110 protein-coding genes, 1 tRNA gene and 1 pseudogene (1 of these 112 only partly in view) are annotated in these 115,343 nt (G+C 55.0%); 54 read left to right on the top strand and 58 right to left on the bottom strand.

The genetic code is table 11. The annotated features are described in order from the left end of the window. Nucleotides 1-59: 59 nt before the first annotated feature. Complete coding sequence (gene lonB, locus HPY73_02015) at nt 60-2,009, bottom strand: ATP-dependent protease LonB (GenBank protein QLH75609.1); 1,950 nt, start codon at nt 2,007-2,009, stop codon at nt 60-62. 211 nt (nt 2,010-2,220) lie between these two features. On the opposite strand from lonB, the gene HPY73_02020 reads away from it, so the two are divergent. Then, nucleotides 2,221-4,437: a DEAD/DEAH box helicase gene (locus HPY73_02020; protein QLH74349.1), complete on the top strand. Its 2,217-nt coding sequence runs from the start codon at nt 2,221-2,223 to the stop codon at nt 4,435-4,437. On the opposite strand, the gene HPY73_02025 is transcribed toward HPY73_02020, so the two are convergent. Genes HPY73_02025 through HPY73_02035 form a run of 3 tightly spaced genes read right to left on the bottom strand, consistent with a single transcriptional unit; the run spans nt 4,434 to nt 7,355 of the window. Next, the gene (locus HPY73_02025; GenBank protein ID QLH74350.1) at nt 4,434-5,138 is read right to left on the bottom strand and encodes an AAA family ATPase; all 705 of its coding nucleotides are present in this window, start codon (nt 5,136-5,138) and stop codon (nt 4,434-4,436) included. The genes HPY73_02020 and HPY73_02025 overlap by 4 nt on opposite strands. Before the next feature lie 49 nt (nt 5,139-5,187). After that, a complete protein-coding gene (locus tag HPY73_02030; protein QLH74351.1) occupies nt 5,188-6,417 on the bottom strand; it encodes a threonine synthase in 1,230 nt (409 codons plus the stop codon). Next, a complete protein-coding gene (locus tag HPY73_02035; protein ID QLH74352.1) occupies nt 6,414-7,355 on the bottom strand; it encodes a homoserine kinase in 942 nt (313 codons plus the stop codon). Before HPY73_02035 ends, HPY73_02030 begins: the two co-directional genes overlap by 4 nt. A gap of 146 nt (nt 7,356-7,501) precedes the next feature. Here HPY73_02035 and HPY73_02040 point away from each other — a divergent pair, with 146 nt between their 5' ends. Together HPY73_02040 and HPY73_02045 are read left to right on the top strand one after the other, a co-directional pair. Then, the gene (locus HPY73_02040; GenBank protein QLH74353.1) at nt 7,502-7,996 is read left to right on the top strand and encodes a hypothetical protein; all 495 of its coding nucleotides are present in this window, start codon (nt 7,502-7,504) and stop codon (nt 7,994-7,996) included. 103 nt (nt 7,997-8,099) lie between these two features. Further along, entirely contained in the window at nt 8,100-12,419 is a 4,320-nt protein-coding gene (locus HPY73_02045) for a hypothetical protein (GenBank protein ID QLH74354.1), read from the top strand. A gap of 56 nt (nt 12,420-12,475) precedes the next feature. On the opposite strand, the gene HPY73_02050 is transcribed toward HPY73_02045, so the two are convergent. From HPY73_02050 to HPY73_02065, 4 genes are read right to left on the bottom strand one after another with little or no spacing between them, the layout of a single operon-like run. After that, a complete protein-coding gene (locus HPY73_02050; GenBank protein QLH75610.1) occupies nt 12,476-12,874 on the bottom strand; it encodes a Zn-ribbon domain-containing OB-fold protein in 399 nt (132 codons plus the stop codon). Next, the gene (locus HPY73_02055) at nt 12,874-14,040 is read right to left on the bottom strand and encodes a thiolase domain-containing protein (protein QLH74355.1); all 1,167 of its coding nucleotides are present in this window, start codon (nt 14,038-14,040) and stop codon (nt 12,874-12,876) included. The genes HPY73_02050 and HPY73_02055 overlap by 1 nt, the downstream gene beginning before the upstream one ends. After that, entirely contained in the window at nt 14,037-15,095 is a 1,059-nt protein-coding gene (locus HPY73_02060; protein ID QLH74356.1) for a hydroxymethylglutaryl-CoA synthase, read from the bottom strand. The genes HPY73_02055 and HPY73_02060 overlap by 4 nt, the downstream gene beginning before the upstream one ends. A 17-nt stretch (nt 15,096-15,112) precedes the next feature. Then, nucleotides 15,113-15,793 carry a helix-turn-helix domain-containing protein gene (locus HPY73_02065; GenBank protein QLH74357.1) on the bottom strand — a complete coding sequence of 227 codons (681 nt, stop codon included), beginning with the start codon at nt 15,791-15,793 and terminating at the stop codon, nt 15,113-15,115. Between the two features lie 231 nt (nt 15,794-16,024). Between HPY73_02065 and HPY73_02070 the strand changes: the two genes are divergently transcribed. After that, nucleotides 16,025-16,102 (top strand) — tRNA-Pro (locus HPY73_02070). Nucleotides 16,103-16,142: 40 nt separating this feature from the next. Here HPY73_02070 and HPY73_02075 read toward each other — a convergent pair. Then, nucleotides 16,143-17,348 carry a hypothetical protein gene (locus HPY73_02075; GenBank protein QLH74358.1) on the bottom strand — a complete coding sequence of 402 codons (1,206 nt, stop codon included), beginning with the start codon at nt 17,346-17,348 and terminating at the stop codon, nt 16,143-16,145. Nucleotides 17,349-17,469: 121 nt separating this feature from the next. Here HPY73_02075 and HPY73_02080 point away from each other — a divergent pair, with 121 nt between their 5' ends. From HPY73_02080 to HPY73_02095, 4 genes and pseudogenes are all read left to right on the top strand, one after another. Further along, nucleotides 17,470-18,174 (top strand): methyltransferase domain-containing protein, encoded by a 705-nt coding sequence (locus tag HPY73_02080; protein QLH74359.1) that lies wholly within the window; start codon nt 17,470-17,472, stop codon nt 18,172-18,174. Nucleotides 18,175-18,222: 48 nt separating this feature from the next. Next, nucleotides 18,223-18,474 (top strand): hypothetical protein, encoded by a 252-nt coding sequence (locus HPY73_02085; GenBank protein QLH74360.1) that lies wholly within the window; start codon nt 18,223-18,225, stop codon nt 18,472-18,474. Then, the gene (locus HPY73_02090) at nt 18,441-18,593 is read left to right on the top strand and encodes a hypothetical protein (protein ID QLH74361.1); all 153 of its coding nucleotides are present in this window, start codon (nt 18,441-18,443) and stop codon (nt 18,591-18,593) included. The genes HPY73_02085 and HPY73_02090 overlap by 34 nt, the downstream gene beginning before the upstream one ends. A 63-nt stretch (nt 18,594-18,656) precedes the next feature. Further along, nucleotides 18,657-20,639, top strand: a pseudogene (locus HPY73_02095) (agmatine deiminase family protein). Between the two features lie 4 nt (nt 20,640-20,643). On the opposite strand, the gene HPY73_02100 reads toward HPY73_02095, so the two are convergent. From HPY73_02100 to HPY73_02110, 3 genes are all read right to left on the bottom strand, one after another. Continuing rightward, a complete protein-coding gene (locus tag HPY73_02100; GenBank protein ID QLH75611.1) occupies nt 20,644-20,805 on the bottom strand; it encodes a rubredoxin in 162 nt (53 codons plus the stop codon). 56 nt (nt 20,806-20,861) lie between these two features. Further along, nucleotides 20,862-21,401: a hemerythrin domain-containing protein gene (locus tag HPY73_02105; protein QLH74362.1), complete on the bottom strand. Its 540-nt coding sequence runs from the start codon at nt 21,399-21,401 to the stop codon at nt 20,862-20,864. A gap of 108 nt (nt 21,402-21,509) precedes the next feature. Beyond that, on the bottom strand, nt 21,510-21,692 hold the full coding sequence (locus tag HPY73_02110) for a rubredoxin (GenBank protein ID QLH74363.1): 183 nt from the start codon (nt 21,690-21,692) through the stop codon (nt 21,510-21,512). A 225-nt stretch (nt 21,693-21,917) separates the two neighbouring features. Between HPY73_02110 and gpmA the strand changes: the two genes are divergently transcribed. Together gpmA and HPY73_02120 are read left to right on the top strand one after the other, a co-directional pair. Continuing rightward, entirely contained in the window at nt 21,918-22,664 is a 747-nt protein-coding gene (gene gpmA, locus HPY73_02115; GenBank protein QLH74364.1) for a 2,3-diphosphoglycerate-dependent phosphoglycerate mutase, read from the top strand. A gap of 88 nt (nt 22,665-22,752) precedes the next feature. Further along, a complete protein-coding gene (locus tag HPY73_02120; protein QLH74365.1) occupies nt 22,753-23,619 on the top strand; it encodes an SDR family oxidoreductase in 867 nt (288 codons plus the stop codon). Here HPY73_02120 and HPY73_02125 read toward each other — a convergent pair. After that, nucleotides 23,611-24,123: a nitroreductase family protein gene (locus HPY73_02125; GenBank protein ID QLH75612.1), complete on the bottom strand. Its 513-nt coding sequence runs from the start codon at nt 24,121-24,123 to the stop codon at nt 23,611-23,613. The genes HPY73_02120 and HPY73_02125 overlap by 9 nt on opposite strands. Before the next feature lie 117 nt (nt 24,124-24,240). On the opposite strand from HPY73_02125, the gene HPY73_02130 reads away from it, so the two are divergent. Further along, the gene (locus HPY73_02130; protein ID QLH74366.1) at nt 24,241-24,696 is read left to right on the top strand and encodes a YbhB/YbcL family Raf kinase inhibitor-like protein; all 456 of its coding nucleotides are present in this window, start codon (nt 24,241-24,243) and stop codon (nt 24,694-24,696) included. Between the two features lie 3 nt (nt 24,697-24,699). Here HPY73_02130 and HPY73_02135 read toward each other — a convergent pair whose 3' ends face one another. After that, nucleotides 24,700-25,461 (bottom strand): hypothetical protein, encoded by a 762-nt coding sequence (locus HPY73_02135; GenBank protein ID QLH74367.1) that lies wholly within the window; start codon nt 25,459-25,461, stop codon nt 24,700-24,702. A 47-nt stretch (nt 25,462-25,508) separates the two neighbouring features. On the opposite strand from HPY73_02135, the gene HPY73_02140 reads away from it, so the two are divergent. Next, nucleotides 25,509-26,711, top strand: coding sequence for an isocitrate/isopropylmalate dehydrogenase family protein (locus tag HPY73_02140; protein QLH74368.1), 1,203 nt, complete (start codon nt 25,509-25,511; stop codon nt 26,709-26,711). Here the strand turns inward: HPY73_02140 and HPY73_02145 are convergent, their stop codons facing one another. The 8 genes from HPY73_02145 to HPY73_02180 form a co-directional block, all read right to left on the bottom strand. Continuing rightward, the gene (locus HPY73_02145; protein ID QLH74369.1) at nt 26,712-27,584 is read right to left on the bottom strand and encodes a sulfurtransferase; all 873 of its coding nucleotides are present in this window, start codon (nt 27,582-27,584) and stop codon (nt 26,712-26,714) included. An 82-nt stretch (nt 27,585-27,666) separates the two neighbouring features. Beyond that, nucleotides 27,667-27,993: a hypothetical protein gene (locus tag HPY73_02150; GenBank protein QLH74370.1), complete on the bottom strand. Its 327-nt coding sequence runs from the start codon at nt 27,991-27,993 to the stop codon at nt 27,667-27,669. Between the two features lie 110 nt (nt 27,994-28,103). Further along, entirely contained in the window at nt 28,104-28,538 is a 435-nt protein-coding gene (locus HPY73_02155; GenBank protein ID QLH75613.1) for a carboxymuconolactone decarboxylase family protein, read from the bottom strand. A gap of 106 nt (nt 28,539-28,644) precedes the next feature. Continuing rightward, nucleotides 28,645-29,373, bottom strand: a complete 729-nt coding sequence (phoU, locus tag HPY73_02160; GenBank protein ID QLH74371.1) for a phosphate signaling complex protein PhoU — start codon at nt 29,371-29,373, stop codon at nt 28,645-28,647. Between the two features lies 1 nt (nt 29,374). Beyond that, nucleotides 29,375-30,184 (bottom strand): phosphate ABC transporter ATP-binding protein, encoded by an 810-nt coding sequence (locus HPY73_02165; GenBank protein ID QLH75614.1) that lies wholly within the window; start codon nt 30,182-30,184, stop codon nt 29,375-29,377. Further along, nucleotides 30,160-30,996, bottom strand: a complete 837-nt coding sequence (pstA, locus tag HPY73_02170; GenBank protein QLH75615.1) for a phosphate ABC transporter permease PstA — start codon at nt 30,994-30,996, stop codon at nt 30,160-30,162. Before pstA ends, HPY73_02165 begins: the two co-directional genes overlap by 25 nt. Before the next feature lie 20 nt (nt 30,997-31,016). Further along, entirely contained in the window at nt 31,017-31,925 is a 909-nt protein-coding gene (pstC, locus tag HPY73_02175) for a phosphate ABC transporter permease subunit PstC (GenBank protein ID QLH74372.1), read from the bottom strand. A gap of 45 nt (nt 31,926-31,970) precedes the next feature. After that, on the bottom strand, nt 31,971-32,630 hold the full coding sequence (locus HPY73_02180; protein ID QLH75616.1) for a PstS family phosphate ABC transporter substrate-binding protein: 660 nt from the start codon (nt 32,628-32,630) through the stop codon (nt 31,971-31,973). Between the two features lie 584 nt (nt 32,631-33,214). Here HPY73_02180 and HPY73_02185 point away from each other — a divergent pair. Then, nucleotides 33,215-34,252, top strand: a complete 1,038-nt coding sequence (locus HPY73_02185; GenBank protein ID QLH74373.1) for a phosphate uptake regulator PhoU — start codon at nt 33,215-33,217, stop codon at nt 34,250-34,252. Between the two features lie 153 nt (nt 34,253-34,405). On the opposite strand, the gene HPY73_02190 is transcribed toward HPY73_02185, so the two are convergent. From HPY73_02190 to HPY73_02210, 5 genes are all read right to left on the bottom strand, one after another. Next, on the bottom strand, nt 34,406-34,900 hold the full coding sequence (locus HPY73_02190) for a 3-isopropylmalate dehydratase small subunit (GenBank protein QLH75617.1): 495 nt from the start codon (nt 34,898-34,900) through the stop codon (nt 34,406-34,408). A gap of 11 nt (nt 34,901-34,911) precedes the next feature. Then, nucleotides 34,912-36,162: a 3-isopropylmalate dehydratase large subunit gene (locus HPY73_02195; GenBank protein ID QLH74374.1), complete on the bottom strand. Its 1,251-nt coding sequence runs from the start codon at nt 36,160-36,162 to the stop codon at nt 34,912-34,914. A 15-nt stretch (nt 36,163-36,177) separates the two neighbouring features. Beyond that, complete coding sequence (nifV, locus tag HPY73_02200; GenBank protein QLH74375.1) at nt 36,178-37,356, bottom strand: homocitrate synthase; 1,179 nt, start codon at nt 37,354-37,356, stop codon at nt 36,178-36,180. Nucleotides 37,357-37,640: 284 nt separating this feature from the next. Continuing rightward, the gene (locus HPY73_02205; protein QLH74376.1) at nt 37,641-38,225 is read right to left on the bottom strand and encodes a hypothetical protein; all 585 of its coding nucleotides are present in this window, start codon (nt 38,223-38,225) and stop codon (nt 37,641-37,643) included. A 130-nt stretch (nt 38,226-38,355) separates the two neighbouring features. Next, nucleotides 38,356-39,396: an mRNA surveillance protein pelota gene (locus HPY73_02210; GenBank protein ID QLH74377.1), complete on the bottom strand. Its 1,041-nt coding sequence runs from the start codon at nt 39,394-39,396 to the stop codon at nt 38,356-38,358. Between the two features lie 222 nt (nt 39,397-39,618). Between HPY73_02210 and carA the strand changes: the two genes are divergently transcribed. Both carA and carB read left to right on the top strand, forming a co-directional pair. Beyond that, entirely contained in the window at nt 39,619-40,704 is a 1,086-nt protein-coding gene (carA, locus tag HPY73_02215; protein QLH74378.1) for a glutamine-hydrolyzing carbamoyl-phosphate synthase small subunit, read from the top strand. A 20-nt stretch (nt 40,705-40,724) separates the two neighbouring features. Continuing rightward, a complete protein-coding gene (gene carB, locus HPY73_02220) occupies nt 40,725-43,904 on the top strand; it encodes a carbamoyl-phosphate synthase large subunit (GenBank protein QLH75618.1) in 3,180 nt (1,059 codons plus the stop codon). Nucleotide 43,905: 1 nt separating this feature from the next. Here the strand turns inward: carB and HPY73_02225 are convergent, their stop codons facing one another. Then, complete coding sequence (locus tag HPY73_02225) at nt 43,906-44,805, bottom strand: DMT family transporter (protein QLH74379.1); 900 nt, start codon at nt 44,803-44,805, stop codon at nt 43,906-43,908. 4 nt (nt 44,806-44,809) lie between these two features. Continuing rightward, nucleotides 44,810-45,310 carry a hypothetical protein gene (locus HPY73_02230; protein ID QLH74380.1) on the bottom strand — a complete coding sequence of 167 codons (501 nt, stop codon included), beginning with the start codon at nt 45,308-45,310 and terminating at the stop codon, nt 44,810-44,812. Between the two features lie 102 nt (nt 45,311-45,412). On the opposite strand from HPY73_02230, the gene HPY73_02235 reads away from it, so the two are divergent. The 21 genes from HPY73_02235 to pheA all read left to right on the top strand — a co-directional run bounded on the left by HPY73_02235 (nt 45,413) and on the right by pheA (nt 64,535). After that, the gene (locus HPY73_02235) at nt 45,413-46,309 is read left to right on the top strand and encodes a class I fructose-bisphosphate aldolase family protein (GenBank protein QLH75619.1); all 897 of its coding nucleotides are present in this window, start codon (nt 45,413-45,415) and stop codon (nt 46,307-46,309) included. Nucleotides 46,310-46,314: 5 nt separating this feature from the next. Continuing rightward, entirely contained in the window at nt 46,315-47,346 is a 1,032-nt protein-coding gene (locus HPY73_02240; protein QLH74381.1) for a 3-dehydroquinate synthase II, read from the top strand. Nucleotides 47,347-47,349: 3 nt separating this feature from the next. Further along, nucleotides 47,350-48,816 (top strand): shikimate dehydrogenase, encoded by a 1,467-nt coding sequence (gene aroE, locus HPY73_02245; GenBank protein QLH74382.1) that lies wholly within the window; start codon nt 47,350-47,352, stop codon nt 48,814-48,816. Then, nucleotides 48,813-49,655 carry a shikimate kinase gene (locus HPY73_02250; GenBank protein ID QLH74383.1) on the top strand — a complete coding sequence of 281 codons (843 nt, stop codon included), beginning with the start codon at nt 48,813-48,815 and terminating at the stop codon, nt 49,653-49,655. The genes aroE and HPY73_02250 overlap by 4 nt, the downstream gene beginning before the upstream one ends. A 9-nt stretch (nt 49,656-49,664) precedes the next feature. Continuing rightward, nucleotides 49,665-50,933: a 3-phosphoshikimate 1-carboxyvinyltransferase gene (gene aroA, locus HPY73_02255; protein ID QLH74384.1), complete on the top strand. Its 1,269-nt coding sequence runs from the start codon at nt 49,665-49,667 to the stop codon at nt 50,931-50,933. Continuing rightward, a complete protein-coding gene (gene aroC, locus HPY73_02260; protein ID QLH74385.1) occupies nt 50,930-52,006 on the top strand; it encodes a chorismate synthase in 1,077 nt (358 codons plus the stop codon). Before aroA ends, aroC begins: the two co-directional genes overlap by 4 nt. Further along, nucleotides 51,999-53,078, top strand: coding sequence for a prephenate dehydrogenase/arogenate dehydrogenase family protein (locus HPY73_02265; GenBank protein ID QLH74386.1), 1,080 nt, complete (start codon nt 51,999-52,001; stop codon nt 53,076-53,078). Before aroC ends, HPY73_02265 begins: the two co-directional genes overlap by 8 nt. Beyond that, nucleotides 53,079-54,143 (top strand): aspartate-semialdehyde dehydrogenase, encoded by a 1,065-nt coding sequence (gene asd, locus HPY73_02270; protein ID QLH74387.1) that lies wholly within the window; start codon nt 53,079-53,081, stop codon nt 54,141-54,143. It begins immediately after the preceding gene. 4 nt (nt 54,144-54,147) lie between these two features. Further along, entirely contained in the window at nt 54,148-55,320 is a 1,173-nt protein-coding gene (locus tag HPY73_02275) for a homocysteine biosynthesis protein (GenBank protein QLH74388.1), read from the top strand. Further along, nucleotides 55,320-55,724 carry a 4Fe-4S binding protein gene (locus HPY73_02280; GenBank protein QLH74389.1) on the top strand — a complete coding sequence of 135 codons (405 nt, stop codon included), beginning with the start codon at nt 55,320-55,322 and terminating at the stop codon, nt 55,722-55,724. Before HPY73_02275 ends, HPY73_02280 begins: the two co-directional genes overlap by 1 nt. Then, on the top strand, nt 55,721-56,446 hold the full coding sequence (locus tag HPY73_02285; protein ID QLH74390.1) for a UPF0280 family protein: 726 nt from the start codon (nt 55,721-55,723) through the stop codon (nt 56,444-56,446). The genes HPY73_02280 and HPY73_02285 overlap by 4 nt, the downstream gene beginning before the upstream one ends. An 88-nt stretch (nt 56,447-56,534) precedes the next feature. Next, a complete protein-coding gene (locus HPY73_02290) occupies nt 56,535-57,398 on the top strand; it encodes an ATP phosphoribosyltransferase (GenBank protein ID QLH75620.1) in 864 nt (287 codons plus the stop codon). Between the two features lie 9 nt (nt 57,399-57,407). Next, nucleotides 57,408-58,469, top strand: coding sequence for a histidinol-phosphate transaminase (hisC, locus tag HPY73_02295; GenBank protein ID QLH74391.1), 1,062 nt, complete (start codon nt 57,408-57,410; stop codon nt 58,467-58,469). Further along, the gene (hisH, locus tag HPY73_02300; protein QLH74392.1) at nt 58,460-59,059 is read left to right on the top strand and encodes an imidazole glycerol phosphate synthase subunit HisH; all 600 of its coding nucleotides are present in this window, start codon (nt 58,460-58,462) and stop codon (nt 59,057-59,059) included. The genes hisC and hisH overlap by 10 nt, the downstream gene beginning before the upstream one ends. After that, nucleotides 59,056-59,763 (top strand): 1-(5-phosphoribosyl)-5-[(5-phosphoribosylamino)methylideneamino]imidazole-4-carboxamide isomerase, encoded by a 708-nt coding sequence (hisA, locus tag HPY73_02305; GenBank protein ID QLH74393.1) that lies wholly within the window; start codon nt 59,056-59,058, stop codon nt 59,761-59,763. The genes hisH and hisA overlap by 4 nt, the downstream gene beginning before the upstream one ends. Then, entirely contained in the window at nt 59,763-60,314 is a 552-nt protein-coding gene (locus HPY73_02310; protein QLH74394.1) for an imidazoleglycerol-phosphate dehydratase, read from the top strand. The genes hisA and HPY73_02310 overlap by 1 nt, the downstream gene beginning before the upstream one ends. 2 nt (nt 60,315-60,316) lie before the next feature. Continuing rightward, nucleotides 60,317-61,069, top strand: a complete 753-nt coding sequence (gene hisF, locus HPY73_02315; GenBank protein QLH75621.1) for an imidazole glycerol phosphate synthase subunit HisF — start codon at nt 60,317-60,319, stop codon at nt 61,067-61,069. Further along, a complete protein-coding gene (locus HPY73_02320; protein QLH74395.1) occupies nt 61,066-61,668 on the top strand; it encodes a bifunctional phosphoribosyl-AMP cyclohydrolase/phosphoribosyl-ATP diphosphatase HisIE in 603 nt (200 codons plus the stop codon). The genes hisF and HPY73_02320 overlap by 4 nt, the downstream gene beginning before the upstream one ends. Further along, nucleotides 61,665-62,324, top strand: coding sequence for a histidinol phosphate phosphatase domain-containing protein (locus HPY73_02325; protein ID QLH74396.1), 660 nt, complete (start codon nt 61,665-61,667; stop codon nt 62,322-62,324). The genes HPY73_02320 and HPY73_02325 overlap by 4 nt, the downstream gene beginning before the upstream one ends. After that, on the top strand, nt 62,321-63,688 hold the full coding sequence (locus tag HPY73_02330) for an aspartate kinase (GenBank protein QLH74397.1): 1,368 nt from the start codon (nt 62,321-62,323) through the stop codon (nt 63,686-63,688). Before HPY73_02325 ends, HPY73_02330 begins: the two co-directional genes overlap by 4 nt. 1 nt (nt 63,689) lies before the next feature. Beyond that, nucleotides 63,690-64,535, top strand: a complete 846-nt coding sequence (pheA, locus tag HPY73_02335) for a prephenate dehydratase (protein ID QLH74398.1) — start codon at nt 63,690-63,692, stop codon at nt 64,533-64,535. Between the two features lie 141 nt (nt 64,536-64,676). Here pheA and HPY73_02340 read toward each other — a convergent pair whose 3' ends face one another. Continuing rightward, nucleotides 64,677-65,216 carry a flavin reductase family protein gene (locus HPY73_02340; protein QLH74399.1) on the bottom strand — a complete coding sequence of 180 codons (540 nt, stop codon included), beginning with the start codon at nt 65,214-65,216 and terminating at the stop codon, nt 64,677-64,679. Nucleotides 65,217-65,276: 60 nt separating this feature from the next. Then, on the bottom strand, nt 65,277-65,810 hold the full coding sequence (locus HPY73_02345; GenBank protein QLH74400.1) for a flavin reductase family protein: 534 nt from the start codon (nt 65,808-65,810) through the stop codon (nt 65,277-65,279). A gap of 155 nt (nt 65,811-65,965) precedes the next feature. Here HPY73_02345 and HPY73_02350 point away from each other — a divergent pair, with 155 nt between their 5' ends. Continuing rightward, nucleotides 65,966-66,751 (top strand): S-methyl-5'-thioadenosine phosphorylase, encoded by a 786-nt coding sequence (locus HPY73_02350; GenBank protein ID QLH74401.1) that lies wholly within the window; start codon nt 65,966-65,968, stop codon nt 66,749-66,751. A gap of 16 nt (nt 66,752-66,767) precedes the next feature. Here HPY73_02350 and gcvH read toward each other — a convergent pair whose 3' ends face one another. After that, a complete protein-coding gene (gene gcvH / locus HPY73_02355; protein ID QLH74402.1) occupies nt 66,768-67,157 on the bottom strand; it encodes a glycine cleavage system protein GcvH in 390 nt (129 codons plus the stop codon). 373 nt (nt 67,158-67,530) lie between these two features. On the opposite strand from gcvH, the gene hypF reads away from it, so the two are divergent. The 3 genes from hypF (at nt 67,531) to HPY73_02370 (ending at nt 72,016) form a co-directional block, all read left to right on the top strand. Continuing rightward, nucleotides 67,531-69,717, top strand: a complete 2,187-nt coding sequence (hypF, locus tag HPY73_02360; GenBank protein ID QLH74403.1) for a carbamoyltransferase HypF — start codon at nt 67,531-67,533, stop codon at nt 69,715-69,717. Nucleotides 69,718-69,763: 46 nt separating this feature from the next. After that, nucleotides 69,764-70,822 (top strand): hypothetical protein, encoded by a 1,059-nt coding sequence (locus HPY73_02365; protein ID QLH74404.1) that lies wholly within the window; start codon nt 69,764-69,766, stop codon nt 70,820-70,822. An 81-nt stretch (nt 70,823-70,903) separates the two neighbouring features. Next, nucleotides 70,904-72,016, top strand: a complete 1,113-nt coding sequence (locus HPY73_02370; GenBank protein ID QLH74405.1) for a TIGR00303 family protein — start codon at nt 70,904-70,906, stop codon at nt 72,014-72,016. Here the strand turns inward: HPY73_02370 and HPY73_02375 are convergent. The 9 genes from HPY73_02375 to HPY73_02415 all read right to left on the bottom strand — a co-directional run bounded on the left by HPY73_02375 (nt 72,006) and on the right by HPY73_02415 (nt 81,218). After that, on the bottom strand, nt 72,006-72,644 hold the full coding sequence (locus tag HPY73_02375) for an NTP transferase domain-containing protein (protein QLH74406.1): 639 nt from the start codon (nt 72,642-72,644) through the stop codon (nt 72,006-72,008). The genes HPY73_02370 and HPY73_02375 overlap by 11 nt on opposite strands. Next, on the bottom strand, nt 72,620-73,378 hold the full coding sequence (cobS, locus tag HPY73_02380) for an adenosylcobinamide-GDP ribazoletransferase (GenBank protein ID QLH74407.1): 759 nt from the start codon (nt 73,376-73,378) through the stop codon (nt 72,620-72,622). The genes HPY73_02375 and cobS overlap by 25 nt, the downstream gene beginning before the upstream one ends. 23 nt (nt 73,379-73,401) lie before the next feature. Then, nucleotides 73,402-74,538, bottom strand: coding sequence for a bifunctional adenosylcobinamide hydrolase/alpha-ribazole phosphatase CbiS (gene cbiS / locus HPY73_02385; GenBank protein QLH74408.1), 1,137 nt, complete (start codon nt 74,536-74,538; stop codon nt 73,402-73,404). Between the two features lie 10 nt (nt 74,539-74,548). Further along, nucleotides 74,549-75,538 carry a cobalamin biosynthesis protein gene (locus tag HPY73_02390; protein QLH74409.1) on the bottom strand — a complete coding sequence of 330 codons (990 nt, stop codon included), beginning with the start codon at nt 75,536-75,538 and terminating at the stop codon, nt 74,549-74,551. Continuing rightward, the gene (locus tag HPY73_02395) at nt 75,535-76,650 is read right to left on the bottom strand and encodes a histidinol-phosphate aminotransferase family protein (GenBank protein ID QLH74410.1); all 1,116 of its coding nucleotides are present in this window, start codon (nt 76,648-76,650) and stop codon (nt 75,535-75,537) included. The genes HPY73_02390 and HPY73_02395 overlap by 4 nt, the downstream gene beginning before the upstream one ends. Before the next feature lie 4 nt (nt 76,651-76,654). Further along, complete coding sequence (locus tag HPY73_02400) at nt 76,655-77,440, bottom strand: ABC transporter ATP-binding protein (protein ID QLH74411.1); 786 nt, start codon at nt 77,438-77,440, stop codon at nt 76,655-76,657. Further along, nucleotides 77,430-78,461 (bottom strand): iron ABC transporter permease, encoded by a 1,032-nt coding sequence (locus HPY73_02405; protein QLH74412.1) that lies wholly within the window; start codon nt 78,459-78,461, stop codon nt 77,430-77,432. Before HPY73_02405 ends, HPY73_02400 begins: the two co-directional genes overlap by 11 nt. Nucleotides 78,462-78,474: 13 nt before the next feature. After that, on the bottom strand, nt 78,475-79,509 hold the full coding sequence (locus HPY73_02410) for an ABC transporter substrate-binding protein (protein QLH74413.1): 1,035 nt from the start codon (nt 79,507-79,509) through the stop codon (nt 78,475-78,477). Between the two features lie 131 nt (nt 79,510-79,640). After that, nucleotides 79,641-81,218 (bottom strand): PAS domain S-box protein, encoded by a 1,578-nt coding sequence (locus tag HPY73_02415; protein QLH74414.1) that lies wholly within the window; start codon nt 81,216-81,218, stop codon nt 79,641-79,643. A 145-nt stretch (nt 81,219-81,363) separates the two neighbouring features. Here HPY73_02415 and dcd point away from each other — a divergent pair, with 145 nt between their 5' ends. After that, the gene (dcd, locus tag HPY73_02420; protein QLH74415.1) at nt 81,364-81,855 is read left to right on the top strand and encodes a dCTP deaminase; all 492 of its coding nucleotides are present in this window, start codon (nt 81,364-81,366) and stop codon (nt 81,853-81,855) included. Here dcd and HPY73_02425 read toward each other — a convergent pair. Continuing rightward, nucleotides 81,832-82,863, bottom strand: coding sequence for a class I SAM-dependent methyltransferase family protein (locus tag HPY73_02425; protein ID QLH74416.1), 1,032 nt, complete (start codon nt 82,861-82,863; stop codon nt 81,832-81,834). The genes dcd and HPY73_02425 overlap by 24 nt on opposite strands. Here HPY73_02425 and dph5 point away from each other — a divergent pair. Further along, nucleotides 82,862-83,656 carry a diphthine synthase gene (dph5, locus tag HPY73_02430; protein ID QLH74417.1) on the top strand — a complete coding sequence of 265 codons (795 nt, stop codon included), beginning with the start codon at nt 82,862-82,864 and terminating at the stop codon, nt 83,654-83,656. The two genes, HPY73_02425 and dph5, sit on opposite strands and share 2 nt — an antisense overlap. Here dph5 and HPY73_02435 read toward each other — a convergent pair whose 3' ends face one another. Next, nucleotides 83,657-84,559 (bottom strand): hypothetical protein, encoded by a 903-nt coding sequence (locus HPY73_02435; GenBank protein QLH74418.1) that lies wholly within the window; start codon nt 84,557-84,559, stop codon nt 83,657-83,659. It abuts the gene before it with no gap. A 61-nt stretch (nt 84,560-84,620) separates the two neighbouring features. Further along, nucleotides 84,621-85,004 carry a hypothetical protein gene (locus tag HPY73_02440; protein ID QLH74419.1) on the bottom strand — a complete coding sequence of 128 codons (384 nt, stop codon included), beginning with the start codon at nt 85,002-85,004 and terminating at the stop codon, nt 84,621-84,623. A 462-nt stretch (nt 85,005-85,466) separates the two neighbouring features. Between HPY73_02440 and HPY73_02445 the strand changes: the two genes are divergently transcribed. The 5 genes from HPY73_02445 to HPY73_02465 all read left to right on the top strand — a co-directional run bounded on the left by HPY73_02445 (nt 85,467) and on the right by HPY73_02465 (nt 93,561). Continuing rightward, nucleotides 85,467-87,011: an ATP-binding protein gene (locus HPY73_02445; protein QLH74420.1), complete on the top strand. Its 1,545-nt coding sequence runs from the start codon at nt 85,467-85,469 to the stop codon at nt 87,009-87,011. Between the two features lie 7 nt (nt 87,012-87,018). After that, nucleotides 87,019-88,788 carry a cation:proton antiporter gene (locus tag HPY73_02450; protein QLH74421.1) on the top strand — a complete coding sequence of 590 codons (1,770 nt, stop codon included), beginning with the start codon at nt 87,019-87,021 and terminating at the stop codon, nt 88,786-88,788. A 69-nt stretch (nt 88,789-88,857) separates the two neighbouring features. Continuing rightward, a complete protein-coding gene (locus tag HPY73_02455; GenBank protein QLH74422.1) occupies nt 88,858-89,976 on the top strand; it encodes an exonuclease SbcCD subunit D in 1,119 nt (372 codons plus the stop codon). Nucleotides 89,977-89,981: 5 nt separating this feature from the next. Continuing rightward, entirely contained in the window at nt 89,982-92,387 is a 2,406-nt protein-coding gene (locus tag HPY73_02460) for an SMC family ATPase (GenBank protein QLH74423.1), read from the top strand. Nucleotide 92,388: 1 nt separating this feature from the next. Beyond that, nucleotides 92,389-93,561 (top strand): hypothetical protein, encoded by a 1,173-nt coding sequence (locus tag HPY73_02465; protein QLH74424.1) that lies wholly within the window; start codon nt 92,389-92,391, stop codon nt 93,559-93,561. A 5-nt stretch (nt 93,562-93,566) separates the two neighbouring features. Here the strand turns inward: HPY73_02465 and HPY73_02470 are convergent, their stop codons facing one another. From HPY73_02470 to HPY73_02480, 3 genes are read right to left on the bottom strand one after another with little or no spacing between them, the layout of a single operon-like run. Then, nucleotides 93,567-93,848, bottom strand: coding sequence for a peptidylprolyl isomerase (locus tag HPY73_02470; GenBank protein QLH74425.1), 282 nt, complete (start codon nt 93,846-93,848; stop codon nt 93,567-93,569). A 40-nt stretch (nt 93,849-93,888) separates the two neighbouring features. Then, nucleotides 93,889-94,887, bottom strand: a complete 999-nt coding sequence (locus tag HPY73_02475) for an AAA family ATPase (GenBank protein QLH74426.1) — start codon at nt 94,885-94,887, stop codon at nt 93,889-93,891. Beyond that, complete coding sequence (locus tag HPY73_02480; protein ID QLH74427.1) at nt 94,884-96,983, bottom strand: acetate--CoA ligase family protein; 2,100 nt, start codon at nt 96,981-96,983, stop codon at nt 94,884-94,886. Before HPY73_02480 ends, HPY73_02475 begins: the two co-directional genes overlap by 4 nt. A gap of 159 nt (nt 96,984-97,142) precedes the next feature. Here HPY73_02480 and HPY73_02485 point away from each other — a divergent pair, with 159 nt between their 5' ends. Continuing rightward, nucleotides 97,143-97,367 carry a hypothetical protein gene (locus HPY73_02485; protein ID QLH74428.1) on the top strand — a complete coding sequence of 75 codons (225 nt, stop codon included), beginning with the start codon at nt 97,143-97,145 and terminating at the stop codon, nt 97,365-97,367. Between the two features lie 307 nt (nt 97,368-97,674). Here HPY73_02485 and HPY73_02490 read toward each other — a convergent pair whose 3' ends face one another. From HPY73_02490 to HPY73_02500, 3 genes are read right to left on the bottom strand one after another with little or no spacing between them, the layout of a single operon-like run. Continuing rightward, nucleotides 97,675-98,691, bottom strand: coding sequence for an HD domain-containing protein (locus HPY73_02490; protein QLH74429.1), 1,017 nt, complete (start codon nt 98,689-98,691; stop codon nt 97,675-97,677). A gap of 55 nt (nt 98,692-98,746) precedes the next feature. Beyond that, entirely contained in the window at nt 98,747-99,481 is a 735-nt protein-coding gene (locus tag HPY73_02495; GenBank protein ID QLH74430.1) for a M48 family metallopeptidase, read from the bottom strand. A gap of 3 nt (nt 99,482-99,484) precedes the next feature. Continuing rightward, entirely contained in the window at nt 99,485-99,922 is a 438-nt protein-coding gene (locus tag HPY73_02500; protein QLH74431.1) for a hypothetical protein, read from the bottom strand. A 98-nt stretch (nt 99,923-100,020) separates the two neighbouring features. On the opposite strand from HPY73_02500, the gene HPY73_02505 reads away from it, so the two are divergent. Then, nucleotides 100,021-100,983 (top strand): DHH family phosphoesterase, encoded by a 963-nt coding sequence (locus HPY73_02505; GenBank protein ID QLH74432.1) that lies wholly within the window; start codon nt 100,021-100,023, stop codon nt 100,981-100,983. On the opposite strand, the gene HPY73_02510 is transcribed toward HPY73_02505, so the two are convergent. From HPY73_02510 to HPY73_02540, 7 genes are all read right to left on the bottom strand, one after another. Then, the gene (locus HPY73_02510; GenBank protein QLH74433.1) at nt 100,973-103,234 is read right to left on the bottom strand and encodes an amino acid permease; all 2,262 of its coding nucleotides are present in this window, start codon (nt 103,232-103,234) and stop codon (nt 100,973-100,975) included. The genes HPY73_02505 and HPY73_02510 overlap by 11 nt on opposite strands. Before the next feature lie 87 nt (nt 103,235-103,321). Then, entirely contained in the window at nt 103,322-104,461 is a 1,140-nt protein-coding gene (locus HPY73_02515; GenBank protein ID QLH74434.1) for an ATP-binding cassette domain-containing protein, read from the bottom strand. A 4-nt stretch (nt 104,462-104,465) separates the two neighbouring features. Continuing rightward, a complete protein-coding gene (gene cbiQ / locus HPY73_02520) occupies nt 104,466-105,254 on the bottom strand; it encodes a cobalt ECF transporter T component CbiQ (protein ID QLH74435.1) in 789 nt (262 codons plus the stop codon). Continuing rightward, nucleotides 105,251-106,216, bottom strand: coding sequence for an energy-coupling factor ABC transporter permease (locus HPY73_02525; GenBank protein QLH74436.1), 966 nt, complete (start codon nt 106,214-106,216; stop codon nt 105,251-105,253). The genes cbiQ and HPY73_02525 overlap by 4 nt, the downstream gene beginning before the upstream one ends. Beyond that, on the bottom strand, nt 106,207-106,593 hold the full coding sequence (locus HPY73_02530) for a transcriptional repressor (GenBank protein ID QLH74437.1): 387 nt from the start codon (nt 106,591-106,593) through the stop codon (nt 106,207-106,209). Before HPY73_02530 ends, HPY73_02525 begins: the two co-directional genes overlap by 10 nt. 119 nt (nt 106,594-106,712) lie before the next feature. Further along, nucleotides 106,713-107,204 carry a fibronectin type III domain-containing protein gene (locus tag HPY73_02535; protein QLH74438.1) on the bottom strand — a complete coding sequence of 164 codons (492 nt, stop codon included), beginning with the start codon at nt 107,202-107,204 and terminating at the stop codon, nt 106,713-106,715. A 26-nt stretch (nt 107,205-107,230) separates the two neighbouring features. Beyond that, nucleotides 107,231-107,704: a GNAT family N-acetyltransferase gene (locus HPY73_02540; GenBank protein ID QLH74439.1), complete on the bottom strand. Its 474-nt coding sequence runs from the start codon at nt 107,702-107,704 to the stop codon at nt 107,231-107,233. 127 nt (nt 107,705-107,831) lie between these two features. On the opposite strand from HPY73_02540, the gene HPY73_02545 reads away from it, so the two are divergent. From HPY73_02545 to truD, 5 genes are all read left to right on the top strand, one after another. After that, complete coding sequence (locus tag HPY73_02545; GenBank protein ID QLH74440.1) at nt 107,832-108,152, top strand: iron-sulfur cluster assembly accessory protein; 321 nt, start codon at nt 107,832-107,834, stop codon at nt 108,150-108,152. A 53-nt stretch (nt 108,153-108,205) separates the two neighbouring features. Continuing rightward, complete coding sequence (locus HPY73_02550; protein QLH74441.1) at nt 108,206-109,801, top strand: DEAD/DEAH box helicase; 1,596 nt, start codon at nt 108,206-108,208, stop codon at nt 109,799-109,801. Between the two features lie 53 nt (nt 109,802-109,854). Then, nucleotides 109,855-111,615: an ATP-dependent DNA ligase gene (locus HPY73_02555; protein QLH75622.1), complete on the top strand. Its 1,761-nt coding sequence runs from the start codon at nt 109,855-109,857 to the stop codon at nt 111,613-111,615. Nucleotides 111,616-111,696: 81 nt separating this feature from the next. Continuing rightward, nucleotides 111,697-111,972, top strand: coding sequence for a DNA-directed RNA polymerase subunit L (locus HPY73_02560; protein ID QLH74442.1), 276 nt, complete (start codon nt 111,697-111,699; stop codon nt 111,970-111,972). A gap of 2 nt (nt 111,973-111,974) precedes the next feature. After that, a complete protein-coding gene (gene truD / locus HPY73_02565) occupies nt 111,975-113,279 on the top strand; it encodes a tRNA pseudouridine(13) synthase TruD (GenBank protein QLH74443.1) in 1,305 nt (434 codons plus the stop codon). A 1-nt stretch (nt 113,280) separates the two neighbouring features. Here the strand turns inward: truD and HPY73_02570 are convergent, their stop codons facing one another. Next, nucleotides 113,281-115,343, bottom strand: the 3' portion of a protein-coding gene (locus HPY73_02570) for a tetratricopeptide repeat protein (GenBank protein QLH74444.1). The gene runs 2,314 nt beyond the window's last position; the window shows 2,063 of its 4,377 coding nt (coding positions 2,315-4,377); the start codon falls outside the window, past its right edge; it ends in the stop codon at nt 113,281-113,283.

A 115,343-nucleotide genomic window follows, 5' to 3' on the forward strand; every position in this document is an offset into this window, starting at 1 on the left:
GTGATAAAAATGTGATGGGTGGCGTAAGAGAAAGGAAAATCAGGAAAATTGTTTCTGTCCTAGTTCACGACCGGCGATTTTGTAGGCATCCCCACCAGTTTTTCAGGCAGATCGGCCAGCTTTTTCAGGAGACCCTCCTTCTTCGAGCCTCCTACAAGAGCGTGCTCGAGGACGTCCCTCATCGTCGAGACAGGGATTATCTCGATCTTTCCGACATACTTCTTGTCGAGCACGATGTCATTGAGATTGGCCTTCGGGATGATGACCTTCTTTATGCCTGACTCGGCCGCCGCCTCGATCTTCGCCGTGACGCCCCCGACAGGTAGGACCTGCCCCCTGACGCTCAAAGACCCCGTCATCGCCACGGACTGGTCTATTGGAACGTCCTCCAGGGCCGACACCACGGCCGTTGCGATGGAGATAGACGCGGAGTCGCCCTCCACGCCCTCATAGGTCCCGATGAACTGTATGTGCACGTCGTGGTTGCTTATGTCCTCGCCTGTGTATTTCTTGATCACCGCCGAGACGTTCTGGACGGCCTCCTTGGCTATCTCCCCTAGCTTTCCAGTGGCTATTATTGTGCCGCCGTTCTTTGTCTGCGCCGGGGTTACCTCGGCGACGATAGGGAGCACGATGCCCGAGAGCTCGGACATCGACGATTCCGAGTTCATCGCGGCCAGACCGTTCACGACGCCGACCGCCTCCCCCTCGACCCCGAAGGTCCTGTACTGCTTCCTCGCCTGGATATAACGGTCTACTATCTGTTGCTCCAGGCTCTTGGCGATCGCCTTCGCGGCGATGACGTGTTCCTGGGTGACGATCGGGGCGTTCCTCTCCCGGGCGATGTCTCCCGCCACGCGGACCAGTCCGCCCAGCTCCCTTAACCTTAATGTCAATTGCCCTTTTCTTCCTGCACGCCTCTGGGCCTCCTTTATGACCTCAGCTACCGCGAACTTGTCGAAGTGCGGGATCTTCTTGTCCTTGGAGACCTCCTGCGCCACGAACCTGACGAGCTTCTCCCGGTTCTCGTGGGTGTCGTCCATGGTGGACCTCATGTAGACCTCGTAACCGTAACCTCTTATGCGTGACCTCAGGGCAGGATGCATTCCAGACATCGCATCGAGGTTTCCTGCACAAACAAGGATGAAATCGCATGGCACAGGCTCCGACTTGACCATCGCACCGGATGAGCGTTCGCTCTGACCGGTGATCGGGAATTTGCCCTCCTGGAGCGCTGTGAGCAATGACTGTTGGGACTCCATCCGCAGCATGTTTATCTCATCTATGAACAGGACGCCCTTGTTGGCCTTGTGTATCGCACCTACCTCCAAGCGCTCATGTGCCGGCGTCTCCAGGCCGCCGCTCTGGAAGGGGTCATGCTTCACGTCCCCTAACAGCGCGCCAGCATGGGCCCCGGTGGCATCGACAAAAGGTGCTGGATCGGATGGGTCATGGCCGACCAGCAGTTTTGGGACATTGTAGTTCTCCTGGCGCTGGCCAGTATACCTTGTTGCAAAGAAGATCAACGCCGCCGCTATGATGCCGACGAGCAGTATGTCGATGCTCGCGTAGATGATGAACATCGCGACAGTCAGCATTATGACCATCATTATTATGAACGACACCATCGAGGATCTCTGCCTTTTCCTCGCCGCGGCCTCGGCCTTCTGTGCGTTCACAATCTCCTTCCCCTTCCCGGCAGGGACTATGCGGATCCTTGGTTCGTTCCCATCGTCAGGGTTGTGATACGCGATAATGTCCTGCAGCTCGCTCTTGGGAAGGTATTCGGTCATGGACCTAGCGAGCATTGACTTGCCCGTCCCTGGTTCACCTATCAGCATGACATGGCGCTTCTGCTCGGCCGCTTTCTTGACGACCTCGACCGCTGCGTCCTGCCCGATCACCTGGTCAGCGAGCTTCTCCGGGATCTTGATATCGGCGGTGGACTCAAAGGTCTGCGACTGGATCCAGATATCCACGTCCGGTACCTGCTCCCCCTCCTTCTTCATCTCATCGACCATAGTTCATTCCTGCTTACCTTAAATAGGTACACTAACAACGACTCATACAGGCACCGCTAGATAAGGTTATCCCTAACCATCAGCGGGAAAGATAATTAGCCAGCATGCATTCTGCCGTATCATGCGAAAATCTTTCACAACATGTCCCAGTGAGGCAGCGGCAAGAATATTAGGGTGACAGGCGGTCGGTGAACGGTAAATGAGGTTGGAAGAACTGGGCCTATCACCGGGCGTGATGGGGGTGCTCAAGGAAGATGGCATAACCGAGCTCTATCCACCGCAGGTGACGTCGGTCCCGATCGCGTTGTCCGGGAAGAACCTGGTCGTTGCCGTCCCGACCGCCTCTGGTAAGTCCCTTATAGGTTATCTGGCAGCCACCAAGCATGTCCTTGAGAAAGGAGGGAAGGTGATGTACATCGTCCCCCTGAGGGCCCTGGCGGCAGAGAAATTCGAGGACCTGAAGAAGTTCGAGGCCCTGGGCATAAAGGTGAGCATGTCGGTAGGCGACTATGATGAACCAGATAAACACCTGAGGAATGCCGATATAATAGTGGCGACCTCGGAGAAGGCGGACTCCCTCCTGAGACACCGGGGGGAATGGCTATCGTCGATATCCCTGGTGGTAGCGGACGAGGTGCACCTCATCAACGACCCTGAGAGGGGGCCAACGCTCGAGGTGACATTGGCGAAGCTCATGCGGTTCGGCCCCAAGGTCCAGATAATCGCATTGTCGGCCACGGTCCGCAACTCATTAGAACTTGCGGCCTGGCTCCATGCAGAGCATGTTTCAAGCGGATGGAGACCTGTTAAGCTGAAGGAAGGGGTCTTTACCGATGGGGTCATACGTTTCACGGACAACTCGAAGAAGAAGGTCCCATTGGAGGAGGACCCCGTTTGGAGCCTGGTCAAGGATTCATTGTCGAGCGGGGGACAATGCCTGGTCTTCGTCAACACCAGGAGGTCTACGGAATCGATGGCCTCGAAGTACGCCAAGCTCATGGGGCAGCTGGCCGTGGGGGCCCCAGAGGAGGGAGAACTGAAGGAGATCGAGGGAGAAGGGGAGCGCACATCGATTGCGGCAACATTGAGATCTTGCCTCAAGAAAGGAGTGGCCTTCCATCATGCCGGGCTCACCCACGAGCAGCGCCGATATGTGGAGTCGAATTTCAAGAAAGGGAGGATAAAGATCATCATTGCCACGCCCACCTTGGCCGCCGGCATCAATCTTCCCGCGAGAAGGGTCATAATCCGGGACGTCCAAAGGTTCGAGGAGGGGGGCTATGTGCCGATCCCTGTCATGGAGATAAAGCAGATGTGCGGACGGGCCGGGCGTCCGCGATATGACACCGAGGGCGAGGCGATCGTCATTGCGAAGAACGAGGATGATGCGAGCTTTATCTTTGACAATTACCTTTTGGCAGAGCCAGAGGACGTATTCTCGAAACTTGGACAGGAGACCGTCCTAAGAGGTCATGTTCTCTCGAGCATTGCGACCGAGACGGCGAGGTCGTGGAGCTCTTTGATGGAGTTCCTCTCGTCCACTTTTTTCGCCCATCAATCTGACATATCCGAGATCGAGGATGTCGCCCGCGATATCATCTCCTTCTTACATAAGGAGGGGATGATCGTCGTGGATGGTGATGATTACAGGGCCACCTTCTTCGGCCAGAGGGTCAGCGACCTTTACATCGACCCGTTGACCGCGGTAAAGCTCCGTGATTCACTGAGAAGGTATGAAAGGGGCATGGGCCACTTCGGCTTCCTACATGCGGTCTGCGCGACCCCCGATATGTCGAACATCTACGCGAGGAAGAATGACCTGGAATGGCTCGAGGTGCTCGTGTCAAAGAGGTGCAAGGACCTGCTCTGCGATATCCCCGAGGATGATGAGTACGATTTCTTCCTGTCCGAGTTCAAGACCGCCATGACTCTTGAAGAATGGATCGAGGAGACGGATGAAGAAAAGATACTCGATGTGATGGGGATCGGCCCCGGCGACCTGAGGAACAAGGTGGAGCTGGCAAAATGGCTCTTGTATTCTATGAGAGAGCTAGCTGGCATATTCAACCGGGAGGCCTATCCTGTCCTCACGGACCTCATGAAAAGGATGGAACATGGAATAAGACCTGAGCTTCTGGACCTTGTAAGGTTGAAGGGTATCGGAAGAGTGCGAGCAAGATCGTTGTATAATAAGGGTTTCACAACGGTCGAGGCGATATCAAAAGCGGACGTCAGGGCCCTGGCCAATGTCATCGGCATCGGGGAGACTCTCGCCCGGAACCTTAAGGAACAGGTCGGGGGGCCATTGGAAACATCAAAAGAGGGCCCTATGGATATAAGCCGTGTGAACGATGGCAACGCGGAGGAAGGAGGTCAGAAAAAGGTGCATAAGCAGACCTCCATATCCGATTTTTAGAAGTCCGATATCGCCCTGGTGACAAAAAAGTTCTTGTCCTTGTAATAGAACGAATAGTGGGTGCTGGAATGCTCTGTCTCTCTCATCTTCACGCATCTCAGCCTCCTTTGCACGTCCGTCTCCCCGACCTCGACCATCTTCAAATGCAAGATGCCATCGGCCAGGAAATCCTCGTCCTTACCGCCATAGTATGAGAAGGCCCCGACCGGCATCTCGCAGATGATGAAAGTGGTAAGGTCCATGCTCTTCAACCACTCGAAAAGCCTGAAAATGTTCTCTCTTGGCTCAGGGAACTTTGCGATCAGGTTGAGCGCCCCAAGGGAGTCGATGACCAAGAGCTGGTAGTTCATTCTCTTCTTCGATTCCTCGATGGCGAACTTGAAGGTGTCCAGCCATTCATCGCCCTCTGTCTTGAGGCGCAGCTGGCCCAGGTCCAGGATCTCCACTTTCCCTTTCGTCCCTTCGACGAACCCGAGATTGTGCATCTGTCTCAGGAGGCTCGGCCTGCTCTGCTCCAAGGATACATATAGACCAGGTATGCCCTCGTGGACGGCATTCCTGAAGAGCATATGGTAGGCTATTGACGATTTCATGGTGCCAGCTGAGCCCGCGATGAGAACGACGTTGCCCTCCGGGATGCCTCCGGAGATGTTCTCATCAAACCCATGTATGTAGGTTTTAAAACGTCTCCTCTGTTCCATTTCCTTCCCCGATACTGCCACTTAATGGTTTTGTCGATGTTATAAGGCTTTACAATTTTGGTGGTGCGTGTCCTATGGCCCGGAGGACCGAGGTCATGTCCGCCTTTGCTTGGATGATACCTTCACATGACCTCATCACGGTGTCGGGGTCCTTAAGGACATGGCCTGTGCACACGCAGACCACCCTCTCGTCCCCATCGATCTCGCCCATCTCCCTCAACTTTATCAGACCAGCTATGCTCGCGGCCGAGGCCGGTTCCACACCTATGCCTTCCAGGCGACCGAGCAACTTCTGTGCTGCCAGGATCTCTTCATCGGTGACGTCGATGGCCGTTCCCCCTGTATCATATATCGCCTTCAATGCCTTCTTTCCCGAGGCGGGGTTGCCTATCCTGATCGCGGTCGCCACCGTCTCAGGTCTTTCCTCGGGCACAAAGTCCTTGCTCCCTGCAAGGAATGCCTTGACGATCGGGGCGGAACCGGAGGCCTGGACCCCCGTCATCTTTGGGACCCTGTTGATCCATCCCATCTCGCGCCACTCCATGAACCCCTTGTAGACGGCCCAGATATTGGCCGCGTTCCCCACCGGCAGTATCACCCTGTCCGGGACCTGGAAATCAAGCTGGTCCATGATCTCGAACGCGATGGTCTTCTGTCCCTCGGGCCTATATGGGTTTATCGAGTTGAGGACATAGAGATGACCTGCCGCCCCCATCTCCCTTATGACCTTGAGCGCGTCGTCGAAATTGCCATCGACCATGACGACCTTAGCGCCGTAGAACATGGCCTGGGCGAGCTTACCTGCCGCCACCTTGCCTGAGGGCAGCAGCACGATGCAATCCATCCTCGCCTTGGCCGCATACGCCGCCAGGGATGCCGATGTATTACCGGTTGATGCGCAGCCGACTATCTTGCATCCCAGCTCTGCCGCTCTTGAGACCCCTATCGTCATGCCACGGTCCTTGAAAGAGCCCGTGGGATTGGCACCTTCGAACTTCACCATCACCTCCTTGGTCTTCACGAGCTCGCCAAGCGCCTTGCATCTGTACAAGGGCGTACCGCCCTCCATGAGGCTGACCTTCCTCGATGGGTCGACAGGCAGGAACGGAGCATAGCGCCATACGCCCATAGGATAGGACCTTAGCTCCTTGGGAGAGCTTATTTCGATTGCCCTGAGGTCGATGTCGACCGTAAGACGGCCGCCGCATCTGGGACAGCTGTCGACGAAGGGGTCCTCCACATCCATCCTGCACTCGAAGCAACTGACCCTATGGTTCATCTGGATTCCTTCCTGACCCCTTCGCCCCATGTGGTGATCCAGCACAGGCATTCGACCCCGCGGCTCTCATAGAAGCTCTGGACGGCGTCCCCAATGGCCGTTCCGTCCATCTTTTCAAGGTCGAAGAAGGAACATATGCAGGGCCCAGAACCACCGAGGAAAGATGCCAGTGCCCCCGCCTTCTTTGCTGATTCCTCAGCTTCGCGAAGATGGGGGATGAGCGGCGCCCTTGCAGGTTCGATGATCTTGTCCTTGACGCTCCTCGCCACGAGGTCGAGGTCGCCCGAGGCCATGCCTGCCACGAACGATGACGCCTGCCCTATCTGGAATATGAAGTCCTTCAGCTCCACATGCCTTGGGAGCACCTTCCTCGCCTCCTTGGTGGGCACCGCGAAGCCAGGCAGGGCTGCCACTATCCCAAGGTTCTTTGGAGGGTTCACCCTGACGATCTCCAGAGGGTCATATGAACGTATGATGGTGAAACCGCCATACAATGACGGCCCGCAGTTGTCAGCGTGGAAGCTCCCGGATGAGGCCTCCTCTCCTTTTGCGGCGGCATACAGTAATTTGTCCATGCTCAAAGGCTTTTCAAGGAAGAGGTTGGCCGCATAGGCACCTCCGGCAGCCCCTGCCCCCGAGGAGCCCATCCCGCTGCATGGCCTGATGCCTTTCTTTATCGTGATGGTGAGACCAAAGTCCGCATTTCCCATCTCCAGCACCTTTGCTGCGGCCACGGCGGCCGTGTTCTTCGTGTGCTCGATGGTCACTGCATGCGCCCCTATCCCTTCTATCTTCTCAACGCGGACGCCCTTTTCGCTCGTCCTCCTTGCCTCGATGAGGTCCGTGGGGTCTTTGAGCGCAATACCGAAAACATCGAAGCCTGCGCCTAGGTTGGCTATCGTGGACGGGGCCCTGACGGTTACGCGGTCGGATGACATGTTTGTGACCTTCCTTAGAAATATGATTATTTGCTCTGGATGACCTCAAAACCCCTCCGTGACTTTAAACCTTTGCTAAAAGGGTTCGCTGGCCCGGGGGAAAGGTTAGATAAAAACGGTCATATAATCCTGCCGCTTGTCATCCAATGATGCGAACTTTCTACCTTCGTGGAGGAAGGGGGAGGGCAATAGAACCATCTGTTCTAATCAAGGATGTCCAGAGCAGATTGGGGAATGAGGCCCTATGTCTCGATGCGGACCTTGTCTGTGGGGCAGAGCATATAGGGTCGGCCGTATATCACGCTGAGAGGGCCTTCAATTATGGTACTAATTCCTCTGACTCCTTTGCCATGGAGGTCCTGCTCTATGCCTCTGGGGAGCGTCAGCTCTCGAAGGCCATGTCGAAGATGAGCGTGAAGACCGGGGATGTGAATGTCGCCATACTTACCTTTGATGGGGGGGTCAGTGATGATATGATGAGAGACTGGCGCATCACCCCGGACAGCAGCGTCCTCGGATTTACCATCGCCAAGGCAAAAAGGTTCGGGATCGGACCGTTGGAGGTGTCATCCGTTCCCTTAGGAATGCTCCAGGACCTTGTACTTGAGAGGGTTGCGTTCGTAGATGTTATCAAGCGTTGAGACCCTCAAGCTTTCTGGCAATTGATCCTTGTGAAAGCTGATTAATATTCAGTAGAGAATATCCATCACATAATGGTCATGACCGACCGGGTGGTAGCAAGGTTTGCCTGACGACTTCATCAAGCAACTTCAGCTCTCAAAGCAGATAGAGCAAAAGGCAAAGGAGGCGGCACAGGACCGCAAGGCCTCTGAGAAAAGCCTGGCCGAGGCGGAGGCCGAGCTGGCGAAGATCAAGGCCAAATTAGGCAACGTTGAGGAGGCCGAGAAGCTCTTGGCCATGGCAAGGGAGGCGTTCAAGGATAAAGACTACAAAAGATGCCTGGCGATGTCAGAGGAGAGCATCAAGGCATCGAAGAGCGAGATGGTCAGATGGGTCGAAGAAAGGTTCGGGTCCACCAGACAGCTTTTATCGGTCCTGCAGGAGAGCGGCGTGAATGTGACCGATGTCTCGGCCCTTCTTCAGAAAATATCGGGACCGCTAGGCCGAGGAGATCTGGATGAGGCCGTGGCGGCCTCCTCAGAGGCCTATGACAGAGCTGTCGGTCTGGCCAAGGACGTGGTCTCAAGCCTTGTGTCCGAAGGGAAAAAAGAGTCGGAGGTCCTCAGCGAACGGTCATTGGATATGGCCGAGGAAGTGGCAAAGCTGAACAAGGCGGAGTCTTTGCTCAGCTCTGCCGACTATCTTTCCGCGATACGGGAGGCCCAGAACTCCGTAAATTCGTTGAGGGGGAAGTTCAGGTCATACTATCTGTCGAGGGTCGAAGAAATCAAGAGAAGGATGATGTTATGGCCTGGAAGGGGGCTTGAAAAGGTACAGATGGCCTTGGACAACGCCATCGCGAGGATGGAAGCACATGAGATAGAAGATGCATTGATAGAGCTGGGCGCGGTGGAGGAGAGCGTCAACAGGTCTATCGCCGAAGCAGTGAGGGCGCATCTTGATATCCTTGCCAGCAGGACGGCCACCGTCGGACAGATGGGCATGTTCACGAGAGAGGTCGTCAGGACCATCGAGGAGGCCCGGACCGTCCTTGAGCAGGGAGACCTTGTTCGAGCGATAGAGGTGGTGAAGGTGGCCGACGAGCTGCTCAGGGATCTGGGGTCAGAGCTCGTGGCGAGAGAGCTGCTCAGATCAAAGGTCCAGTTGCAGATAGCCATGACGGTCGGGGCCGACCTTGTCCCAATGGCAAAAGAGATGGAGTCCGCAAGAGGATTTGTATGGCAAGGAGATTTCGCTTCGGCGGTACAGTCCGTCATCAGGGCCAGGGATGCTCTCGAACAGAGCATTTCAGGGTATCAAGACCCGGCGGCCCGTTTGATGGAGCTCAAACTTGCTGTCGCAAAGGCAGAGTCGCTTGGGCTGAACGTTGCCGATGCTATCCGGGCCTCGTCATTGGCCAGGAAAGCTGTCCTGCAAAAAGACTACCACAGGTCCTCAGAGATGCTCAAGGACGCTGCCAGAGAGGTCCATAACAGCATACACGCCTTCTATGGTAAACAAATAATGATGATAGAGATGGGACTGGCGACGGCCTTGAGGATGCAAGGGGACGTTTCCCTTGAGTCGGACAACCTGGACCAGGTGGTCGCAAAGATCAGGGCGAATGAATATACTGTTGTCGAGGAGGAGCTGAAACGTCTTTCAGAGGGCGTCGAGCTCATAATCAGGGACCTGGCCGAGAGGGCCGTGGAAGAATCCAGGAAGATCATCAATGAGTACGAAGGTCCGACGGACAAGGTCGGGCCCACGGCAAAATTGGCAGAAGCGGACATGGCGATCGCTGAGGGAAAATTCCCTGAGGCCTATGACCTGGCGGTCGAGGCCGTCTCATTATTGAGGAGGGAGGAGAGCGAGCTCATCGGGTCGAAGTTCGAACAGGCGGAAAGGCTCCTCACGATCATGGTCGAGCTAGAATGCGAGAGCAAGATGCTCAGGTCGAAATTGGAAAGGGCCAAGGAGCTCAACGCCTCAGGGGATGTCGCTGGAGCTATAAGATTGACCGAAGAGGTAGTCCACTATGCCAAGGACATCATCAAGGACGATGTGCAGAAGGAGATGGTCAAGGTCAAGAAGGCCATCTCCATCTCAAAGAAAAAAGGAGTGGACGTCGCAGAGGCCGAACGGACCATGAAGGAGGCCTTCGACCTACTTGGGCAGGACAGGACCGAAGCGGCATATGAGAGGATGCAGGAGAGCATGGACAAGCTGAAGGAGGTCAATAGACTTCATCACGAGGCCTATGACCTGATAGCGGATGTTAGAGGGCTCATCAACGAAGCTGCCGCGAAAGGTCTTGATGTCAGCAAGATAGAGGACCGTCTTGACGGTGCACGGTCATTGTTCGAATCGGGGCGTTACAAGGAATCGATGGATGTCTCCAGGGTAGCGCTGCTTGATATCGAAAGACGGGCGGCGCCCCATATCCTTCCGAGGATCATCGCCGAGGCGAAGGAGATGTTCGCCCTGGGGCGGAAGATGAAAATCGACACGACGAGGGCGGAGAACGAGCTTGAGAATGCGGAGAGGCTTGTCGGGAAAGGCGACTATGAAAAGGCTATCGCCATGGTCAAGGAGGCCAGAGGCCAGATCGCGGCCTTGATGTCCGATGCGTTGTCCAGGGACATCTCGGCGGCCCGGGCCGCCCTGGAAAAGAGCGAGACCGAGGGAAAGAATGTCGCATCCCTAAGGCTCATGATCGAAAAGGCCGATGGCCAGCTTGAGGACAGGCAGTACAACGAGGCCTGGAGGATAATCGAGCTCGTGAAATCCGAAATAGACCAATCGACCTTCATGGACGCAAAGGCGTCCGACTATGTCCGGCAGGCCGAGATGGGGATCAAGGACCTGAATGAGATAGGCATGGACTCCCCTGCGGCCCAAGAGGTGCTTAGGCAGGCCAGGCTTTTACAGAAACAGGGGAATCTTACTCTGGCCATCGAACTGTCCAAGAAGGCTTTCCTTATCGCCGCTGAAACGGCAGAAAGGATCGTGACCGAAAGCGTGGCCCGTGCAGAGGAGGAGGCAGGGGTGAAGGGACTGTCGAGCACGGAGATGTCTACTGTCATCGACCTCAGGGAGAGGATCAGGAACGCTGTCACATCGCATCGTTTCAAGGAGGCCGTGATCCTACTTCCATCATTCCAACGGGCCCTTGATGATCTGGTAACGAACAGAAAGAGGGCGCTGTCATCACTCTCTGAAGCAGAATCCAAGGTCCCTGACAATAACATTGAAGCTCTCCCTGTCCACCTGAAGGAAATGCTCATGAGGGCGAAGAAGGAGCTTGAGGAAGGGTCGTTCATTGATTCGACCGCGACATCGGAGAGGTTCCTGCAGGAGATGGCATCGATCGAGGCGATGAGGGCGACGAGGAAGAACGAGATCTTATCCATAAGAGAGGACCTGGAGTTCATAAGCGATGACAGAAAGAGGCGGGAAATAGCGGACCTGGTCGATTCCGCTGAGGCGCACCTCTCTAAATTGGAGCTGGAAAGAACCTCTTTGTATCTCAGAAGGGCCCGAGCATCGTTGATGGAGGCGACCGGGAGCGAGGTGGGGAAATGCTTCGAGGACCTTATGCTTCTGCAGAAGATAATCGACCAGCTTGGGTTGCCAAGGCCGGAGCAGGAGGCCCAGAATGGTCAGGCGATCAAGATATCTGACATAAGGCCTAAGGACCTGGAGAAGCTACGCAGAGAGATAGGGGTGTTCATAAACGCTGTCGCCACGGGGTTGAATTCCCGGCTGGAAAAGGTCATTGCCAAGGTCCAGGAAGCAGGGGAGCAAGGAAGACCTATAACTGCGAGCATGGCCCTGATCGAAAAGGCCAGGTCGGCAATATCGGGAGAAAGGTTCCCTGAGGCGATGGAGGCTATCACCGACGCCGAAAGGTTCATAGGTGTTCCAGATGAGGTCATGGAACGTTTCAATTCTGGAAAGGCAGAGCTGATGGAGGTACTTACCAACATGAGGTCTGACGCCATTGAGGTCGATGACCTGGTCAAAAGGTTGGAGGCTCTGGAAAAGTCCCTGCCTGAAGGACCGGAGGATTCTCTCAATGGCCTGATCTCACTAGGTGCCGCCATCAGAGAGCAGATCGAGAACATGAGGCCCTTCATCGATGTTTCTGTGGAATTCATCGATCCCCCGAAGAAGGGGTCCTGGGGGAAGGCATTGGTCAAGGTACGCAACTCAGGGGGGTCGACGGCCATGCATGTCAAGGTCTCGTTCGGTGAGGAGGTCGAGGTCAAAGGGACCTCGCTCATCGACCTGCTACCGCCGAGCGGGACAGAGGTGATGAGGGCCGAGATACTTCCATATTTCTCTGGAAGTAAAAAGGTCCCAGTGATGGCAAGATGCGAGAGCATGATCGACAGGAAAGATATGTCCTTCGAGTCGGGGCTCGAGGTCTATGTAAAATGATATGTCGGTCGTGCAGACGGCCCCCGATCACCATACCAGCGGATGAAAGGGGAGGGTCATGCCGGCGCGAACTTATAGCCATAGTGGATCACACCGCCGGGACCTTCCTCTCCGATCTTACGGAGCTTGGCCCTGACCTTCATCCCTATGGTGACCTCGGAGGGCTCGCAATCGATCAGCTGAGCGGTCAACATCACCCCTTCTGACATCCTGATCATGGCCACGATGTAAGGCTTCTGCATCTCAAAGGCCGATGGCGCCTCGTGCACGACGCTGAAGGAATAGACCTCTCCTTCCCCGGAAAGGTGGAACCTCTGCATCTTGCCGATCGACCTTCTATGGCAGACCGGGCAGACATGCCTCGGCGGAAATGTGACCTTTCCGCAATTGCCGCATCTCGTCGCCACGAGATTGTACCTTGTGGCGTTGTCCCTCCAGAACCTTGCTATGGTCATCATTTCACCCCCAATATATGAACGACGGCCGTGGAACCGGTGCCTCCGACGTTATGCGCCAGCGCACAACTAGCGCCTGAGACCTGCCTCTTCCCGGCCTCGCCCCTCAATTGTTGCACTATCTCGACCAGTTGGGCGATGCCCGTGGCCCCTATCGGGTCACCGCGGGCCTTTAGGCCTCCGGAGGTGTTCACGGCGACCTTTCCCCCGATGCTGGTCTGGCCATCGGCGGTAGCTCTTCCACCTTGGCCTTTCTCGAAGAACCCTAGGTCCTCGATGGCCAATATCTCTGATATCGTGAAGTTGTCATGCACCTCTGCGACCTGGACATCCTTCGGTGAGATGCCGGCCTGGCGATAGGCGCGCTGGGCCGCATACCTTGTCGCCTCAAAGGTGCATATGTCGGCCCGGCTATGGAGGGCCAGCGTATCAGAGGCCTGGGCCGATGCCAATATCCTCACCGGGGAATCCGTGTATTTTTTCGCCCTCTCCATCGAGCACAGCACGAGCGCGGCCGCACCATCGGAGTTGGGGGCGCAATCGAACATCCCCAACGGCTCAGCGACCATTCCGGCCCTCAGGACCGTCTTGATGTCGATCTCCTTTTGGAACTGCGCGAAGGGGTTGAGGGCCCCATGCCTATGGTTCTTCACCGCGACCTCCGCGAGCTGCTCTCTTGTGGTGCCATACTCATGCATGTGCCTCCTGGCGATCATGGCATGGAGCGAAGGGGAGGTCGCGCCGAACACGCTCTCCCACTGCTGGTCCGACGCCGATGACTGTATCTTGTTTGATATGGCGTCCCCCACGTCCGTCATCTTCTCAGCCCCCCCGACCACGACGGCATCGTGCATGCCGGAGGCAATGGCGAGATATGCCTGTCTGAGGGCAAGCCCTCCCGAGGCACCGGCGGCCTCGATCCTTATGGCCGGGATATGGTCCCTTGCCAGACCGGAGTAGTCCGCCATCAGCGCCGCGACATGCTCCTGCTCGATATAACGGCCTGCGGACATGTTGCCGACATACAAAGCGTCGATCTCCTCGGCAGAGATCTTGGCGTCCTGCATGGCCATCAGCCCGGCCTGGATGCCCATCTCCCTGAAGGACATGTCCCAGAGCTCGCCGAACTTCGTCATGCCGATCCCGACGATAGCGACCTCCCTCATTCCCCTGCCTCCTTCAAACGTATCTTGCCCCGATATTTGGCATACGTGGCATAATCGATGAACTTCGTCCTCTCCAACATCTGCTCGACCGTCGGGGCGGCATCCTTCCTGAACGTCCTCATCCCGTCTGTGACGGTGATGTCGAACCCATCACTTCCGGCGCCAGACCCGTAGGCGATAGCGAATATCCTGTCACCTGGCGAGGCATGGTCAAGTATCGATGCAAGTCCCAATGGAACGGCCCCGCTGTAAGTGTTGCCGATCTTAGGGGTCAACAATCCATGTTCGATCTGCCTGTCATCAAAGCCCAGCATCTTTGCGACCCTCGTAGGGAATTTGCCATTCGGCTGGTGGAACACCGCATAGGTATAGTCCGAAGGTCTTGTGCCCATCCGTTCCAACAGTCCCTTCGCACAAGAGGTCACATGTTTGAAGTATGCGGGCTCGCCTGTGAATCTGCCTCCGTGGGAGGGGTAGGGCTGCCCCTCTCTGCGCCAAAAGTCTGGAGTGTCGGTCGTGAACGAATAGGTCCCGTTGAACCTGGCGATGAGATTCTCACGGCCGATGAGGTATGCTGCGCCTCCTGCCGATGCTGAGAACTCCAAAGGGTCTCCGGGGGCCCCTTGGGATGTGTCGGCCCCGATGGCGACCCCGTACCTGATCATGTTCGAGCCAACAAATCCCATGCACATCTGTATGCCCGCCGTTCCTGCCTTACATGCGAACTCGAGGTCGGCGACGGTCATGTGCGGGGAGGCGTCGATGGCCTCGGCAACTATCGTTCCCGATGGCTTGACCGCATATGGGTGTGACTCAGAGCCTACATATAGTGCACCAATGTCCTTTGGACTGACATCACACCGCCTCATCATGCTGCGGGCCGCCTCGACCGCTATGGTGATAACGTCCTCATCGGGCGCTGGCACGGACTTGCTGCTTATCATCAATCCCTTGCCCATCGCCTCGCCGTCTGTACCCCAGACCCTGCCTATCTCTGCAGGAGTTATCCTGAAGCGCGGCACATAGGCGCCGTAGCTTACTATTCCGACATCCATCTCAAAACACTCCCATCTCAGATGCGTTCGAGGCGCTCCACGAGCGCCTGCGTATGAAGGTTGGTCTTCACCAGTGGTAGGTTCTCGAGCGTCGCGAGCCTGATCGCAAGGTCATCGACGTGCTCGGGCCTCTGATAGACGACCAGGGCCGGCTTCAATGGATGTGCCCTTATCGCTATCATCGGGGACCTGCCGAACTTCACCCCTGTGAATATCAATGCGCGCTCGCTGCTCCACCCATATATCTTCAAATAGTCCATGGAACTGAGGGACATTATCGCCTTCATCGAGTCTATGATCGTGAAGCCATGTATGTCCCTTTCCAGGCTCACCCCTTTGGTCAATGGCTCCGCCTCGATGATCTCGACGAACTCTGATGCCTTCATGCTCGAATTGAACTCCTTGATGGAGATGATGCAATCATGTTTCTCACCGAGGTCATATCTTTTAAGGACCTTTCCACCTCTGCTCTCGTCAATGTCGAGCAGACCATCGACGATCCGACGGATGATGAGGATGCCTGGTGACCTCCTTCTTCCTGACTCATAGTCGCTGATCACCGAGGGCGATACTCCAAGATGCTTTGCAAGGTCCTGTTGCGAGACCCCGAACTCCTCTCGCCATTTGCGTATGGTCCTGCCGGCCTCTGCTGACAGGACTATCTCGCCAGCGATCTTCTCCCTCAGCTGTTCGCGCATGTGGCCTGTTAAATAGTGTCTTTATATAAATTTGTCGAAGATGACTATCGACAGATTCCGTAAAGATGAAAATGGAGGGCATGCTTGGCATCATGGCTGTCGTTCATGCTATTTAACAGCTTATCATGAGCCTCAAGATGCAGAATTCAAATCTAACATCATTGATGGCAAACGTCGTAAGAAGATAGTTTTTTAATACAGTTCCCCGTTAAGCCCTCCCTGCTACCATTTGGGACTGTGGGGTAGCTTGGTCCATCCTAGATGGTTCGGGACCATTTGACTCCAGTTCAAATCTGGACAGTCCCACCATGCCTTATCAGTCCTTTGATCAAAATGCTCAGCATCGATTTTACCTGTCAACAAAGGCCGTCCTGGTCCTGGTCAACAGCCATGCCTGGAAGAACAAGGTCCATCCTATCAACGACAGGACCAGGCTCAATGCCCATGCCCCGGCGAACATTGGGTCCATTCCATTGCCTGACACGCATACCGAAAGGAAGAGGGGGAATGCCATCGCCAAGATCCTCCACATGACCCTCCTGTCCTCGACGGCCCATACCATCATCAGTGACACGGGCATGAGGAAGTAAACGAACAGTATCTTGGGGTAGAACAGGAAGAAGGCCACCATCACGAACAGCGCCCCTTCCCATAATGTCAGCCTCCATTTCCAACTGAGATATGTGGAGACAGATATCGCTCCCAGGGTCATCCCAAGCCCGGCCCATCCTGGCAGCTCGATCCCCGCCTGTCTGATGAAATGCCATGGGCTGATGCTTGATCCGCCCGTCGGATAGTCAGGGTTCCCAAGGAGGTAGTACCTTGGGAATCGAAGAAAATCCTCTGGGGCGAGCAAGAGGAACGGGAGAAGGCTGACCACGACAATGAGGATGAAATAAAAAAGTAACCTTGAGCGTTCCTTCCTTGTGTTCGGCCCAATCAACATCCAGGGGAAGACCAGCATGTTAAATAGCTTGGTCAGGGCGCCCAATACTGCGGAGATGGCCGTGGGCAGGACCCTACCGTTCATCATAAATATGATGGGCAACAGGAAAAAAAGGACCGTTATGGCCTCATCCTGCGCCCCCAATGGTATCTCGATCATGCCAAATGGAAGGAAAAGATACAGGAGACCGGTGAGAAAGGCAAGACGGTCATTGAAGCTACGAAGGCCGAGATACACCACGCACACGGTCATGATGCTGAAGGTACAGAAATAGGCCTGATAGACCCAGATGTCACCACCGAGCGCCTGGGGGATCGTGAAGAGGTACATTATCAGCGGAGGCGACTCCGAATGAAAATCCTTGTATGGTATTTTCCCACTGAGGATCCATTCAGCCCTTTCCCGGTAGGTGGCCAGGTCCTCAGGGTAACCTATCACATCGCCAAGATAAGGTCTGAGGACAAGGTTGTCAAGCAGGATCAGTGCTGTGTAAAGCACAAGACCGATCAGCACAAGGATCATCAGCTTTTCAGATGTAGGCCTGGCGATCGTTCTCTCTAGCCATGGCCAGTACCCCGGCCACCTCTTTTTTGCCAGCTCATCCGTCATGATAGGCCCCGCGCCTGGTCCACGATATAATGGACCGAACGGTCATCCAGATATTTGACGGTGATATATAATCTGCCCCAGTAAAGGATTCATAGGCGGTAGGCAATGGTCATCCGAGATAATGCCCGATGCTGATCCGGACAAAAAGATGCCTCAGATAATGAACGCTTTTTCAAAGAGGGCCATCTCCTACGAGGAGGACATAGTGAGGATCGTTCCGAATTATGATGAGATGCTTGACGCCGCGGTAGGTTCGATACCTTTCGATGAAGACCTGGAGCTGACCATCATTGATTTGGGCACGGGCACGGGTTCTTTGGCGGCAAGGTTGAGGAAGAGATTTCCACGGGGCCGCATCACTTGCGTCGATATGACCGCCGAGATGCTCGATGTGGCCAAAGAAAGGTTCAAAGATGACCCTCTTGTCAAGTTCCTTCAAAAGGACTTCTATCATTTGGAGATCCCGGCTGGGAACGATGTCATCGCATCTTCCTTGGCACTGCATCACCTGATCACCGATGACGATAAGAGGGGATTCTATCGCAAGATCTGTGAAGGGCTGAGGGATGGTGGTGTGTTCGTCAATGCCGACGCGGTCCTATCGTCGGATGAAGAGATCGAAGAGCTTTACATGAGACGGTGGAGGGAGTTCATGGGAAAGGGCCTCGGGCCTGAGGAGATAGAGGAGGTCCTAGAAAGGTTCAGAAGGGAGGATTCTCTGCCTTACCTCATTGATGAGCTAAGATGGCTTTCCGAGGTCGGTTTCTCAAAGGTCGATGTCATATGGAAGGACCACATGACGGCAGTGGTCTGGGCCAGACGGTAAGATGGGGCCTTCGCATGATTAATCTATGACATCAAATGTAATGTGAGCGTGCGCGTTGCGATGATTGTCTGTGATACCTGCGCGGTCCTCGAGGTCGCCCTATCCTCTCATGTCATAAGGCAGAGGCATGAGGTCATCACGGTCGGTTTTGAGGACCAGACCTTCACCAGCATGGAAGGTCTGATGCTCAGGCCACATATGTTGCTGGAGGACGTTCATCCAGACACGATACATGCCTTCATCATTCTTTTCCAGGTGGGACGTCCGTGGACGATGACGTTATCGAGGATGGCAACATGATCACTGCCCGGGCGAACGCGTATGTCGATCTGGCGTTGCTCCTTGGAAAAAGGTTGGAGGTGTTCAATGACCAGGTCGATCACGAATTAACGATGCAAGATTTCAAAGAGTTCGAATGAAATGGAGATCTGGAGCGGGGCGACGGGTTAAAATATGGTTACTACATCGACATTTCGACAGAGATGACCGCGGATCGTAGCAGGATCAAGCTCGGACTTGTCCAGATGAAGATGGAGGTTGGCATTGAGAAGAACATCCAGAAGGCTGTCATGCATATAAAAGAGGCGTCGCGTAAAGGCGCGGACATCGTTTGCCTGCCAGAGCTCTTCACGACCAGGTATTTTGCACAATATGAGGGGGGTGGATTATCTGAGGAGGAAAAAGGCGCTTTTCTCGAAAGGATCCCTGGCAGGACCACAGATGCCTTGTGCAAGGTAGCATGCGATGAGGGGGTGGTGGTCGTCGGAGGGTCGATCTATGAAAGGGCGGATGGAAAGTTCTTCAACACGTCCGTGGTCATAGACGCGGATGGGGAGGTCTTGGGGACATACCGCAAGACCCACATACCGCATGACGAGAACTTCTACGAACAGGATTATTTTGCACCTGGAGATACAGGATTTAAGGTCTTCAATACGAGATACGGCAGGGTCTCGGTGCTGATCTGCTATGACCAATGGTTCCCGGAGGCCGCCAGGGTCTGTGCCCTTGAGGGAGCGGAGGTCATCTTCTACCCTACCGCTATCGGGCTTGTCGATGGGATAGAGCAGAGCGAGGGCGATTGGCAGAAGGCCTGGGAGAACGTCATGAGGGGGCATGCCATAGCCAACAACGTGGTGGTGGCCGGTGTCAACAGATGTGGGAGAGAGGACAAGATGGAATTTTGGGGGGGCTCCTTCGTCATCGATGCCTTTGGAAAGACCCTCAAGAGGGCTGGGAAGGGTGAGACCGTGATGGTCCAAGAGGTGGACCTGGAACATGGGGCCGAGATAAGACGTGGCTGGAGGTTCTTCGCGAACCGAAGGCCTGAATGCTACTCCAAGCTTGTTGAGAAGGTGCTCTAGATGCCTAGGAAGGAGATCTGCAACTGTGAGCCCGTCAAGATGATCGCGAGGATGACGCCTAAGGAGGCTGGGTACTTCATGCCTGCAGAATGGGCAAAGCATGATGCCACCTGGATGTCTTGGCCTAAGAACCCCCTGACATTCCCTGGCGAGAAGCTTGAGAGCGTCGAGGACATTTTTGCCAAGATGGTGTCGGCCCTGAGCGGGGGAGAGACCGTCAGGGTCCTGGTCGATAATGACGAGATGGAGGCCAGAGCTGAACGCTGCATTTCGAAGACAGGTGCCGACCTTTCCAATGTCATGTTCATAAAGATAAGGACGGCAGATGTCTGGGTACGGGATTATGGGCCGACATACGTTCTATCGAGGAAGGGGGGGCTCAAGGGTACCGTCAAGTGGAGGTTCAATGCCTGGGGAGGCAAGTATGATGACCTGCTGTACGATGATCTGGCGGGGGAGGAGATCGTCCGATGGGCGGGTCTGCGCTCCTTCAGACCGAACGTGGTCCTGGAAGGGGGGTCCATCGATGTCAATGGGAGCGGGACCGTGATGACCACCGAGCAATGCCTCCTGAACAAGAACAGGAATCCTGAGCTGTCAAAAGGGGAGATCGAGGGGGTCCTTGAGGACTATCTTGATGTCTCAAAGATCATTTGGTTGAAGTCGGGGATAGATGGGGATGACACCGATGGGCACGTAGATGATTTTGCACGGTTCGTGTCCGAAAGGGCGGTCCTGTGCGCCCATTCGACAAGCAATGCGGGAGAGAACCGCTCCGTGCTCGAGACGAACTTGAACATCCTACGGAATGCCACGGACCAGGATGGAAGAGCATTGGAGGTCATAAAGCTCCCGATGCCGTCACCTGTCCAGATCGCAGAGGAAGATAGGTTCCTTCCTGCAAGCTACGCAAACTTCTACATTGGTAACAAGGTCGTGCTGCTACCGGTGTTCGATGATGAGAATGACCGTGAGGCGCTGGAGGTCCTAAGGTCGTGCTTTAACGGTCGAGAGATCGTTCCTATTGAGGCAAGGGACCTGGTATACGGCTATGGAGGGTTCCATTGTGTGACACAGCAGGACCCTTCACCTCTCAACTAGATCATCACCTCACCATCTCGAACTGCGACTTCATCGCCCCGCAAATAGGGCAGACCCAGTCATCTGGTAGGTCCTCAAAGGACGTCCCTGGCGGGACCCCGCTCTCAGGGTCGCCCTTCATAGGGTCGTACACATATCCACAAACAGAGCATTCCCATTTCTCCATGGCCATGTTATCCTTCCTCGATGGGCATCACCATGATTAATCCTTTCTGCGCGAGATCACATCTTCGATGTCCACCTCTCATAGACCCTGCGGTATCTCTCATGTATTAGCATCCTGTCGAACTCATGGAACTCGGCGATCATCGCATCCTTCTCTTCCCTGGAGAACAGCTCCATCGCCCTTATGAAGAACCTTTTGTCCTCCTCTTCGATGTGCCTTGGGTAAAGCGCGCCCATCTCAGCAATGGCATTGACTATCTGTTCCTTTGCTGATGCGTCCCCAAGGACCATTTTGGAACTGCCCTCTTCGATCGACCTGACCAGATCTCTGGCCCTTATGTGGTCTTTGATCAGCTGGTCGAGCGACGCCTCCAATTCCATGGACATATGTTTTTTCCTTAGGTCAAGGAATAGGATGTCCTCCTCCTTGCCGTGATGGCATCTGTCGGCATAGTTCCTCATGAAATCGACCGCATCCAGCAAGAAATCATGGTCCACATGACCCCCTCCCTCGATCCTTTTTCCTTCTTGGACTATCCTTGCCACCATCTTCTCTATTAATCGATGCTCTATCATCAATGGTCCGGTCGGCATCATATGTCATTCCCATAGTTAATTTGACCTACGAGCATGTAATGGTAATCCCCAATGAAATGCCATAGGCCCATAGCATCTGACAATTATTAGTTGATGGAGACCTTGCTATCAGGCATGAACAGATGCGAAGGAGACCATGCTGTTCTTTGTCGCACCGCAATATGGGCAATGCCAATCGTCTGGAATATCCTCGAACGATGTACCTGGGCTGATCCCGCTGTCCGGGTCCCCTTTCTCAGGGTCATAAATATATCCGCAGATAGGGCATACATACTTCTCCATATCGACCATGGATAATCTCCTGTTCCTGGATTGTGAGTATTGTGGTTATGAGGCTTTTGGTGGGATGAACATAGAAAGGGATGGGGGCTTACGACCCAGAAACGAAGGGTCGAGCGGTCTGCCCGAACATGCGTCCTTGGAGCACAAATTATAAATATTGTAAATTAAAGGACCAAAATACTCTTCGGCAACGCTTATTATTCCCTGCCGCTTTCCCTCTCCCAGGGGGCATTGATGATCAAGATCGTCCTTCTCAGGCATGGAGAGAGCGAATGGAACAAGGAGAACAGGTTCACCGGATGGACGGATGTGGACCTCTCTGAGAAGGGCAGATCTGAAGCGGTGAACGCCGCGAAGCTGCTCATAGAGAACGGTTTCACTTTCGACGTGGCCTTCACATCGGTGCTGACAAGGGCGATCAGGACATTATGGATCGTCCTTGACGAGATGGACCTGATGTATATTCCTATCAATAACTCCTGGCGATTGAACGAAAGGCATTATGGCGCCCTCCAGGGGCTCAACAAGGCCGAAATGGCCCAGAAGTTCGGCGAGAAGCAGGTCCTGATTTGGAGGAGGAGCTATGATGTACGGCCACCGCCGTTGACCGTCGATGACGAGAGGTATTCAGGAAGGGACAGGAGGTATAAAGGTCTGAGCATCGAGCAGATCCCCCTCACCGAATGCCTGAAGGACACTGTAGAAAGGGTCGTCCCCTATTGGGAAACAGCAATAGTCCCAGAACTGAAGAAAGGTAGCAGCGTCATCGTCGCTGCCCATGGCAACAGTCTGAGGGCGTTGATGAAGTACCTCGACAATATTCCTGATGACGAGATAGTCGATCTGAACATACCCACAGGCGTGCCCCTTGTCTATGAGCTTGATGACGACCTGAGGCCTGTCAGACATTATTACCTGGGGGACCCCGAAGAGCTGGCGAAGGCCATTGATGCCGTCGCGAGACAGGGAAGGTCGAAGTGAGCGGACCTCTCTCGACCTAGCAGGGGACCTTCTGATTCGAAAATATATTCTACCTCTCAGATAAGATTATATTTCGGAGGGTGTGCGGATGAAAAACCCTGTTCTTGTGACCGGGGCGACCAGCCCAGTTGGCAAGTACCTTGTCAAGTTCTTGGTGGGAAGGGGAACGAGGGTCAAGGCGATGGTGTATGATATGAGAAAGGCAGAAGGCCTTGAGGATGCCGGAGTGGAGATCTTTGTCGGCGACCTCCGCGATGAAGAAGATGTGAGACTGGCCATGAAGGAGGTCGACAAGGTCTATCTCATCACTCCTCTAGTCAAGGACATGGCAGATATCACCAGGACCGTTGTTAAGATCGCGGAGTCAGAAGGTGTAAGGAAGATCGTCAGGCAATCCTTGATCGATTGTGGCGTCGACCTCCTTTATGAGTTCTGGAAGAAGCATCGGGAATGCGATGAGATAGTCAGGAGGTCTATGATGGACCACACCTTTGTTCGTCTCAACCAGCTCATGCAGGGGTTCCTTAAGTTCAATGGGAGGGGGATCAAAGAAGAGGGGGTGATCGCAAAACCATGCGGTGAAGGCAGGACGAGCTTCGTTGATGCCTATGATGTGGCGGAGGCTGCGAGCCTCATCATCGATGGCAATTGGCACGAGGGAAAGACGTACACGTTCACAGGGCCCGAGGCATTGTCGAATAAGGAGGTCGCAGAACGGATGTCCCATGTCCTCGGCAAACCTGTACGATATGAGGACATCGACGAGGCCAAGGCAAGGACGTTCCTCATCGATGAAGGTTATGGCTCCTGGTTCGCCGATGGCTTCATGGAGATGTATGAGGTGGAGAGGAGGGGGCTGGCCTCCACGGTGACGAACGATATTGAGAGACTGATAGGGAGGAGGCCCAGAAGGATCGAGTCGTTCATAAAAGAGAACGTCGAGATACTAAGATGAACCTCTCCATCTCTCGCTATGGACCCTGGAAGGGTCATATCTGTTGTTTGTGGGCTTCTCTTCATTCGGATGTCCCAGTGCCATCAGCGCAAAAGGCACCACGTGCTCAGGAAGTCCCATGTGCTCCCTCATCGGTCTTATCCTGTCCTCCACCGGATATATCCCCAACCATACCGCCCCCAATCCTCTGGAGCATGCTGCCAGCAGCATGTTCTCCATCGCCGCTGAGCAGTCCTGAGGCCAGAACCCCTTGTATTTTTCAAGCTTCTCATCTCCGCATACCAGGATCGCCATGGGGGCCTCCTTCAGCATCTGGGAGTAAGGCTGGAATGACATTATCTTGTCCAACGATGCGCGTTCCTTGATCGTTATGAAGTGCCAGGGCCTCTCATTTCCCGCTGAAGGCGCCGACATCGCCGCCCTCAGGATATAGTGGATGTCATCATCTCCCACGGGCCGGTCCTTGTACCTGCGGATGCTCCTTCTTGAAAATAGGACGTCTATCAGAACCACCGGTGCAACATTGGTCGATGAGCGTACTTAATTCTTGTCGATGAGGTATCGTTGACCGTCGAAGACAAGGTTAATCTTCAACGACATCGAATCTTCATCGGTGATTATATGGAAAAGGTAAAGGTCGCTCTCGGGTTCGATAGATTCCCCCGCAAATATACTGGTGAGGGCGAGAATATCTCTCCGCCCATATCTATCGACGGCGCAAAGGGAAGGAGCATGGCGATCGTCGTTGACGATCCCGATTGTCCCACTGGCACCTGGGTGCACTGGGTGATATGGAACATGCCTGTGGTCCCTCTTGTTCCAGAGGCGATAGAGAAAAGACCTCATATAGAAAGGCCTTTCATGGCCGTCCAAGGGACGAACTCAGGCGATGAGATAGGATATGACGGCCCTCTCCCTCCCAGGGGTCATGGACCGCATCGCTACTACTTCAAGGTCTACGTGCTCGATTCGGAGATCGACCTTGAAGCTGGGGCCACGAAAGAAGACCTCATGAGGGCCATCAGGGGCAGGACCATCCAACAAGGTGAGACGATGGCCACGTACGAAAGGAGATGATCCTTACCGCCCTAGTTGCCTAGGGTCGATCGTGAGAAGCAGCACGACCCCGGCCAATATTATGACCCAGTTCAAGAGGAATATTCCCACGGCGACCATCAGGAGGGCCACCGCCCTGCTGATAAATATTGTGACCTCGGATGCTCTTGCCAGACCGAGGTCGTAACGGAGCAGGTCCCTCAGCACAAGGCCTCCGTCCATGGGCAAGATCGGGAGGGCGTTCATCACCCCGAGGAACAGATTTAGGAGCCCGAACCCGCTGAGGACTATGGCCGCAAACGTCTCGGCCCAGCCGGCCAATCCCCCTCTTACCAGGTAATATATAGAGAGCAGGGCGAGGCCCACGACAATGCTCAGGAGGGCACCAGTGATCGCGACCTCTGCCTCGCCGCGGGGCCAATCTTTTGTATGGTCCATTTCAGAGACGCCCCCAGCAAAGAAAAGTGTCACGCTCGTTACCTGATAGCCCTTATGCTTTGCCGCCCAGACATGTCCCAGCTCGTGCAGGAGTATGGCAAAGAAAAGGAAGATGGCCAAGAATGCCCCCAAGATCATCTTACCATAAAGGTCATAGGTTGACCTTCCCAGGCCGATCGGGAATCCGGATACATCGAAGAACGCGACGCCGAACACCAGGGCGTACAAAGGAAGGGCTAGGATGAGCGAGATGTTGATGAGCAATGGTACGCCCATCACTTTGCCTATGTACATTGAATATCTCATCGTCCCTTCTAATTCATCGGACCGCTTGATATTCCTTGTCATCGGATAGAATAAAAATACAACCTCAAATTATCGAGGTCGGGAACAGTATGGACGCCAAGGACGTGGTCGAGAGGGCCAAGGAACATTTCGGCAAGCTTGTGGAAGACCAGTTGAAACGGGTCGAGAAGATGAAGATGGGGGGTCCTTGGTTAGACCATTCCAAGCTCGACAAGGTGGTCATCGGTGTCGTAGGTGGTGACGGGATAGGTCCATACATATGCAGACATGCCGAGGACATCCTCAGATTCCTTTTGAAAGAGGATATCGCATCTGGCAAGGTGGAGGTCCGGAACATCGAGGGATTGACCATCGAGAACCGCGTAAAGGCCATGAAGGCGATCCCAGACGATGTCCTTGAACAGATCAAGGAATGCCATGTCCTCCTCAAGGGACCTACCACCACCCCTAAGAAAGGCGACCCCTGGCCCAATATCGAGTCCGCGAACGTTGCGATGAGGCGTGAGCTGGACCTCTTCGCGAATGTCAGGCCGGTGAGGGTACCAGAGGAGGGCATCGATTGGATCTTCTTCAGGGAGAACACCGAGGGGTCCTATATCCTGGGGAGCAAAGGTGTGAATGTGACCGAGGACCTGGCATTCGATTTCTGCGTCGCGACGAGCCAAGGCAGCGAGAGGATCATCAGACTGGCCTTTGAGCATGCAAAAAAGAATGGAATAGACAAGGTGAGCGTGGTGACGAAGGCGAACGTCGTCAAGACGACCGATGGTAAGTTCTTGGCCATCGCTGAGAAGGTCGCAAAGGATTACCCGGGGATCAAATGGGACGATTGGTTCATCGATATTATGACCGCCAAGCTCATCGACCCTTACAGGAGAAGGGACTTCAGGGTCATGGTCATGCCTAACCTTTATGGTGATATCCTCACTGACGAGGCCGCACAGGTACAGGGGGGCGTCGGTACGGCTGGAAGCGCTAACATCGGCACAAGATATGCCATGTTCGAGGCGATCCATGGTTCCGCCCCGAGGATGGTCGAGGAGGGGAGGGCCCAATACGCCGACCCAAGCTCGATAATAAAAGCTGCGGCGATGCTCCTCAACCACATCGGGCAGGTCGACAAGGCAGAGAAATTGGAGATGGCCCTGGACATCTGCTGTCAGTTCGAGAGGAAGATAAAGATGACAGGGCGTTCGGACGGCGCGACCGGTGCCGAGTTCGCGAAGTACATAATGGATACGCTTCTAAGGGAAGATCTCGAGACCGTCTGGAGGTCGTATCAGAAGGTATGATCAATAGGGGTCCTTTCCTACCACGGTCGGGTTCTCGGGATAGCTGCTCCATTCCGTGTAAGCGCCCTCGTAGATGTGGACGCTCGGATAATCGAGCAGCCATTTTAGCGCGATGAACTCGCAGGTCGCCTCCCGGCTCGTGCCACAGGAACATATGATGAGCTTATCTGGTGTCGCCCCGACCGACGTAAAGGCCTTGCGCACCTCTTCGATCGGTCTCAACTTCCTTGTGTTGCCTGGCTCCATGATAGAGCGCCATGGAAGGTTTATAGATCCTGGGATGTGCCCCGGCTTGGCCCATGGTCCTTGCCCTTCGTAGACCGGAGGAGGCCGTGCATCTAGCAACACCACATCTCCCCTGTCCTTGAGCTCCTTGACCTCTTCCATATCAACGTAATAGTCCTCGTTCACCTCGGACACAAACTGGGATGTGTCCTTCTTAGGGAACTCCTTGGTGAGCCTTCGTCCCTCGGAACGCCATTTATCGATGCCCCCATCGAGGACGTAGATCTTGTCATGCCCATACCTTGCCAGGCAATAGGCCCAATGGGTCTGTTCGAGGCCATCGCCCCATCTCTTGGCCTGGCCAACACCTGTGGCGACCACGACCGGCCTCCCCTTCTCAATGCCGATACGTCCGAAGATAGCATCTATGGCATCCTCTGGCGCATAGACACCTGGTCGGCCATATTCGCTGACCCTCAGATGTCCCTCCTCAGCGTATACAGCTCCTGGTATATGCTCCAGGATATAATCATGGATCTGAGGCTGGCAATCAAGTATCAAGATATCGTCTTCAATATGGTCTTCGAGCCAGGATGTGGATACCCACCTGACCTTGCCCTCGCCTTTTGGGAATGGATGCTCTGACATAGAACTACCTATAGGCATCTATGGGAGCAGAAGCAATATTAAAAGTTCTATATGCTCAGCATTGCACTTTGCCTATGTCGGATCAAACGTTCTGAGACTGATATTTGGTGTATCGGTCTAAGAGATAGCAGATGTTGTCCGAGAGCTCTTTAGTGACGGTGCCCTCGGTCTGGGCCGCCTTCACGTAATTCTTCGCCTCGATGATGGACTGTCTTGATGCCTTTGCGATTATGCTGGCGATCATGGTCTGTTTGATGGCGGGGTCCATCTCCTTGCCGTTCATCAGTTCCCTGATATCATATTTGAACTCGCCTATACGGCGGAGATTCAACATCGGGACCCTTGTAGATTCCAAATCCCTGCGCTGGAAGTTCGTGTCCCTGCGCTTTCCCTTGTAAGTGTTGGCCAAAATGATTACTCCAGTAGGGTGTGCAAGAACAAGCCCACTATATAAATATTATGCAAATATTGAATATATTGTCGAGGCCAGAGAAGCTGCTGGCCTTTTAGAACACATTGTCATTTCTTAGACCTTTTCGCCTGGCCCTTCTTGGGTCGCTCCTTGGTCTGGTACTTTGCCTGTTCTGCTTCTTCTTCGTCCCATTCCTCGAAGAGCTCCGCGATCCCCCTCTTAGCTGTCGACCATGTCGGTACTCCGCCGGTCAGGACCGCTATGTTGAGGGCCTCGATGATCTCCTCCCTTGTGGCACCATAGTTCTTCGCGACCTTTGCCTGCGGATAAATACAGTCCTCGCACATCCGCACGGCTACGCATGCAAGTGCTATCAACCTCTTTGTCTTCCGGTCCAGGGCCCCGTCCTCCACTATGACCCTGTCCATGTCGTGTATGAGCGACGCAAGCTCTGGGTGATGTTTCTTTATAGCATGCAAAGTGTTCGGTGTAAATCCGCCCATCTCCTTGTGGAGCTTCTCGACGGCCTCGTCCGCCCCCATTCTCGTGCATTTACCCATGTTATCACTCTGGGTGATGATTGGTACAGATGGTTTATATGATTATTGCCGATCGACGGCAGAAGAATCCTTGCTCCATTACATCACGTCATTTCTCGTCCAGCTCGTGCCTTGGTACGAACTCGTCCATTGACCTGCCATTTCCTTTCATCGCTCTCTTCCTTTCCATTGGGTCGAATCTCTCACCGGTCACCATGTACACCACCCTCTCGCCTATGTTGCACGAATGATCGGCGATCCTTTCCAGGTATCTCGCTACCAAGATGTAGTGTATCCCGACCGTTATCTTGTTAGGGTTCTCGAAAAGATAGGTGAGCGTCTCCCTGAAGACGGAGTCGTAGAGGGCGTCCACCTCGTCGTCCCTTTCGAAGAGGGCCCGAGCCTCCTCAGCGTTCCTCGTGGTGAAGCAGTCAATGGCATCGGTCACCATGCCCACCACTAGAGAGGCCATGTGCGGGATGTTCACCATACGCTTGAACTTCTGTCCGTTGAAAACATCGGCCACCTCCGCAATGTCAGAGGCGTAGCGTCCTATCCTGTTGAGGTCCTCTATGATCTTTAGACAGGTAGAGATCGTCCTAAGGTCTCCCGCGACGGGGGTGTGGAGCGCTATAAGGTCAAGACAGTGCTTCTCGATCAGGTTGTCATATTTGTATATCTCCTTGTCAAGCCTCCTGACCTCATCTTCAAGCGCCCTGTCGCCTGTAACGATGAGCTTGACGGCCTTCTCGATGGCCTGTCGCGCGAGCTCGCCCATCTCCTCCACCTCTTTGTTCAATAATTCAAGCTCGTGAGTGAACTGAATCCTTGATGACATGTCATCCCATCCTCCCTGTGATGTATTGCTCCGTGAGCTTCTCCTTGGGGTTCTCGAAGATCTGCTTGGTCTCGCCGAACTCTACCAGCTCACCAAGGTAGAAGTATGCTGTCCTGTCGGCGACCCTGGCCGCCTGCTGCATGTTGTGCGTCACGATCATGACAGTATAGTCCTTCTTTATCTGGATGAGCAGGTCCTCGATCTTCGCCGTGGCGATCGGATCGAGCGCCGAGCATGGTTCGTCGAACAATACGATCTCAGGCTCGATCGCCAATGCCCTTGCGATGCACAACCTCTGCTGCTGACCTCCAGACAGGTTGTATGCTGATCTGTCCAGACGGTCCTTAACTTCATCCCATAGGGCGGCCTTTCTGAGCGAGTTCTCCACTATCGTATCAAGCTCCTTCCGTGTCGGTTTCCTGTTCTTGCTCCCATCTGGTACGCCGTGGAGACGGGGGGCATATGCGATGTTCTCATAGATCGATTTCGGGAATGGATTGGGTTTTTGGAACACCATCCCTATCCTTTTCCTAACATCGACGACGTCGATGTCCTTGTCATAGATGTTCTTGCCATCGACCATCACCTTGCCCTTGACCGTACAGCCAGGAATGAGGTCGTTCATCCTGTTGATGCATCTGATGAATGTCGATTTACCGCATCCAGAGGGGCCTATGATGGCCGTTATCTCATTGGCCTCTATGTTTATGTTCACATTTTTCAGGGCATGGTTCTGTTCAAAGTATACGTTCAGGTCCTGTATCTCGATCTGAGTGGACAACTGGCTCACCACCTGTACTTCTTCCTGTATCTGTTCCGCAACAGGACAGCGAATGCGTTCATGAACACGACCAGGGCAACCAGGACCAGCGCGGCACCCCAGGCGACCGGATAGGACTCCTTTATGTTCGAGGTCTGCGTCACCATGATGTAGATGTGATATGGAAGCGCCTGGAACGGTTCCATCACGCTAGATGGAAGGGCTGCGTTGGCGGCCACCCCCGTCACAAGTATAGGGGCGGTCTCCCCGCCGGCCCTTGAAAGCGAGAGTATCGTCCCGGTGAGTATCCCGCTCGCCGAGTAGGGAAGGACATGATGTCTGATCGTCTGCCATTTGGTACAACCAAGTGCCACAGATGCCTCCCTTAGAGATCTGGGCACGGCATCCAAGGCCTCCCTGGTCGCGACCATGATTATCGGGAGCACCATTATACCAAGGGTGAGACCAGCGGCCAACAAGCTCAGACCAAAGCCCAGGTACCAGACAAATAGCGCAACCCCCAACAGCCCATAGACTATGGACGGGACCCCAGCCAGATTGTGAATGATGACCCAGAGGTACCGTGACCATTTGAGATGTCCCACGTATTCTGTGAGGAACACTGCTCCCAGGATGCCGACAGGAATGCTGAAACCGAGCACCAATAAAAGAAGATAGAAGGTCCCTATGAGAGGTGAGAAAATCCCTCCTCTGGTCATTGAGCCGGTCGGGGATGGCATGGGGTCCTGGGTCAGAAAGTCCCAGCTCATCACGCCCATCCCTTCCACAACGATATACAAAATTATGATACCTAACGAAGCGAGAACGGTGAGCGCGCAGAGGCGGAAGACCATGAAGATCATCTCTTCTTTGTCCTGACGCTTCAATCGTATCCCTCCTTGAACCTGGTCAAGATTATGTCCGCGATCATATTGACCGCAAAGGTGATCATGAACAACAGAAGCCCGACCGCGAAGAGCGCCTGGTAAGGTGTGGAGCCGACCACCGCCTCAGGTATCTCTATCGCCAATGATGCCGGCATCGTCAGAACGGGGAATAATGGATTGGAGGTGACTTGGGCCGCATTGCCCGCTGCCATTGTGACGGCCATGGTCTCTCCGATCGCCCTTCCCAGAGCGAGGACGACCGATGCTATCAGTCCAGAGAGCGATGCGGGGAGCACGACATGCCTGATCGTCTCCCACTTGGTCGCCCCGAGCGCATATGAGGCCTCCCTCAGGCTCCTAGGGACCGAGTTCATGGCCTCCTCGGCGATACTGACCTGTATCGGTATCATCATGACGGCGAGTATCAATCCTGCCAAGAGCGCGTTTAGCTTTGAGAACGGGTCGAATATTCTTTGGACCCAATCCGCTAGGACGATCACGGCGAAAAGACCGAGGACCACCGATGGGATGCCTGCGATGACCTCTATCACTGGCTTCAATATGTTCTTGACCTTGAGCGGTGCGATCTCTGCGATATAGATCGAACAGCCCAACCCTATGGGTATCGCAATGATGCCAGCGATGAGACTGACCAAAAAGGTACCTGTGAGGAGGGGAAGGACCCCATAGGAGGGGTTCTCAGAGAACGGGTTCCAGTAATCCCCGGTCAAGAACTCGCCGGGGGTGACCTTTTCAAAGAAAGGTAATGAATTGGACAACAAAAAATAAAAGACGAGCACCAGTGTGCTCAAGGAGAAGACGGCACAGGCCAAAAGGACAAGCTGGACACCTCCCTCGAAAAGCCTTTTCCCGAGCTTGTCAACAGCCTTGACCTTCATAGCCATGGTCCTGTCCTCCTTTTTTTCACTGGATGTTAATAAAGGATGGGTTTAATCCTCGGCCCTGAGGATCTGTTCGTGGATGGTCTCGGCCATCTCCTCTACAGGTAGGTCAGCTGCCGCGGCCTCTTTCGCATAGCCTATACCGACATATCCTATCCCACCTTTGTTATCCTCCACCTGGACAACTATCTGTGAATTGCCCGAGAACTGCTGCATCGAGGAGGAATACTCTCCCTTAAGGAGGGCCACCTCCTTGAAATAGTCGTAGGTGCCCGAGGCAGAGTTACGACCATACAGGACTATAGGGGCGTTGTCCCCACCGACCTGGTTCCAGTTGGTGTAGGTCCCATTATAGATGCCACGGAGCTGCTCCATGGTCAGGCTCTCGACCTTGTTGTCTGCATTCACGATGACGGCTATCCCATCGATCGCGACCTTGAACTCCACTGGGTTGATCCCGTTCGCGATCGCGGTATCCTTCTCAGACTGCTTCATGGGCCTCGAGGCCTGTGCCACATCGACATTCCCTTGTATGAACTGGGCGATGCCTAGACCGGAGCCGCCGCCTGTTATGGTCACCGATATGCCTGTTTCATTGGCGAAATGTGATGCCCAGAGCTGACAGAGCTCGTGCATCGTGTCAGACCCCATCTGGGTGATGGCATTGTCGGCACCTGCAGCAGAACCGCCGGCCAACTTCTCCCTCATTGCGGCCAGATCAGCATCCGAGAGGGCGTAGAACCCCGCATCGGCCGCCAAGGATTGGCCCTTGCTTGCCGTGAGGATAAAGTCTAACCATTTGTAGATCTCTCCGTTCGGCGTTCCATCCGTATATAGATATAGGTACCTGGCCAGAGGATAGCTCCCATTATAGACCGCAGTAGCGTCCAACGGGGAGTATGCCGGTGAGCTGCTGTCCTTCTTTAGGGTGACGATCTTGAGCGCAGGTGAGTCGTCTTCTCCGCTGCCCATCAGCAGCACGGCACCGATGCCCGCTGCCACCAAGACCAAGACCGCCGTGACCGCCATGATCATCGTCTTCTTTTCCATTTATATCACCTTCAAGGACTTATGGCCAGATTGTTTGGACATGAACATACTGTGGCACGATGAGGAAAGCGAAAGATATCGTGATGCACTTATGGTCCTTACATACCGGCCTAAGCCTTTCTTCACGGGTGGGTCGAGTTTAGAATTATCCCTATATACATTATGTAGGTAGAATATATATTAGAAAATTGAATATGTATCTATATAGAGAATAATTATTGTATATACAATATCATTAATTAATGATCCTACTGAAGAGGGAGGCCGTGAACTTGGAGATAAGGAGAGTTCAAAAAACAGGTTCATCAACGATGACGGTGTCCTTGCCAAAGGACTGGGTGGACCAACAAGGGATCAAGCCTGGAGATCCTGTCTCCATGATCGTGCTTCCAGATGGGACGATAAGTATAGACCCGAAAAGGGAAAGGAAGAAGGACTCAACGAAAAGGACGATCTGGGTTGAAAGCAATGAGGCGTCAGAGCACCTTACTAGGAAGTTGATCGGGGCATATCTTGCCGGGTTCAATCTTATTGAGGTGCGGTCGAAGGACCGCCTGGACCATGAGATCAAGCATGCGGTCAAAGATTTTGCAAGACTGGTGATCGGGCCTGAGGTGATCGAGGAGACGAGCAACTTCCTCCTTTTGCACGACCTCTCTGACCCAGTAGAACTGCCTCAAGAGAAGTGCGTGAGAAGAATGCATCTGATAGTCAGCTCGATGCATAAGGACGCCATGGAGAGCCTGAGTCCGTATGATGTCGACCTGGCCCATGATATATGCGACCGTGATGCAGATGTGGATAGGCTCTATTGGATGGCCGTCAAACAGTACAACCTCATCATCATGGACCGAAGATTGTCAGAGAAGATAGGGGTTGATGTGTTCCAAGGTATGAACCTGATGACGGTGGCCCGAGGCATAGAAAGGATAGGCGATCATGCCGAGAAGATCGCGAAAAATATACTTGCTGCGGAAGAGCAAGGGATCGGGATCGAGAATGTTGAAGACCTGAGAAGGGCGTCAAAGGCAGCGTTGGGGATATTGGACAGCGGGATAGGGTCTTTTTTTCTAAAGGATATAAAAAAGGCCAACAACGCCATCGACCAAGGGAAACAGGTAGTTATTAATTGTGAGTCTTTGTCTGCCTCGACCGGATCGAGGAATACTGCGGCTGCAGTCATCCAAACATCGATACTGGACAGTATTGTAAGGACAACGATGTACGGTATGGACATCGCCGAGATCGCGATCAATGCCGCGATGAGAGAGCCCCAATAGATCATGCATAGGGCCGATGAGCACATGGGCCTATGCCTCTGATATAAATGGGACTGCGATCGAAGATCGGCCGTGGTCTGAAATTACGCCTTTGGACCGCCCCAACGAATTCGGACCGCTGGCTTGAGATCGATGGTCTCTGACCTGAACTGGTCAGTCCAGGTTGAAACCACCGTATCTCTTGAAGTGCTCAGCAAGGCCCCCATCATTCAATATCTTGACCATGACAGGTGGCAATGGCACGGCCTTGATCTCTATGCCCTTGGTCCTGTTAAGCACTATGCCCCTCTCAAGATCGACATCCAGCTCGTCACCTTCATCTATCTGGGAGGTATCACATTCAATGACCGGCAGGCCTACGTTGATGCAATTGCGGAAGAAGATGCGCGCAAAGGACCTGGCAAGCACGGCGCTGATGCCCGCCGCCTGTATTACCAATGGCGCCTGCTCCCTGCTCGACCCCATGCCGAAGTTCTGTCCTCCGACGATGAAGTTCCCTTTCGAGATCTCCTTATGGAAGCCAGGCCTTATATCCTCCATCAGGTGAGTGGCCAGCTCCTTCATGTCGGTGCTTTTGAACTTGTATTTGCCACTTATGATGTAATCTGTGTTTATATTGTCACCGAACCTGTGCGCTCGACCGTTCATCTTCGTCTGCATCATAGCACCTCCCTCGGGTCAGAGATACATCCCTTTAGGGCGGTATATGCAGCGGTTGCAGGGCTGGCTAGGTATATGTCCGCCTTGGTGTTGCCCATTCTTCCCTTGAAGTTCCGGTTCGCGGTGGACAGGACCTTCTCACCGTCGGAGGGTACGCCATTACATGTTCCGACGCAAGGCCCACAGGAAGGTGCCAGGACGGCCGCCCCCGCTTTTATGAGCTTCGCCAGCACACCGGTCTCCATCGCCCTGACGTATATCGATCTTGACGCTGGAGCGACGATGAGCCTGGTGTTCCTATTCACTGTCCTTCCATCCAATATCTTCGCGGCGATCTCGAGGTCCTCATACCTTCCATTCGTACAAGTGCCAATGTATACCTGGTCTATCTCAAGTCCCAATACCTTCTCAATAGGTACCACATTGTCGACGTCGGGGGGGCATGCGATCTGCGGGCCCATCTCGCTGAGGTCCTCCACGATCACCCTTTCATATTTCGCGTCCATCGTGGCATAGGTCGGCCTGTACGGAAGATCGGTCTTGTCGGCCATGTACGCGATCGTCTTATCATCGCATGCCATGAGACCTACCTTCGCCCCGGTCTCGACCGCCAGGTTAGATATGGTCATCCTGGCATCTACACTAAGGGCGTCTATGACATCGCCATACAGCTCGAGCGCCTTATATGTGGCGCCGTTCGCCGTCAATGTGCCGACCATGTGAAGGGCCACGTCCTTGGAATAGACCCCTTTTTGAAGCTTTCCGTTATAAACTATCTTGATCGTCTCTGGCACCTTAAACCACATCTTTCCGCTTATCAGGGCCGCTGCCATGTCCGTCGACCCTACTCCCGTGCTGAAGACGTTCAATGCACCATATGTGGTGGTGTGAGAATCCGCTCCTATGACTATCATGCCAGGAGCTACCTTCCCGGACTCCGGCAGCAGGGTGTGACACACCCCCTCCCCGATGTCATAGATCTTTACACCATGCTTCCTCGCGAACTCCCTCATTATCTTGTGAAGGTTGGAGACCCCTTCTAGCGGCGAGGGCACGTTGTGGTCAATGACAATTGCATACTTTGCGGGGTCAAGCACCTTCTTCCCGCCCATGTCCTCGAACGCCTTTATCGTCAACGGCGTCGTGCCGTCCTGGCTCATCATATAATCGACAGGCGCTACCACTATCTCTCCGGCCCTGACGGCCTTTCCGACATGCGATGACAATATCTCCTCTGCAATCGTTCCCATATTGCTGACCTTCCTTCAATCCTTAAGATGGTGAAGCTTTCCGTTCTTGAAATCCTCGTATAGGTAAACGAGCTCGAGCTCGCTCAATGAGCGCTTCAGGGCGACAGAGCTGGCCCTCACATGCTCCAACAATATACCTGATGTGTTGTCGTCGATCTCGTGTCCATGCTTTGCCAAGACCTGCTTCAATGTGTGCCTTCCAGAGTGCTTTCCTATGATGATCTTGCGGGACAGCCCGACCTCTTCTGGCGAGTATGGTTCATAATTGCTGAGGTACTTTATCACGCCGTCAGTGTGGATGCCGGCCTCGTGGGCGAAGCAGTTCTCCCCGACTATGGGCTTCCAACCAGGGATCGTCCTTCCTGCCGCCCTCGCGACATATTCCGAGACCTCCCTGAACCTCTTGGTGTCGAACTCCACGTCCATCTTCAAGATATGTTTGGCGGCCATGGCGATCTCCTCGAGCGGGCTGTTACCCGTCCTCTCGCCTATGCCCAGGACAGTGGTTGAGGCGAACCGGGCTCCTGCCTGTATACCTGCGATGGCGTTGGCAGTGGCCATGCCAAAGTCGTTGTGCGTATGCATCTCGACCTCGATCTTCGCGTTCTCGATGATGTACTTGATGTCATCATATGTACGTCGAGGGTCTTGCATCCCTATCGTGTCACAATAGCGGAACCTGTTCGCCCCGGCCTCCTTGGCCGTCAATGCGAACTTGATCAGGAAGTCCCTGTCCGCCCTTGACGCGTCCTCTGCATTGCAAGAGATGTAAAGACCGTGGTCCTTGGCATATGAGACCGCTTCCGTTATCTTGTCAAGGACCCACTCCCTGGATTTCATCAATTTGTGCTGTATATGGATGTCAGAGGAGGACATCGATATGGCGACCGAGTCAACATCGCAATCTATGCTATGGTCGATATCTTCCTTGTTCGCCCGGTTCCATCCGAGAATTGATGCGCTCAGTCCTAGACCGGCGATCTTTTTTATCGCCTTCTTCTCGTCCCCGCCCATCGCAGGTATGCCTGCCTCTATCTGCTGTACCCCGATCTCGTCAAGAAGCTTCGCGATGCGTAGCTTCTCAAGGTTGGCGAATACTATCCCTGCGGCCTGTTCCCCATCCCTCAAGGTCGTGTCGCATATTACCAGCGGGCATTTTTTGAATTTTTCCAGGATCACTGAGCTGTCCTTCATCTTATTTCCCTTTCCCAGATGCTACAATGCATTGGCGGACCGTTGACATTCATGGTCATTGGTGGACCGTGCAGAGCGTGTCGATATTTCTTATGACCGTAACGTCGTCGACACTCGACCGCCCGGGGCGTCCCATAACGGACAGCGCGATATGAAGTATGGCACGCTATGTCACGCCGGAATTACTCCATGAAAGGTTCGATACAAAAGCGTTTCGCAATGGATCGTCCTTAGATGGCCCAACGTGATGATTTGGACGGTTCGTTCATGTTAATTTCAGACCCCTATGTTCCGAATATCTTCTCCACATTGGTGTCGTATATCATTATCAGCTCGACAGAGGAATCCCATTTGGTCTCCCTGGCCAATATAAAACCGTTCTTCACCCATAGGTCGACTGTATAGACCGTTTCCCCGTAGCTATAGACGTACTGGTAATGCTGGGCATTGACGGTCCCCCAATCGCCTATCTCTATGGAATCTATCCCGATATACGTTACATCATAGGGCGAGGCCATCATGCTCTCATATGAATAACCAAAACCCGTCACATTTTTTTGGATGTAGCCCTGGGCAGAATAGATCACATATCCCTGGAGCGATGTCGTTGTGTTGATCAACATCTTGTCCGCCATCACTTCTTTTATAGTATAGCGATAAATGTATTGAGGATACAGTGGTTGTTCGCTCAACGGAACGTCGTACGAACCCCATTCCACGAAATCCCCAGGCCTCCATTCGCTCCCATCCCCATCTCCATCGCCGTCATCACCGGCCATTAAAAAATATGCGATACCGGCCACAATACCCACCGCCAGCACAGTTGCGATAGCAATTATTGCTGTCCTGCTCATCGAATACGTCGCCATTAAAAACCCCTCATTACATGAAGACGTTGCCCTAGATGGTTATTAATGATTTCTAAAAATCATTAAAATCTCAAAAGTGATTTATTACAATTATTAATAATAAATAATATATTTTTAATAGTACAATCTGTCATGCATTGACCTTGTATCGGAGCAAGGCCGCGATGCCTCCTATCGAGCCGAGCTTCCTACCACCTTCATGGTGCTCGCTCACCACAACGACCTTTCCTCTGCCCGCCTCGACCGACGACATGAGCTGTTCAAGATGGCTCTCCCTCACCTTGCTGTCAAGCACCAACAATATCTCCACAGCCCCTGAATCGGCCGCCTCTTTCACCTGCTTCGGCCCATATGCCACAGGACCGTCCTTGGCGATCTCCTCAAGCACCTTTTCCACCAGGACCATCTCCTCGGCGACCCTCGAGTCCTTGAGCACCTCGCTGCCGATGCCTTTTTTCATGAGCTCATGTATGCCCTGCATTCCGGCCTGTCCAGTGTGGTACACGAAGGAATGCTTGAACAGCTCAGGCTCTCGCTCCTTCCCAATGGTCTGAAGCGTCTCCTTGGCGAAGCCGGGTCCGAGGAGGACGAGCGCCACTCCAGGAACGGATACCTGCTTCACTTTGGATATTATCTCGCCATAATAGTCCCCTGTTTCCTTCTGCTCATACATCTTCCCGCAGCTAGGGCCGCAGATCTCAGCCACCTTTTTGATACCATACTGTCTGAGCACGGCTATGGTCGCCTCATCATTCTCCAAGGAAACGAAGACGATGACCGGCCTGGAGGCTTCCTCGACCCCCCTCTTTATCCTGTCAAGGTCTGTCTGGTTCCACTCCTTTTTGATTATGCTTATCCAATCTCCAATATCCAGGCTCAATGTATGGTAGGAACCTATGTCCTGTGGACCTTCCTCTATCACCCCAAGGATCCTCAGCCTGTTGTCGTACTCATGGAACTCCACTTTCTCCACCCTTATCCCTAGGGTCATTCTCTTCTTCTCACCTCTTTCGGACCTGACCTTGTCCGTCTTGGTCTCGTCCCTTCGATAGGTCGAAGCGTAGACCAGGTCGCCTGGTCGGACAATGTTGTAAAGATGCCATAGGTCGTCGGCGATCTCTACCTGGAGCTTGATCTCTCCTTTATACCGGTCCTGATGGAGCACCCTCATGACAGTAGGCGAATGGACTGGATGGTATTATAACAGATGCTGTCGTTCAACCCGTTGGGCGAGGCTTGTAGGATAAGAGCGGATATCGCTCACCCTCCGACATCGATGACGGACGTAGGTACAAACGTGAGATATGATGTCCCCATACAGACAAATAAAGCGCGTTCAGATAATGAAGCTTAGAATAGGTTATATATCCCCTAAGTTTACCATCGAATCCTGATGTCAAAGTGTTTCCTTGTGCTCGAGGACGGGACGGTTCTTGAGGGCACGGGTTTTGGTTTTGAGGAAACAACATATGGTGAAGTGGTCTTCAACACTGGGATGACCGGTTATCAGGAAAGCCTTACGGACCCATCATACCTCGGTCAGATCCTGATCATGTCCTACCCCCTGATCGGAAATTACGGAACGAACCGTCAGGACGTGGAATCTGGGAGCGTTCAGGTGCGCGGATTCGTGGTGAGGGAGAACTGCCACGAGCCCACGGACATGTATGGGGGGATGACCCTTGACAAGTACCTCAAAGAAAACAAGGTGCCGGGCATATCGGATATCGACACGCGGTCGGTCATCATAAAGATAAGGGAGAAGGGGACCCCGAGGGGGGCCATCGTTTTCAACGAGGACCCTGAGGAGGTCATCGCCCACATTAAGAACATGCCATATCCCTCAGAGCACAACCTTGTCGGAATGGCGAGCACGAAGAGCGTGGTGCATCATCCATCAACAAAGAAGAATGCCAGGACCGTCGCCCTGTTCGATTGCGGGGCCAAGGCCAACATAATCAGGGAGCTGAAGAAGCGGTTCAATGTTGTCCAGCTTCCCTACGACACGCCGAAGAAGTGGTTCAGGGACAATGAGGTCGATGGTATCATGATCTCAAATGGTCCTGGCGACCCCTCGCATCCCGATCTAAGGGCCACCACGATCAAGACCATTTCTGAGATAAAAGAGGATTACCCGATTATGGGCATATGCATGGGGAATCAGTTGCTAGCCCTCGCGTTCAAAGGTCGCACTTATAAGCTCCCCTTCGGCCATCGCGGGGCGAACCAGCCCGTGAAACATAAGGACCGAGTATACATCACGTCACAGAACCATGGCTATGCTGTGGACCCTCTGTCGATAGAAGGGAGCGGGCTCGAGGTCACCCATGTCAATGCTAATGACGGCACTGTAGAGGGAATGACCCATAAGGAGCTCCCGATATTCTCTGTGCAATACCATCCTGAGGCAAGACCTGGACCTATGGACACCACCTTCCTCTTCGATGATTTCGCGAAGATGCTGGAGGGGTCGGATTGAGCAAAAAGAAGGGCAAGCTCATGGTCATAGGCTCCGGCCCGATAGTCATCGGCCAGGCCGCAGAGTTCGATTTCTCAGGTTCCCAGGCATGCAGGTCCCTCCGAGAGGAAGGTTATGAGACCGTGCTCGTCAACAGTAACCCTGCCACCATCCAGACGGACCTTGAGATGGCCGATATCGTGTATATAGAACCTCTGAACGTCGAAACGATCGCCCGCATAATAGAAAAGGAGAAGGTGGAAGGGGTGCTGTCCGGGATGGGCGGTCAGACGGCTTTGAACATATGTTCCGAGCTGGCTGAGAAAGGCTATCTTGAAAGGCTGAACTGTCGCCTTTTCGGGACGCAGCCCAAGGCCATCGCCCTCAGCGAAGATAGGGAGCTCTTCAAGCAGACCATGCTGGACATCGGTGAGCCTGTACCAAGGTCAAGGACAGTGCATTCCATCGAGGAGGCGAAGGAGGCGGTCAAGTACATAGGCAGGTATCCTGTCCTGGTAAGGCCCGCATACACCCTAGGTGGCACCGGTGGAGGCGTGGCGTATAACGAGGAGGAGCTTATCCCGATCGTCGGTCGTGGTCTGATCTATTCAAGGATCAGGCAGGTGCTCATCGAGGAGAGCGTTCTTGGATGGAAGGAGTTCGAATACGAGGTCATGAGGGACAAGAACGACAATTGCATCATAATCTGCTCCATGGAGAACCTCGACCCCATGGGCATACACACCGGTGAGAGCATAGTGGTCGCACCGGTCCAAACGCTCAACGACGTCGACCACCAAAGGCTCAGGACCGCATCTATAAAGATCATCAGGGCGCTCGGGATAGAGGGCGGATGCAACGTCCAGTTCGCCTTCGACCCTGTCACGAGGGAGCATAGGGTCATCGAGGTCAACCCCAGGGTGTCGCGCTCCTCGGCATTGGCCTCGAAGGCCACCGGCTACCCGATCGCAAGGGTGGCGGCGAAGATCGCCGTGGGCAAGACGCTCGACGAGATACAGAACAAGATCACTGGGAAGACGTCGGCGGCCTTTGAGCCGACTATCGATTATTGTGTCATAAAGGTGCCCCGTTGGCCTTTCGATAAGTTCCGTACCGTCGATAAGAGGCTCGGGACCCAGATGAAGTCCACCGGTGAGGTGATGGCCATCGGTAGGACGATCGAAGAGGGCCTTATGAAGGCGATCAGGTCCCTGGAAACGGACAAGGTCGACCTTGAGGGCGAGAAATGGACGGACGATGAGCTTGAGAACGAGCTCAAGTTCGCAACGGACAAGAGGTTGTTCGCCATCGCAGAGGCCATAAGGCGCGGAAGGAGCGTCAAGGAGATCGCTGCGCTCACCCAGTGGGACGAGTTCTTCATCAAGAAGATCAAGAACCTTGTGGAAATGGAATTCGAGCTGAAGAAAGGGATGCCATCCGTCGACCTGCTGAGAAAAGCAAAGAAGATGGGATTCCCAGACGAGAGCATCGCAAAGTTCTGTGGGATGAAGGAGGAAGATGTCCGTGAGCTCCGCAAACGGAACGGGATCGTCCCGACCTACAAGATGGTCGACACATGTGCGGCCGAGTTCGAGGCCGCCACGCCCTACTTCTATTCCACCTATGAGGCCCTTTCCGAGGCGAAGCGGTCCGAAAGGAAGAAGGTCATCATCGTGGGCGCAGGACCCATCAGGATAGGCCAGGGCATCGAGTTCGACTATTGCTGCGTCCATGGGGTCATGGCCTGCCAAGAAGAAGGTGTAGATGCCGTTGTCATCAACAACAACCCCGAGACCGTCTCCACGGACTATGACATATCCGACCGTCTGTACTTCGAGCCTCTGACCTTGGAGGATGTCCTTAATGTGATCGAGGCCGAGGACGCGGACGGGGTCATCGTGCAATATGGAGGCCAGACCTCGGTCAACCTGGCGGTGCCTTTGGAAGCGGCGCTCAAGGGGAAGAAGGCAAAGGTCCTCGGGACAAGCCCTGACATGATAGATGTCGCAGAGGACCGAAAGCGCTGGACCCAACTGATGAAGGAACTTGATATAAAACAACCCGAGTCGGGAACTGGATATTCACATACGGAGGTGAAGGCCGTTGCGGACAGGATAGGCTATCCTGTTCTGCTAAGGCCCTCATATGTCCTCGGAGGGAGAGGGATGGAGATCATCTACAACGAGGATGAGCTGAGGACCTATGTTGAGACGGCGGTCCGCGTATCGAGGTCCCATCCTGTTCTGATAGACAAGTATCTGTCGCACGCTATCGAGCTGGACGTTGACGTCGTGAGCGATGGGGAGGACGTTTTCATAGGAGGGGTCCTTGAGCACATCGAAGAGGCCGGGGTCCATTCTGGAGATGCGACGATGGTGCTGCCCCCGCAGACCGTCCCCCCTCACGTGATCGAAAAGGTCGTCGACATAACGGTAAAGGTGGCAAAGGCCCTGCAGGTCAAGGGCCTCATGAACCTCCAATTGGCCGTCAAAGGCGATGAAGTTTATATGCTGGAGGCGAACCCGAGGGCCTCAAGGACCGTGCCATTCGTTTCAAAGGCCATCGGGGTGCCCTTGGCCAAGGTGGCGACGAAGGTGCAGCTCGGAAAAAAGCTCAGGGACATGGGCCTTGTGGGCATGGCGAGGTTCGACCATGTCGCCGTCAAGGCGTCCGTCTTCCCCTTCCTCAAACTGCCGGGCGTGGACTCGATCCTCGGTCCAGAGATGAAGAGCACAGGGGAGGTCATGGGCATCGATACAGATTACGATGCTGCCATGTACAAGGCCCTCATCTCGGCCGGCATGAAGCTCCCCATGAAAGGAGGGGTGTACATCACGGTCTCCGATAATGACAAGAGGGAGGTGCTCCCCATCGCAAAGCAGCTTTTCGAGATGGGCTTCCGCATATATGCGACGAAGGGCACGTCGACCTTCCTCAGGGACAACGATGTCCCGACCACCACCGTCTACAAGGTCAGGGACAACACCCCGCCTGATGCTCTTGGTCTGATGAGGAAAGGGGAGATCAACCTAATCATCAACACCCCTACGTATAGCTCCGGTTCTATCAGGGACGGGGCCATGATGAGAAGGCTCGCCGTCGAGCTTGAGATACCGTTCCTCACCACCATCCAGGCAGCCAGGGCGACGGTGGCCGCCATCAGAAGGGCCAGGAGAGAGGAGATGGGAGTGAGCGACCTGGCATCTTACCATGTGAAATGATTCAGGTCCCATTCTTTTCGCCTATCTTCACCTCATATTTCGCGACGATCATGACGCCCAGTAAGAGCATCGCGCCGCTCACGACCAGCATCGGGGATGGTACCTGACCAAGGAAAATTATCGCCAACAGGGATGCTATCATCGGTTCCCCCAACAATGATATGCTGACGAATGACGCCGTGACATATCTGAGGCTCCAGTTGTACATCGTATGGCCGAAGATCGTCGATACTCCCGCCAGAAGAAGGAAGAGAACAAGGTCATTCTCAGATATCGGCAGCACTGGCACGGACATGACGAAACATGATGCGAAGAGGAACAGCGTGGCGGCGGAGTACACTATGAAGGCGTAGGGGATGATGTCGACGACCTGTCTCATCACCCTCCCTCCGACAATAAAGACGGCCGCCAGCACACATCCTATCAAAGCCAGGATATTTCCCTCAAGACCGCTTTCGCCCAGACCGCTCAAGGAGACCAGCACGATCCCGAGAAAACCAAGGACCATGCCTATCATTGCCTTCTTGTCCGTCTCTTTCAGATAGAAGACCGACACAAGACCGATTATCAACGGATGCGCGGTGACGAGAAGGGTCGATGCGGCGACCGTGGTTAGGGTGAGGGAGGCGTTGAAGGTGTAGAAATGTAGCGCGAGAACTATACCTATTCCCATCAGCACATACCAATGCCGTTTCGGAAGGGAGCGCAGATGCTCTCTGCGCGGCCCCATCGCCATCGGAAGAAGGAACAGTGCCGCGAAAAGCATCCTATATGCTGCGATGACCAAAGGATCAGCATCGCTCCAGACGATGAATATCGAGGCAAATGAGACGCTGACGACGGCTATCAGCACTCCGATATAGGGAGATGCTCCCTTGCCGTCCAGCTTGAGGAGGGGCATGTTATCAATGAATAAGTATCGACCTGACCCCTTTGCAGCCCTTGAGGCGAGGTATCAGCTCTGGCTGCACCGGGCTCTCCGTTATTATGAACAACCTTGGCTCCGTGCTTAGGTCCGGGTCGGTGACGATCGCCTGGCGGATGCTTATTCCCCCCGCCGCTATGACGCTGGTTACCTCCGAGATTATGCCAGGGGTCGAGGCGTTGGTGGGGATTATCTCGATCGCGCTCCAACCCATCTCCGATGCCACGTCCTTCAAGAACGAGGTGGGCCTGAGCTTGGAGAAGACCCTGAGCAGCTCGGGGCTCGCCTCAATGGTCTCGACCGCCGCCCTGACGATCCTCCTGTCGACCCCCGCGGCCTTGCCTATCGCAACGTCAGCGAGCTCGATCTCACCACTGTAGATGCGGCCATCCTGGACGCGCAGACCTTGCTCAAGGAGCAGCTTTGCCACCTTCGCCTGAGAGGGATAGCGACCGAAATAGTTCGATATCTGTTTCCACATAACAGAACGGCATCCCCCTGGTCATTTAAAATGTTTGTCGTTGTATAGTTTTGTCCATCGAGGGGATGCCCGGGCAAAGGGAAAGCTATAATCGGGTTGAGCATGATAGAGTCTGGGCGCATCAGCCGTTTTGAGGGGCGGGGCTCACCTGCCTTCGAAAGGGTTATATGCGTGCTAAATATTGACACGGTTCACCGAGGTGAAAGAGTGCTTGGCAAGAACGTAAGGATGGAACGCATCATGGACAGGTCGACCGGGCGTGCAGTGATCGTTCCGATGGACCACGGAATAACAATGGGTCCGATAGAGGGGCTGATAGACATGAGGTCGACCATAGACAAAGTATCCCAGGGAGGGGCGACCGCGATCGTCCTTCATAAGGGCATCATCCCATATTCTCATCGCTCGTTCGGGCGCGACATCGGTCTCATAGTCCATCTCTCGGCCAGCACAGGTCTGTCACCGCATACCAATCACAAGGTCCTTGTGACCACCGTCGAGGAGGCCATTAAGACAGGCGGTGATGCCGTGTCCATCCATGTGAACCTGGGTGATGAGCATGAGCCAGAGATGCTCAGGGACTTTGGAGAGGTCTCCAGGAAATGCGCGGAGTGGGGCATGCCCCTAATGGTGATGATCTATCCCAGGGGGAAGGACATCAAGGACGCGTACGATGTCGACCTGGTGAAGAAATGTGCCAGGACCGCGGCCGAGCTTGGGGCTGACCTGATAAAGACGAACTACACTGGGGATATTGACAGCTTCAAGGAGGTCGTCCGCGGTGCCGAGGCACCGGTCATCATTGCGGGAGGGCCGAAGATGAGCTCGGACGAACAGCTGCTCCAGATGGTAAAGGATTCAATGGATGCCGGAGGCAAGGGGGTCAGCATTGGAAGGAACATCTTCCAGCACAGGAACATCATCGGCATCACCAAGGCGATAAGTGGGATCGTCCTGGAGGACATGGACGTCGAGGAAGCACTTAAGATATTGAAGTGAACAAGATGTCAGAGAAGTTGGTCTGGGTCCGGAGCGACCTTTTCCCATCAAAGAGCGACAGGAAGAAGGCCGTCACGGCGGCCCTCGAGGCGGGACTGGTGGATATCCTCATCCGGGACGAGGACACCGAGTTCCTGAGGCTTGGAAGGTTCGATGCCGTGGTCGTGAAAGGGGATGAGCTGTACGAGGACGGTAAGCTGACCGGAAAGATCGTAGCGATAGACCGGCCGGAGGACCTGGCCAAGGCATCCGCCCTTAAGGACAAGGTAGACCATCTGCTCATAGCGGCAAATGACTGGAAGGTCATACCCTTGGAGAACCTCATAGCAGAGTTCCAGCGCTCGAGGACCCTGATCATTGCCGGAGCGAGGACCCCTGAGGAGGCAAAGCTCTTTGCCGAGACGCTGGAGGTGGGGGTGGATGGGGTGGCCATCGAGCCTTCCGCTCCTTCGAAGATAAAGGACTTCAAGGACATCATGTCGTCAAGAAAGGGAACGATGGAGCTCACGCCGGTCAAGATAACCAGGATCGTACCTATAGGGACGGGGGACAGGGTATGCGTTGACACGTGCTCTTTGCTCAGGATAGGTGAGGGCATGCTCATCGGGTCGCAGAGCTCCTGCATGTTCCTGGTCCACTCTGAGAGCCTTGAGAGCGAGTATGTCGCGGCAAGGCCTTTCAGGGTCAACGCGGGCCCGGTCCATGCCTACGTCCTTTGCGCCGACGGGAAGACAAAGTATCTGTCCGAGGTCCGAGGAGGGGATGTCCTGTTGGCCGTGACCTCGTCGGGAGAGACAAGACCGGTGGTCGTCGGCAGGGCGAAGGTCGAGGTGAGGCCCTTGCTCTTGATAGAGGTGGACGCGGACGGAAGGAGGCATTCCATCATTTTGCAGAACGCCGAGACCATCCGGATGTGCACCAAGGATGGTGCGGTGTCAGTCTCTGACCTCAAGGTCGGACAGGAGGTCCTGGCTAAGGTCGAAAAAGGTGGCAGGCATTTCGGCCACGCTATCGAAGAGACGATCGACGAGAGGTGACCGATGAAGGTCTGTGTTTCTGTCGCTGAAAGGGATGTCCCGTCAGCGGTCGATGCATGCCGTCGTGCTGTCTCCCTCGGGGCGGACATGGTCGAAGTGAGGTTCGACATGATGGACGAGCTACCTCATGACCTGACGCTTTTCAGGAGCATACCGGTGCCCCTGATCGCCACGCTGCGCTCGGTCACGGACGGTGGTAAGTATTCAGGAGATGATGAGGAAAAGGTCAAGCTCCTGACCATGGCCGCTGATAACGGCTTCGCGTTCATCGATTCCGAGAGCGTTTTTAAAGGATCTGATGTGCTCAAAAGGACATCGGGCAACACCAGGCTCATCGTCTCCTATCATGACCATGAGAGGACGCCGAAGGTCTCGGACATAGTCCATATCCTTGTGTCCTGCTCGTCAAAGGGGGATGTAGCGAAGGTGGCCTTCAGGGCGAACACCTTCAAGGACGTCCTATCATTGGTCGAGGCGTCGAAGGCGTACTCTGAGACAGGCAAAGAATTTGTCGCGATATCGATGGGCGAGAAGGGGGTGGTGACCAGGGTCCTCTTCGAGCGTCTTGGCGCCTCCTTCACCTATGCCTCATTGGAAAAAGGGAGGGAGGTCGCGCCGGGACAGATGGACGTCTCGACCCTCAAGGCACTGTCCGGAGACATTGTGGTGACGGGCGTGACCGGCAGGTCCCTCTCACATTCTCTGTCACCTTGGATGCATAACGCGGCATTCTCGGACCTGGGCATCCCGGGCATATATCTCAAATTCCAGGCCGAGCACGAGGAGCTTCCAGACCTGTTGGGGCTGATGGTCGAGCTCGGTATCAGGGGGACCAATGTCACCATTCCGCACAAGGAGGCGGTAATTCCATTACTGGATTCCATAGACCCGGAGGCCGAGAGGATAGGGGCGGTGAACACTGTAAAGAACGATGATGGGTCGCTGGTCGGCTTCAACACTGACGTGTACGGCGTCAGGATGACGTTCGAGAAGAACCGCTTCGCACCAAAGGGAAAGAAGGTGCTAGTCATGGGCGCAGGTGGTGCGGCCAGAGCTGTATCGGCATATCTCTCCTCAGAGGGGGCGGACATCTTCATCGCAAACAGAACGGCTGAGAAGGCCAGGGCATTGGCGGAGGCGTTCGATGGCATTACCGTGATCAAGGTCGAGGAGGTGCCTGACCATCATTTCGATGCGATGGTCAATTGCACCCCGTTGGGGATGAAAGGATACCCTGATGAGATCTCCATACCTGCGGAGGCGATCAGGGAGGGACAGTTCATCATGGACACCATCTACAACCCGCCGATGACGAAGCTCGTCGCCGAGGGCCTCGCAAGGGGAGCAACAGCGGTATCAGGAAAGGACATGCTCATATTCCAGGCGATGCAGGCCTTTGAGATCTGGACCGGGGTCAGACCGAAGTATGAGGTCATGAGGGCCGGCTTTGAGGAGGGAATGTCCAGATGAAAGGGAGCGGCATCGCACGCGGCGCAGGCACAGTGATCAATGCCATGGCCACAGGCAAGGGATGCGCATTTGGGATAGACATCAGGACCGAGGCGGACGTCGAGCTGAACGACACGGGTGAGATCGAGGTGGTGATCGAAGGGCACCCCGAGGAGCCGACAAGGCTAATAGAGCTCTGCGTCGGAGGCATCCTCGAGAAGTTCGGAAGGCAGGGGACAGGCGCCAAGGTCGTGACCAGGTCGCAGATACCGATCTCCAGGGGCCTGAAGAGCAGCAGCGCGGCGGCCAACGCCGTTATAAAGGCGACATTGAGGGCCATAGGCGAGGACATGCAGGTCCTCGACGCGATAAGGTTCGGATGCGAGAAGGCGATAGAGGCCGGAGTATCGGTGACAGGGGCCTTCGATGATGCCTGTGCCTCGATGCTCGGCGGGGTGGTGCTCACCGATAATGCTAATTTCGAGATCATAAGACGTGAGAGGATGGACGCGTCCCTTGTCGCCCTGATATATGTGCCAGACCGAATGATCAGGAAGACCGGGCTGCCTTTGTCAAGGATAAGGGCGAACGCTGACCTCATCGAGCTGGCATATATCCTCGCAATGCATGGAGATTATAGGACCGCGATGAAGCTGAACGGAATGGTCTACTCCTCGGTCCTTGGGGTCGACCCGTCGGTCATGCATGAGGCCTTGGAGAAGGGGGCGGTCGCGGCAGGGCTGAGCGGTACGGGGCCGGCGACCGTCATGCTCGTGGAAAGGGAGAGGGCGGAGAAGCTGCGCTCGTCCCTGAGCGTCTCTGAGAAGATCATCGTCGCGGAGCTCTATAATTGCGATTGAGGTGTCAACATGTTGCTCAAGGTCAGACCGTCCACGGTAGAAGGAAGGATCGTTGCGTCGCCGTCAAAGAGCTACACCCACAGGGCTTTGGTCCTTGCCTCATTGGCACATGGGACCTCGGTCCTGAAGGGGCCGCTTCTGAGCGGGGACACGCTCGCCACCTTAAGGGCCATCGAGGCGTTCGGGGCGAAGGTATGTCATAAGGGCAGGGACCTGGAAGTGGAAGGAGGGCCCCTGAGATGCCCTGAGGACGTGATTGACGCGGCCAACTCGGGAACGACCATACGGATAGTTGCAGGGATAGCCTCGCTGCTTCCATGCTACACGGTGCTCACCGGCGATGCATCGGTCAGGAGGAGGCCGATGCAGCCCCTGATCGATGCCTTGTCCCAGTTAGGTGTCGAATGCCGTTCGACAAGGGGCAACGGGCTTGCACCGTTGATAGTGAGGGGGCCTAACACCGGACGCGTGGCACATATCCGAGGGGATATCAGCTCCCAGTTCATCTCGTCCTTGCTCATATCCTCCCCGCTGAAAAAGGTGGATACCGACATAATCATAACGAGCGAGCTTAGGTCGAGGCCATACATCGACATCACCATCGAGATGATGTCGAGGTTCGGAGCGGAGGCCAAGACGACCGAGAATGGCTTCCATATCATTGGAGGGCAGACATATAGGCCTGACCATTATCAGGTCCCCGGCGACTATTCCTCGGCGGCCTTCCCCCTCACTGCCGGTGCCCTTATCGGAAAGGTACAGGTCGATAATCTGGACCCGAGGGATGCACAAGGGGACCGCATGATACTTGACATATTGTCCTCCTTCGGCGCCACCGTAACGCAGAGAGGGGGCTCGGTCACCTGCTCCTCAGGCCCGTTGCAAGGGGCCGACGTTGACCTGGGCCAAGCGCCAGACCTGTTCCCCATCGTGGCGGTCCTGGCCACGCAGGCGAAGGGGAGGAGCAGGCTGTTCAACGCCGAGCATGTCCGGCTCAAGGAGAGCGATAGGATCTCCGCCACCGTGACCTTCCTTAAGGCAATGGGCGCCGAGATGGAGGAGACCAGGGACGGGTGCATCATCAACGGGCCTTCAAAGCTCAAGGGGACGCATGTTATGGCGCATTCGGACCACAGGATACTGATGGCGGCGGCCGTGGCGGCCCTCGTGGCAGATGGAGAGACCACGGTCTCAGATGGCGATTGCTTTAAGATATCTTATCCTGGTTTCGTCGATGATATGCGGTCCATTGGGGCGGACCTGGAGCTGGTTCCATGAACACTATAGGGGTGAAGCTCAGGCTCACGATATTCGGCACGAGCCACGGAGAAGGTGTTGGATGCGTCATCGATGGTATCCCCGCGGGCATGACGATATCATTGGATGATATACAGAGAGAGCTTGACCTGAGAAGGCCATCGGTGGGGATAGGGACCCCGCGCAGAGAGGAGGACATCGTCCTCCCGCTATCGGGCCTTAAGGACTCAAAGGCCACCGGGGGGGCCCTGACGCTTTTCATCAAGAACGTTGACAAGGACAGCGAAAGATACAAGGACCTTGAGTTCAGGCCAAGACCTGGACATGCGGACCTAACGGCCGTCATAAAGTATGGGGGATCGCATGACATCCGGGGGGGAGGTCAGTTCTCTGGAAGGATGACCGCCCCGATCGTCGCTGCCGGGTCGGTGGCCAAGGCCATATTGGCAAAGATCGGGGTCAACATAAGGGCATACACGGTCCAGATCGGGAAGGTCAGGGACGATGCTGACAGGACCTACGAGGAGATCGCCGAGAAGGGAAGGGCCAATGACATAAGAGCGGCGTCGGTCGAGATGGCCGAATTGATGAGAAAGGAGATAATGGACGCCAAGGCCGACGGTGACAGCATAGGTGGGGTGGTGAGATGCCTCGCTGTGGGGCTCCCGATCGGTGTCGGTGAGCCTTTCTTCGATACCCTTGAGGGGGAGCTGGCCAAGATGATCTTCGCCATACCTGCTGTAAAGGGGATAGAGTTCGGGGCGGGCTTCAGGTCAGCGTCGATGAGGGGGTCTCAGCACAACGACCCCTTCACCATAAAGGACGGTAAGGTCGTCACGACAAAGAACGATTCAGGCGGAGTGCTTGGGGGGATCAGCAATGGGATGCCCCTTGACCTGAGCGTCGCGTTCAAGCCCACCGCCTCGATCGCTCAGGAACAGGACACCATAGACCTTAGGACCATGCGGCCGGCCAAGATCAGGACCGAGGGGAGGCATGACCCATGCATCGTGCCCAGGGCCGTCGTGGTCGTCGAGGCGGCGGTGGCGCTGGTACTGGCAGACCTATGCATCAGAGGTGGTTTCATTGACTGAGAAGGTGGACGGCATCCGTTGGATGATCGAGGAGATAGACAGGGAGATCATGGTGCTCATCAAGAAGAGGATGGACGCAGCGCTCAAGATGGGCAAGACCAAGGTCGAAAAGTCGATGCCTGTCCGGAACCTCAAGGTGGAGGATGAGGTCATCGGGCGATACATCAGCAGAGCAGGGGAGGCTGGCATATCTGAGGAGGCGGCGAAGGAGATCGCCCAGATACTTATCAGGGAATCGATCGAGGCCCAGGCAAGATTGCCGAGGCCAATGAGGTCTGTAAAGGAGGTCCTCGTGATCGGCGGGGCGGGAAAGATGGGGCTCTGGTTCGCCAGATATATGGCGATGAGGGGTCACAAGGTCAAGATATTTGACAAGAAGAGGTGCAAGGAGTTCCCGAACGTGACCGACATGACGACATCGGTCAAGGCAGCGGACGTCATCATCGTGGCGGTGCCGATCTCCGAGGCCAAAGGGGTGCTGGAGAAGATAATTGAGGCGAGACCGAAAGGGCTTGTCTTCGACATCATGTCGGTCAAGCAACCGATCATCCGGACCCTGGAGAGAGCGGCCGAGGAGGGGCTGAAGGTCTGCAGCGTCCACCCGATGTTCGGGCCGGACGCGCTCTCGATGTACAGCAGGAACATCATCGTATGCGACTGTGGTTCCACCAGAGGTGTTGAGGAGTTCCTGCCTCTGGTGGAGGGGATGGGGGCGAACATAACTGAGATGCCGGTGACCGAGCATGATATGCTCATATCCTATGTGCTTGGCCTGAGCCACGCGATAAACATCGCATTCTTCAGCTCACTTAGGGCCTCAGGCATAGAGTTCAAGAGCTTTGAGGACATCGCCTCCACGACGTTCAAGAGACAGGCCTCGTCCGCCAGGAGGGTCGCCTTGGAATCCCCTGACCTATATTACGAGATCCAGCACGAGAACCCTTACACGGAGAGGTGCTTCGATCTCCTGATGAAGGTCATAACAGACCTGAAGGATTCGGCCCTCTCCGAGGACAAGGAACGTTTCGTCCAGATGATGAAGGAAGGCAGGAAGTATTTCGGAGATGATTGAATGGCGAAGATACAGGTTGCAGTGCTAGGCGCGACTGGAATGATAGGGCAGAGGTTCGTCCAGCTCCTCGAGGACCATCCCTGGTTCGAGATCGGCGGGCTCTATGCCTCCGAGAGGTCGGAAGGGAAGAGGCTGGCAGACGTCATGAAGGTCAAGGACCATGTCTTCAAGGAGGAGACCCTCGAGAGAAGGATCGAGCAGCTGGACGCCAAGGCGGTCGCGAAAAGATGCCGCGTCGCCTTCTCCGGACTTCCATCGGACATCGCCAAGGACATCGAGACCTCCTTGTCGGAAGAGGGCGTCGCGGTCTTCTCCAACGCAGCCTCGCATAGGATGAGGCCAGATGTACCTTTGCTGATCCCTGAGGTGAACCCTGACCATCTGGACCTCATCAAAAAGCAGAAATGCTATAAGGATGGGGGGTACATCGTCACCAACGCGAACTGCTCGACCACGGGTCTGGCGCTGCCGTTGAAGGCGATCTTAGAGGCGTTCGGGCTGAAGTTCGTCTGCGTCTCCACATACCAGGCCATATCGGGCGCAGGATATCCTGGCGTACCCTCACTGGATATCATGGCGAACATCGTGCCGTTCATCAAGAACGAAGAAGAGAAGATGGAAGAGGAGATCTTCAAGATGCTCGGCAAGAAGACCGCCAAGGGCATAGAGATGCCAAAGTTCGATATGGTGGCTTCATGCGCCAGGGTCCCCGTGATAGATGGACACACCGAGTCCGTGGTCATCAAGATGGATAAGGAGGCCTCGGTCGATGAGGTGGTGAAGGTGCTGACGAAGTTCAGGCCCGCCCCGCAGAGGCTGGGGCTCCCTACCGCCCCCTTGAGACCCATAATCGTCCGCATGGAGGAGAACCGCCCGCAGCCCCTATGCGATGTCTATGCTGGAGAGCCTTCGCGCGCAAGAGGGATGGCGGTGACGGTCGGAAGGGTGAGGCAGAGCGGAAACAAATATACGAAACTATGGCTGTTATCCCATAACACCCTGAGGGGCGGTGCCGGAGGCTCGGTCCTCAACGCCGAGCTGGCAAGAGCTAAGAAATTGCTTTGAGGTGATGGGATTGAAGAGGACCGTCGAGGAGATCAACGCCAGGATCAAAAAGGGCGATGCGGTCGTCATGACCGCCGAGGAGGCCATTGACCTGGTGAAGAAGGATGGCCTGGAGAAGGCCACCGAACAGGTGGATGTAGTGACGACCGGCACCTTCGGGGCAATGTGCTCCTCTGGCGCGTTCATCAATTTCGGTCACTCCGAGCCGCCGATCAAGATGTCCAAGGTCTTCCTGAACGATGTGCCGGCCTATGGAGGGATAGCAGCGGTCGACGCCTACATCGGAGCGACCGAGGAATCCTCCAACGGCCGCCACGATTATGGGGGGGCACATGTGATCGAGGACCTCATCGCCGGCAGGCCTGTCAAGCTGAAGGCGACCTCAAAGGGCACGGACTGCTATCCTCGCAAGGAGATAGAGACGTTCATCACCCTCAAGACCGTTAACCAGGCATATCTGTTCAATCCTCGGAACATGTACCAGAACTATGCGGTCGCAACGAACTCCAGCGATAGGACCCTGTTCACCTACATGGGAAAGCTCCTGCCCAACATGAAGAACGCCACATATTCCAGCTCTGGTCAGCTCTCCCCCTTGCTGAAGGACCCGAAGCTGAGGACGATCGGCATAGGCACGAGGATCTTCTTGGGAGGGGCACAAGGGTATGTGAGCTGGGAAGGTACCCAATATAAGACAAACGTCCCGATGCGGAACGGAGTGCCCTCGGCCTCTGCCAGGACGCTTGCGGTCATCGGCGACATGAAACAGATGTCCACGGAATACATCCGGGCGCTGTACATGAACCGTTACGGCATCAGCTTGGCAGTTGGCATCGGGGTACCTATACCGGTCATCGATGAGGACATCATGCGCACCTGTGCCCTGACAGATGAGGAGCTCTTCGCGCCAGTGGTCGACTATGCCCTCCAGTCAAGGAACAGAAGGCCCATACAAGAGGTCTCATATGCAGAGCTCCGCTCGGGCACGATCAACGTGAAGGGAAAGAAGGTCAAGACCTCCTCGCTCTCATCATATTACAAGGCAAGGCAGATCGCCATCGAGCTCAAGCGGCAGATAATGGAGAAGGAGTTCCTGCTCACGCAGTTCGTTCAGGCGATGCCAGAGGAGCGGGCGATACGGCCTTTGGACGTCAGGTCGAGGGAGGAGGTGCTCTGATGGGGTCGAACAGGTACATGCTGTTCTTCACACCGGACCTGATCAATGAGCCGATAACGTACCGGATGGTCAAGGACTTTGACCTGATGATAAATATACTGAGGGCCGAGATCGATGACACCGGAGGGCGCCTTATGATCGCGTTCGAGGGTAGCCCGCAACAGATCAAGAGCGCTTTGAAATATCTCACGGACAACAAGGTCCAGATCAAGGAGCTCAACGAATATGTGCACAAGGATGCGGACAGGTGCACCGATTGCGGGATGTGCGTATCCGTCTGCCCCGTCAGCGCGTTCGTGGTCGACAGGGGCACCTGGAAGATCATCTTCAACAGCGACAAGTGCATCGCCTGCGGGATGTGCATCGACGCATGCCCTCCAGGGGCGATGAAGTTGGGCCAATGATCGTCAGAAGGCATTTCGAACTCGGTGAGACGGCGGTCACCATCGTTGCAGAGGAGGAGCTCATAGGCCATGCCGAGAGGAGCATCTTCGATTCGAGGGAGGAGCTCCTTTCGTTCCTGGCCAAAGACCCCTTCTTCGGGCTGACATTGGAACCTTACGAAGAGCCGAGGGCCTCGCCCCCCATCGTCAAGAGGATGTGCGAGGCCGCGAGGGCCGCCAACGTGGGCCCGATGGCGGCGGTCGCCGGGGCCATCGCTGAGGCTGCGCTGGAGGCCATGGTGGAGCGGGGGGCGGACCACGCCATCGTCGATAATGGCGGTGACATAGCGATGGTCCTGAGGAAGGAGACGGCGGTCGGTATCTATGCCGGGGACTCCCCATTCAAGGGGTTCGCGTATATGGTACCTCCCACCGATGGGAGATACGGGATATGCACCTCCTCAGGGACCGTGGGACCTTCGATATCCTTTGGTATCGCGGATGCTGCGACCGTCTTCGCAAAGGACGTCGCCCTGGCGGACGCCTGCGCCACAGCCCTTGGTAATATGGTAAGGTCGCCGGATGAGGATGTCCTGAGCGATGCCGTGAGGTCCATCTCAGGGATCAGGGGTGTTGATGGCTGCGTTGTCATCGTGGGCGACAGGCTCGCAATGAGGGGCAAGGTCCCTGACCTCGTGAGATGCGACGAGACACGATACAAGGTGTCGGAACGATACCTCTGAACCTGCCATAATGCCCGTCCCCGGCCCTCCTGATATAAAAAGGTTGAAGTACGCTGTCCCCATTCTCCGCCCTGCTACCGGTGAGCAGATGGCATTGAAATTGGCCATACCCAACAAGGGAAGGTTGAACGAGAAGTCCGTCCAGATGTTGAAGCAGGCGGGCCTGGAGTTCGATGACGCGGACGAGCGCAAGCTGTATGCGAACGTGAAGCGCAGGGACATCTCGATAATGTTCCTCCGCGCGAGCGACATCGTCAGGTTCGTGCATTCGGGGGCCGTCGACATGGGCATCACCGGTAAGGACCTGATCATGGAGCAGGATGCCGACGTCAAGGTACTGGACGAGCTGAACTTCGGCCACTGCCGATTGTCCGTGGCCGCCCCGGAGTCATCTGGGATAGACAGCGTCGACAAGGTCAAGGACGGCACGGTCGTGGCGACCTCCTTTCCCTCGATGACCAAACGTTACTTCTCCAAGCTCGGAAAGAAGGTCCAGATCGAGGAGATATCTGGCGCGGCCGAGATAACGCCCCATCTGGGCGTCGCTCAGATAATAGTGGACCTCGTCTCGAGCGGCTCCACCCTCAAGATGAACCACCTCAAGGAGATCGCCGTCATCGCCGAATCACAGGCAGTGGTGATCGCCAACAAGAAGGCCTTCAGGGAGCAAAGGGAAAAGATGGAGGAGCTGGTCTCTGCCATACGCAGCGTGCTCGACGCAGAGAACAAGAAGTACCTCATGGCCGATGTGCCGACCTCCTCATTGGAGGAGGTAAAAAAATTCTTCCCAGGCATCGCGGGGCCGACGGTCATGAACATCATGGGCAGGGACGATGTCGTCGCCATCCATGTGGTCGTGGACAAGGACAAGGTGTATGACGCCATCGTCAGGTTGAAGAAGATGGGAGCGAGCGGGATCCTCATAACCCCGATCGACCGGATGGTCCCGTGAGGTGAGGACATGAAGCAGCGATGGCTCAGGTCCACCGTCAGGGACCTTCAACTGTATTATGACCCAGATATCAAAGGTTCCCCCTTGAGGATGGACACCAACACCAACCCGCTCGGGGAGAACCCCGCCGTGAGGGAGGCCCTGGCCGAGGGCGCATCGCTGGGCCTTGAGCAGTACCCGTCCACATACGGCGATGGTCTGAGGAGGGAGCTGGCCTCGTTCTATGGCCTGAGAAAGGAGAACTTCGTTGTCGGAAACGGCTCGGACGAGATACTGGACATCATCTTCAAGACATTCATGGAGCCGGGAGGCAATGTGGTCATGGCCTACCCTTCCTACTCCCTCCACGGGTGGTTCGCACAGGTCAACGGGGGCGGAGCGGTACAGGTGGACCTTAGAGAGGGGTATCAGTTGGACGTCGACGGTATGCTCGATGCAAAGGGGGACCTTGTCATCGTCTGCACGCCGAACAACCCCACCTCGAACTCCTTCATGAAAGAGGACGTATTGCGCCTGGTATCGGAATCGGACAGGCCCGTCGTGGTCGACGAGGCATATGGCGAGTTCGCCCCTGCAGGCAGCTCGTTCATCCCACTGGTGGAGGACTTCGAGAACCTCATCGTCACAAGGACATTCTCCAAAGCATATGCATTAGCGGGTATGAGGATAGGCTATTCGATCGCGAACAAAGACCTCACTCTGGCGATGCAGAAGGTCCGGGTGCCTTACTCCCTGAACAAGATCAGCGAGCTCGTTGCCATAAAGGCATTGAGGGACCAGGATTTCGTAAGGAGGACCATTGAGGTGGTCTCCTCTGAGAGAAAGAGGCTGGAGGACGGGCTATCGGCCCTTGGCCTCGAGGTCTTCCCATCCCAGGCCAATTTCATATTGTTCAAATGCCCGATGGGCTCGGATGTCCTCGTTTCCAGGCTGAGGGAGAAGAACGTCCTGATAAGGGACTTTGGAAACAAGAGGCTGCTCAAGGACTGTGCCAGGACCACGATAGGCACGAGGGAGCAGAACGACATCCTACTTGAGAAGATGGCCGAGGTGGTCAAGGAATGTCGCTGAAGGTCACGTTGGCAGATTACGGGGTAGGCAACCTTCACTCGATCCGCAAGGCATTGGAGAACTGCGGCGCCAAGGTCGAGGTCGTCGCGGAGATGAGGGCGTTGCTCAATGCGGAGTGCATCGTGCTGCCCGGTGTCGGGGCCTTTGACAAGACGATGGAAAGGCTTCAACCATATAAGGAAGATCTTGTCAAGATGTTGCTCTCTGGCACTCCCTGCCTGGGTATATGCATAGGAATGCAGATCATGTTCGGGTCGAGCGAGGAAGGGCAACAACCCGGCCTCGGCCTCCTGGGAGGGAAGGTCGTCAGGCTGAAGGCCGATAGGGTCCCGCACATGGGGTGGAACTCGGTACAGAGCAGCGATCCAATCTTCAAAGGCCTGCCATCACCTTATTTCTATTTCGCGCACTCCTTCCATGCCAGCCCGAAGGAGGATGTCACCATCGGCACCACTGAGTATTATGGAAGGGTCCCGACGCTGTTCAAGAAGGCGAACACGTATGGCACACAGTTCCACCCTGAGAAGTCCTCGGCGTCGGGAATGGTGTTCCTACGCAACTTCATCACATTCGCGGAGGAGCAGTTATGATAGTGATGCCGGCCATCGATATCCTGGGAGGGAAGGTCGTCCAGCTCGTGGGAGGCGTCCCTGGTACTGAGCAGATAAAGCTCCCAGACCCGCTGACCTCCGCCAAGGGATGGGAGGAAAGGGGGGCCCCTATGTTGCATGTCATCGACCTTGACGCGGCCTTGGGAAGGGGCAACAATGTTCAGATCATGAGGAGGATAGTCGAACGTTGCAATGTGCCAGTACAGGTCGGAGGAGGGGTGCGCTCCACCGAGGTGGTTCAATACCTTCTCGATTGCGGGGCGGCAAGGGTCATTGTCGGCACCAGGGCGATAAAGGACCGTAGTTGGTTGTCCTCGATCTCAACCTCCAACCCTGGGAAGGTCGTCCTGGCGCTCGATGTCAAAGGAGGGAACGTACAGGTCAAAGGATGGCAGGAGGCCGCCCCTTACTCGCTGGAACACATGTTCGGGGCCATCGCCGACCTCCCTCTCGCCGGTGTCCTGTACACGAACGTGGACGTGGAGGGGCGGTGCAAGGGCATCGACGCAAAGGCCGTCAGGTCGTTCGTGGAAAGATGCCCCCACAAGGTGATAGCCTCAGGAGGGGTCTCTAGCCAGGAGGATATCGATGAACTTGAGGCGCTAGGGGTGTCCGAAGCGGTCGTCGGGCTAGCCATTTATACTGGCAAATTGAATCCTGACAAGCAGTGGAGGAAGAATTGATGAGCAGGAGTGCGAGCGTGCAACGGAAGACCAAGGAGACCGAGGTCACAGTAACGGTAGACCTGGACGGGTCGGGAAGGTATACGGTCAGATGCGAGGACCAGTTCCTGAGGCATATGCTCGAGACCTTTGCCAGATACTCTTCTTTCGATCTCGAGGTCACGGCCTCGGGGGACAATGTCCATCACCTGGTGGAGGATGTTGCGATAGTGCTCGGAAGCGCGGTGAAGGAGGCCCTCGGTGATGTCCCGATAGAGAGGATTGCGTCATCCATAGTGCCCATGGACGACGCCCTGGTGGAGGTGACCCTTGACATCATCGACCGCCCGTACGCTGACATCGATTGTCCAGACGTCATCTATCATCATTTCCTGAGGTCCTTCGCCATGTCGGCCGGGGTCACTTTACATGTCATTGTCAAACGGGGCTTCGACGAGCACCATATCGTCGAGGCGAGCGTCAAGGCGCTAGGGACCGCGATGCGCAAGGCCACGGCTCCGAGGAAGGATGTCCTGAGCACAAAGGAGAGGCCTAAGATAAGGAGGGGCTAGGGCTGCTGACCAAGCGGATCATACCGTGCCTTGACGTCAAGAACGGAAAGGTCGTCAAGGGGATAAGGTTCCTGGACCTTCAGGACGTGGGAGACCCTCCGACGATGGCCTCGGAGTATGAGCGCCAAGGGGCGGACGAGATCGTCTTCCTTGACATCTCGGCCTCTGCAGAAGGCCGAAAGACCATGCTGAACGTGGTCGAGAGGACGGCGGAGAGCCTGTTCATACCACTGACGGTCGGAGGAGGCATCAGGAGCAAGGAGGACATGAGGGAGGCTTTGAACGCAGGGGCGGACAAGGTGTCGGTGAACACGGTCGCCGTACAGCATCCTCATGTCATCTCAGAGTGCGCCAAGGATTTCGGGAGCCAGTGCGTCGTATGCGCAATAGATGCCAAAAGGACCGGGGGGTCTTGGAAGGTCTATACGCATGGTGGACGGAGGCCCACCGACCTCGATGCGGTGAAGTGGGCCGTCAGGGCGCAGGAGCTCGGGGCGGGCGAGATACTCCTGACCAGCATGGACGCCGACGGCACAAAGAACGGTTATGATATAGAGCTCACGGCGGCAGTGGCAGAGGCTGTGACGATCCCCGTCATCGCGTCGGGAGGGTGCGGGACCCTTGAGCACATCTACGAGGTCCTGACAAAGACCAAGGCCGAGGCCGCCCTTGCCGCCTCGATATTCCATTATGGGGAGCTGAGCGTGGAGGAGTGCAAATCATATCTCAGGGAAAGGGGAGTGAGGGTCAGATGACAGAGCTGAAGTTCAATTCTGAAGGACTGATACCCGCGATCGTACAGGACGCGGATACGAACGAGGTCCTGATGATGGCCTACATGAACGAGGAGTCCTTCCGGCTGACGAAGGAGACGGGCCTCACTCATTTTTATTCCCGTTCGAGGCAGAAGCTTTGGAAGAAGGGCGAAACCTCTGGCCATGTGCAGAAGGTGGTCTCCATCCAGCTGGATTGCGATGCGGACACCCTTCTGGTGAGGGTGAGGCAGGAAGGGGTTGCCTGCCACCTCGACAGGATGTCCTGCTTCGAAGAGGTCATTTATGGCGATGTCGATGGCACCATGGCCATCATCCCTGAGCTGTCAAGGGTCATCAGGGACAGGAAGCTGCATCCGAAAGAGGGGAGCTATACCAACAAGCTCCTTGACGATGAGGACAAGCGGCTGAAGAAGGTCGTGGAAGAGGCTGCAGAGACCGTGCTGGCCTTCAAAGGCGGCGACCGCAAGGCCATGGCATGGGAGCTCGCGGACCTTTTGTATCATCTGATGGTCATGCTCGAGGCCTCGGACATGCGGATGGAGGATGTCTATCGGAAGCTGTCGGAGAGGAGAAGATGAGGATAGACCTTCATACCCACACAATATTGAGCGATGGGGAGCTGCTACCGGTCGAGCTTGCTAGGAGGGCCTTTGTAAAGGGCCACAGCGCCATAGCCTTCACGGACCACGTCGCGCTGTCGACGATGGAGCGCGTGCTGAAAGAGGCGGCCTTGGACATCGAGCTGGCGGAGACATGGGGCCTGGAGGTCCTGCTCGGCGTGGAGATTACACATGTCCCGGCCTCTAAGATCGACCAGGTGGTCTCCAAGGCCAGGAAACTTGGGGCCGAGATCGTCGTGGTCCATGGCGAGACCATCTCGGAGCCGGTGGAGAAGGGCACGAACCTTGCGGCCGTCAGCAACCCCGAGGTGGACATCCTGGCCCACCCTGGCATGATCACGGAGGAGGAGGCCGAGAGGGCCAGGACCAACGGTGTCCACCTGGAGATAACCTCAAGGTCATCGCATTGCAGGACGAACGGGCACGTTGCCTCTATCGCAAGGAGGGTCGGCGCAAAGATGGTGGTGAACACGGACGCCCACTCGCCATCCGACCTTATCAACACCGCCACAGCGCTCATGGTCGCGCAAGGGGCCGGCCTGAGCAGGAAGGAGGCCGAGGAGGCCGTCATGGTCAATCCGGCCGAGCTTGTAAAAAGGAGGAGGTCGAGATGAAGGTGCTGAAGTTCGGAGGAAGCTCGCTGAAGACCGCGCAGTCCATGCTGGAGGTCGGCAACATCATCGCGTCCGAGGTGGGTAGGAAGGTGGTGGTGGTCAGCGCAGTGTCGGGCGTTACAGAATCGTTGCTGGACTTTATTTCCGTCCCTAGGAAAGAAGAGGAGGTCAAGGCCTTCGTGAAGAGATTGAGGGACATGCACGTATCATTGCTGACCGAGGCGATAAAGGACGAGAAGATAAGAGAGGAGGGCATCGACCGGATCGACAAGAAGCTCGTCCGGCTGGAGCGCATGCTGTACGGCATCAGCTACCTCGAAGAGGTCACGCCCAAGACCAAAGACTTCGTGCAGTGCTATGGCGAGAGGTTGAGCGTCATCCTGGTGGCGGCGATGCTCAACGACATGGGAGTGAGGTCCGTCCCGTGTGATGCAGACCAGCTCGGGATAATGACCGATGGGCAGTACGGTACGGCCACCGCGGACCTTGACGCTACGCGCTGGAGCATAGTACCAAAGGTCCAAGAGATGTTCTATGCTGGCCTGACACCTATAGTGACGGGGTTCTTTGGAATAGGGCCTGATGGTTCGGTCACCGTGTTCGGACGGAACGGGTCGGACTACTCGGCAGCGGCCATAGCCAACGCCCTGGATGCGGAGGTGTTGGAGATCTGGAAGGACGTCGATGGTTTCATGACAGTGGACCCAAAGATCGTCCCTGAGGCCGTCCCCATCAAGGTGCTCTCATATGATGAGGCTGCCGAGCTCGCGTACTTTGGCGCAAAGGTCCTGCATCCGATGACGGTCGAACCGGCAAGGGCAAAGAACATCAAGATAAAGGTGAAGAACGTCTTCAACCCTCAGGCCGAGGGGACCGTCATCCAACAGAAATCCGACGAGCACCTTGACCGCATCAAGAGCATCTCCTGCATGAGGAACCTCGCCATCGTGAAGGTCTTCGGGGAGGGGGCCGGTTATCGGACCGGTGTCATGTCCGTCATCTCACAGCGCTTGAGCGAGGGCGATGTGAACATATATTCAGCGGTCACATCCCAGACCTGCATAGCGCTGCTGATAGACAGGAAGGACCTTTCCAAGGCAAAAAAGATCCTCGCGGACATCAGGGAGGGCTTCATCTCCAAGATCGAGACCAATGATGACCTCGCCCTGCTCTGCATAGTCGGTGAGGGGCTTGGATATAGCAAGGGCATTGCCAGCCGCGTGTTCAATGCCGTCGCTAGGGAAGGGGCCAGCATAGGTCTGATCTCGGCCGGCGCATCGCTGGTCGCGTATCATTTCACGGTCGACAAGAAGGACCTGGAGAAGGTCACCAGGGCGGTGCACAAGGAGTTCTTCGGGTGCTGATATGAAGGTTAAGGTAGCGTTCCAGGGGGTCCATGGCGCTTACAGCGAGGATGCGATATTCCGCTACTTTGGTGAAGGGACCGACACCCTGCCCTGCGCAGAGTTCGTCGACCTTTTCCAGGCGGTCGACAGGGGATCGGCGACGCACGGGGTTCTCCCGGTAGAGAACTCGATAGAGGGGTCGGTGACCGTCGCCAACGACCTCCTGCTGGAGAGCGACCTCACGGTCGTCGGGGAGGTGCTTGTGTGGGTCAGGCATTGCCTCATCGGCCATCCTGGGGCGACCTTGGAGATGATAAGGAAGGTGTACAGCCACCCGCAGGCGCTTGGGCAATGCATGAACTACCTATCAAAACATCCTGAATGGGAGAAGGTCCCGAGCTTTGACACCGCCGGGAGCGTCAGGATGATAAAGGAGAGGGGGTCGTTGGATGAGGCCGCCATCGCCTCGAGGAGGGCGGCCGAGCATTATGGCATGAAGGTGCTCAAGGAGGATATCCAGAACCATGCAAGAAATTTCACGAGGTTCTTTGTGCTCGAGAAGAACCCGCCCGTGAACATGCCGGGGGACAAGACGTCCCTGGCCTTCACGACGAAGAATGTCCCAGGGGCCCTCCATAAGTGCATCGGGGCCTTCGCTGAGCATGGGGTGAACATCACCAAGCTGGAATCAAGGCCTCGGCGAGAGAGGACCTGGGAGTATGTGTTCTATGTTGATATCGATGGCCATATCTCCGAACCTGAAGTAAAGGAGGCCTTGATAGACCTCATGAGGAAGGCGTCCTTCGTCAAGATCTTCGGCTCTTACAACAAAGCAAGACCGTTGGAAGGCATTGACAAAGGCTGAAGATCAAGGGAGAGGCCCCTCCCTCAACAAGGCATCACTTTAATCTAATTTAATTAATAACATTATTAAAATTAAAATATAGGCCATGAATGAAAGGATGAGCGTGGAAGCATGCTTATCCAAATATATCTCCGCTCATTATCATTCTATCTTCTTGATCATCGGGCCCGCAGTTCTGAACTCCCCGTCCCAGAAAAGCAAGGCCTTCGACCTGTCATAATCGACGACCGCATCGGTATGGACTATCTTTCCTAGATACCAGGTATGATCCCCCTTCTCAAAGGACTCCAACTTCTTGCATTCGATGTTCATCAGGGCCTCTTTTATCTTTGGAGACCTCACCCTCTTGCCAGGTTCAGCAGTAAGGCCCGCCTCTGTGAACTTATCCGTCCTTTTCCCGCTCTTGCTTCCGCAGATGATGACGGCCTCGAGCATGTCCTTGCCTGGAACGTTGATGACAAAATCGTCGTTCTCCTCTAGTAACTTGTAAGATTGCCTTGACGTCATGACCCCGATACCGATTATCGGAGGCTTGAGCGAGAACATGTTGAACATTCCCACCGTGATTATGTTCTTCTCCTTTCCTTCCTTGTCCCCAATGGATACAAGCAATACAGGGGCCGGTGGGAGCATCTGCACGGCCTCCATATGTTGTACATCCACCTTCTCTAAGTCGGTCATCGATGACACCTGAGCTACAATTTGGTACTGGCGGGATAATAAGTTTTGCATTGTGCGGTTTCATCGTCTTCTGATGATGTCGCCTAAGACACGGAACTCTCCAGACCAGTACATCAACGCCTTCTCTCTGGGAGCGCCTTCCTCCATCTCCGCGTGGACGACCTCCCCCAAGAACCATGTGTGGTCCCCCGCATCCACCTTATTGACCTTCCTGCATTCCAGGTTGACCATGCAATCCTTAATGACGGGGGAATTGATCTTTTTGCCCTTCGAAAAAGAGAATCCGCACTCCTCGAACTTGTCAACATCCCTGCCAGACTTTTGGCCACAGTAAAGGACCTCCTCTACAAGGTCCTTCTGAGGCACATTGATGGAAAAATCATCACAACGGTCGAACAGACCATAGCTGTACCTCGTTGGTGATATCCCAACACCTAGGACAGGAGGGTTGAAAGAGAACATGTGGACCAGCACGACGGTCAGGACGTTCCTCTGTCCGCCCTCGGCCCCGTCCCCCACGGCCGCCAGGACCACGGGATATGCTGGGAATGCCCTACATGCCCAAATGGGATTGACCTCGTTCTTTTGACCCATGATATTTTCGGGGGGCATTAGTTGACCGTTTAAAATAATACTTTCGAAAAACCTTCTTAAAATGTGAAAATTCGTCCTTTTTTCAGATCTTGCTGCAGAGGTCATGAGTCAACGGAATAAAAATTTAAATGAGATGTGCATCCACAATTGATAAAATGAAGGCCAGGATAGGGATCGTGGGCGGGACCGGTGTGTACGATCCAGATGTGTTCGAGCTTGAGGAGACGGTCAGACCTCACACACCATATGGTCTGCCGTCAGACGAGATTCAGATCGGTACGATAAAGGGGACGAGGGTCGCGTTCATGCAAAGGCACGGCAAAGGACACATTTACCCTCCCCATATGGTCAATTACAGGGCGAACATCTGGGCGCTCAAACAGGTGGGCGTGGAGAGGATAATATCCCCCTGTGCGGTCGGCTCGTTGCAGGAAGAGTTTGAACCTGGTGAGATCGTGATCGTAGACCAGTTCATAGACCTGACCAAGAAAAGGGATTACACCTTTTATAATGGCCCGAAGACCGTCCACATCTCGACCGCGGACCCTTTCTGCCCTGAGCTGGCATCGATATTTTCGCGAGAGGCCAAGAAGGCGAAGATCAAGTTCCATCAGAAAGGGACGTATGTCTGCATAGAAGGACCGAGGTTCTCGACCAGGGCCGAGAGCCAGATGTACAGGGCGTTCGCGGACGTGATCGGGATGACGCTTGTTCCTGAATGCCAGCTCGCGAGAGAGATGGAGATGTGCTATTGCAGCCTTGCGATGATAACGGACTATGATGTCTGGGCCGACCATCCTGTCGACACCGCTACCGTCCTCAGGACCATGTCGGAGAACGTCGATAAGATCAGGGCCTTGATCTCCTCAGCTCTCCCAAAGATACCTGAGGAAAGAAAGAAATGCGCCTGCCCGGACACGCTCAGGGCTGCGGGCGCGTAAATATACGATGCGGGCCTCACTTGGCCTGCTCGATCAACTTTTTATATGTGGCCGCATCCATCAAAGATGAGAGCTCCGACGGGTCGTCCATTTTTATGACAGCTATCCATCCATCTTCGTATGGGCTCTTATTTATCACCTGAGGGTCCTCCTCCAACGGCGAGTTGATGTCCACCACTTCGCCGGAGACAGGAGCATAGACGTCCGCTGTGTTCTTTACGCTCTCGACTATCCCTAAGACCTCCCCCTTTTTCACTTTCTGTCCCTTGGTTGGCAGTTGAATGAACGCCAGCTCTGTCAGCTGATGCTGGGCGTGGTCGGTGATGCCTACCCTCGCCATCTCGCCCTCTGCCTTAACCCATTCATGGTCTTTGGAATACCTCAGCCCTTCCCTTACATCGCTCATCGGATCAACCTCATCTAGAGCATTTTTCAATCAATAAAAACTTATGGATTGGGTCTTTAAATGATAAGAAGGGGGGATGATTTTTTCATTCCTAGGCCTGTTTACATCATTTTTTTCATGAACTATTGGTGATGAGATTAAAAAAAGCCTACAATGCTGTGGTAAGTACAGGACCTTGGATCGCCCCACGGTGTTACCTACCTCATCGAAAGCCGCTCTTGATGATGTCTTTATTGAGTTGATTCCGCTTCTAATCCGGAACCAGAGATGTGGATGGGGCATGTCACGGTTTTCCTTCCATCGCTGTTCTATTTGACCTACTGGTAATCCTACTGATAATAATTATATAACAGGGGCCATGTTCGAAAGTTCAATGAAAATAACCATCCATGGGGTCGTCCAGGGGGTCGGTTTCAGGCCGACCGTTCACAGGATAGCCACTAGGATGGGGTTGAATGGATACGTTCAGAACAATGGGTCCAATGTCGTCATCGAGATCGATGGTGACCCATCAGAGTTCCTCTCCCATCTGATGTCCGAGCTCCCTCCCTTGGCAAAACTGGATGATATATCGGTGGACGAGGGGACTATGGATGAAGAGATCAAGAAGGGCGGATTTCGGATCATCGAGAGCGGGCAGGGGGAGAAGGGGGTCGCGATCCCGAACGACCACTCGATATGTGACAATTGTATCAAGGAGATGTTCGATCCAAAGGACCGAAGATACCTATACCCGTTCACAAACTGTACGGACTGCGGGGCAAGGTTCACGATAATCGATGACCTGCCCTATGACCGTGAGAAGACCTCGATGAGGTCTTTCCAGATGTGCGATGAGTGCAGAAAAGAGTACGAGGACCCGACCGACAGAAGGTTCCATCATCAGACCATTTCCTGCAAGGTCTGCGGGCCATCGTATTACGTGTTGGATAAAAACGGGGCCCCGATAGAGGGGGACCCTGCCACTTTGTTCGCTCAAGCTCTCTCCGAAGGCAAGGTCGGGATCATCAAGAGCTGGGGTGGCATGCATATCTGTTCTTCGCTCGACAATCTCCGCCATTTGAGAGAATGGTACCGAAGAAAGGAGAAACCTTTCGCCATAATGGTCCGGGACCTTGACGCTGTCTTTAGATACTCGAGACCAACAAAGAAGGAGATCGAGCTTCTCACCTCGGGCCACCGACCGATCGTTCTGGTCGAAAAGGTCAGGAACGCCCTCACCGAGCTTGTCTCCCCCGGTCTCGGGAACATAGGCATATTCCTCCCCTACACCGAGATGCAGCACATACTATTCTCGAAGCTTAGGTTCGATGCCCTGGTGATGACCTCGGCGAACGTTCCTGGCGAGCCTATGGTGCTGACGGACAAGGGGGCTCTCGCCCTCGGTGCTGATGTATACCTTATGCATAACAGGGAGATATTCAACCGATGTGATGACTCAGTGGTAAGGACCTACGGTGACCGGACCTTTTTTATAAGAAGGTCAAGGGGGCATGTGCCGTTCAACATATCATTTCCATTGAAAGGGACGGCGATCGGCCTTGGAGCGCAGGAGAACATTGTCGGTTCCTTGGCCTTCAAGGGAAGGCTCCATTGTACCCAGTACATCGGGGATTCGAGCTCTGCCGGTGTCCTGGAATATCTTGAAGGGGCCATAGGGCATCTCAGGAACATGCTGGGAGCAGAGAAAATCGATGCTATCGGCATCGACCTTCATCCTGGATATTCGACAAGACGTCTCGGGATGAGGTTATCCTCTGAGACCGGTGCCCGGGTCGTGGAGGTCCAGCATCATTGGGCACATGGGCTCGCACTTATGCTGGATAATGGTCTTGATGACCTGGTCACGATAGCGATCGACGGTACCGGCTATGGAACAGACGGGAAGGCGTGGGGCGGTGAGGTCCTGGACTGCAGCCCAACGGGCTTCGAGAGGGTCGGTCATCTTCAAGAGGTTCCCCTGCTCGGAGGGGAGAAGGCCGTCTATGACATCAGACGGCTCGTGTTCGCAATAGAGAGTTTGTTAGGTCGGGACGGGTCTCATTTCTCTGGCAAGGATGCTGAGCTTTTCATGAAGATGCTCCCAAGGAGCACCACCTCAACGAGCCTTGGCAGGCTCATGGACGCTGTGTCGTGCGCACTGGGTGTATGCATGTATCGTAGCTATGATGGGGAGCCGGCGATGAAGTTGGAGCCATTGCTGGCCACGGGGAAGGTGGACAGGTCTTTGAGACCGATGAGGGAAGGAGATGTGATCAGGTCGGTCGAGATGTTCTCGTATATCTTGGACCGAAAAGGGACCAGGGAGGATGTTGCCGCGACCTTCATTCATGCTGTACTTGAGGGGCTGGTCGACATCGCGGCCGAGCGGGCGAAGGAGAAGGGCGCCAAGGTCATAGGGGTGACGGGCGGGGTCAGCTACAACAGCACGGTCGCAAGGTGGCTGGAGGAGATGGCGACGGACCGGGGCCTCAGCACCGTATTTCCAAAGGACCTTCCGAACGGGGACGGATGCATCTCGGCAGGCCAATGCCTTGCTGCGTTGGCATACGTCAGATGATCGTGCTGGCACATTTTTAAAATAATATCATGGACATGCTGTATGGATGCTCTATAGGAACGTGCTGATCATCTTCCTTGATGGGGCCACCGACCACGGCATCCCGATGCTGGATGGTAGGACACCGTTACAGGCGGCCAATAAACCGTACCTGGACTCGGTCGCGTCACATGGGAGGATGGGGTGCACGATGTCAAGGGAATATACCCATCACTACCTTCTGGAACTGTTCACTGGTAAGAAGGCCGAGATACCCAGGGGCGTCATAGAGGCCCTAGGGCTCGAGCTTCCATTGGGCCCTAAGAGGGTGGCCTACAGGATGACCCCTGCCATCATCCGTGATGGGAAGGTGGAATGGTACTACAAGATATCCTGCCAAGATGAGATGAACCTTCAAAAGGCCGTGCTGAGGAGCAGGGACAGGATAAGGGAGATGGACCCTAAGATCATGTTCTACAATGGAGGAAAGGCGGTAATGACCGTGAAGGGCACCGAGGTCCTGGACCTGCCCAGACCGCCTTCTCCCGCCGACGTCCTCCCTTCGGACCTAGGCGATTTCCGTCCCTTCGCTGAGTCGATCGCAGAGATCATGGGAGGGATAACACTTCTGCCATGGGGGGGAGGGTCGGGTCTAGAAGCTGAAAGGTTCAGGAATGATGTCAGGCCCCTGCCGAAGATGACGATGATATCGAAGAGCCCGTCCGCCCTTGGCGTCGCGGCATTTCTAGACATAGAGAGGCTGAGGGTCGCTGGCTTCAAGCAGGGGATCAAAGAGGCCAGGAGATTGATCAGGACACGCAATGTCTTCCTCCATATCGAAGAGACAGATGATATCAGCCACAAGCGTTCTCCTCTGGAAAAGGTCGAGCTGTTGGAGGAGATAGACAAAGAGCTGCAACGGGCGTCCAAGGAGTTCAAGGACTGTAGGAACGTCATACTGGTGGACCATGGCGCATCTTCGCTGACCGGAGACCACATAACCATGGAGGTGCCCTACGCGATCGCAGACAAGGTCCTACCGCTCTCAAATGAGAGGTCCTATGCCGAGAACGGATGGGAAAGGACAGAGCTGCGCGACCTCTTGCAAACCATCTTTAATGAGTAATGATTGAGATGATGCCGCCGAGAACCTTTTAATAGGAAACACCAGATATCGTTGGATTATACATCCAACTTAGGTGAACCAATGAGGCCCGATGTCCCTGAGAGCATCATCCTAGCACACGAGAAAGACCTGGCGAGCGATTTTGTTTCAAGGATCTGGGGAAAGAGACCTACCTTCGTATGTACGATCGGGACGACCGAGACCGCGAAGATACCAGGCCTTTCCGCGGCAGGAGCGAACCCCGCGCTCACGGACTACACGCCTCCGGCCGATGTCGAGCTGCTGTTCTACGGGAGATGCAAGTGCATTCCGGGGGTTCCCGTGACCCCAGATGGCATCCCGACCCCTGGCCTCATAACGATGACGGCCGTGAATGCGGTCAAGATGCCTGTCTTCGCCGTCAACGGCGGGGCCAGGATAAGGCCGATAGCGCCGTTCTTCGAGCTCGATGGGGCCCCTGGCGATGATATCAGGACCGGTTCGGCGGTCAAGGACCCGAAGAAGGTGTATGAGAGCGCGGTCCTGGTTGGGGAGAACCTCTCGGCGAACGTGGACTACCTTATCGTCGGTGAGAGCATACCAGGGGGCACCACGACGGCGATGGCCGTCCTCATGGCCCAAGGGTACGACGCCAAGAACAAGGTAAGCAGCACCCTGCCGGTCAATCCTCATGACATCAAAGAGGCGGTGGTGAGGGAAGGCCTTGCCAGGACGAAGCATTCATCTGAGGAGATGAAAAGAGATGCCATGGTGGCGGTCTCGGCGGTCGGGGACCCCATGATGCCTGCAGCGGCTGGGGTCATAGTCGGGGCGGCAAGGAAGGTGCCTGTCCTGCTCGCAGGCGGTACGCAGATGGCCGCGGTGCTGAGCATCGTCAAGGCCATGGACCCTTCGGTCCTGGGCAATCTGGCCCTAGGCACCACGAGATGGATAGTGAACGACGGGATGTCCGATATCCGCTCACTGGTCAAGCAGATCGGGGAGGTGCCGGTCATCGCCGCCGACCTGAACTTCTCAACATCGAGGCTGAGCGGGCTGAGGATCTATGAGACCGGCCTGGTGAAGGAAGGGGTGGGGTGCGGCGGGGCGACCATAGCGGCCATCTGTAACAGCAGGGGCAAGCTCGACTCTAGGACCATGCTGACCGAGATAGAGAAGAGCTATGACAGGTTGATGGCGCATGTCAAAAAGTGACCTTCGTTACTTCTCTTTCCTTCAATATCCTTTCTGCCACTGAGAGGTCCCCCGGCGTGTTCACGTTGACGGCGAAATCGATGCTATCCGTGAACATGTACGCCGCTTCGACATAGCTATCCTTGAGCATCTCCTTCCTTTCGACCACGCTGACCCCACAGAACGTCGTCTCCCTACCGTCGAGCACGTCGGTATAGGTCACATCGAGACCGACAGACCTGATGGTCGCTGGGTCCAGGGCGACCGTCAGCGAGGCCTTCCCTGCGCTCAAGAACTCCCTTAACACCGTCTCCACGCTCTTCTTTGTAAGCAATGGCATGTCCACAGGGATTATCACGACGATGTCCTCCTGTATGGACGACATGATCTCGTGAAGGTCCTCAACATATCCCCGGCCTGACGTCCTGATCACAATGACCTCTTTCCCTTTCAGATATTGCTCGGTCCTCGGGGTGGATGTCGAGGTCGAGACGTAGACCTGGGACACCATCGGCGATGATGCCGCATCGATGGCCCGGTCGATCAGTTTCTTTCCAAGGACCTCCACCAACGGTTTCTCCATCCCCAGCTGGGATATCCGGGTCCCTCTCCCCCCAGCAGTGATCAGAGCAGCTTTTCCGCAAGCCATAGTGCACCGCTCAACGCTAATAGGACCATCGGCCTGGCTATCTCGTTCGTCGCACCAAGGATGTCGCCGTTGACGACCCCGAAGTGCTTCATAGCGGTCCTTGCAACGACCGCTCCTGTGACAAGGGAGGCTATGATCATCATCAGCAGGACCGATGTGAGCTCCGCCAGGTCAACGCGCGCAGGGGCCAGAAGGATGTATGCTGGGACGGTCGCGACCAGTCCTATCGCCAGAGCCACGGCCACGGTCCCTGAACTGGTATTCTTGACGAATATGCCCCCCAGCCCTTCCCTCGCCTCGCCGAGGGCGGCGCAGGTGACCATCGACACCTTTATGAGCACCTCAGCGGCAAAAGGTGCCAGGAAATAGAAGCCCCTATCAACGTTTGCCAGGGCCGATATAGAAAGAAGCACGAACAGCATGGCATAGGCCAGTCCACCCGCTCCGACATGAGAGTCCTTCATAACGCTGAGCTTGCGCTCCTTGTCCCCGAGGACCATTAGACCGTCCCCCATATCGCTCAGGCCGTCGAGGTGCAGGAACCTGTTCAGGCCCATGATGACGAAAATGACGATCACCGCAGAGATCAGAGGACCATAGACCTCGGTCAGCACGTACATGAGGATACCGCTCAGGAGGCCTAGGAACACCCCCACCAACGTCACAAGATAGAACCTTTTGGCCAGGGACATGACCTCCTCACCCTCGACATCCAACGGGACGATGGTGAACATCGAGAAGGCCGCCTTGACCGCCCCTATTGTAGAGATCCTTCCACCTCCAGAAGCTCAGAGTATATCATTGACATCACGCTCCCTATCAGAGAGCCCACTATATCGTCCAGGAACGGACCGAGATCCCCAAGTATGCCTGGTTTCTTCCTGTCGTAACGGATGTACTCGAATACGCCCTTGGTACCTGTAAGGTACTCGGCAAGACCTATCCCAAGGACCTCGTCGGCGAGAAGATGGACGGGGTCCTGCTTGAACCTGTCTCCATCCAGTCCATGAAGTTCGTTCCTGTTTCCCTTGTCCTCCAGAAGGATCGCCGCATGGACGAGGGCGTTCACGTTGACATCCTGGCGCAGGACGTTGATCTTATGCATGAACTTCTGTCTGAGAAGTTCCTCGCTCCAGTTCTCGTTCGGGAAGATCAGCTTCCTGGCCGCATCCCACATCGCGTCGACCGTGATCCCTTGGTCATCCAATAATGTGACGAAATCTGGAGGTGAGGTCCTGGCATACCATTTAAGGGTCGACTCTTTGACGGCCATCCTTACGGCGCGGGCTAGACATATGCCAGCGTCCGTGGCGGTGCCGGCGTACTTTTCCCCATCTCCGACCGGACACGTTATGGCCACCGCATCGCTGGTCGTCCCGGTGCCCCGGACGCCACAGTCCATGAGCGCGGCCGACTTTGCCTCTGTCGCGGTTATTATCGCATTGGTCATCCCTATATCATGCAACGGAGAGCCCATTATCACCATGATGTTGATGGTGTGAGCCCCCCCTCCCAACTGGGCCTTGATATGGTCTGGGATCAGCTCTCCTGCATATACTGCGTTCTTCACCCCCGCCGTAGCGATCGCCACGACATGAGAGCCTTTGTACTCCATCTCCACGACCGAAACGACCTTTTCCATGTCAGCTGCGGTCATGAACGTCACTGTGCGCTCCGGCAGGCCCAGCTCCCTGACGGTCCTCATCGCATCCTCCTCTGGGTCGTCGTTGACATAGTCCAAGGGGACCTGGACCATGGCAATAGTGTCGGTCATGGTGAACCCGCCGTTCAGGATGGTCGTGCTGAGGACGCGCATCTCATTTGGAAGGCCTACTACCATGACCTTGTAACCGTTCGCCCTCTTGAACTCGACCTTGATGTCCTTTGCTCTCATCTTTTTCCCCCTATAACCACCATGTCAGGACCTCCTCAAGGAGCAGCTGCACATGTACTCCCAACAATATGAACAATGGCAATGCCACCATCAAGAAGAACAGGAACGCCGAGAGCTTCATCACCGACACGGTCCTTCCGATGACCGCAGGGTCCGAGGGCAGGGGCCCGTCCCCGAGAACATATGTCCCTGGCTTCTCGAACCTTACACCAAGTCCCCCAGCGAAAGCGGACATGGACCAGCCCTTGTTAGGAGATGTTGTCGCGCCCTTGTACTTCTTGGCCATCGCCCATCCCTGTCTCCAATCCAGACGGAGGAGGGCCATGGCCAATAGTATGAACGGAACGCATAGCCTGGCGCAGACCCAGTTGGTGGCGTCATCAAGTTTTGCACTGAACCTTCCGATATTGATGTGCTCCATGGACATGTAGCCGACCATCGCGTCAAGCGTATTGGATACCCTATAGAACACCATCAGGGGCATGCCACCAAGGCCGAGGTAGAAGAGCGGAGAAAATACAGAATCCACCGTGTTCTCCGCCGCTGACTCGGCCGCGCATGATATCACATGCTCTTTGTCCAATTTGCTGACGTCCCTTGAGACGATCATGGATGCGCCTCGGCGGGCCGCATCCAGGTCGTCCCTCTCCAAAGCCTCCATTATGGGCCTGACATGCCTGTCCATCGCATTGATGGCGAACATGGTCTTAACGACGACCGCAGAGACCACGGCCCAGACGACCGCCCCAAAAAGGTCGTGGATGACCCCTAGCATCAACGTGAAGGACAGGGGGAAGATGCACAACGGGACCAGTGCGAGAAATACCCCTTTCAGCCGGTCGGCCCTCTGCGACGTTCTCTTGATTCTTTTGTCCAAGTAACCTATCATCTTGCCCATCCATACCACAGGGTGCAATGGGGTAGGAGGTTCCCCGAGCAACAGGTCGATGAGCAGGGCCAATACCGGTATCGCCAAGGCCAATAGAACAAGCTCCGTCATCTCCGTTCACTCTCCTCGGCCATCTTCCTGAAGGCGGATATCAGAATGTCATTCTTTTCTGGGGTCCTGACCGCAAAACGGACGAAGCGGTCGAAAGGATGACCGAACGAGGCGCAGTCCCTTACCAGCACCCCTTGTGACAACATGGCCGATTGGACCTCCGCGCCCTTGAGCCGTTTGCATCTGCTGAAAAAGAAGAACGACTCCGGGGTCTTTGCCTCCACCATCCCTGTCCCGTTTATCTCCTTGGCCATCCTAGGACCTTCCTTGGCCATCATCTCGGCCGCCTTCCTCACATGTCCTTGGCATTCCGTGATGAGCCTGGCCCCTACATGCTGCTCCAACCTCCCAAGGTTCCATGAGAGCCTCGCCTTGGACATCGTCGCTATCATCCTCTCGCTCCCTATGCCATAGCCTATGCGCATTCCGGGCATTGCGAAGGATTTCGTCAGGGAGCGGATGACGAACATGTTGGACAGGTCCGTGGCCTCCTTTGCACAAGAGATGGTGTCCCCACCCCTCACGAGGTCCAGAAGGGTCTCGTCCAGGAACAACAACGTTCCCGTCCTATCGAACTCCTGCGCGAGCTCGAGCACTTCCCTCTTCCTGAGGATGTTGCCGGTGGGATTGTTAGGATTGCAGAGATATACCGCCTTAGCACCTTTGCACTTAAGTCTTAGCCTTTCGAGGTCGATCCTTAGGCCATTATCCTCTCTTAGTAGGACCTCCTCTATTTTTGCGCCCATCAATCTGCATGCAAAGGAGTATTCGGAGAAGGTAGGGGCGGGGATGACGACGATATCTCCCCTCTCAATGAACGTCTCAGGGAAAAGCCTGATCAGCTCGGCAGTGCCCGCTCCCGCTATCGTGTTTCTGACATCGACATGATGATGTTCCGCGACAGCAGAAAGGAACTCCTCGGCGCTGTCGTCAGGATAGTGGTCGAGACCTTCAGAACCCTCGAGGATATATTCTCTGAGCTCTGGAGGTGGACCGTATGGGTTAAGGTTCGAGCTGAAATCCTCCACGCCCTTGTAGCGCCACCCAAGACCACCATGTACAGGGCGCTCAAGTTCGATCACCTCTCTCCTTGCCTTGCTCATAGGGTCCATGCCATCACCTTATCGCCCGTCTGGGGATGGCGTATATCTCGTCGCCATCCCGGAACACCGAGACCTCAACGTTATAGATATCTCGGATCCGGTCCTCTGTGATCACGTCTGCTGGCTTTCCCATTGCGATGACCTTGCCCGATCCTAGCATAATGACCTTGTCACAGAATTTTGAGGTCAGGTTCATGTCATGTGATGCAGTGATGACCGTCACCCCTTGCTTGGATAGAGCCTTCAGATTCTCCATGACCTCCAGCTTATATCTCAGGTCAAGGTGCGCGGACGGTTCGTCCGCCAATAGGACCTTCGGCCTCTGGACGACGGCCTTGGCCAACAATGCCCTTTCCTTTTCCCCGCTGCTCAGCTCGTTGAGCTTCCTGTCAACGAGAGCCTCGAGCTTGAACTCCTTGATGGCCTCCATGACGATCCCTTCATCCTTCTTGCTCTCCCACCACATACCATCGACATGCGGGTACCTGCCAAGAAATATAAGCTCCTGGACGGTGAGATTGAAGTCCTCATTGCAGTCAGCTGGTACGTTCGCACAGATCCTCGCGATCTCCTTTATCTTCATCCTGTCGACCCTTCGCCCGTCCATCACTATCGAGCCGTGCTGGGGTCGCAGAAGTCCGTTGATGCACCTCATCAGAGTGGTCTTCCCTGATCCGTTCGGTCCGATAAGACCTATGAACTCTCCTGGTCGGGCCTCGAATGAGATGCCGTGTAGTATCTCCTTTCCTGCATAACCGAAACTGACGTCCTCGACCTTGACCAATGGATCAGTTGACATAGTCCTTTCCTCTGCTGACCAATAGATAGCCGAAGAACGGCGCCCCCACCAAGGATATGACCGCCCCGATCGGTAGCTCCCCTACATATCTGGTGAATATATCGGCGGCGACCAGGAAGTTTGCACCTATGATCATTGATGCGGGAAGGAGCAGTCTGTGGTCGCCTCCCACAATGATCCTTGCCATGTGCGGAACGATGAGGCCTAGGAAAGCGATGACACCCGTAAAGGCCACGCACACGGCCGTGAGAAGGGACGAGAGCACCATCATCATGAGCTTGACCTTTCTCACATCGACCCCCAATTGACTTCCCTGTTCCTCCCCCAGCAATATGACGTTGAGCTCTCTGGCGTAAACAAGCACCACCGCACCGATCACCCCTACCGTCAAAAGGATGATGGAGCACTGCGTCAGGTCCGGAGCGGTAAGGTTCCCGAACATCCAGAACAATACGCCCTTCAGATGGTCGGGGTTCTTCACGACCAATATGTTCGTGACCGAGGAGAATGCGAAGCCCACTATGACCCCGCTCAGGACAAATGTTATCGGCCTTCCCCCTGCCGCCTCAGAGAGGCCTATCGTTAAGAAGAAGGCGACCGCCGCCCCTATAAAAGCGGATATTGGGAGGGCATAGACCGCGAAAGAGCCGCTGAGGAAACCAAGCATTAGGAACGAGGTGGCGCCGAAAGATGCACCTGAGGAGACCCCTGTTATGTAGGGGTCCACCAGCGGGTTCCTCACCACTGCCTGCATGACCACCCCGGCTATCGCCAGCCCGACCCCGACGCCCACTGCCGCCAAGAACCTTGGGAAGCGCACGAGGTAGACGATCTTTTCTTGGACCGAGATGACCTCCCCCCCGCTCATGACGGCCTTCACAAAGGCATCTAGGGCATCGGTCCAACCTATCGGGACGGAACCGACCGTGAGGGAATAGACGAACAGGCCTAGCAAGGACAGGGAACCGAGACCAAGGATCAGCAGTAGCCGGACCTTGGTCCTTCCCACAAGAGATTCCATCGCAGTTACATCCTCAATCTGCCCACGTTATAGGGAGGTATTCAGAGTAATCGTCGCCCAATTCCTTTGGGACCTTGCCATCGAACAGGTCTGGATGAGCTATCCTCGCGCAGATGTAGGTCGCATCGACCATCCGTATGCTCTGTCTCATGAAGATGTTGTCAGATTGGCCGAAGATCGAATAGATCTCATCAGAGACGACGGCCGGCAGCCCCGCCATGAGCGCATCGCTCTTAAGGACGGATAATGCTGTGTTGACGTCGCCCATCGACATCGCAGCAAGTATGATGATGTCAGGGTCGGCTGCCACGACATCCTCCCTCGTGACCATTGCCCAGGCCTCCTTTTCCTCAAAGGCATTGACCGCCCCCGCGCGCTCGATGATCTCATCAACGAATGAACCCCCACCGCTCACCCAGATGCTGCTCTCATCCCACCATATGACCAACATGATGCGAGGCCTGTCCTCGCTATTCTCGACCTTCGACCTTATGGCCTCGAACTTGTTGTCCATCGTAACTATCAATGACTCGGCCTTATCTTCCTTATGAAGCGCCTTTCCCATGATCTCGATGTTGTCTTTAATCAAGGTGGAGTTGTAGCATGTGAACATCACGACGACAGTTATCTCTGCCTGTTCCAGCTTTGGTATCATGCTGATCTGCTCTGAGACGCTCTCCTCTAAAAAGACCACATCCGGGGCCAGCAAGATTATCTTCTCCACATCTATGCCATAAAAGAATCCGCCCACCGTCTCGAGGTCTCCATTTTCTACCCGTTCCGTGACATCAGATGGGAAATCACAATAATTGGTCACACCGACAAGGTCCTCACCTGAACCGAACGCATAGACCATCTCTGTCAATGCAGGGGACACGGATACGATGGAATGAGGGGCCTTCTCTATCGTCACCGACCTTCCTTTCGCATCGGTAAGTGTGACGGGGATGTCCTCCTCATCATTGGATGATATGACCGCCCATAGGCCCGCTCCCAGCAATACCGCCACTATGAAAATGGCGGCCAAGACCTTTCCTTTCTTCTCCATTCAAACCTCTCCTGGATATACAAACTTTCAACTTAGTTCATTAATTGGATATATCATCCAACCCATACTGAACAGCACCATGATATAAATCACTTTTCAATCCTTACGTGCTTGGATGGGGGATTTATCCATCAGACCTCGCCAATGGGCGCCGACCAAGCATCTTCGCGCTTGGAGGCCGTCATTATGATAAGCACATGACCGTCCCTGTCGATCTTAATGACGTTCAGCTCGCATGGCAGGTTAGACCCGTCCTTGGTCATCGCATCGGCCAGGAACTCGACCTCGTCCCGCGGTCCCATTTCCGATATTATCTCTTCCACCATCTGCCTCTCCTTTGGAACGAATATGTCCTCGAGGTCGATCGTCTCCATCTCTTCCTTCTGGTAGCCCATGATGCTATAGAATGCTGGGTTGGCATAGATCACGCGCATATCGCAGTCCCCGACCAGCATTGAAATCTTGCTGCGCTCAAGTATGCGGACGAGAGATAGGAGCCTTCCCTCGGCAAGGATCCTTCTTTCCTGCTCGAATGTGATGTGCTCCCTCAATGAGATGATCTCTTTTGCCTGTCCCTTCATAAGATTGGATAGCTGCTCCCTTAATCTGATGAGCTCGTCCTTTGTCCTGCGCTGCTCTGTGACATCACGGATGACGGACACGACCCTGCCCACCTCATCACCGTTCATGATAGGGGCCCTTTTGACCTCAAAGACCAGCTCTTTCCCTTTGAATTTGATCCTTCCTTCTTTCAATGAGCCTCTTCCGGTCTTTACGACCTCTCCGAGATCGTCCAATGTGGTCCCCTTGATGAAGGGCATCACGTCATTGATGTCCTCACCGATGACATTGCCATAGATCCCCAACGAATCCAATTTTGACAAGAAAGCATCATTGGCCACGAGTATCTTGTTGTGCTTGTCCGTCACAAACAACATCTCCTCGATGGCGTTAATTGCGGTCTTGTGGTCATTATCAGACCTTAGCAGGGCCCACTCTACCATCTTCCTGCGCTCTACCTCTGCCTGAAGTTTGATGTTCAGGACCCTGAGGTCCTCTTCCGAGCATCTTCCTTCAAGCTCGGACATCTGGACCTCGAGCAATTTGTCCAAGATGAAGTTCATATTCGGTGGGCCCGCATCGACCCTTGAACATTTCTCTGGGTCCATATAGAAATGATTGCGGCAGACGTGACCTTTGATCAGAAGGGTCGGATGCGTCATTATCGAGTTCATTATGGTCGACCTTCCACCATATGCATCGATCATACAGACCCCGACGGCCCTCTTTTCCTCAAAGACCTTGTTGCTGAGGGATTCGAACGATATGTGCTCCTTTTGGCCCATCATCCTCTTCAGATGTTCAGATTCTGTGAAGACCCACACCGCATTGTAGCCTTCGTCCGTCGCGAGGTCGATCGTATCGCCAAGGACCGCTAGCATGGACTCGGCGGTCGGTGGTCTCTCAAGACCTGTATACGGATGTGGGACCTTGGCACTTCCATCCATGCCTATACATATCTGTCCCACCGCTGTATCATCTAGAATACCTTTTACAATTTGTTCCTTTTCCTCGCTTGCCAAGAAAACGCATGCCTCTTTGCGGTCGGATACCAACCGTAGAACCCTTGATAATAATGTCACCATGTTCTCATGGTCCTCGTAGTAAAATGCGACGTGGTCATGAACGTCCAGTTTGTCTAACCCCATGTTCTTTCCTACGAGGTTGCGATGGCCATGCATACAACTATCTGTTTTAATCTGTGTGCTATTAATGGTTTGGATTGGGTTATTTTCTGGATAATGCCGCCCCTTGATAGGAACTGTAATATCCATTCCATACATTGTAGCGTCGATGTGCATCATACCTGACCATGAGATCGTGGTACTGTTGAGGCAAGGAGCACTTGTCATAGAACCTTTCTCTGAGGATGGGCTTACGCCTAACGGATACGACCTGAGGGTGGCGGAGGTCAGACCTGCATCGTCCATGGAGACGGTGAGGGAAGGGGTGGCCGACCTTGCACCTGGCTCAATGTCGTTCGTGAGCACCTTGGAAAGGGTCGAGCTCCCGGATGATGTGTCTGCGCAATTATGGACCAGGACCAGCTGGATCAGGAAAGGTCTATTGGTGGGCCTCGGCAAGGTAGATGCGGGTTTTCATGGTACTCTCACCTTCATGGTCTTCAACGCCTCCTCTAATATCGTCGAGCTGCCTATCGGCTCAAGGTTTGTCCAGATCGTCTTCGAGACGATGAGGTCCAAGGTGGCGATGACCTACGAGAAAAGGAGCGGGAACTATCAGGACCAGAAGGGGATCACTCTAGAACCAGTCAAGAAGCTTTAGGTCGATGGAGAATACGCTCGAGGATGGAGAGTAGGTCTTGAGCTCCTCATATCTGACTATCTCGACCTTCACGCCCATCCCCATTGCATCACCCGCCAGAGATCTCATGACATCGTCTATCTCACCCTTTTCACAGATGTGATAAAGATGCAACGTCCCGCCGAAGTTCAACCTCGTCAGGGCATCAGCATAAAATTCCCTGGCCGAGTGAGGGAGGTTCATCACTATCCTGTCCGAGCATGGGATCTCGAAAATCACCTGTCTTGAATCCCCCTCTATCGGGACTACGTTCGTGGCCCGGTTTGCGACGATGTTCCGCTTCAGATATTCTACTGCATCATGGTTTATGTCGATCGCGAATACTGTCGACGCCTTAGAATACTTGGCTATCATGATGGCAAAAGGGCCTACCCCGGTGAACATGTCGACCACCATCTCTCCTGGCGTCACGAGCTTGGCAACCCTCATCCGCTCATTGGCCAATCGTGGATTGAAATAGACCTTGCTGGGATCGACATGGAGACGAAGTCCATATTCCTGATGGACGGTCTCCATTTCACCCTCCCCAGAGATGTTCGTGAGCTCCCTGACCCTGTGCTCCCCCTTCACCCCTCCGTCCAAGGCGACCATGCGGAGGCGGGGCAAGGCCTTCCGCATCGCATCTCCCACCTGCCTTTTATATGGAAGGAGGGCGTCAGGCAACCTGATGATGCCGATATCGCCTATTGTGTCAAATGATGTTGGCAACAGGCCTTGAAGTTCCTCAGGTATATCCGCCAGTGCCTTATAATCCCCTTCAGAAAGGTCACGTTCCTCGAACTCTTCCTCCGATATTTCAAACACACCGATGTCCTCTGGCTCCTTCAGGACTGGAATGAGTATATGCGTATCGGTACGCACTATCCTCAGCCCGATGTCGAGGATGCCCTTCTCTATAAGCTTTTTACGAACGGACTCTCCTTCACCCTTCGGGACCTTGACACAAAGGGAACGCACGGTGTTGTCCATGGGAGAATTGATATTTGTTGGTTTAGGGCTGGGCTCAGCGAAGGACATGAGCATCCGGGCGCTAGAGGAGCTGAGGTCATGCGAGATGATATTCGGTGAGTTCTACACCTCGAGATTGGTCGGATCCAGCATTGAGGACGTGGAGGAGCTCGTAGGAAAGAAGGTCGTGAGGCTCAAAAGAGCGGATGTCGAAGAGGGCGAGGAAATGATCGTGGCTGCCAGGGACCATAAGGTCGCATTCATCACGGCAGGGGACACGATGGCGGCCACCACGCATGTTGATATACGGATCCGTGCAGAGGAGGGGGGGGTCCCTACAAGGCTTGTTCATGGCACCTCGATCTTCTCAGCAGCGTCATCCGCCCTTGGTCTCCAGCCATACAAGTTCGGTCGTACCGTGACCTTGCCGTTCCCAGAACCTGGGTACGTCCCTCTCAGCCCCTACGAAAGGATCCTGGAGAACAAGGAGCGCGGCCTTCATACGCTGGTCCTTTTGGACATCAGAGAGGAGGAGGGGAGATATATGACCTCTCGGGAGGCGGTGAGATGGCTTCTGGACGCCGAGACCAGGGCCGGCTTGGGCCTGATAAATGACCGGACGGTGATATGCGCGGCGGCAAGGATAGGGGGGATCGACGAGAAGGTCGCCGCAGGCTACCCAAAAAAGATGTTGGACCTCGACATGGGCCCGCCATTGCATACCCTTGTCATACCAGGTAAGCTCCATTTCATGGAATCGATGGCGCTCGTCATGTTCGCCGGCGCTCCCGAGGAGATTGCCAAAGAGGATTGATCATCTCGACCCTAACAGGACCGTGACCTGCGCCTTTCCGTTCATAGAGGGGTCGGTGCGTGCAGCATAGGTGATTGGGGCGTGTGGGATTCTGTTCGCGATGTCATATGCCATGGACCTCGCCAGGTCCGTGTTGTCCTCTCCCGTCACCATCATCGCCAGGCAGGAAGATACCTTGTCCATCGATATGTCGAACCAGGGCGAAGCAAAAGCCTCTGACACGGCAGTTCGGTCGGCAAAGATGCCTGTCCCCATCCCGACGCCCAAACGGCATTGAGAGCATCCCTTGAACAGCTCTTTGACCTCCTTCAAGGATCCTGTCGTCAAAGCCTGCCTCATCTCGCCCGGTACGAAGTTCATCACCTGGTCCATGACCCGGAAGGCCTTTCGGAACTGAAGCTGAGGCGCCGCCTTTGCGAGACCGTCGTTCTCCAGCACCACGCAGATATCGGAAAGTCCTGAGAGCTTGACCAGCCCCTCAGCGGCGTGCTTATGCCGGTCCTTCCCTTCCACTGAGAAAGGGAGGCAGACCACTGAGACCACCATCCTCACCTGCCTCCTCGATATGCTGGCAAGGACTGGGGCAGTATGACTCCCGGTCTCCCCTCCAAGACCTACGAATATGAACACGATGTCCCTCTCGTCGACGATCTCGGACATGCGGCCCACCGATGGAATGACCTTGGTCAATAGGTGCGGGGAAGTTGTCCTGAAGACCTCAAGGTCTGTGCTCGAGATCTTTACCATTTCGAAGGGGCGCCTGTCACAATCCTCTTTTTTGGCTATCCCGAACCTCTCCAGACCTGACGCCGCCACGGCGTTGCACCCTGCACCTCCAACGCCCACGACAATAACGGAGGGCTTTTCATTCCCAGAAGGAAGGCACCGTGGCTCAAATCTCATGCCTTCAGGATGGCGATTTTCCATATTATCCTTACTGGTTGTCCCAGATGGTCCTCTGCCTCTATTTTCTCTGGACGACCGCATCTATGTTCTTTGATCTGGACAGGACCTGCAGTTTCGAAAGAGATGGAGGTATCACTACCTTATCTATATTGGTGATGCTCTCGACCTTTTCTTTGAATGTCTGCCAGTCCACATCTGACATGAACTCCAGCTCATCGATGTTGGCAAAGGAGACCATTCCGTCCATGGAATCCAGATCGCTCTTTGAGACCGTTATTGTATCGATGTTCTGGATCTTGTAGGACCTGGGAGCGTCCCTGTCCACGAATGCCCTCATGACCTCTGTCGTGAGCTCGCCTATCGACTTACCATTCTTCTTGGCCTCGGCTGCAAACTTGGAGTAGACCTCATCATCGATGCCTCTGATGGTCACATCGGTCATTTAGATCACCTTTGGAGGGTGCCATCTCAACACTCTCCATCTTCTATATGTCTTTGATGATTATTATGATTTTGATGAATTTGGTGAAAAAAGGAATAATGAAATCATCTGTTCCAACAACTTGACCGAGTCGACGATATTGCGACTGAAATATCCCTTTCACAATTGCACGGCCTACATGGCGTCCGATGATCCCTCTTATTAAGTGCATGAGGGGGCGTTGTTCTGGATATTCTGATAAAGAGTTCCCATAGAACGTCTATGATCTTATCGTTCAATTTCCTAGACCGATGGTCTTTAATTGTTTTCATATTTATCATCAATATCACCAATATCACCATTAGCATATAATGAATACTTATATGTTTGCTTGTTCCTGATCGAGAGACCATCATCACTTTCGACCGACCGACGAAAAACGATATGGTCTGCTAGTCATACCCTCGGCTGGAGGAGAACTTGATGGACTACATCGGACGCGTCTGCGGGAGAACGGTCATGAGGATCGTGTTCAGGACCTCTTATGACACGCCCATACAGGTGGGCGAGATGCTCGTGATAGAGGACGGTGCGAGCGATAGAAAGTTCCTGGTACGTAGCCAGGATGTTGAGTTCGGGACGGAGTCCGATGATGACAAATGGATGGAGATCGAGGCCGGCAAGGCATTATCATCACACAGTCAAGGAAAAGGATATGATGTGAACGGACACGGGGAAAGGATATTCAAGCTGGTCCATTCGTTCCCGCTCGGCTATATGGAAGGTAAGGAGTTCAAAAAGACCAAGACCATACCCGAACACTTTTCAAGGGTAAGAAGGGCATGTCCTCAGGACTATGAGTTCTTGAGACCATTGATGGGAGACCTGTCAATAGGTCATCTGAGGTCGGGCGACCGCGTACTTGATTTTGAGGCTGGCATATCTGGGTCGGCAATCCCTTATCACATAGGGGTCTTCGCCACGACAGGTATGGGAAAGAGCAATCTGATGAAGACCCTTGCATTGTCTTGCATGGCTTCCCGAAAGTATGGCTTCTTGATACTTGACCCGCATGGCGAGTATTTCGATGGGGGAGAGCTCGGAAAAGAGGGGCTTAGGCACTCGCCTTTCGCCAAGGAAGGGCTCGAGGTCTACAGCTCGAGGAAGCTGGATGGTGCCTATAGCTCGATCCATGTATCGTCGACGGAGATCGATATACCTGACCTGGCGAACCTTTATGAGTTCTCCGGGGTCCAGCTTGAGTGCCTCCAGTTCGCGCAATATAAGTATGGTGCATCCTGGCTCCTTGAGCTCCTCAAGAGGGATGTGAAGACCATCGTCTCTGACTCGGGTGCCAAGTTCGGTGAAGGCACAGTGAATGTCATCAAGAGGCGGTTGGAGAGCGTCTTCCGTTTCAATCTCATCTCCACCGACCCGAAATTGTCGGTCACGAAGAACATCATCGAAGCCCTACATTGCGGGAAAGTCGTCCTGGTAGACACCAGCAATATGTTCGAGACGGAGGAGCTGTTGATCTCGACGGTCCTTGCCAGGGCGGTATTTGAAAAACACAAGGCCCTTTACTCGGATAAGAAAGAATTCGACAGGACCCCTCCGGTGCTCATCGGTATGGAAGAGGCACAAAGGGTCCTATCACAGTCGAAGGGGACGGTGTTCTCGCAGATAGCAAGAGAGGGGCGTAAGTTCAAGGTAGGCCTTTGCGCTGTTTCACAACAGCCGAAGCTGATCAATGAAGAGGTCATTAGCCAGTTCAACACGTTGTTCATCATGGGCCTCGCAGACAAGAATGACAGGGACATTTTGAAGAGCTCGGCGAAGCAGGACCTATCTATGCTGGACAATGAGATACAGATGCTAATGCCAGGGGAGGTCCTGATCACCTCGGCATTCACACCTTTCGCAGTTCCGGCAAAGGTCGAGCTCTATGAGAAGTATCTTGAGAGGTGCAGGTCCAAGGCCACATCTACGAAAGCGATAAGTAAGGGGTTGGACTCTCAATTCTTCTGACCTACCGATGGACAATAATTCGATTTTGCTCTTTGAGATCGCGGCCATCATGATCGCTGCAGGACTTGCGGCCATATTGTTCTCAAAGTTCAGGGCCCCGGTCATTATCGGTTATATCTTCGCGGGGATCCTGCTCAGCAATGAGGTCCTATCGCCTATCTGGAGCATCGAGATTGAAACGATCAACTTCCTGGCCAACCTGGGTATAATCCTTTTGATGTTCTCGATAGGGATCGAGTTCAATCTGAAAAGATTGAAGGAGATTGGTGGGTTCGCGATTCTCGCTGGCTCCATAGAGGTCGTCATAATGATCGTCGTCGGGTACGAGGTCGGAAGGGCGATGGGTTGGGGGGACACGCAGTCCGTATTCCTCGGCGCTGTTCTTGCCATCAGCTCCACGGCCATCATATTCCGTACGCTAAGCGAGACCGGCAGGATGAGAAAACCGTATGCAGATGCGATGATAGGTATCCTCATCATAGAGGATCTGGCTGCCGTGATCATCCTTACCATGGTCTCACCTCTCGCAGCTGGAAAGGTGCCAGGGCTGGAATCGTTCTTCGCGCAGATCGTTGCCATCCTGGCGTTCCTTGCTCTTTCCCTGGTCCTTGGCGTCGCCATCGTACCGAAAATGATAGACCGCATTGGAAGCTCCTTCGATGACGAGGTGATGCTGCTCGTATCGATGGGGCTCTGTTTCGGGATGGCGATATTCGCTTTTTGGCTGGGCCTCTCTGTGGCCATCGGCGCCTTTATCATCGGTGTCATCATCTCAGAGTCCTCACAGGGGGAGCGGATATCAAAGAAGGTCTGTTCGATCAAGGAGATGTTCATGGCAATATTCTTCGTCTCGATCGGTCTCCTGATCGACCCCTTCACGGTCCTCGCGAACCTTCCATTGGTGCTCATCATAGCGGCCATCTTCATAGTAGGTAAGACCGTGGCCGTCTCGATAGCCTGCATGGTCTCTAACAAGGACATCAGGACCTCCCTGACGACAGGGCTTGGGATGGTGGCCATGGGGGAGTTCTCCTTCGTCATCGCGAAGGTAGGTGTTGATACTGGTGCTGTCTCTGGGTCGTTCTATTCGGTGGTCATCGGTGCGGCGATAATCACGATGGTGGCCATGCCGCTTGTCTTCAAGAACTCGGATGCTCTCATAGATGTCCTCGCGAGAAGGGCCCCGAGGAATGTCATCGTTTTCGTCAAACGGATCGAGGGGATGAGGCTCGAGCTGGACAAATGTCTGGCCGTCAGGGCGGACAGGAGAAGGCAGATAAGCTATCAGCTTTTCTGGATATTGATCGATTTCACTTTGGTGTTCCTGATCCAGATATTTGTACTGGCCATCAACGACCTCACCGCCCCATTGAGGCCGATAGCGGAGTGGATGAACATCGTACCTTCCCTCCTGGCCTCCATCGTCTCCGTCGCCCTAATCATCCCACCTGTCGTGGACATGCTGTTCCGGGTCCGTAAGATAGGATATGTGGCCGTCCAGGGCATCCTGGAAGGCGGCCGATATAGCAAGGACAGCGGAAGGTTCGTCCTGAAGATGTTCGTAAATCTGACCACGGCCGTGCTTGGGGTTATCTTGTTCCTTTCTGTTCTGCCCTTCGCTCCAATATATGAGGAGCTGCCGATCATACCGGTTGCCGGCATCGTCATCGGTGGTATTGTTGCCTGGTTGCTCTGGGATGCGAACAAGGCCACATATGCAAAGATGTGCACAGTGCTGTCCGAAGGTCTGCTCAATGAGCCCACGGATAAAAAATGACCTCACTTTCGATAAAGTCCCAGCAATCAATTAATCACCCCTAAGGGGTTCATGATTTGGAAGAATAAGATGAAAATAGCGCACATCTCGGACACCCACCTTGGTTTCTCCGCTTACAGGAAGGTCGATGAAGAGACCGGGATGAATCAACGGGAGATCGACATATATCGAGCGTTCCAGAGGAGCGTCGATGCGATGATATCAGAAAGGGTGGACCTAGTTCTGCACTCTGGTGACCTCTTCGACACAGTCAGGCCATCGAACAGGGCCATATCCTTTGCGATGGAGCAGTTCGTAAGATTGACGAAGGCTGGGGCGAAGGTCGTCGTCATAGCGGGGAACCACTCAACGCCCAGGATGCGCGAGACCGGAAGCGTGTTCAAGATCTTCGAGCATCTGCCAGGCGTAAGGCCGGTCTATCAGGGGATATATGAGACGGTCGATGTGGGGGAGGTCATCATACATGCCGTCCCTCATGCTGACAGGGACGAAATGACCAGAGAGCTGGACAAGGTCATTCCTGTCGAAGGTAGGTTGAACGTCCTGATGCTTCACGCAGGGATAGCTGGCGTAGATGTCCATGGAGGTGTCGAGCACAATGAACAGGTCCTTCCCAGCTCTTATCTCAAAGAGGATATGGACTACATCGCGCTCGGTCATTATCATGACATGAAAAAGGTCTCGGACAACGCGTACTATTCTGGATCTACGGAGAGGCTCTCGTTCGCTGAGGTCGGACAACGAAAGGGCTTCATCCTTCTGGACACCGATGGGATGAGGGTGGAGGAGAGGTGCATGCCTGTCCGACCGATGTTCGACCTTACGCAGATCGATGCCAAGGGGAAGGACGCAAATGAGGTCATGGCTGAGGCCAGGTCACTTCTGGAAGGGGTCGACCTCAAAGGAGCGTTGGTACGGCTGAACGTGAAGCGGCTCACTGGTGCGCAGTACCGTTCCCTTGACCTCAGGTCGTTGAGGCAGCTGGCCAATGGCTGCGTGCATTTTGAGCTCAGGTTCGATATGACGACGGAGGATGTCTCGGTCCAGGCCGACGATATCTCCATCACGGACCTGGAGGGGGAGTTCGCCTCTTACATCGATGGGCGTCCCGTTGAGGGCGTCCCTAAGGAGCGGGTCGCGAGGATGGGCCTTGAATACTTAAGAAGGGGGCTGGAAGGATCCGGATAAGGTCTGTGGAGCTGACCAATTATCGACGTTTCAACCACGCTTCGGTCGAGCTCGGTGATGGTATCATCGGCATATTGGGCCAGAACGGTACTGGCAAATCAACCTTCGTCGAGGCTATAGCCTGGGCGATATATGGTAACGAGACCTCCATACTAAGGAACGGGAAGGAGGGTGTGAAAAGGAGCGGGGCGCTCCCCAGCGAGGAGTGCCAGGTGGTGCTGGAGTTTGACCTGGAGGGGGATGTGTATCGGCTCGTCCGTTCCATGAGGGGCAGAAGCTCGTTGAGCGATGCGGCCCTCTTGGTGAACGGGAAGGTGCTTGCCAAAGGGGACCGTGCGGTGACCGAGACAATGATCAAACGGCTGGGCATGGACCACAAGGCCTTCTTCACATCAGTGTTCGCAAGACAGAAAGAGCTCAACTCGCTCAGCGTCCTAAGGCCTGCTGACAGAAAAAAGCTTGTCCTGAGGATGCTAGGGATAGATGTCCTGGACGATGTGGTGGAGGAGATCTCGAAGGATGCAGGCTCGCTAAAGGGGACGTTGGAGGCCCTGAGCTCCACCCTAGTAAACCTGAACGGTAGAGCGAAGGTCGAGGCTCTCAGGGAGGAGGTCGCGGAGATGAGCTCCAAGAAGGTCGCGATCAGGAACGACCTTCTTCACATCGAGGATAGTCTGAAGGTCCTGGAGGGGGAGGTCGAGGCCGCGAGTAAGCACATGGAGGTGGTAGAGGCAAGGTCTGCGGCCCATAGAGAGCTTGAATCAAAAAGAACGTCGCTTACCTCAGACCTGAGGAACCTAGGGTCGAGAAAGGAAAGGGCCCTGAAGGAAATATCGACGTTAGATGAGAAGGCCAGGACGCTGTCGGCCCTGGGGGACGTCGAGGCCAGGGCGACCGAGCTGGAGAGAAGGAAAGAGGCTTTAGAGGAGGTCAGGGCGAAACATTCGAAGGCCATGGCGTTGGAGGCGTCGATGATGTCCAGGTCCGCCCAATTACCTGTCCTGAGGGAGGAGCTTAAAAGGCTGGAGGGGGAGGCCCTGGCCATCGGGACCCCAGAGAGGACGGTGGCAGCGGCTGAAGAGGCCATAGAGGGTTACCGTATGGCCGAATCGGCCCAAAAGGAGAAGGCCAACATGTGCGCCGAGGAGGCAAAGCGGCTTCTAGACGAGATCCGATCGCGGGAAGAGAGGGCTGAGAAGGTCAGGTCCTTGGGCCCTGAATCTGAATGCCCAACGTGCGAAAGAAAGCTGGGGGACCATCACCATCTGCTCCTTAAGAAAATGACCGCGGAGATAGAGGCGATGAGGGCCCAAGTGGCCTCGCTCATGGAGGAGAAGCTGGCCGCAGAGGAGATGGCGAGACGCTCTGCCGAGAGGCGGGCCAAGAGCGATGAGAGGAGAAGGAATGCTCTGAAGGAGAAAGACCTCCAGGTGAGGCTCCGTGCAGAGGCCGAGGCCAAGCGCTCAATGATATTGTCCATCGAGGAAGAGGTCGCGCGGGCGGCAAAGGAAAGGGCGGAGCTGGGGAAGATAGAGTTCGACCAGGTAGAGTATGAATCGGTCAAGGCCGCCCTGATGGATATCAGACCTAAGGTGGATGCCTGCATCAGGCTGAGGACTGAGATCTCAAGGAGGCCATCGATCGAAAGGGAGCTCGAGGAGATGGACCGAAAGATCTCGTCGATATCGGAGGAGCTTTCTTCAATAACAAAGAAGCTGGAAGAGCTTTCCTTCGACCCTGCGGAGCTCTCGACGAGCAGGGCCGCCTATTCAAGGCTGAGGGACATTAAGGACAACAAGGCGAAAAAGGCCTCAGATCTACGAGAGGAGCTCTCAAGGACCGATGGGGCCATCGGCTCGGCCTTGGCGAGGATCTATGAGCTGGAAGCAGATGCAAAAAGGCTTGAGGAGGTCAGGGCCCGGCACATGGAGATGAACGTCCTGCTGAACGTGATGAAGGACTTCCGGACCAATGTCATGGCAAGGGTCGTACCGACATTGTCCAGGAACGCGTCCGAGCTCTTCAACGACCTCACTGACGGGCGGTTCGGGGGCATCGAGCTGGACGAGGACTATGAGGTCTTTATCTATGACGGTGGCGAGAAGTACCCGCTCAGCAGGTTCTCAGGGGGGGAATCGGACCTTGCGAACCTCTCGCTGAGGCTAGCGATATCGAGGATGATAGCAGAACGGTCAGGAAGGCATGTCGACCTCCTTGTCCTTGATGAGATATTCGGCTCGCAGGACAATATAAGAAAGAGGAACATCCTGGACATGTTGAATAAGCTCCAGAGACAGTTCGCTCAGATCTTTGTCATAACCCATATAGAGGATGTCAAGGATGCGGTCGACGACCTGATCGTCGTCAGAGAGGCCGGGGACGGATGCAGTCAGATCGGACGGGTGGGATGACATGCCCCACGCGTTCAAAGTTGTAGAGGACCCAAGGCTCCTCAGGATGGCCGTCTCTCTGTCAAGGGAGCCTCGGCCCTGGGTCGAATGGGCGAGGATAGGCGAGGGCTTCACCACAAGGCTTGCCAGAGAACTGCTGTCAAGATGTGGACCCCCTGGAAGGGTGTTGGACCCTTTCGCCGGGGCCGGGACGACGCTGATCGCAGCGGATTTGTGTGGCTGGAAGGGGACCGGCATAGAGCTGATGCCCTTGGGGCCGGCGAAGTTCGAATGGGTCCGTTCGTGGAAGGATGCGGACATCCATGACCTGGTCGCCCTGGCCGAGAGAATGAGGGAAAGGGGATGGAGATGTTCGGATGCCCATTTAGTGCCCTATAGGGCGGCACGGGCCCTGGACCCTAAGGACCTTGAGCAGGCGATCGCATTGAAGATGTTTATCGAGCAGATCGCCTCCTGGCCAGAAAAGGCCTTCTTCCAGGCAGCGGGCCTTCTGGCCTTGAGGGACCAGACAAAGGAGTTCAGACCGTTATTGAGGTCCTCCAGAGGAGGTGGATGGAAGACCAGGACCATCAAGAGGCCGCGATACGACAGTCTAGAGAACGCCTTCGGGATGAGATTTTTCAAGATGTTGTTGGCGTTCATGGAAGCCGTCGAACGGGATGCGATGCGGGAACTTGACGGGCAGGAGATGGTCCAAGGCAGCGCCCCAGCTGTCCTTGCGGACCTTGGTGGACCGAGCTTCGATGCCTGTATAACATCTCCCCCATACTTCAATGGCTTTGACTACCTAGAGGAGTATCTCATCGACCATTGGTTCCTCGGCCTGGACGAGGGACTGCTGAAAGTGGCCGACGAACTTTTCCCGACGAGATATGTTCCTGAGACAGAAATGTCCGAGGAGGAACAGTTCGAACGCTATATCGAGATGCAAGCGGAAGTCATGAGGGGCGTGGCCAGGGTCCTGAGGCCGGGGGCAAAGGTCTTCTATGTCATCGACGACGCCATCGTCAGGGGTGAGGATGTGGCGGTAGGAGATAGGCTCGCACTGGTCGCTGAGGAATCAGGTCTACGACCTGTTGCCGAGCACAGATATTCAAAAGATAGGTCCGATGTCGCGTCCGCCCTGAGGCTCGAGCGTGAGAGGACCGCGATATATGAGTGGGAAAAGGCCTGAGAGGTTCACTTCTGGTCGATGATCTTGATCAGGTGGAAACCGAACTGGGTCTTGACAGGTCCGATTATCTCGCCCTTCTTTCCATTGAAGGCCGCTTCCTCGAACTCCTTCACCATTACCCCCTTCTTGAACCACCCAAGGTCCCCGCATTTGGCCTTCGATGGGCACTCCGAGAACTTCTTCGCCATCTCATCCCAGCTCTTGCCGGCCTTGATGTCCTTCATTATCTGCTCTGCCTGCTCTTTCTTCTTGACGAGGATGTGCGCCGCGTGGACTTCCTTTACCATGCCATGACGATAGCCGTGAACGGTTATACCTTTACCGGTCTCACTCGAAGAGCGCTCTGATGTCCACATGCTCACGGACCGTGTTCCTGACAAGGTCAAGACGGTCCTGATGGTCAGGGTCTATCCTTGCGATCAGATGTTCCACCTTCTCTGCCGCCTCGAGTGTGTCCTGCCTTGTGACCAATATCGGGACCCCGGTCTCGTATGCCTTGGCGACGACCGTCGCGGCGGGATAGAGGCCTCCTGTGAGGACCAGGCATGACGTGTCGGTCTGAAGGGCGGCCATCTGTATATCCGAACGGTCCCCTCCTGTGATGATCGCCTTCTTGGCATGACGCCTGAGGACAGTTATTGCCGTCTCAGGGGTCATCGCACCTACCATCACCCTTTCTACCTCCTTGTTCAGACGGTCATCTGCCACGACCACGTCCGCATCAAGGGCCTCCTTCACCTCTCTGACCGTGAAGGTCCTGAGCTGCCGAAGGGTGGGGATGCGACCGAGCACCGTGATCCCTTTCCTCTCAAGGAGCTTCGCCATGCGGTCATCCTCGCTCTGATTGAGTATGACCCCGCGGAACCTGACATTGTAGCTCTTGAGGAGCTGGTTGAACATCCCGATCTTGTCCAGATCGGTCGGTTGTGCGGTGGATATCAGCACCATGTCCGCATGGAGCGCCTGTGCTATCGCCATTCCAGAAAGGTCGTTCAGATAGCCGGTCGTGACCTCCCTGGTCCCCTCGACGAACATCTCATCGCAATCGCACTTGACCGTATTGAACCCATGAATGACATCGTCCATAGAGACCGGGTTCGACACATCATAGAACAGCGGGGAGAGCTCCTCCTCCGTCCTTTTAAGGTTCAACACCTTCCTCATCAGGTAGGTGTCCTGGTCGATGACCCGGTCACCTCTGCTGATGAGCCGTTCCCTGAACGGCTTATAATATCCAACCTTTCCGGGATGGTTCAGCGCCAGCCCGAGCGTGATCATCGTCTTGCCCGACCTCTCCACTACAGAACCTAGGAACAGGGTCTTCATTCGCTCTCCCTCCTTATCGTCACCAATGCGTCCACCGCGCCGGCCCCCTGGCCCTCGTCCCCTACCATGACGGGGTTGACCTCGAACTCGGCGATCTCGGGGAGGTCAGCTGCTATCTGCGCTATACGGAGGATGACGTCCTCCAAGGCCTTGATGTCCGCCGGCCTCCTCCCCCTCGCGCCCGTCAATATAGGATATGCCCTTATCGACCGTATCATCTTTCCAGCGTCGTGACGCGAAAGGGGCGCGATCATCTGCGTCACGTCCTTCAGGATCTCGACGAATATGCCCCCGAGACCGAATGTGATCACCGGGCCGAACTGGTCGTCCCTGACCATCCCGACGATCACCTCTCTTCCCTTGAACATCCTTTGGACAGATATGCCCGATATCCTGGCCGTTGGGACCTTGCCCCTCGTCCTGGACATTATGAGCATGAAGTCCTGACGTACCTGCTCCTCGTTGTTCACGTCCAGGACGACCCCTCCCACGTCGGTCTTATGCGCAATGTCAGGGGACTCTATCTTCATGACAACGGGGTACCCTATCCTGTTGGCGATCCTAACGGCCTCATCAGCTGTCCTGGCGAGCCCTTCCTCAGGTACGTTCACTCCATACGCTCTGAGGATCTCCTTCCCTTCCTCCTCGGAGAGCTGCAGCCTCCCCTGGTCCCTTGCAGCCCTGATGATGGCCTTTGCCCTTTGGACATCGCCTGGGACCGGCATGACCTCCTCGACAGGCGGCGGCTGCACCATCTCTTTATACTTTAACATGGCGCTCAGTGCAAAGGCGGCCCTGTCGGGGGTCTCATAGTTGGGAATACCAGACCTCCTCAGTATCGACACCGCCCCTTTGAGGCCCTCGCCACCTACAAAGGAGGTGAGCATCGGTTTTTGCTCCTTGCCTGAGAAAGCGGCTATGGTCCTCGCCACGGAGTCCACATCGACAAGGTCGGTCGGGGCCATCAGGGCCAGGACCGCTGATACATTCTCATCCTTTACCACGGTCCTTATGGCGTGCTCATACCGCTCGGCGTCCGCATCCCCGATCACATCGACAGGGTTGTAGAAATTGGCCGATGGGGGGAGCTTCGATTTCAGCTCTTCAACGGTCTCAGGTGAGAAGTTGGCCAACGCAAGTCCATGGTCGGCCAGTGCGTCCGCGGCCATGACCCCCAGCCCACCGGCGTTCGTGACTATGGCCACCCTGTTGTCCTTAGGGAGAGGTTGTGATGAGAATATCATCAAAAGGTCCAGCATCTCATCGATGGTCCTCACACGTATGATACCGGACCTCTGGAAGACCGCGTCGTAGATCTTATCGCTGCCGGACATCGCACCGGTGTGCGAGGATGCGGCCTTGGCCCCAGAGCTCGTCCTCCCTGCCTTAATGGCGACTATCGGTTTTCGACGAGAGGTCTCATAGGCCTCTTTCATGAACTCCCTGCCCTTGTTCACACCTTCGATGTAAAGGCCGATGACCTCCGTCCTAGGGTCGTTCCTGAGATATTCCAGTAGATAGGACTCCTCTATGTCCATCTTGTTTCCCACGCTTATGAACTTCGAATATCCCATGCTGGTGCTGGCCGCCCAGTCCAACAGGACCGAGCATATCGCCCCTGACTGCGAGCTTATCGCCACCGTCCCCTCGTTCGGGAAGTTCTGAGTGAAGGTCGCGTTCATATGGTGATGCGTGTTGATCAGGCCCAGGCAGTTTGGACCAAGCACCCTTATGTCATAACGTCTGGCGATCGCGGCAACTTCAGATTCCAATGCGGCCCCCTCGAGACCTGCCTCCTTGAAGCCCGCCGAGATGACTATGCATGCCTTGGTGCCCTTCTGCCCTGTCTCCTCCATTATCGACGGGACGAACTTCGCCGGGGTGACAATGATCACCAGGTCGACCTTTCCAGGCACATCGGTGAGCGTCTTATAGCACTTGACACCAAGGATCTCCTCGGCCTTCGGGTTCACGGCATAGAGCTTCCCCTTGAAACCGTCCTCGATGAGATTGCGTAGCACGGCATTGCCTACCTTGTTCGGTTCCCGTGCGGCGCCGACCACCGCGATGCTCTCGGGCTCGAAAAGCTCCTTCATCTTCCCAGCCACCCTATCTGGTGCGCCAGGGATATACCTTTTTCGCAAAGGGCCTTGATCGGTCCCGTCAAAGCTGTTTTCTATGGACCGTGATCCCTCTTGAGATGTCGGAAAGGTTCATTACCATCGCGCTCCGAGCTTATACCATTAGGTGATCTTATGATAGAGGAAGAGGAGGAGCTCGAGACCGAGGAGGACCGGAAGAACGATGATTGGCTTAAGAAACATTTCATCGAGATGGTCCAAAAATACCCTCGACAGTGGATCGCTGTGCTAGAGAGGAACGTCATTGCGGTCGGAGCAACAAGGGCCGAGGTCGAACTGAGGGCGGAGGAGATCGCAGGAGAAAGGGAATATTCGGTCTATTTCATACCGCAGACATAGGTGTACCATGATAGGACCGACGCCTTGGTCAGATGATGAGCAGGTAGGGTCCCTTCTTATGGTGAGCGCTATTTTCTCGTCATGTTCTAATATATCATCCGTCGATGAACATGCGCCGTCGGTAAAAGCGAGGGTGAAATGTGATCCCTATAACAACCTGGCGGCGCACAGTGCTCGTAATTTGGGTCCCTGCAGGAACTTGCGATGAGACGTCGCGTCATGACTGGAGGACAACCCCGATGCACGACAAAACCCCCGGCCCGGGTCAGTGTGGGGAGAGGAGGTAGCTCCACCATGAACCAATCTGTTAGGGTCCGGGGGACACGTTCTTCCTTGCCTTGGAGTCCTTGAGATATATCGATCCGACATCCTCCCTGTATGTCCAATCGTCCTCTGTATTTGTTTTCTTCATGAGCCTTATCATCTTGTCCAGCCTTGCCTCGAGGTCGTCGACGACGCTGACCGCCAGTGCCTCTGGGAACATAGGCTCTATGGGTGACCCATATTCCCGCTTGTTATGACTGCTGAGGACGATGTGCACGACCTTCCACCCTAAGACCTCCGGGAAACCTTCCATTGATGATATCGCCTTTCTTACCATCTCGGCCCCCAGGTACAGATGGTCCATAAGCCTTCCTGGGTCTGTAGCATGTATGTTAGTCGTGACCTCATAGACGTCGATCTTGCCGATATCGTGCAACATTGCTCCTGTGATCAGAAGGTCGCGCTCGAGCTCGGGATACGAGTTCGACAGGGAGTGGCAGGTCTGGACGATCGCCAAGGTATGCTCGACCAAACCCCCGACCACATTCCCATGTTGTTTTATCGCGGCGGGGCAGACCTTGAACCTCTTGGCAAAGACCTCGTCCTCAAAGAAATAAAGCAACAGACGCCTCAGGTCGCTATCCTCGACGGAGCGGGCGAAGTCCATCAGCTCCGCGTACATCCCTTCAATATCCTTCTCAGACCGCGGGACGAACCATTCAAGCTCGTAATCGTTGGGACCTATCTTCTTGATGCCCCTCTTATCGTGCGGATCTGCGACTATCTCCAACTGATTGTTGTAAGGGTTGGTTTTGACATGGCCGGTGACAAGAACAACATCGTTATCCCTGATCGAATCGTGTATGACCTGAACTGCCTCTTGATTGTTAGGGCCGAAGTATTTCACCATCATCTCCCCCGTACGGTCGCCCACCCTCACCTCGAACATATACCCATTAGCATACTTTCGGACGGGCCTTTTGAAGCTCACATAAAATGCGTTGGAGATCTGCTCGCCCTCCACCAGGTCCGCAATATACTTCTTTTCCATCTTGATCATACTCCGAACCCGTTACATCGATTAAATCATTGTCGCAGCGTACCGCCCTCGGACATCAGATTCGGCCCGAGGCTATCCGCCTTAGGGCGACCTCCGCCTCCTTCCAGCGGGGATATTTTCTCTCTTTTGTCCTGAACGCGGCATCGTGGTGGGAGCCCAAGGCCTTGAGGCCATCGTTCAGATGCAACAGTTCGTGATAGAGCACATAATCGGACACGAACTCGGGGACCTCCCCGGAGTCCAATGCGCTGCTGACCGCCACCACTCTCATGATGACCGAACAATATCCCATCCTCTGGAGGTTTGGTCTCTTTGTCCATGTGATGTAATTATCAGGAATATCGGGCAACAGACCTTCCGAGAGCAATCTGGTCCTAGCCTCCTCGAGGTCGTAATGTATCCCTTTCGCCGTGTATGCCAGGTTCCTGCTCCTTTGAAGGTATGTGGACCTGTTCAGCTCAACGAACTCCTGTGATTGCAGCCATTCCTTCATGACAGGGGTGTAGATCTCATCGGACCTTTTACAGATGATCCTTCTGCATATGCAGTCGGCGAACTCTTCCAGTATGTCCTGCCGTGCCCCCGCCATATAATCCGTCACCTTCAATTCAAGCGCGCCCCCGCGCTTGGTCCAGACCGTCTTGAACTCCTTGAACGGGAAAAAATCTGCGTACAGGACCGAGAGGCCCCTTTTTGAACCGGCCCTTTGAAAATAGTCCGTCAAGGACGACCTATCGATGTTCCCGACATCAGTAACGTTTGGCAGGCTGTATGTGACCATCTTTTCCATCTCCTACAGGCCGAGTCCTGTTCCCACGATATAACCGATGAGCGTACAGGCAACATACACGCAGAGGTGCCAGAGCGAAAAGGTCTGTGACCAAGTGGCGTCATTTTTCTTTGACCATCTCATACATATGCTCTGGACCTGATGTGGTCCTAAGGACCCTCCTGTCAGTGGAAGATCTCTGGTACCTTCGTGCAAGAACGTTCTTTCCGACATTGACCGGTCTGTCCCGTTGGGCGTCCACGTGCCAATGTCAGGAGCGATAATCAGGCCTATATGACGGACGAGCGACCTTGTCATCTCATGATCTATGATCGCCAACAAGGTGGCCATGTCCACTTTTTGTGTGTAATATACACTGCTGGCCATCCGACCGCTCATAACCAGCCCGCACCTCGATGACAGGTCCGCCCTCGCTGAGCTATTGACCGTGCTCCATCCCATCCAATGGAATTCACTATCCCGTCATAATTATTTAAATACAATAGATTCAAATAGTCCAGAGATGAATTTGTCATACTCGAGGATTGTCATTGGATTCCTTGTCCAGGGATGACCGAGACAAACACCTTATAACCCGTGGCAATGTTGACGGGATAGCATCTGCTGCGGTCTTTCTGAGCAGATACCCTTCGTCAAAGATCTCTTTTGTCACCTCCCCAAGGGCCGGGGCCAACGCGCTGGTCAAAGACCGCTCATCAAGGGAGATATTCCTTGTGGACATTGCCCTGACCAGGGATGTGGTGGAGGCCGTTGGCCATAGGAAGGCCCAGACAGTATACTTGCTGGACCATCATCCTTCCTCTATGACGGAAGGCATGAGCGGCATCAGGATAGTCCAGGAGGGGATGAGCGCGGCGCACGTGCTTTACGACCATCTAAGGGCTGGAACGCATCTGAAAAGGCTGGTCTCCATAGCTGACCATCTGGAGTATTGTGAGACCGACCTTCTCAAGGACACCCTCAGGAAACACGGTAGACAGAGGCTCGAGGAGGAGGCGCGGATCCTTGACTTCTCCTGGCGACTGAACATTGAGGATGATGAGTTCAGACTGGTCGCCAGCAAACATCTTTCGGAAGGTCATTGGCCTTCGCAGGTGGGGGCGGTCAAGCGAAGATATATCCAGGTGCTCAATGAGAACCGATGGGGGAAGGCGGTGGCCCGCGTGAAGGCCGGCCTGGAGGTCCGGGAGGGCGTCGGGATATTCCAATGCAATGAGAAGAACCGCTCGTTGTATGGGTTCGGAACGAGGGCCCTTGTGGATGTCGCGCAGCGCAGGGGATGCTCCTACGCGATGATGTTGAACGACAGGAAGGACAACTGCTCGGTGTCGATAAGGGGGATGAGCGACCGAGGCCTGGATATCGGGCGTTTTGTCGAGGAGTTCGTCACATTACATGGCATGGACGGAGGAGGGCATCCGAACAGCGCGGGTGCGAGGATACCTTTGCCGATGGAGAACAGGTTCGTCGACGAGTTCGTCTCGGCATCGCTCATTCGGTGATGTCCACAAGCTCTACCTCTTCCTCTTCCTTCTCCTCAAATGTCGCGACGCGCTTGTAGACCAGGACCGGGCACTTCGCGTTCTTCACTATCCTGTCCTGGACGTATCCAAAGTCGCTCCTGTGCACCCTCTTGACGGCGCTGGAGCCCATGACCAGCAGGTCATATTCGATCGATTCTCCCACCACCCCGCCCACGACGGTCTCCGGGCGTATCTCCTTGACCACGACGGGCACATTCTCCTTCCTAAGGATCTCTGCCAGTCTACGAGAGTATTGTCTGGCGGTGTCCAGATACCTCTCTTCCGCGATGACGTTCAGGATCGTCACCCTCGACCCGTTCTTCTTGGCGATGAGGGCGGCAACCTCGGTCGCCCTGCTGACGTGCCACAGTCCGCCTGAGAGAATGAGGATCCTGTTCGGCCTCCATCGCTCCTCTGCCTTGAACAATAGGACATCACAAGGTGTCAGCCTAAGGAGAAGGTCCATCTTCTTGCCAAGTATGCGCTTCTGCGTCTTTGTGTATCCTTTCCACCCGACCACGATCGTGTTCGCCTCTTCTTCCTTGGCCGTATCTATGAGAGCGGTCACCACATCGTGCGAGACGGTCACCATCGCTCTTGTGAAGACGCCGTTCGCCTCCGCATGCTTCTTCAGCTTCTCTAGCATCTTGCGGCGCTCTTCCACAAGTTTACGGTCGACCTCGTTTATCGGGACGGTCGAGGGGGTCTCGACGACGCTGACCAACAGGAGCTCCCCGTTGTGCTCTGCCGCCACCAATGAAGCGATGTCTATGATCGACTCGCTCCTCTCGTCCTCTATCGGGACCATGACACGGAACTTCTCAAGCTCCTCCATGGTGAGCGGGACGCGCTCCGCCAAAGGGGCTTCCTCTATCTCCTTCTTCCCTTTAGCGAAATAATGGATCAGGAGACCGACGTTTATGATCGCTATGGCCATGTACCATGCGATAGGCTCGTAGTCGATGAGGGTCGCGGCAAGCACCATCTTGGCGGTTATGCCTGCCAACGGGAATAGCGGGAAAAGGGGCATCATGAAATGGCGCTTGGCGTCCGGTCTCTTCCTCCTCAATGATATCGCTGAGATGTTGACCAATGTGAACAACAAGAGTATCAGGATGTCGGCGACCGCGGCCACCTGGTCCATTGGAAGAAGGATGCACATCATGATGATTATCGAGCCTGACACCAACAGTGCGGTGGTAGGCGTCTGGTTCTTCTTATGCAGCTTGCCGAACCTGGCGGGGAGGTTCCCATCCCTTCCCATTGCGAAAGAGACCCTGGACACGGAGAATATGATCGAATTGACCGCCGCCACCGACCCGATTATGATGCCGAACGCTATCAGGTCGCCTCCAAAATAAGGTATCACCCCTTCGGCCGAGCGTGCTATGGCCAGGTCCTTCCATCCTGCTATGTTCTCCCATCCTGAGACCCCTATGGCCGTCACTGCGACGGCGACGAAGAGGAAGGTGCTTATGCCGATACAGAGGAACATCGCCTTTGGGACGGTCCTCTCGGGGTCCTTCGCCTCCTCTCCTGTCTGCGCCACGACCTCATAGCCCTCGAAGACCATGAACGTGAAGGCCATCGACGTCAATATGCTCAGCGTTCCTTTTGGCATAAGCTCGGTGAAGTTCCTTCCAGGGTCGGGGTCGATGAGTATCTTATATGCGCCGAACACCACGAAGGTCGATATGACCAGGATGAGGATCAGCGAGACGACGATCTCCGAGCGCCCCGCACCTTTGACACCGCGATAGTTCAGATAGATGAAGACGACGGCGATCATGACGGAGAAGACCACCCTTATCATATGCTCCGACATCCCCAGGTCGATGTCCATCGCATCTATCATCCATAGCATGCCTGCGCCAAAGCCGAGGGCATAGACGCTGCACGCGATGCAATGCCCTACCCAGGACATCCATCCCCCTAAGAAACCGAAAGGAGGGAACATCCCCTCCTTTATCCAAAGGTATCCCCCGCCCGTCTCTGGGAATGCGGAGGCTAGCTCGGCATATGAGAATGCCGTGCAGATGGTGACGAAGAAGTTCAGAATGAAGGCGAGTATAATGCCCGGTCCCGCTATACCGGTGCCGGTCCCGATCAGGATGAAGATGGTAGAACCGATGTTGGGACCGATGCCTATCATCAGCACCTCAAGAAGGCCCAGGTCCCTCCTAAGGGTGACCTCCACCTCGCTCTGTTTCCCGACCTCTTTCTCGGCCATTATGTTCTAGCCGTTATTGGATGCGTTTTATTAATCCTTTGGATGGGGCCGATGCACTGCTGGTGGACCGTTTGATCTTATCAACCTTCATAACCTTGCAAGCCTTATCGGGGAACCGAACTCGGACCCGAGCCTCTCCAATCTCTGCTCGATGTCCTTCCGCCAGTTCTCATCGCCTATCATGATGAAGTCCCGGCCATGGCCCATCTCTATCAGGGCCTCGTCATACGAATCGAACCTGTGCTCGACCTGAAGCCCGAGGTCGTTCCCGACCTTCCTGGCCCTGGTCCCTATAAGTCCGATCGCGGCCTGCGGCATCATGTGCCTGATGGTCTTGATGGTCTCCTTGCTGAGGTCGGTCACTGGATAGAAATAAAGCTGTCCCATCTTGCCTGTATGCTGCCCGAACTTCTGGTTCAGCTCGAAGATGTTCTTGGGATAAGGTGCAAGTTCCATCTTCCTATGTCTGCTCATGGTCCTGTTCAGGTCGTAAAGTATCGGCTCGGTAAGGCCCATGTTCCTTGCCCTCTGACCGTCGGAGAAGAAACCGTCGGGGCCCCCCGAGTAGATGATGCGCCCCTTGTTCAACACCCGGACCTCGTCGGCCCAGGCATATGCTGTCTCGACATCGTGCGTGGACATGATGACGGTCATCCCCTGCTGGTTCAGCTCGTCCGCCAGTTCCAGAAGCTCGTGGACCATCCTTGAGTCCAGCCCGGCGGTGGGCTCATCCATGACCAAGACCTCAGGCCTCATCGCGATCGCTCCGGCGAGGGAGACCCTCTTCCTCTGACCGAAGGAGAGCTGCTGCGTCGGTTTTTCGCGAATGTCATAGAGGTCGACCTGGTCCAAGGCCTCGTTGACCCTTCTCTCGACCTCATCCCTTGGCAACCCCATGTTCATGGGCCCAAAGGCAACATCCTCCTCGATGGTGGCCGAGAAGATCTGATCATCCGGGTTCTGCATCACCAGGGAGACCTTGGAGCGGACCTCTTCAAGGTCCTTTTTTCCATACCGGACCTCCTTGCCGTTCAGATAGACCTTCCCTGACCTTGGCCTTAGTATCCCATTGAAATGGAGGAACAATGTGGATTTCCCGGCACCATTTGGGCCCAGCAATATGATCTTCTTGCCCCTGGGGATCTCCAGGTTCACATCCTCGAGTGCCACTGTCCCATTAGGATAGGTGTAAACGAGTTCCTCGGTCTTGAGCACGGGGTCGTTCATCGGTTCACCAAGAAATTCTCCAAATCGGTTCAAGGAAATTATCTATGATATAGATGATGATGGCAAGGCCTATCGGTCCGATGACCCACGCCAATGTGAGCCGCCTTGGCGGCCTGTAGATCGGGAAGTCTCCTTTATAATTCCTACAGTTAAGTGCCACCTGAGATCTCTCCGCCATAGAGAGCGAGCGGGAGAAAAGGCCCACCGCCAATCGGGATGATGTCCTCAGGCTGTTGCGGATGCCCTTGAACCCCAATCTAGATGATGCGGCGATGGTCATGGTCTCAAGCTGTTCCAGCAACAAGAAAGAATATCTGTAGACAAGCACGGTCAGTTCCATGATCTCTTTTGGGACCCTGAGCTGTCTCAAAGCCATTGCGAAATGTGGCACGGGGGTCGAGGTGATAAAGGCCAGCATTATGGTGATGCCCGCCAAAGCTCTCATCAGGACAAGTGTGGAGAGGTTGAGGCCGTCCCTGTCCAAGGTCAGTGTCCAGCCCATGACATCGAACCTCGCTACCTCGCCTCCTCCCTTGGTTATGAGCGCGATCACCAGGCAGCCCACCAAGATGACCACGAGACCGTCCAAGATGAGCATCCCGATCATCCGTGGAAACCGAAGGCCGGTCGAATAGACCAGGAGACATGCTCCGATGAAGAAGGTCATCAGCGGTATCAAGATGGAATCGGTCGTTAGCGCCACTATCAAAAGGGACAAGGTGAGAAGGAATTTGCCCAATGGGGGCCATTGCCTCAGCCTTGATTGATAGGCGAGCTCGTCTATCCCTCTCATTTCTTCATCTCAGGCATTTTGTTCTTCCCATACCTTTTCATCGCTATGTATAGCACAGCGATTATGATGACGACGCCTATCGCCAACTGCAATTTGAAGAGCCAGGGCTCCAGACCCTCGGAGGGTTGGAAGAAGCCTTCGAACCATGGCTTATAGTCCGGAACGATGGACTGTATCGCCTCGCCGCCCCTGTCATCGGCCCCATCGAGCTCTTGACCGGCATACATCAGGGCGGGGACCGAGGCGATGCAAATAGCTATGATCGCTCCGACGACCATCCTCGAACCCCATGGTATCCTGCTCCCTTTCTTGATCCTCAGCTCTGGTCTGATCAGTTCAGGTCTGGAGTTAGAGAGGAAGTCGAAGAACATGACGATGAGCACCGCCTCCAACAGGGCCAAAGGCACCTGGGTAAGGGCAAAGATGCCCAGGAAGGTCGAGAGCGATATCAGTACGCTGCCGTCCGAAGGGTACGCCAAGGCGAGCTGGAGGCTCGTCATCAGATAGGTCGCGAAGTCCGCGACGAATGCCGTTGCGAATATGGTCGGTATCATGTGGACCTTGGCCTTCGTCATGGCCTTGAACACCATATAGGCGACAAAGGGCCCGAAGATGCCCATGGAGAAGACGTTCGCGCCCAAAGTGGTTATGCCTCCATGGGCCAGCAATAATGCCTGGAACAAGAGGACGATGGTGGCCAATATGCTAGTTATCCACGGACCGGACAGTATCGTCGACAGGCCAGTGCCGGTCGGGTGGGATGATGACCCTGTGACAGATGGTAATTTCAACGAGGAAAGGACGAATATGAACGCGCCCGAGATGGCCACGGTCAACTTGCTCTCAGGATTCTCTTCGAACATCTTCTTGAGCTTCAACGCCCCGATGAACAAGAACGGGATGCAGACAACATACCAGAAGATGCACCAGTATATGTTCAGGAAGCCTTCCATTATGTGCATTTGCTCTCACACTCCTTGCAGGTGCCCACCACATGAAGGGAATACTTCTCGATCTTCATCCCGATCTTCCTTGACATCTCCAGGACGTTCAGGTCCAGGGGGATGCTTGTCAGGCGATGACATCGAGAGCATTCAAATGTCGAGTTTGGGAAGGGATGGCGGAAGAACAGACTGACGCCGTTATTGTTGGTCTCTGATATCAAACCCTCAGCGAGAAGCTTGTTCAGGTTACGGTAGACAGTGCCAAGGCTGATGTTCGGTAATTTTTCCTTGGCATGATGATACACCTCATCGGCCGTCATCGGATTTGTGCTCTCGTAAATGGTATCGACGATGACCTTGAGCTGTTTGGTCCACCTTGTCGCCTTCCCGTTCATTATTAGTAATGATTATCATTATCAATATATCTATCTTACTTGGATGGATGGTGGATGCATATGCTGGTGATGAGAAAATATTATAAACAAAAATTATTATAAAATTTAAAAATTATTTGTCACCTGAACGTCTTCTTGACCAGAACCCATATCGCAATGACGGATATCTGTATGGCCACTACCCCTAACACCAGAGCGATTATCGATATCCACATCTCATTGCTTGAAGGGCTGGTCTTTATGATGACATTGCTCTCGGTGGTCGCCACCACGGCATTGCTGACGGCGCTCTCTCCCTCAGGACCGACCGCTGTGACGACATAGTAATTGGTCGTCCCTACGCTCAGACCACCATGATGGTAGGCCGTCTGGTTAGCGCTCACGTTCGCTATGACCTTCATCGTATCGAATGATCTGCCTCCATAGACAAGATAATGGCTCAGATTTCCGTCCTCTGGAGGTTTCCAAGAGAGGTCTACATATGTCTCTCCTACGGTGCATGTGAGGTCGAGTGGTGGGGATGGGGGCGCCGCACATGATAATATGGCCATGGTCGGCGTGGTGAACAGCAATAGGCCAAGTAACAAGGGCAGGCATCGCCGATACTTCATGAGCAAGTGGAGAGCGGGCGGGGATATCAATCCTTCTGAGACGCGGTCTCGGACCGTATCTGTTCTGCCGATTTCCTCAGGAGGAAGTTATTACCTCTTCTGCATACCTTACGGTAACCAAGGGTGCTATAGAAAGCAAGGGCCTTTTCATTGCATTCCTGGACGCAGAGCTCCACGCCCTCGGTGCCCTTCTCCAGCACGGAAGCCTCGATCTCCCGCATCATCGTCCTCCCATATCCTTTGCCCTGTTTGTCTGGCCTGAGCTGGATGGACATTATGAAAAGGTAACTGTCCAAGACCTCGATGGAAAAATATCCGATTATATCGCCATCTTCCTCAAGGACCATGGTCTCGACGTCCTTGTCAGCAAACCATTCGAGGAGCGGCTCGTCCGTCCATTCAATGCCCCATGAACGTCTGACAATGGAGGACATGTTCTCCCTTGTCATGACGACCAAGGAAGGTATGTCCGCCCTGACGATGGGGCGCAGGCGAAGCATGGCGTGAGGCAGTGCTCCTACAGGATTTAATGTTTCGGTGGCGGTGCTTCCAACGCCTGACCGCTAGGAATCGTCACAATGGTTTAAATATCGGTTGATAATTTGAAACCTCCAAGGTGAACTTAAGATGGTAGAAGTCACTGCTGAGGCGTCCAAGTACATACTGGACCTTATAGCAAAGAACAACAAGCAGGGCCATGGGATCAAGATCTACCTGTCCGGTATGGGCTGCTCTGGACCTCAGTTCGGAATGGCGTTCCAGCAAGGAGCAAAGGAAGGGGACATCGAGCAGAAGGTCGATGGTTTCTCGTTGTATTACGATAATGAGACAAAAGAGGTCCTGGATGCGTGCACCGTGGACTTCGTGGAGACACCGTACGGTTCAGGCCTTATCGTTCATAACCCGAACGTCACGAGCTGCAGCTCGTGCGGCGGCGGATGTCATTAAGGTGGACCTGACCCATCTAAACCATTTTCATCCTGTTTTAATATTCATTGTATGTGTTCATTGAGCATCCTCTTATCAAGAAGGATAGTGTAGAGCTCAGAGAATACCAGGTCTCCCTGGCAAGGTCCGCGCAGGAGCGTTCCACCCTTGTGGTATTGCCCACTGGCATGGGCAAGACCGTCGTCGCGCTCCTCGTGATAGCGGATGTTCTGTTGAAAAAGAAGGGGAAGGTCCTTCTGATGGCCCCTACAAAGCCATTGGTGGAGCAGCACAGCAGGTTCCTGATCGAGTTCTTGGTCGGGAAAAAGGTGGCGGTGATGACTGGAGACACCTCCCCCGAAGAGAGGGAGGCGCTATGGGTCGAGAACGATGTGATAGCGTCGACCCCTCAGGTCGTGGCCAATGATCTTAGGAACGGGCGGGCGTCGCTGAAGGATGTCAGGCTGATAATATTCGATGAGGCGCATAGGGCCGTCGGCAACTATGCCTATGTGGCCGTGGCGAAGGAATACAAGGAATATGGGGGGCTCGTCCTAGGGATGACCGCGAGCCCTGGAAGCGACCGGGAGAAGGTGCGGGAGGTCTGCACGAACCTTGGAATAGACAATATAGAGGTCAGGACCGAGCACGACCCTGATGTTGCCAAATATGTACAGGATGTAAAGGTCCAGTTCATCGAGGTGGAGCTCCCCGCGGAGATCAGGAAGGCCACCTCGATATTGAGCTCTCTTTATGAGACCTACTTGAAACAGCTGGTCGGCATGGGATTTCTTCAGGACAGCGACAAGGTGGGCACCAAGGACCTACTTGCGCTCGGCAACGAGCTCTCTGCGAGGCTGAGGTCGGGCGAGAGGTCGAAGAGATTGTATCAGGCCCTCAGCGTGAACGCCATGGCCATAAAGGTGGAGCATGCGATCGACCTGGGAGAGACCCAAGGAGGGACGGCGATGCTGGCATATCTCGAGCGCATGAGGGAGGAGGCGGCCTCCGACGATGGCTCTAAGGCGACGAGGGCGATCGTGGAGACGGAACAGTTCAAGGCCGTCATGAAGATGATGAAGGACCTCAAGGTCGAACATCCGAAGCTCTCGAGGGTGATGAGCGTGGTCTCGAGGCAGATATCGGAGAACCCTGGGTCGAAGGTCCTGGTCTTCACACATTACAGGGACACCTGTGAGCTCGTGGCAGGGAAGCTCGCAAAGATCGATGGGGTCAGGGTGGCGAAGTTGATAGGCCAGGCGGGGCGCGCCGGGGACAAGGGGCTCAAGCAGAGAGAGCAGGTGGGGGTGCTCCAACAATTCCGCGACGGGGAGTACAACGTGCTTGTGGCGACATCGGTAGGAGAGGAGGGCCTTGATGTCGCAAGCACCGACATGGTGGTGTTCTATGAACCGGTCCCATCGGAGATACGCAGCATACAGCGCAGAGGGAGGACCGGCCGCAGGAGCGCCGGCAAGGTCGTCATCTTCGTCACCAAGGGGACCAGGGACCAGGCGTTCTACTTCAGCAGCCTCCACAAGGAGAGGCAGATGAAGAGCAGATTGCTCACCCTGAAGAGGGAGCTTGAAAACGGGCCTGAGAAGAGCGTTGAGGAGGATGAGAAGAACAAGGAGCTTCCAAAGGGTCAGCGCAGCCTCTTGGATTTCTGAACCACGAATTGATGCGATTGGATTATCTACTCAGGAGGGTCTTTCCGATGGCGATGCTGTTCAGCGAGCTGGCGGAGGTGTATAGGCGCCTCGATTCTACCACGAGCAGGTTGGAGATGGCCGAGATACTGGCATCTTTCTTCAAGGGGGCAGAGCCGTCCGCATTGAGGCGGTCCGTCTATCTGACCCAAGGTCAGCTTTACCCTGATTTCTATCCTCAGAAGCTCGGCATGGCCGATAAACTGTTGATAAGGACGTTGGCGTCGGTCATCGGGGTAAAAGAACAGACCATCCAGGAGCTCCAATTGAAGGAGGGCGACCTGGGTTCGGTGGCAGAGCAGCTGTATCGGTCGAAGAGGCAGCAGACGCTGTTCTCCGAACCGCTCACCCTTGACAGGGTCTATAGTGCTCTGGAAAAGGTCTCGGTCTCTGAGGGGGGTGGCTCACAGGATTCAAAGATGAAGCAATTGGCCGACATACTCCACGACGCCTCCCCCATAGAGGCCAAATACATCTGTAGGATGGTCACTGGGAAGATGCGGCTGGGAGTGGCGAGCATGACGGTCATCGATGCCCTCGCCATCGCTTTCGCCAGCAAGGAGGAGAGGGACGTCATAGAGAGGGCTTTCAATATCACGTCCGACCTGGGCATGGTCGCCGAGACGCTGAGCCTACATGGGCTGGAAGGGGTGAGGGCACTAAGGGTCAAGGTCGGGAACCCCATTAGGGCCATGCTCGCCGAAAGGATGTCCTCGCCCGCGGAGATCCTCGAGAAGATGGGGGGTGCCTGTGCCTTCGAGTACAAATATGACGGCGTGAGGGTCCAGGCGCACATCGATAAAGGCAAGGTGAAGCTGTATTCAAGAAGATTGGAGGACCTGACCGGGCAGTTCCCGGACGTGGTATCGGCCATCAAGGCCTCGTTCACAGGCTCCAGCGCGATCGTGGAGGGGGAGTGCGTCCCGATCGATATCAACACCGGCGAGTTCCTCCCTTTCCAGGAGGTCTCCCACAGGAGGGGGAGGAAACATGGATTGGACGAGGCCATGGAGGAGTACCCGGTCAGATTCTGCCTTTTCGACCTGCTTTACCTCGATGGAAAGGACATGACGGAAGAAACTCTCCTCAAGAGAAGAGCTGCCTTGGCCTCATGCTTCAGCCCGAACGACCAGCTCAGACTGTCTGAGATGAGGGTTCTGGACAATGAGGAGGCTGTGCAGGAATTCTTCATGGAGGCGGTCCGGGACGGATGTGAGGGCCTCATGGCGAAGTCCATCGGACCGGACTCGGTCTACAGGGCAGGCAACAGAGGGTTCCTGTGGATCAAGTACAAGAAGGAGTACCGCTCGGAGCTTAACGACACCGTGGACCTTGTCGTCGTCGGAGCGTTCGCTGGAAGGGGCAAGAGGAAGGGTCTCTACGGTGCGCTTTTGATGGCCACCTATAACGAGGAGGAGGACCGTTTCGAGACGGTGTCCAAGCTTGGGAGCGGATTCGACGATGCTGAGCTCGCAAAGATGGTCGAGGTCCTTGAAAAATTCAGGGTGCCTGAGAAGCATCATCAGGTCTCATCGAAGATGCAGGCGGATTACTGGTTCGAGCCGGGCGTTGTGCTGGAGGTGCTCGGCGCCGAGATCACGGTCTCTCCCATTCACACCGCGGCGTTCGGGGCCGTGAGGAAGGATGCGGGACTGGCCATAAGGTTCCCCAGGTTCACAGGAAGGATACGCGACGACAAGGGGCCCAGAGAGTCGACGACCAGCAAGGAGCTCCTGGAGATGTACAAGATGCAGCTGAAGCGCATAGACGAGTGACGGTCAAGGGGGCCAGTGGGACGACCGATGTCCAAATCGATATGAAAATCCTTATAAGGCGGACCGGTATAGGTGGCTCTCATGGAGATCGATCTTTTAGAGAAGGACAAGGACTCCATCAAGATCCGGATCAGGAACGCGGACATGACGTTGATCTCACCACTTGTCAAGGAGCTCCTGCTGGACAAGGCCATCGATGAGGTGAAGTACACCGCAGGTGCTGCCCACCTCTCTGAACCGACGTTGTATGTCAAGGTGAAGACCGGCAAGCCCCAGGCGGCGCTCAAGCGCGCGGCGACCTCCCTTGCAAATGATGTCAAGGAAGGCAGGGACAAGCTGGTAAAGGAACTGAAGTGAACATGCCCTTTTCTAAGCCCCCCGAGCCCGAGAGGGAATTGGGCATGGAGGTCTACATGACCTCGAGCAAGGGGACAGGGGGTAGGCTCAAACTGCTTCCCGAGGATTTTATCGTCGAGGAGATATCAAGACAGCTACCAAAGGTCGAGAACGGAAGGTACACGATCGCCAAGATAAGGGCGACGAACTGGGAGATGAACCGTCTCGTAAGGCAGCTTTCTAAGAACCTAGGCATAGGGCGGGGGTCCATCGGTTTCGCAGGTACTAAGGATAAAAGGGCCGTCACCACGCAGCTCATGTCCTTCGAGGCCCCACTGGATGCCGTAAGGGCGATGCGCGTACACCAGGTAGAGGTCCTGGAGGCCTACCGCTCCTCGAAACATCTCACCATCGGGGACCTTATCGGAAATCGCTTCGATGTAAAGGTCAGGGAGTGCACGCTCAAAGGCGACGATCTGAAAGGGGCCATCCTTGAGACCGAGGCGGAGCTCTCCGCCAACGGAGGTTTTCCGAACTTTTTCGGCGTCCAGAGGTTCGGGTCGGTGCGACCGATCACCCATCTCGTGGGAAGGAGCATAGTCAAGGGCGACCTGGAAGAGGCGGTGATGTGGTATGTCGGGCACCCCCATGACGCCGAGGACGATGAGGCCAAGGAAGCTAGGTCGCGCCTGCAAAAGGAGCGTGACTTCAAGGCGGCGATGGGATATTTCCCGCAGAAACTGACCTTCGAAAGGACCGTGATAGGCTGGCTGGCCAAGAACCCTGATGACCATGCTGGTGCATTGCGTGTGCTTCCAAGCAACCTCCAGATGATGTTCGTGCACGCGTACCAGTCATACATGTTCAATAGGATACTGAGCGAGAGGATGCGTCGCGGCCTTCCGCTCAATGAGCCTCTTATCGGCGACGTGGTCCTTCCTGCTGACAAGGACGGCCTGCCTGACCACGACAAGCATGTGCCAGTGACCAGAGAGAATCTGGACCTTGTTGCCAAACAGGTCAAGGAGGGTAGGGCCTTTGTCTCTGGGGTCCTTTTTGGGCAGGACAGCGAGCTCGCAAAGGGAGAGATGGGCGAGATAGAGGCAAAGGTGATCGAGGACGAGGGGGTCATGCCCTCGGACTTCAAGGTCCCGCAGGTCCCTGATTGCAATTCGAGAGGGAGCAGGAGGGAGCTCCTCTGCAGATATGAGGGGCTCAGGTCCGTTCCCTATGACGACAGCTATGAGGTCTCGTTCTCCCTAGGCAAGGGCTGCTATGCCACCGTGCTCCTGAGGGAGTTCATGAAGGCGGACATATTGGACTACTGACCTAGAGCCTTGTCCAATCCCTTTCTTTCGGTCCTTCATCCTGCTCCTCGGCCTCTTCGGCCCCTTCCGCTCCCTCTTCGACAGGCTGCCTTTCTTCCACATCGACCTTCTCCAGCTCGAGCTCGTCGACGGCGAGGTCGGTCTGCCGGCCGCCCTTTGAACCTTTTGCATCCTGATCCAGGTGCTTCACACGGATGGGCGTCTGGCATCTGGGGCAGAGTCCGCTTGCTATGCAGGACCTGCAAAGCAACGAGCCACATTCAGGGCAAGAGCCAGCGGCAGTCTCTCCATGGAAAAGGCATTTACGGGACCTGATCGAGCCCGTCCTCTTCTCTCCTTTATCACTGCCGTAGAAGGTGGAATAAAGCTCTTTCTCCGCCGCCCCGAAGAGCAAGGGGCCCCCTTCCGGGCCCCTCCTCCGCGGTTCGGGGATGGGCTCCTGTTCAGGAACGTTAGGCGGAAGAAAGACCGCATCGGTACCAACGGTCTGGGGGGGCTCCTCCATCTCGGGCTCAGGCATTGGGGGCGGGGCGACCTCCGCCCGTGCTAACGCGCGCGATGACCTGGAAGGGGCCTTTCTCTTGGTCTTTGCAATTGTCTTTGGGGCCGTTATCTTTGGTGACGCCCGCTTCCTCGTCCTTGGCGATGGTACGATGTCCTCGGAGATCGCCCGGAAGGCCTTCATGGCGACCTTCAGCCTCCTGGCCTTATAGATCCCTATGCCGAACGTCTCCATCAGCCCTATGACGCTCCTTCTGTCCTCTGAGAGATCGAGGGCCGTTCTCAGCAGCTGCTGGACATCCTCATCTGGCATGGTCCCGCTGAGGTCCATGGCGTTGACCGTCTCTATATATCCCAACACCTTCTTGGCATCAGAGATCTCAAGATGTGGCAGAGCCGCGATCACGTCCGCCAGCCTGAGCCCGTAGGTCGCCACGGTGGGGTTCCGATAGGCCATCAGGAGGACGGTCCGCGATGCGTCCTCGTACCAGTCCATCTCTTCCCTGCTCATCGAGGTGACATCGACCTTTTCCTTCTCATCGATGAGGCTGGACACCTCATCCAGGAATTCATATGGGATGTTGCATATGCGGAACATGTCCTCCTTGGAAAGCCTTCTTCCCATACGGTTCTCCATGGAAAGCACTTGTGCAGCATACTCCTTCACCTGCCTTTGGTGGAGATCGCGCTGAACCATCTCCAGCCCTTCTGCCGCCGAGGACATCGCCGGGTCAAGTTCCAACGCCTTCTCGAAGGCCCGCTGGGCAGCCTCGCTCTTTCCCATCCTGAGCAAGGCCATCCCCTTCCCGTTCCAGGCGATCGCATCGGAGATGTCCAGGCCCAGGACGGCATCGTAGGACCTGAGCACCTCCTCATCCTTGCCTAGTCCCTCCGCGATCGCCGCACGCTCCATCCAGACCCTTTTAGATGATGGGTCCAGGACAGAGGCCCTGTCTATCGCGGCAAAGGCGTTGTCCAAATACTGTTGCTTCTCCTCTATCAATGCCAGGCGTTCCCAGGCCAAAGCATCGTTGGGCGCCACCACCGTCGCCCTCATGTAGGTCTCCCGGGCCTCCTCGACCCGGCCCATCGCCTCCAGCGCCTTCCCCTTGGACCGCAGCAGGGGACCGTCCTCGGCACCTAGGTCGATCGCGGTGTTGTAGGCCTGTACGGCCTTTGGCATCTCCCCCAGTCTGAGGTGCGCATTGCCCTTGAACTTCCATGCCTCCGCATGCGTCCGGTCGACCGAGATCGCCTGCTCGAAGGCATCGACGGCCTCCTGCATCCTGTTCAGGGATGCCAGCGCCCTTCCCATGTCCGTGTGGAACCTTGGGTTGGCAGGGTTCGACCTCACGCATCTTTCGAAGCAATCGAGGGCCTCCTCGAACCTCTGCATGTGCAGCAGCGTCCTTCCCTTGTTGTCGAGGATCATCATGTCCGAATCGTCCAGTCTCCACGCCTCGTCAAAGGCGGCCAATGCATCTTCCATCCTGCCGATCGAGGTCAAAAGTATGCCGTTGCGGACGTGCAAGGCCTTGTCTGCAGGGTCCATCTCGATGGCCT

It is taken from the genome of Methanomassiliicoccales archaeon (genome assembly GCA_013415865.1).
Classification (GTDB): Archaea; Thermoplasmatota; Thermoplasmata; order Methanomassiliicoccales; family UBA472; genus MVRC01.

Bases quoted from the DNA above. Each gene is read 5' to 3' on its own strand.
- lonB (QLH75609.1), bottom strand. From the start codon at position 2,009: ATGAAGAAGGAGGGGGAGCAGGTACCGGACGTGGATATCTGGATCCAG.
- HPY73_02020 (QLH74349.1), top strand. From the start codon at position 2,221: ATGAGGTTGGAAGAACTGGGCCTATCACCGGGCGTGATGGGGGTGCTC.
- HPY73_02025 (QLH74350.1), bottom strand. From the start codon at position 5,138: ATGGAACAGAGGAGACGTTTTAAAACCTACATACATGGGTTTGATGAG.
- HPY73_02030 (QLH74351.1), bottom strand. From the start codon at position 6,417: ATGAACCATAGGGTCAGTTGCTTCGAGTGCAGGATGGATGTGGAGGAC.
- HPY73_02035 (QLH74352.1), bottom strand. From the start codon at position 7,355: ATGTCATCCGACCGCGTAACCGTCAGGGCCCCGTCCACGATAGCCAAC.
- HPY73_02040 (QLH74353.1), top strand. From the start codon at position 7,502: ATGATGCGAACTTTCTACCTTCGTGGAGGAAGGGGGAGGGCAATAGAA.
- HPY73_02050 (QLH75610.1), bottom strand. From the start codon at position 12,874: ATGACCATAGCAAGGTTCTGGAGGGACAACGCCACAAGGTACAATCTC.
- HPY73_02055 (QLH74355.1), bottom strand. From the start codon at position 14,040: ATGAGGGAGGTCGCTATCGTCGGGATCGGCATGACGAAGTTCGGCGAG.
- HPY73_02060 (QLH74356.1), bottom strand. From the start codon at position 15,095: ATGGATGTCGGAATAGTAAGCTACGGCGCCTATGTGCCGCGCTTCAGG.
- HPY73_02065 (QLH74357.1), bottom strand. From the start codon at position 15,793: ATGCGCGAACAGCTGAGGGAGAAGATCGCTGGCGAGATAGTCCTGTCA.
- HPY73_02075 (QLH74358.1), bottom strand. From the start codon at position 17,348: ATGACGGATGAGCTGGCAAAAAAGAGGTGGCCGGGGTACTGGCCATGG.
- HPY73_02080 (QLH74359.1), top strand. From the start codon at position 17,470: ATGCCCGATGCTGATCCGGACAAAAAGATGCCTCAGATAATGAACGCT.
- HPY73_02100 (QLH75611.1), bottom strand. From the start codon at position 20,805: ATGGAGAAATGGGAATGCTCTGTTTGTGGATATGTGTACGACCCTATG.
- HPY73_02105 (QLH74362.1), bottom strand. From the start codon at position 21,401: ATGATGCCGACCGGACCATTGATGATAGAGCATCGATTAATAGAGAAG.
- HPY73_02110 (QLH74363.1), bottom strand. From the start codon at position 21,692: ATGGTCGATATGGAGAAGTATGTATGCCCTATCTGCGGATATATTTAT.
- gpmA (QLH74364.1), top strand. From the start codon at position 21,918: ATGATCAAGATCGTCCTTCTCAGGCATGGAGAGAGCGAATGGAACAAG.
- HPY73_02120 (QLH74365.1), top strand. From the start codon at position 22,753: ATGAAAAACCCTGTTCTTGTGACCGGGGCGACCAGCCCAGTTGGCAAG.
- HPY73_02130 (QLH74366.1), top strand. From the start codon at position 24,241: ATGGAAAAGGTAAAGGTCGCTCTCGGGTTCGATAGATTCCCCCGCAAA.
- HPY73_02135 (QLH74367.1), bottom strand. From the start codon at position 25,461: ATGACAAGGAATATCAAGCGGTCCGATGAATTAGAAGGGACGATGAGA.
- HPY73_02140 (QLH74368.1), top strand. From the start codon at position 25,509: ATGGACGCCAAGGACGTGGTCGAGAGGGCCAAGGAACATTTCGGCAAG.
- HPY73_02145 (QLH74369.1), bottom strand. From the start codon at position 27,584: ATGTCAGAGCATCCATTCCCAAAAGGCGAGGGCAAGGTCAGGTGGGTA.
- HPY73_02155 (QLH75613.1), bottom strand. From the start codon at position 28,538: ATGGGGGCGGACGAGGCCGTCGAGAAGCTCCACAAGGAGATGGGCGGA.
- phoU (QLH74371.1), bottom strand. From the start codon at position 29,373: ATGTCATCAAGGATTCAGTTCACTCACGAGCTTGAATTATTGAACAAA.
- pstA (QLH75615.1), bottom strand. From the start codon at position 30,996: ATGATCTTCATGGTCTTCCGCCTCTGCGCGCTCACCGTTCTCGCTTCG.
- pstC (QLH74372.1), bottom strand. From the start codon at position 31,925: ATGGCTATGAAGGTCAAGGCTGTTGACAAGCTCGGGAAAAGGCTTTTC.
- HPY73_02180 (QLH75616.1), bottom strand. From the start codon at position 32,630: ATGAGGGAGAAGTTGGCCGGCGGTTCTGCTGCAGGTGCCGACAATGCC.
- HPY73_02185 (QLH74373.1), top strand. From the start codon at position 33,215: ATGATCCTACTGAAGAGGGAGGCCGTGAACTTGGAGATAAGGAGAGTT.
- HPY73_02190 (QLH75617.1), bottom strand. From the start codon at position 34,900: ATGAACGGTCGAGCGCACAGGTTCGGTGACAATATAAACACAGATTAC.
- HPY73_02195 (QLH74374.1), bottom strand. From the start codon at position 36,162: ATGGGAACGATTGCAGAGGAGATATTGTCATCGCATGTCGGAAAGGCC.
- nifV (QLH74375.1), bottom strand. From the start codon at position 37,356: ATGAAGGACAGCTCAGTGATCCTGGAAAAATTCAAAAAATGCCCGCTG.
- HPY73_02205 (QLH74376.1), bottom strand. From the start codon at position 38,225: ATGGCGACGTATTCGATGAGCAGGACAGCAATAATTGCTATCGCAACT.
- HPY73_02210 (QLH74377.1), bottom strand. From the start codon at position 39,396: ATGAGGGTGCTCCATCAGGACCGGTATAAAGGAGAGATCAAGCTCCAG.
- carA (QLH74378.1), top strand. From the start codon at position 39,619: ATGTCAAAGTGTTTCCTTGTGCTCGAGGACGGGACGGTTCTTGAGGGC.
- carB (QLH75618.1), top strand. From the start codon at position 40,725: ATGGTCATAGGCTCCGGCCCGATAGTCATCGGCCAGGCCGCAGAGTTC.
- HPY73_02225 (QLH74379.1), bottom strand. From the start codon at position 44,805: ATGCCCCTCCTCAAGCTGGACGGCAAGGGAGCATCTCCCTATATCGGA.
- HPY73_02230 (QLH74380.1), bottom strand. From the start codon at position 45,310: ATGTGGAAACAGATATCGAACTATTTCGGTCGCTATCCCTCTCAGGCG.
- HPY73_02235 (QLH75619.1), top strand. From the start codon at position 45,413: ATGATAGAGTCTGGGCGCATCAGCCGTTTTGAGGGGCGGGGCTCACCT.
- HPY73_02240 (QLH74381.1), top strand. From the start codon at position 46,315: ATGTCAGAGAAGTTGGTCTGGGTCCGGAGCGACCTTTTCCCATCAAAG.
- aroE (QLH74382.1), top strand. From the start codon at position 47,350: ATGAAGGTCTGTGTTTCTGTCGCTGAAAGGGATGTCCCGTCAGCGGTC.
- HPY73_02250 (QLH74383.1), top strand. From the start codon at position 48,813: ATGAAAGGGAGCGGCATCGCACGCGGCGCAGGCACAGTGATCAATGCC.
- aroA (QLH74384.1), top strand. From the start codon at position 49,665: ATGTTGCTCAAGGTCAGACCGTCCACGGTAGAAGGAAGGATCGTTGCG.
- aroC (QLH74385.1), top strand. From the start codon at position 50,930: ATGAACACTATAGGGGTGAAGCTCAGGCTCACGATATTCGGCACGAGC.
- asd (QLH74387.1), top strand. From the start codon at position 53,079: ATGGCGAAGATACAGGTTGCAGTGCTAGGCGCGACTGGAATGATAGGG.
- HPY73_02275 (QLH74388.1), top strand. From the start codon at position 54,148: ATGGGATTGAAGAGGACCGTCGAGGAGATCAACGCCAGGATCAAAAAG.
- HPY73_02280 (QLH74389.1), top strand. From the start codon at position 55,320: ATGGGGTCGAACAGGTACATGCTGTTCTTCACACCGGACCTGATCAAT.
- HPY73_02285 (QLH74390.1), top strand. From the start codon at position 55,721: ATGATCGTCAGAAGGCATTTCGAACTCGGTGAGACGGCGGTCACCATC.
- HPY73_02290 (QLH75620.1), top strand. From the start codon at position 56,535: ATGGCATTGAAATTGGCCATACCCAACAAGGGAAGGTTGAACGAGAAG.
- hisC (QLH74391.1), top strand. From the start codon at position 57,408: ATGAAGCAGCGATGGCTCAGGTCCACCGTCAGGGACCTTCAACTGTAT.
- hisH (QLH74392.1), top strand. From the start codon at position 58,460: ATGTCGCTGAAGGTCACGTTGGCAGATTACGGGGTAGGCAACCTTCAC.
- hisA (QLH74393.1), top strand. From the start codon at position 59,056: ATGATAGTGATGCCGGCCATCGATATCCTGGGAGGGAAGGTCGTCCAG.
- HPY73_02310 (QLH74394.1), top strand. From the start codon at position 59,763: ATGAGCAGGAGTGCGAGCGTGCAACGGAAGACCAAGGAGACCGAGGTC.
- HPY73_02320 (QLH74395.1), top strand. From the start codon at position 61,066: ATGACAGAGCTGAAGTTCAATTCTGAAGGACTGATACCCGCGATCGTA.
- HPY73_02325 (QLH74396.1), top strand. From the start codon at position 61,665: ATGAGGATAGACCTTCATACCCACACAATATTGAGCGATGGGGAGCTG.
- HPY73_02330 (QLH74397.1), top strand. From the start codon at position 62,321: ATGAAGGTGCTGAAGTTCGGAGGAAGCTCGCTGAAGACCGCGCAGTCC.
- pheA (QLH74398.1), top strand. From the start codon at position 63,690: ATGAAGGTTAAGGTAGCGTTCCAGGGGGTCCATGGCGCTTACAGCGAG.
- HPY73_02340 (QLH74399.1), bottom strand. From the start codon at position 65,216: ATGACCGACTTAGAGAAGGTGGATGTACAACATATGGAGGCCGTGCAG.
- HPY73_02345 (QLH74400.1), bottom strand. From the start codon at position 65,810: ATGGGTCAAAAGAACGAGGTCAATCCCATTTGGGCATGTAGGGCATTC.
- HPY73_02350 (QLH74401.1), top strand. From the start codon at position 65,966: ATGAAGGCCAGGATAGGGATCGTGGGCGGGACCGGTGTGTACGATCCA.
- gcvH (QLH74402.1), bottom strand. From the start codon at position 67,157: ATGAGCGATGTAAGGGAAGGGCTGAGGTATTCCAAAGACCATGAATGG.
- hypF (QLH74403.1), top strand. From the start codon at position 67,531: ATGAAAATAACCATCCATGGGGTCGTCCAGGGGGTCGGTTTCAGGCCG.
- HPY73_02365 (QLH74404.1), top strand. From the start codon at position 69,764: ATGCTCTATAGGAACGTGCTGATCATCTTCCTTGATGGGGCCACCGAC.
- HPY73_02370 (QLH74405.1), top strand. From the start codon at position 70,904: ATGAGGCCCGATGTCCCTGAGAGCATCATCCTAGCACACGAGAAAGAC.
- HPY73_02375 (QLH74406.1), bottom strand. From the start codon at position 72,644: ATGGCTTGCGGAAAAGCTGCTCTGATCACTGCTGGGGGGAGAGGGACC.
- cobS (QLH74407.1), bottom strand. From the start codon at position 73,378: ATGTTCACCATCGTCCCGTTGGATGTCGAGGGTGAGGAGGTCATGTCC.
- cbiS (QLH74408.1), bottom strand. From the start codon at position 74,538: ATGAGAGCAAAGGACATCAAGGTCGAGTTCAAGAGGGCGAACGGTTAC.
- HPY73_02390 (QLH74409.1), bottom strand. From the start codon at position 75,538: ATGACGGAGCTTGTTCTATTGGCCTTGGCGATACCGGTATTGGCCCTG.
- HPY73_02395 (QLH74410.1), bottom strand. From the start codon at position 76,650: ATGGACCCTATGAGCAAGGCAAGGAGAGAGGTGATCGAACTTGAGCGC.
- HPY73_02400 (QLH74411.1), bottom strand. From the start codon at position 77,440: ATGTCAACTGATCCATTGGTCAAGGTCGAGGACGTCAGTTTCGGTTAT.
- HPY73_02405 (QLH74412.1), bottom strand. From the start codon at position 78,461: ATGGAATCTCTTGTGGGAAGGACCAAGGTCCGGCTACTGCTGATCCTT.
- HPY73_02410 (QLH74413.1), bottom strand. From the start codon at position 79,509: ATGGAGAAGAAAGGAAAGGTCTTGGCCGCCATTTTCATAGTGGCGGTA.
- HPY73_02415 (QLH74414.1), bottom strand. From the start codon at position 81,218: ATGGGGTTAGACAAACTGGACGTTCATGACCACGTCGCATTTTACTAC.
- dcd (QLH74415.1), top strand. From the start codon at position 81,364: ATGTGCATCATACCTGACCATGAGATCGTGGTACTGTTGAGGCAAGGA.
- dph5 (QLH74417.1), top strand. From the start codon at position 82,862: ATGGGAGAATTGATATTTGTTGGTTTAGGGCTGGGCTCAGCGAAGGAC.
- HPY73_02425 (QLH74416.1), bottom strand. From the start codon at position 82,863: ATGGACAACACCGTGCGTTCCCTTTGTGTCAAGGTCCCGAAGGGTGAA.
- HPY73_02435 (QLH74418.1), bottom strand. From the start codon at position 84,559: ATGAGATTTGAGCCACGGTGCCTTCCTTCTGGGAATGAAAAGCCCTCC.
- HPY73_02440 (QLH74419.1), bottom strand. From the start codon at position 85,004: ATGACCGATGTGACCATCAGAGGCATCGATGATGAGGTCTACTCCAAG.
- HPY73_02445 (QLH74420.1), top strand. From the start codon at position 85,467: ATGGACTACATCGGACGCGTCTGCGGGAGAACGGTCATGAGGATCGTG.
- HPY73_02450 (QLH74421.1), top strand. From the start codon at position 87,019: ATGGACAATAATTCGATTTTGCTCTTTGAGATCGCGGCCATCATGATC.
- HPY73_02455 (QLH74422.1), top strand. From the start codon at position 88,858: ATGAAAATAGCGCACATCTCGGACACCCACCTTGGTTTCTCCGCTTAC.
- HPY73_02465 (QLH74424.1), top strand. From the start codon at position 92,389: ATGCCCCACGCGTTCAAAGTTGTAGAGGACCCAAGGCTCCTCAGGATG.
- HPY73_02470 (QLH74425.1), bottom strand. From the start codon at position 93,848: ATGGTAAAGGAAGTCCACGCGGCGCACATCCTCGTCAAGAAGAAAGAG.
- HPY73_02475 (QLH74426.1), bottom strand. From the start codon at position 94,887: ATGAAGACCCTGTTCCTAGGTTCTGTAGTGGAGAGGTCGGGCAAGACG.
- HPY73_02480 (QLH74427.1), bottom strand. From the start codon at position 96,983: ATGAAGGAGCTTTTCGAGCCCGAGAGCATCGCGGTGGTCGGCGCCGCA.
- HPY73_02485 (QLH74428.1), top strand. From the start codon at position 97,143: ATGATAGAGGAAGAGGAGGAGCTCGAGACCGAGGAGGACCGGAAGAAC.
- HPY73_02490 (QLH74429.1), bottom strand. From the start codon at position 98,691: ATGATCAAGATGGAAAAGAAGTATATTGCGGACCTGGTGGAGGGCGAG.
- HPY73_02495 (QLH74430.1), bottom strand. From the start codon at position 99,481: ATGGAAAAGATGGTCACATACAGCCTGCCAAACGTTACTGATGTCGGG.
- HPY73_02500 (QLH74431.1), bottom strand. From the start codon at position 99,922: ATGGGATGGAGCACGGTCAATAGCTCAGCGAGGGCGGACCTGTCATCG.
- HPY73_02510 (QLH74433.1), bottom strand. From the start codon at position 103,234: ATGGCCGAGAAAGAGGTCGGGAAACAGAGCGAGGTGGAGGTCACCCTT.
- HPY73_02515 (QLH74434.1), bottom strand. From the start codon at position 104,461: ATGAACGACCCCGTGCTCAAGACCGAGGAACTCGTTTACACCTATCCT.
- cbiQ (QLH74435.1), bottom strand. From the start codon at position 105,254: ATGAGAGGGATAGACGAGCTCGCCTATCAATCAAGGCTGAGGCAATGG.
- HPY73_02525 (QLH74436.1), bottom strand. From the start codon at position 106,216: ATGCACATAATGGAAGGCTTCCTGAACATATACTGGTGCATCTTCTGG.
- HPY73_02530 (QLH74437.1), bottom strand. From the start codon at position 106,593: ATGAACGGGAAGGCGACAAGGTGGACCAAACAGCTCAAGGTCATCGTC.
- HPY73_02535 (QLH74438.1), bottom strand. From the start codon at position 107,204: ATGAAGTATCGGCGATGCCTGCCCTTGTTACTTGGCCTATTGCTGTTC.
- HPY73_02540 (QLH74439.1), bottom strand. From the start codon at position 107,704: ATGCTTCGCCTGCGCCCCATCGTCAGGGCGGACATACCTTCCTTGGTC.
- HPY73_02545 (QLH74440.1), top strand. From the start codon at position 107,832: ATGGTAGAAGTCACTGCTGAGGCGTCCAAGTACATACTGGACCTTATA.
- HPY73_02555 (QLH75622.1), top strand. From the start codon at position 109,855: ATGCTGTTCAGCGAGCTGGCGGAGGTGTATAGGCGCCTCGATTCTACC.
- HPY73_02560 (QLH74442.1), top strand. From the start codon at position 111,697: ATGGAGATCGATCTTTTAGAGAAGGACAAGGACTCCATCAAGATCCGG.
- truD (QLH74443.1), top strand. From the start codon at position 111,975: ATGCCCTTTTCTAAGCCCCCCGAGCCCGAGAGGGAATTGGGCATGGAG.